The sequence below is a fragment of the Synechococcus sp. CCY9202 genome (assembly GCF_034931685.1).
Lineage (GTDB): Bacteria > Cyanobacteriota > Cyanobacteriia > PCC-6307 > Cyanobiaceae > CBW1002.
Map to the genome: position 1 here is coordinate 52,629 of NZ_JAYGID010000024.1, position 81,667 is coordinate 134,295.

At 67.6% G+C, this 81,667-nt stretch carries 84 protein-coding genes, 4 tRNA genes and 1 other RNA gene; 42 read left to right on the forward strand and 47 right to left on the reverse strand.

The window, feature by feature from the left end; translation table 11 throughout:
* Nucleotides 1-24 precede the first annotated feature (24 nt).
* From VB777_RS02940 to VB777_RS02950, 3 genes are all read left to right on the forward strand, one after another.
* Nucleotides 25-192: a multicopper oxidase domain-containing protein gene (locus VB777_RS02940; RefSeq protein WP_255460007.1), complete on the forward strand. Its 168-nt coding sequence runs from the start codon at nucleotides 25-27 to the stop codon at nucleotides 190-192.
* Nucleotides 193-351: 159 nt separating this feature from the next.
* The gene (locus VB777_RS02945) at nucleotides 352-708 is read left to right on the forward strand and encodes a hypothetical protein (RefSeq protein WP_186696709.1); all 357 of its coding nucleotides are present in this window, start codon (nucleotides 352-354) and stop codon (nucleotides 706-708) included.
* Nucleotides 709-795: 87 nt separating this feature from the next.
* Complete coding sequence (locus VB777_RS02950; protein WP_323247013.1) at nucleotides 796-3,003, forward strand: heavy metal translocating P-type ATPase; 2,208 nt, start codon at nucleotides 796-798, stop codon at nucleotides 3,001-3,003.
* Nucleotides 3,004-3,019: 16 nt separating this feature from the next.
* Here the strand turns inward: VB777_RS02950 and cadR are convergent, their stop codons facing one another.
* Nucleotides 3,020-3,436 (reverse strand): Cd(II)/Pb(II)-responsive transcriptional regulator, encoded by a 417-nt coding sequence (gene cadR / locus VB777_RS02955; RefSeq protein ID WP_323247015.1) that lies wholly within the window; start codon nucleotides 3,434-3,436, stop codon nucleotides 3,020-3,022.
* A gap of 205 nt (nucleotides 3,437-3,641) precedes the next feature.
* Here cadR and VB777_RS02960 point away from each other — a divergent pair, with 205 nt between their 5' ends.
* The 3 genes from VB777_RS02960 (at nucleotide 3,642) to VB777_RS02970 (ending at nucleotide 6,765) form a co-directional block, all read left to right on the forward strand.
* On the forward strand, nucleotides 3,642-4,484 hold the full coding sequence (locus VB777_RS02960; protein ID WP_416238299.1) for a vitamin K epoxide reductase family protein: 843 nt from the start codon (nucleotides 3,642-3,644) through the stop codon (nucleotides 4,482-4,484).
* 41 nt (nucleotides 4,485-4,525) lie between these two features.
* The gene (locus VB777_RS02965; RefSeq protein WP_323247021.1) at nucleotides 4,526-5,896 is read left to right on the forward strand and encodes an Nramp family divalent metal transporter; all 1,371 of its coding nucleotides are present in this window, start codon (nucleotides 4,526-4,528) and stop codon (nucleotides 5,894-5,896) included.
* 311 nt (nucleotides 5,897-6,207) lie between these two features.
* Entirely contained in the window at nucleotides 6,208-6,765 is a 558-nt protein-coding gene (locus VB777_RS02970; RefSeq protein ID WP_323247023.1) for a DUF924 family protein, read from the forward strand.
* On the opposite strand, the gene VB777_RS02975 is transcribed toward VB777_RS02970, so the two are convergent.
* From VB777_RS02975 to VB777_RS03010, 8 genes are all read right to left on the reverse strand, one after another.
* Nucleotides 6,754-7,437, reverse strand: coding sequence for a cupin domain-containing protein (locus VB777_RS02975; protein WP_416238301.1), 684 nt, complete (start codon nucleotides 7,435-7,437; stop codon nucleotides 6,754-6,756). The two genes, VB777_RS02970 and VB777_RS02975, sit on opposite strands and share 12 nt — an antisense overlap.
* Nucleotides 7,438-7,451: 14 nt before the next feature.
* The gene (locus VB777_RS02980; RefSeq protein ID WP_323247027.1) at nucleotides 7,452-7,736 is read right to left on the reverse strand and encodes a DUF1651 domain-containing protein; all 285 of its coding nucleotides are present in this window, start codon (nucleotides 7,734-7,736) and stop codon (nucleotides 7,452-7,454) included.
* 7 nt (nucleotides 7,737-7,743) lie between these two features.
* Nucleotides 7,744-8,022 (reverse strand): galactose oxidase, encoded by a 279-nt coding sequence (locus tag VB777_RS02985; RefSeq protein WP_323247029.1) that lies wholly within the window; start codon nucleotides 8,020-8,022, stop codon nucleotides 7,744-7,746.
* Between the two features lie 58 nt (nucleotides 8,023-8,080).
* A complete protein-coding gene (locus VB777_RS02990) occupies nucleotides 8,081-9,088 on the reverse strand; it encodes an RAD52 family DNA repair protein (RefSeq protein ID WP_323247031.1) in 1,008 nt (335 codons plus the stop codon).
* Nucleotides 9,089-9,173: 85 nt separating this feature from the next.
* Entirely contained in the window at nucleotides 9,174-9,794 is a 621-nt protein-coding gene (locus tag VB777_RS02995) for a siphovirus Gp157 family protein (protein ID WP_323247033.1), read from the reverse strand.
* Nucleotides 9,795-9,845: 51 nt separating this feature from the next.
* Nucleotides 9,846-10,370, reverse strand: coding sequence for an SLOG family protein (locus VB777_RS03000; protein WP_323247035.1), 525 nt, complete (start codon nucleotides 10,368-10,370; stop codon nucleotides 9,846-9,848).
* A gap of 436 nt (nucleotides 10,371-10,806) precedes the next feature.
* On the reverse strand, nucleotides 10,807-11,250 hold the full coding sequence (locus VB777_RS03005) for a hypothetical protein (RefSeq protein WP_323247037.1): 444 nt from the start codon (nucleotides 11,248-11,250) through the stop codon (nucleotides 10,807-10,809).
* Between the two features lie 82 nt (nucleotides 11,251-11,332).
* Nucleotides 11,333-11,406 (reverse strand) — tRNA-Pro (locus VB777_RS03010).
* A 52-nt stretch (nucleotides 11,407-11,458) separates the two neighbouring features.
* Here VB777_RS03010 and VB777_RS03015 point away from each other — a divergent pair.
* The gene (locus VB777_RS03015; protein WP_323247040.1) at nucleotides 11,459-11,860 is read left to right on the forward strand and encodes a YciI family protein; all 402 of its coding nucleotides are present in this window, start codon (nucleotides 11,459-11,461) and stop codon (nucleotides 11,858-11,860) included.
* On the opposite strand, the gene VB777_RS03020 is transcribed toward VB777_RS03015, so the two are convergent.
* Nucleotides 11,821-12,063 carry a hypothetical protein gene (locus VB777_RS03020; RefSeq protein WP_197153763.1) on the reverse strand — a complete coding sequence of 81 codons (243 nt, stop codon included), beginning with the start codon at nucleotides 12,061-12,063 and terminating at the stop codon, nucleotides 11,821-11,823. The two genes, VB777_RS03015 and VB777_RS03020, sit on opposite strands and share 40 nt — an antisense overlap.
* Before the next feature lie 109 nt (nucleotides 12,064-12,172).
* Here VB777_RS03020 and VB777_RS03025 point away from each other — a divergent pair, with 109 nt between their 5' ends.
* Nucleotides 12,173-13,387, forward strand: a complete 1,215-nt coding sequence (locus VB777_RS03025; RefSeq protein WP_323247043.1) for a glycosyltransferase — start codon at nucleotides 12,173-12,175, stop codon at nucleotides 13,385-13,387.
* Between the two features lie 177 nt (nucleotides 13,388-13,564).
* Entirely contained in the window at nucleotides 13,565-14,263 is a 699-nt protein-coding gene (locus VB777_RS03030; RefSeq protein ID WP_370594701.1) for a sugar transferase, read from the forward strand.
* Here VB777_RS03030 and cbiB read toward each other — a convergent pair.
* From cbiB to VB777_RS03065, 7 genes are all read right to left on the reverse strand, one after another.
* Complete coding sequence (gene cbiB / locus VB777_RS03035) at nucleotides 14,257-15,351, reverse strand: adenosylcobinamide-phosphate synthase CbiB (protein WP_323247046.1); 1,095 nt, start codon at nucleotides 15,349-15,351, stop codon at nucleotides 14,257-14,259. The genes VB777_RS03030 and cbiB overlap by 7 nt on opposite strands.
* A gap of 3 nt (nucleotides 15,352-15,354) precedes the next feature.
* On the reverse strand, nucleotides 15,355-16,440 hold the full coding sequence (locus tag VB777_RS03040) for a hypothetical protein (protein ID WP_197153765.1): 1,086 nt from the start codon (nucleotides 16,438-16,440) through the stop codon (nucleotides 15,355-15,357).
* 70 nt (nucleotides 16,441-16,510) lie between these two features.
* Nucleotides 16,511-17,506, reverse strand: coding sequence for a ketol-acid reductoisomerase (ilvC, locus tag VB777_RS03045; protein WP_197153766.1), 996 nt, complete (start codon nucleotides 17,504-17,506; stop codon nucleotides 16,511-16,513).
* A gap of 64 nt (nucleotides 17,507-17,570) precedes the next feature.
* Nucleotides 17,571-18,623, reverse strand: a complete 1,053-nt coding sequence (locus tag VB777_RS03050) for a phytanoyl-CoA dioxygenase family protein (RefSeq protein WP_197153767.1) — start codon at nucleotides 18,621-18,623, stop codon at nucleotides 17,571-17,573.
* Nucleotides 18,624-18,626: 3 nt separating this feature from the next.
* Nucleotides 18,627-19,229 carry an ATP-dependent Clp protease proteolytic subunit gene (locus tag VB777_RS03055; RefSeq protein WP_323247050.1) on the reverse strand — a complete coding sequence of 201 codons (603 nt, stop codon included), beginning with the start codon at nucleotides 19,227-19,229 and terminating at the stop codon, nucleotides 18,627-18,629.
* A gap of 71 nt (nucleotides 19,230-19,300) precedes the next feature.
* Nucleotides 19,301-19,981 carry an ATP-dependent Clp protease proteolytic subunit gene (locus tag VB777_RS03060; protein WP_197153769.1) on the reverse strand — a complete coding sequence of 227 codons (681 nt, stop codon included), beginning with the start codon at nucleotides 19,979-19,981 and terminating at the stop codon, nucleotides 19,301-19,303.
* 30 nt (nucleotides 19,982-20,011) lie between these two features.
* Entirely contained in the window at nucleotides 20,012-21,148 is a 1,137-nt protein-coding gene (locus VB777_RS03065; RefSeq protein WP_197153770.1) for a PIN/TRAM domain-containing protein, read from the reverse strand.
* Nucleotides 21,149-21,226: 78 nt separating this feature from the next.
* On the opposite strand from VB777_RS03065, the gene VB777_RS03070 reads away from it, so the two are divergent.
* Nucleotides 21,227-22,543 (forward strand): coproporphyrinogen-III oxidase family protein, encoded by a 1,317-nt coding sequence (locus VB777_RS03070; RefSeq protein ID WP_322757540.1) that lies wholly within the window; start codon nucleotides 21,227-21,229, stop codon nucleotides 22,541-22,543.
* Here VB777_RS03070 and panB read toward each other — a convergent pair.
* Nucleotides 22,437-23,267 carry a 3-methyl-2-oxobutanoate hydroxymethyltransferase gene (gene panB, locus VB777_RS03075; protein WP_197159099.1) on the reverse strand — a complete coding sequence of 277 codons (831 nt, stop codon included), beginning with the start codon at nucleotides 23,265-23,267 and terminating at the stop codon, nucleotides 22,437-22,439. The two genes, VB777_RS03070 and panB, sit on opposite strands and share 107 nt — an antisense overlap.
* 46 nt (nucleotides 23,268-23,313) lie before the next feature.
* Here panB and ffs point away from each other — a divergent pair.
* Nucleotides 23,314-23,410: signal recognition particle sRNA small type (gene ffs / locus VB777_RS03080), an RNA gene on the forward strand.
* Nucleotides 23,411-23,707: 297 nt separating this feature from the next.
* On the opposite strand, the gene ftsZ is transcribed toward ffs, so the two are convergent.
* The 6 genes from ftsZ to glsA all read right to left on the reverse strand — a co-directional run bounded on the left by ftsZ (nucleotide 23,708) and on the right by glsA (nucleotide 30,740).
* Nucleotides 23,708-24,880 (reverse strand): cell division protein FtsZ, encoded by a 1,173-nt coding sequence (gene ftsZ / locus VB777_RS03085; RefSeq protein WP_323247054.1) that lies wholly within the window; start codon nucleotides 24,878-24,880, stop codon nucleotides 23,708-23,710.
* A gap of 167 nt (nucleotides 24,881-25,047) precedes the next feature.
* A complete protein-coding gene (locus VB777_RS03090) occupies nucleotides 25,048-25,899 on the reverse strand; it encodes a cell division protein FtsQ/DivIB (protein ID WP_197153773.1) in 852 nt (283 codons plus the stop codon).
* Nucleotides 25,896-26,306, reverse strand: coding sequence for a hypothetical protein (locus VB777_RS03095; RefSeq protein WP_197153774.1), 411 nt, complete (start codon nucleotides 26,304-26,306; stop codon nucleotides 25,896-25,898). Before VB777_RS03095 ends, VB777_RS03090 begins: the two co-directional genes overlap by 4 nt.
* On the reverse strand, nucleotides 26,303-27,400 hold the full coding sequence (locus VB777_RS03100; RefSeq protein WP_197169606.1) for a D-alanine--D-alanine ligase family protein: 1,098 nt from the start codon (nucleotides 27,398-27,400) through the stop codon (nucleotides 26,303-26,305). Before VB777_RS03100 ends, VB777_RS03095 begins: the two co-directional genes overlap by 4 nt.
* Before the next feature lie 39 nt (nucleotides 27,401-27,439).
* On the reverse strand, nucleotides 27,440-28,864 hold the full coding sequence (gene miaB / locus VB777_RS03105; RefSeq protein WP_197153776.1) for a tRNA (N6-isopentenyl adenosine(37)-C2)-methylthiotransferase MiaB: 1,425 nt from the start codon (nucleotides 28,862-28,864) through the stop codon (nucleotides 27,440-27,442).
* A gap of 43 nt (nucleotides 28,865-28,907) precedes the next feature.
* On the reverse strand, nucleotides 28,908-30,740 hold the full coding sequence (gene glsA, locus VB777_RS03110) for a glutaminase A (RefSeq protein ID WP_323247058.1): 1,833 nt from the start codon (nucleotides 30,738-30,740) through the stop codon (nucleotides 28,908-28,910).
* Nucleotides 30,741-30,905: 165 nt separating this feature from the next.
* On the opposite strand from glsA, the gene VB777_RS03115 reads away from it, so the two are divergent.
* Both VB777_RS03115 and VB777_RS03120 read left to right on the forward strand, forming a co-directional pair.
* Entirely contained in the window at nucleotides 30,906-32,012 is a 1,107-nt protein-coding gene (locus VB777_RS03115; RefSeq protein ID WP_323247060.1) for a dipeptide epimerase, read from the forward strand.
* Nucleotides 32,006-33,091: a DUF1611 domain-containing protein gene (locus VB777_RS03120; protein ID WP_323247062.1), complete on the forward strand. Its 1,086-nt coding sequence runs from the start codon at nucleotides 32,006-32,008 to the stop codon at nucleotides 33,089-33,091. Before VB777_RS03115 ends, VB777_RS03120 begins: the two co-directional genes overlap by 7 nt.
* A gap of 188 nt (nucleotides 33,092-33,279) precedes the next feature.
* Here VB777_RS03120 and VB777_RS03125 read toward each other — a convergent pair.
* Nucleotides 33,280-33,352: transfer RNA gene (locus VB777_RS03125), tRNA-His, on the reverse strand.
* A 154-nt stretch (nucleotides 33,353-33,506) separates the two neighbouring features.
* Here VB777_RS03125 and VB777_RS03130 point away from each other — a divergent pair.
* Genes VB777_RS03130 through VB777_RS03145 form a run of 4 tightly spaced genes read left to right on the forward strand, consistent with a single transcriptional unit; the run spans nucleotide 33,507 to nucleotide 37,656 of the window.
* Nucleotides 33,507-34,271 carry a hypothetical protein gene (locus VB777_RS03130; RefSeq protein WP_197153779.1) on the forward strand — a complete coding sequence of 255 codons (765 nt, stop codon included), beginning with the start codon at nucleotides 33,507-33,509 and terminating at the stop codon, nucleotides 34,269-34,271.
* A 36-nt stretch (nucleotides 34,272-34,307) separates the two neighbouring features.
* Nucleotides 34,308-34,751: a DUF4359 domain-containing protein gene (locus VB777_RS03135; RefSeq protein ID WP_231597710.1), complete on the forward strand. Its 444-nt coding sequence runs from the start codon at nucleotides 34,308-34,310 to the stop codon at nucleotides 34,749-34,751.
* Nucleotides 34,748-36,094 carry a cytosine deaminase gene (locus tag VB777_RS03140; protein ID WP_323247064.1) on the forward strand — a complete coding sequence of 449 codons (1,347 nt, stop codon included), beginning with the start codon at nucleotides 34,748-34,750 and terminating at the stop codon, nucleotides 36,092-36,094. The genes VB777_RS03135 and VB777_RS03140 overlap by 4 nt, the downstream gene beginning before the upstream one ends.
* 17 nt (nucleotides 36,095-36,111) lie before the next feature.
* Nucleotides 36,112-37,656: an FAD-binding oxidoreductase gene (locus VB777_RS03145; protein ID WP_323247065.1), complete on the forward strand. Its 1,545-nt coding sequence runs from the start codon at nucleotides 36,112-36,114 to the stop codon at nucleotides 37,654-37,656.
* Nucleotides 37,657-37,690: 34 nt separating this feature from the next.
* On the opposite strand, the gene VB777_RS03150 is transcribed toward VB777_RS03145, so the two are convergent.
* From VB777_RS03150 to murA, 5 genes are all read right to left on the reverse strand, one after another.
* Nucleotides 37,691-38,203 carry a pentapeptide repeat-containing protein gene (locus VB777_RS03150; protein WP_231597714.1) on the reverse strand — a complete coding sequence of 171 codons (513 nt, stop codon included), beginning with the start codon at nucleotides 38,201-38,203 and terminating at the stop codon, nucleotides 37,691-37,693.
* 164 nt (nucleotides 38,204-38,367) lie between these two features.
* The gene (locus tag VB777_RS03155) at nucleotides 38,368-39,630 is read right to left on the reverse strand and encodes a bifunctional folylpolyglutamate synthase/dihydrofolate synthase (RefSeq protein WP_323247067.1); all 1,263 of its coding nucleotides are present in this window, start codon (nucleotides 39,628-39,630) and stop codon (nucleotides 38,368-38,370) included.
* A 4-nt stretch (nucleotides 39,631-39,634) separates the two neighbouring features.
* On the reverse strand, nucleotides 39,635-40,909 hold the full coding sequence (locus tag VB777_RS03160; RefSeq protein ID WP_416238300.1) for an aspartate aminotransferase family protein: 1,275 nt from the start codon (nucleotides 40,907-40,909) through the stop codon (nucleotides 39,635-39,637).
* Nucleotides 40,883-40,964 (reverse strand) — tRNA-Leu (locus tag VB777_RS03165). Before VB777_RS03165 ends, VB777_RS03160 begins: the two co-directional genes overlap by 27 nt.
* Nucleotides 40,965-41,007: 43 nt before the next feature.
* A complete protein-coding gene (gene murA, locus VB777_RS03170; RefSeq protein ID WP_322757535.1) occupies nucleotides 41,008-42,309 on the reverse strand; it encodes a UDP-N-acetylglucosamine 1-carboxyvinyltransferase in 1,302 nt (433 codons plus the stop codon).
* Between the two features lie 226 nt (nucleotides 42,310-42,535).
* On the opposite strand from murA, the gene VB777_RS03175 reads away from it, so the two are divergent.
* The 5 genes from VB777_RS03175 to trpC all read left to right on the forward strand — a co-directional run bounded on the left by VB777_RS03175 (nucleotide 42,536) and on the right by trpC (nucleotide 46,193).
* Nucleotides 42,536-42,619: transfer RNA gene (locus VB777_RS03175), tRNA-Leu, on the forward strand.
* Nucleotides 42,620-42,627: 8 nt separating this feature from the next.
* Nucleotides 42,628-42,876, forward strand: coding sequence for a hypothetical protein (locus VB777_RS03180; RefSeq protein ID WP_231597723.1), 249 nt, complete (start codon nucleotides 42,628-42,630; stop codon nucleotides 42,874-42,876).
* Nucleotides 42,877-42,955: 79 nt separating this feature from the next.
* Entirely contained in the window at nucleotides 42,956-43,792 is an 837-nt protein-coding gene (locus VB777_RS03185; protein ID WP_322758866.1) for an RNA methyltransferase, read from the forward strand.
* Between the two features lie 13 nt (nucleotides 43,793-43,805).
* Complete coding sequence (locus tag VB777_RS03190; RefSeq protein WP_197153786.1) at nucleotides 43,806-45,248, forward strand: dihydrolipoyl dehydrogenase; 1,443 nt, start codon at nucleotides 43,806-43,808, stop codon at nucleotides 45,246-45,248.
* Nucleotides 45,249-45,305: 57 nt separating this feature from the next.
* Nucleotides 45,306-46,193, forward strand: coding sequence for an indole-3-glycerol phosphate synthase TrpC (gene trpC, locus VB777_RS03195; RefSeq protein WP_323247071.1), 888 nt, complete (start codon nucleotides 45,306-45,308; stop codon nucleotides 46,191-46,193).
* Between the two features lie 225 nt (nucleotides 46,194-46,418).
* Here the strand turns inward: trpC and rpsD are convergent, their stop codons facing one another.
* Nucleotides 46,419-47,027: a 30S ribosomal protein S4 gene (gene rpsD / locus VB777_RS03200; protein ID WP_197153788.1), complete on the reverse strand. Its 609-nt coding sequence runs from the start codon at nucleotides 47,025-47,027 to the stop codon at nucleotides 46,419-46,421.
* 189 nt (nucleotides 47,028-47,216) lie between these two features.
* Here rpsD and yidD point away from each other — a divergent pair, with 189 nt between their 5' ends.
* From yidD to aqpZ, 4 genes are all read left to right on the forward strand, one after another.
* Nucleotides 47,217-47,468, forward strand: coding sequence for a membrane protein insertion efficiency factor YidD (yidD, locus tag VB777_RS03205; RefSeq protein ID WP_323247101.1), 252 nt, complete (start codon nucleotides 47,217-47,219; stop codon nucleotides 47,466-47,468).
* A gap of 29 nt (nucleotides 47,469-47,497) precedes the next feature.
* Nucleotides 47,498-47,770 carry a glutaredoxin family protein gene (locus VB777_RS03210; RefSeq protein ID WP_323247073.1) on the forward strand — a complete coding sequence of 91 codons (273 nt, stop codon included), beginning with the start codon at nucleotides 47,498-47,500 and terminating at the stop codon, nucleotides 47,768-47,770.
* Between the two features lie 32 nt (nucleotides 47,771-47,802).
* Entirely contained in the window at nucleotides 47,803-49,317 is a 1,515-nt protein-coding gene (locus tag VB777_RS03215) for a UDP-N-acetylmuramoyl-L-alanyl-D-glutamate--2,6-diaminopimelate ligase (RefSeq protein WP_323247075.1), read from the forward strand.
* A gap of 77 nt (nucleotides 49,318-49,394) precedes the next feature.
* Nucleotides 49,395-50,165, forward strand: coding sequence for an aquaporin Z (gene aqpZ, locus VB777_RS03220; protein ID WP_197153791.1), 771 nt, complete (start codon nucleotides 49,395-49,397; stop codon nucleotides 50,163-50,165).
* A 44-nt stretch (nucleotides 50,166-50,209) separates the two neighbouring features.
* Here aqpZ and VB777_RS03225 read toward each other — a convergent pair whose 3' ends face one another.
* Nucleotides 50,210-51,502, reverse strand: coding sequence for an aminotransferase class V-fold PLP-dependent enzyme (locus tag VB777_RS03225; RefSeq protein WP_323247077.1), 1,293 nt, complete (start codon nucleotides 51,500-51,502; stop codon nucleotides 50,210-50,212).
* A gap of 28 nt (nucleotides 51,503-51,530) precedes the next feature.
* On the opposite strand from VB777_RS03225, the gene VB777_RS03230 reads away from it, so the two are divergent.
* Nucleotides 51,531-52,256, forward strand: a complete 726-nt coding sequence (locus VB777_RS03230) for a DUF47 domain-containing protein (RefSeq protein WP_231597724.1) — start codon at nucleotides 51,531-51,533, stop codon at nucleotides 52,254-52,256.
* 38 nt (nucleotides 52,257-52,294) lie between these two features.
* The gene (locus VB777_RS03235; RefSeq protein WP_323247080.1) at nucleotides 52,295-53,866 is read left to right on the forward strand and encodes an anion permease; all 1,572 of its coding nucleotides are present in this window, start codon (nucleotides 52,295-52,297) and stop codon (nucleotides 53,864-53,866) included.
* On the opposite strand, the gene VB777_RS03240 is transcribed toward VB777_RS03235, so the two are convergent.
* The 10 genes from VB777_RS03240 to sppA all read right to left on the reverse strand — a co-directional run bounded on the left by VB777_RS03240 (nucleotide 53,854) and on the right by sppA (nucleotide 60,612).
* Nucleotides 53,854-54,033: a hypothetical protein gene (locus VB777_RS03240; RefSeq protein ID WP_197153794.1), complete on the reverse strand. Its 180-nt coding sequence runs from the start codon at nucleotides 54,031-54,033 to the stop codon at nucleotides 53,854-53,856. The two genes, VB777_RS03235 and VB777_RS03240, sit on opposite strands and share 13 nt — an antisense overlap.
* A gap of 101 nt (nucleotides 54,034-54,134) precedes the next feature.
* A complete protein-coding gene (locus VB777_RS03245; RefSeq protein ID WP_197153795.1) occupies nucleotides 54,135-55,652 on the reverse strand; it encodes an AAA family ATPase in 1,518 nt (505 codons plus the stop codon).
* Between the two features lie 49 nt (nucleotides 55,653-55,701).
* Complete coding sequence (locus VB777_RS03250) at nucleotides 55,702-56,220, reverse strand: DUF177 domain-containing protein (protein WP_323247082.1); 519 nt, start codon at nucleotides 56,218-56,220, stop codon at nucleotides 55,702-55,704.
* A 10-nt stretch (nucleotides 56,221-56,230) separates the two neighbouring features.
* Nucleotides 56,231-57,367, reverse strand: coding sequence for a membrane protein insertase YidC (gene yidC, locus VB777_RS03255; protein WP_197153797.1), 1,137 nt, complete (start codon nucleotides 57,365-57,367; stop codon nucleotides 56,231-56,233).
* An 80-nt stretch (nucleotides 57,368-57,447) separates the two neighbouring features.
* A complete protein-coding gene (locus tag VB777_RS03260; protein WP_323247084.1) occupies nucleotides 57,448-57,966 on the reverse strand; it encodes a PH domain-containing protein in 519 nt (172 codons plus the stop codon).
* On the reverse strand, nucleotides 57,963-58,346 hold the full coding sequence (gene rnpA, locus VB777_RS03265; RefSeq protein ID WP_197153799.1) for a ribonuclease P protein component: 384 nt from the start codon (nucleotides 58,344-58,346) through the stop codon (nucleotides 57,963-57,965). Before rnpA ends, VB777_RS03260 begins: the two co-directional genes overlap by 4 nt.
* A 34-nt stretch (nucleotides 58,347-58,380) precedes the next feature.
* Nucleotides 58,381-58,518, reverse strand: a complete 138-nt coding sequence (gene rpmH, locus VB777_RS03270; protein WP_006170261.1) for a 50S ribosomal protein L34 — start codon at nucleotides 58,516-58,518, stop codon at nucleotides 58,381-58,383.
* Nucleotides 58,519-58,592: 74 nt separating this feature from the next.
* Nucleotides 58,593-59,054 (reverse strand): DUF2808 domain-containing protein, encoded by a 462-nt coding sequence (locus VB777_RS03275; protein WP_197153800.1) that lies wholly within the window; start codon nucleotides 59,052-59,054, stop codon nucleotides 58,593-58,595.
* A gap of 365 nt (nucleotides 59,055-59,419) precedes the next feature.
* Entirely contained in the window at nucleotides 59,420-59,803 is a 384-nt protein-coding gene (gene aroH, locus VB777_RS03280; RefSeq protein ID WP_197153801.1) for a chorismate mutase, read from the reverse strand.
* Entirely contained in the window at nucleotides 59,800-60,612 is an 813-nt protein-coding gene (gene sppA, locus VB777_RS03285; protein ID WP_323247087.1) for a signal peptide peptidase SppA, read from the reverse strand. Before sppA ends, aroH begins: the two co-directional genes overlap by 4 nt.
* A gap of 52 nt (nucleotides 60,613-60,664) precedes the next feature.
* Here sppA and VB777_RS03290 point away from each other — a divergent pair, with 52 nt between their 5' ends.
* From VB777_RS03290 to VB777_RS03300, 3 genes are all read left to right on the forward strand, one after another.
* The gene (locus VB777_RS03290) at nucleotides 60,665-61,654 is read left to right on the forward strand and encodes a DMT family transporter (RefSeq protein WP_197153803.1); all 990 of its coding nucleotides are present in this window, start codon (nucleotides 60,665-60,667) and stop codon (nucleotides 61,652-61,654) included.
* Nucleotides 61,654-62,742, forward strand: coding sequence for a glycosyltransferase (locus tag VB777_RS03295; RefSeq protein WP_197169625.1), 1,089 nt, complete (start codon nucleotides 61,654-61,656; stop codon nucleotides 62,740-62,742). Before VB777_RS03290 ends, VB777_RS03295 begins: the two co-directional genes overlap by 1 nt.
* 110 nt (nucleotides 62,743-62,852) lie before the next feature.
* The gene (locus VB777_RS03300) at nucleotides 62,853-64,700 is read left to right on the forward strand and encodes an ArnT family glycosyltransferase (protein ID WP_197169626.1); all 1,848 of its coding nucleotides are present in this window, start codon (nucleotides 62,853-62,855) and stop codon (nucleotides 64,698-64,700) included.
* Here the strand turns inward: VB777_RS03300 and VB777_RS03305 are convergent.
* Nucleotides 64,694-65,440: a DUF721 domain-containing protein gene (locus tag VB777_RS03305; protein WP_197153806.1), complete on the reverse strand. Its 747-nt coding sequence runs from the start codon at nucleotides 65,438-65,440 to the stop codon at nucleotides 64,694-64,696. The two genes, VB777_RS03300 and VB777_RS03305, sit on opposite strands and share 7 nt — an antisense overlap.
* Nucleotides 65,441-65,522: 82 nt before the next feature.
* On the opposite strand from VB777_RS03305, the gene VB777_RS03310 reads away from it, so the two are divergent.
* The 5 genes from VB777_RS03310 to VB777_RS03330 all read left to right on the forward strand — a co-directional run bounded on the left by VB777_RS03310 (nucleotide 65,523) and on the right by VB777_RS03330 (nucleotide 70,049).
* Entirely contained in the window at nucleotides 65,523-66,299 is a 777-nt protein-coding gene (locus tag VB777_RS03310; RefSeq protein ID WP_197153807.1) for a PspA/IM30 family protein, read from the forward strand.
* Nucleotides 66,300-66,420: 121 nt separating this feature from the next.
* Complete coding sequence (locus tag VB777_RS03315) at nucleotides 66,421-66,741, forward strand: thioredoxin family protein (protein WP_231597728.1); 321 nt, start codon at nucleotides 66,421-66,423, stop codon at nucleotides 66,739-66,741.
* On the forward strand, nucleotides 66,728-67,939 hold the full coding sequence (locus tag VB777_RS03320; RefSeq protein WP_197153809.1) for an aminotransferase class I/II-fold pyridoxal phosphate-dependent enzyme: 1,212 nt from the start codon (nucleotides 66,728-66,730) through the stop codon (nucleotides 67,937-67,939). Before VB777_RS03315 ends, VB777_RS03320 begins: the two co-directional genes overlap by 14 nt.
* Nucleotides 67,936-68,769 (forward strand): biotin--[acetyl-CoA-carboxylase] ligase, encoded by an 834-nt coding sequence (locus VB777_RS03325; protein ID WP_231597730.1) that lies wholly within the window; start codon nucleotides 67,936-67,938, stop codon nucleotides 68,767-68,769. The genes VB777_RS03320 and VB777_RS03325 overlap by 4 nt, the downstream gene beginning before the upstream one ends.
* Nucleotides 68,770-68,834: 65 nt before the next feature.
* Nucleotides 68,835-70,049 carry a M23 family metallopeptidase gene (locus VB777_RS03330; RefSeq protein ID WP_231597737.1) on the forward strand — a complete coding sequence of 405 codons (1,215 nt, stop codon included), beginning with the start codon at nucleotides 68,835-68,837 and terminating at the stop codon, nucleotides 70,047-70,049.
* A 38-nt stretch (nucleotides 70,050-70,087) separates the two neighbouring features.
* On the opposite strand, the gene VB777_RS03335 is transcribed toward VB777_RS03330, so the two are convergent.
* Nucleotides 70,088-70,732 (reverse strand): ABC transporter ATP-binding protein, encoded by a 645-nt coding sequence (locus VB777_RS03335; protein WP_231605124.1) that lies wholly within the window; start codon nucleotides 70,730-70,732, stop codon nucleotides 70,088-70,090.
* A 50-nt stretch (nucleotides 70,733-70,782) separates the two neighbouring features.
* Nucleotides 70,783-72,342 (reverse strand): NAD(P)H-quinone oxidoreductase subunit N, encoded by a 1,560-nt coding sequence (locus tag VB777_RS03340; protein WP_197153810.1) that lies wholly within the window; start codon nucleotides 72,340-72,342, stop codon nucleotides 70,783-70,785.
* A 162-nt stretch (nucleotides 72,343-72,504) separates the two neighbouring features.
* Here VB777_RS03340 and topA point away from each other — a divergent pair, with 162 nt between their 5' ends.
* The 5 genes from topA (at nucleotide 72,505) to VB777_RS03365 (ending at nucleotide 78,816) form a co-directional block, all read left to right on the forward strand.
* The gene (topA, locus tag VB777_RS03345) at nucleotides 72,505-75,288 is read left to right on the forward strand and encodes a type I DNA topoisomerase (protein WP_323247090.1); all 2,784 of its coding nucleotides are present in this window, start codon (nucleotides 72,505-72,507) and stop codon (nucleotides 75,286-75,288) included.
* Nucleotides 75,285-75,869: a hypothetical protein gene (locus VB777_RS03350; RefSeq protein ID WP_197172564.1), complete on the forward strand. Its 585-nt coding sequence runs from the start codon at nucleotides 75,285-75,287 to the stop codon at nucleotides 75,867-75,869. The genes topA and VB777_RS03350 overlap by 4 nt, the downstream gene beginning before the upstream one ends.
* An 82-nt stretch (nucleotides 75,870-75,951) precedes the next feature.
* Nucleotides 75,952-76,557: a DUF2232 domain-containing protein gene (locus tag VB777_RS03355; protein ID WP_197172212.1), complete on the forward strand. Its 606-nt coding sequence runs from the start codon at nucleotides 75,952-75,954 to the stop codon at nucleotides 76,555-76,557.
* Nucleotides 76,554-77,729, forward strand: a complete 1,176-nt coding sequence (cobT, locus tag VB777_RS03360; RefSeq protein WP_323247092.1) for a nicotinate mononucleotide-dependent phosphoribosyltransferase CobT — start codon at nucleotides 76,554-76,556, stop codon at nucleotides 77,727-77,729. Before VB777_RS03355 ends, cobT begins: the two co-directional genes overlap by 4 nt.
* An 82-nt stretch (nucleotides 77,730-77,811) precedes the next feature.
* Nucleotides 77,812-78,816 (forward strand): twin-arginine translocation pathway signal, encoded by a 1,005-nt coding sequence (locus VB777_RS03365; protein ID WP_323247094.1) that lies wholly within the window; start codon nucleotides 77,812-77,814, stop codon nucleotides 78,814-78,816.
* A gap of 103 nt (nucleotides 78,817-78,919) precedes the next feature.
* Here VB777_RS03365 and VB777_RS03370 read toward each other — a convergent pair whose 3' ends face one another.
* Both VB777_RS03370 and VB777_RS03375 read right to left on the reverse strand, forming a co-directional pair.
* A complete protein-coding gene (locus VB777_RS03370; protein ID WP_323247103.1) occupies nucleotides 78,920-80,080 on the reverse strand; it encodes an aldo/keto reductase in 1,161 nt (386 codons plus the stop codon).
* A gap of 88 nt (nucleotides 80,081-80,168) precedes the next feature.
* The gene (locus VB777_RS03375; protein WP_197159112.1) at nucleotides 80,169-80,762 is read right to left on the reverse strand and encodes a bifunctional nuclease family protein; all 594 of its coding nucleotides are present in this window, start codon (nucleotides 80,760-80,762) and stop codon (nucleotides 80,169-80,171) included.
* A gap of 64 nt (nucleotides 80,763-80,826) precedes the next feature.
* Between VB777_RS03375 and VB777_RS03380 the strand changes: the two genes are divergently transcribed.
* Complete coding sequence (locus VB777_RS03380) at nucleotides 80,827-81,495, forward strand: riboflavin synthase (RefSeq protein WP_323247105.1); 669 nt, start codon at nucleotides 80,827-80,829, stop codon at nucleotides 81,493-81,495.
* Nucleotides 81,496-81,667: the final 172 nt, after the last annotated feature.

The window sequence follows — 81,667 nt, forward strand, 5'->3', positions numbered from 1 at the left end:
AGCGCCAACAAGTGCTGGGCGTGGGTGGGCCAGTCCTTCGATCCCGATCGCATTGAAATCCGTGTTGTCCTCGAAAGCACGGAAGACTGGTTGATCATCAATGACGATGTCATGGATTACCCCATCCATCTGCACCTCAATCCCTTCCAGGTGACCACCCGTGTTGGCCGCGCCGAATCCCAGCGCCACTGAAATGACAAGGTGCTGGTGCGCTCGGGAGAGGGGAGGTGCGCCTTCGGCTGAGCGTTCTCGATTTCGCAGGTCGCACTGTTTCCAACTGCCACAACCTCGATCACATTGATGCGCCACGTCCTAACCCTGTTGCTGACCTGTTGGCTTGCAGCTCCTTCGTTGGCGGCTGAATTAGAGGCCTGTCGGAACCTGCTGGAGCAACGCAATGCCCTGGCCGAGCAGGCCATCAAGGCCGAAATCGCCCTGGTTCGAACCATCCGTGAACGGATCTGCCCGGTCCTCAGCCAGCAGGCCGATGGGGCCAATGCCAACGACCGCAACGAGCGGACCATCGACTACCAGGCCCTGCTCGACTGCCGCCACAAGGCGGAAGAACAGCTGCTACGCAGCCAGCGGGTTCTCTACGTCAACCGCAGGCAGTTCAGGTTCTACACGGCGGCTGGAGCCGAGCTGGCCCGGCAAGCCGATGGGCTGGATCAGCTGTTGCAGGATCGGGAGTGCTCCCAGCTGCGTTGATCAACAACCTGCGGAAACACGGACCCACCCAGACCCTTGACCCTGAAGTGACTACAGGCTGTTTGCTGGGGTCTGGATGACAGGACCATGGCGGAACATTGCTGCAACAGCGGAACCAGCGGACAGAAGGCCGGAGCCACCACGGAACCGGAGCCGGCAAGCGGCAGAGAAACGCTGTTTCGGATCAGCGCCATGGATTGCGCCACCGAGGAAACCGAGATCCGCCATGCCCTTTCAGGTGTCGACGGCATCCGCAGCCTGAGGTTCCTGCTGGCCGAGCGCGTGCTGGCGATCGATGCGGATGCAGCCGCGCTCAACTCCGCCCTTGCGGCGATCCGCCGTTTGGGATTCAATCCGGAGCCGATCAGCGCCGATCACCGGCCGTCCGCCGCCCAGACCCGCGCCGAACGGCGCCTTGAACGAATCCGCCTGGGGGGTTCCCTGGCATTGGCGCTCACGGCGGAGCTGCTGCATCTGGTCGTTCCCGCCTACCCGGGCCATGAGCTGGTGGAGATCGGGATCGCCCTCGCCGCGATCGCCCTGGCGGGCTTCTCCGTGTTTCGCAAAGGCCTGGCCGCCCTGCGCCAGGGCCGGCTCAACATCAATGCGCTGATGAGCGTCGCGGTCACGGGCGCCTTCCTGATCGGCCGCTTCCCGGAAGCCGCCATGGTGATGGCGCTCTATGCCGTGGCCGAGGCGATCGAAGCGCGGGCGGTGGAGCGGGCTCGCCAGGCGATCACCAGCCTGATGGCCCTGGCTCCCGACGAGGCGGAGATCCGCCAGAGCGATGGCCGCTGGCAACGCGTGGCCGCCAGTGCTGTGGCCATCGCCGATGTGGTGCGTGTCCGCCCAGGTGAACGGCTGCCGCTTGATGGCACGGTGCTTTCCGGCGAGAGTGCGATCAACCAGGCCCCGATCACCGGCGAAAGCCTGCCGGTTGACAAAGGCCCAGGCGATGCGGTGTTTGCGGGCACGATCAACCAGGGCGGCGCCCTGGAAATCCAGGTGACGGCGCCGGCTTCGCTCAGCACCCTGGCGCGCATCATCCAGGCCGTGGAGGAAGCGCAGGCCTCCCGTGCTCCGATCCAGCGCTTCGTCGATCGCTTTGCGGCCCGCTACACCCCGGCGGTGTTCGTGGTGGCCCTGGCCGTTGCCCTGCTGGCGCCGCCCTTGCTGGGATTCACCCCACTCCAGGCGATCTACAAGGCGCTGGTGCTGCTGGTGATCGCCTGCCCCTGTGCGCTGGTGATCGCTACACCGGTCACGGTGGTGAGCGGCCTGGCCACCGCCGCCCGCCGCGGCATCATCATCAAAGGCGGCCTCTATATCGAGGAGGCCCGCAAGATCAAGGTGCTGGCCCTCGACAAGACCGGAACGATCACCCTGGGCCAGCCCAAGCTGGTGGCCTTCTCCTCACGGCGAGAAGGGGCGGACGCTGGCGCTCTGAAACAGCTGGCCAGCAGCCTGGCGGAGCGCTCCGACCATCCGGTGTCGCGGGCGGTGGCCGCCGGCCTTGATGGCGAGCGGCTGGCTGTGGAGGCCTTCGAGGCCCTGCCGGGGCGCGGGGTGCGGGGCGTGATTGCGGGGCGGCCACTGATGCTGGCCAATCACCGCTGGATCGAGGAGCTGGGGCTTTGCTCCAGCGACCTGGAAGCATCGATGCAGGTTCACGAGCGCCAGGGCCATTCGCTCAGCCTGCTGGCCGATGACAGCGGCGTGCTCGCCCTGATCGCCGTCGCCGACACCGTTCGGCCCAGCTCGGCGACGGCCATGGAGGCCCTGCGGTCCCTAGGCGTCACTCCAGTGATGCTCACGGGTGACAACGCAGCCACCGCCTCTGCGATTGCGGCCGTGGCCGGCATCGAGCAGGTGAAGAGCAACCTGCTGCCCCAGGAGAAGCTCGAGGCGGTGGCCGATCTGCAGGCCCGCTACGGATTCGCGGCCATGGCCGGCGATGGCATCAACGACGCCCCGGCCCTGGCCCAGGCGGACATCGGCTTTGCGATGGGGGCAGCCGGCACCCACATCGCCATCGAAGCCGCCGATGTGGTGATCATGAACGACGATCTGATGCGCGTACCGGAAACGATCGCCCTCTCTCGCCGCACCTTTCGCATCCTGCGCCAGAACATCGCGCTGGCGTTGGGAATCAAGGCCCTGTTTCTGGTGCTCACCGTGGCCGGAAATGCCACCATGTGGATGGCGGTCTTCGCGGACATGGGCACCAGCTTGATCGTGATCGCCAATGGCCTGCGGCTGCTACGCACTCCCACGCTTGGCAAGATCAAGGGCTGAGCCTGGTCGGAAATGGTCAGATCTGAGCCTTGTCGATTCCAGCCGAACGGTTCAATTCCATGAGGATGCCACAGGTCTTCACCTCATCCGGTTGCTGACAAAGCTCTCTGAGCTGCCGTAGCTGATCCTGGAGTTTGTGCAACTGATTCACGCGGGCATCGACCTCGGCGATCTTCTCGTCCAGCAGGGCATTCACCGTCAGACAGCTTCCGGACGGTGTGTCGAGCACCTTGATCAGGATGCGGACCTCCTCCAGGCTCATGTCAAGGCTGCGGCAGTAGCGGATGAAGCGCAACTGCTCCACATGCCGCGGCGAATAGAGGCGATAGTTGCCATCCGTGCGCTGTGGCAGCGGCAGCAAGTGCTCGCGTTCGTAATAGCGGATGGTTTCGATCTTGACCCCGGTGGACCGTGCCAACTCGCCGATCTGCATGGATTCATCCCCTTGGGTAGGTGGCAAGTCGGGCGGACAAGCCTCCCTGGCGCAACGCTAGGCCCTTGACCCTGAAGCCACTTCAGGCTTTTCAATGGCCGTATCTCAGCCGTTCTCTCCCCCTGTGAGCAGCGCTACGCGAACCAAACCTCTCTCCAGCCGTCGATCTAGCCAGGAGCCAGGCCGGCCCTGGGTGCGGCTCACCATGGCCGTGCTCGCCACGATCGGCATAATCGACACCGGCTCGATCACCGCCAAGCGCTGGGGTTGGATCGGCAGCCTCTCCTGTCCGGGCGGCAGCGATGGCTGCGACAAGGTGCTCGGCAGCGCCTGGGGCACGCTGCTGGGCCAGCCGCTTTCTCTGTTTGGATGCCTGGCCTACACCACGGTGCTCCTGCTGGCCCTGATGCCGTTGCTGCGAGGAGGTCTGCGGGCCCCAGCCTCGGAGGGCAATCGCTGGGCTCTGTTCCTCGTCAGCTGCGGCATGGCCGTCTTCAGCCTGTTGCTGATGGGGCTCCTGGTCTTCGAGATCAAGGCCTTCTGCACCTTCTGTGTGGTGTCGGCCGCCCTCAGCCTCGCGCTGTTCCTGTTGAGCCTTGTTGGAGGTGGCTGGATCGACCGCAGCCAACTGATCTTTCGCGGAGTGATGACAGTCCTCCTTGTTGGTCTGCTGGGGCTGGGCTGGGCAGCATCGGCGGACCAGCCTGTCGCTCAAAGCGGACGGGCGGCTCCAGCTGTCATCAGCGCCAGTTCGCCGGCCAAGATTGCCCTGGCGGAGCATCTGAGCAGCGTCGGCGCCCGGGTGTTCACGGCGTACTGGTGCCCCCACTGCCATGACCAGAAGGAGGCCTTCGGCAAGGAGGCCGCCGCCAAGCTCCAGGTGATCGAATGCGCCGAAGACGGCGCCAACAGCCAGGCGCAGCTGTGCAAGCTGCAGGGGGTTCAGGGCTATCCCAGCTGGCAGATCAAGGGCGTCGTGGATTCGGGCGTCAAGCCACTGAACACCCTCGCTGATCTCAGTGGCTACACTGGTCCGCGTGACTTCTGAGCAGGCCGTGATCCCTTCCCCAGGGCGGGGTCAGCCCAGCCATGCCCCAGCAGGATCGCCGCCACCCTCGCCTTACCCTCCAACTCCGCTGGCGTCGCTTCATGCCTGATGCACCGCTCGGCACGGCCGCGCGCACCAATGCCCAGACGGTGGAGGTGCCTGCAGGCCTGGGCATGCTGCGCACCTTCATGCGGGTGCTGGGCCCCGGCTACCTGGTGGCCGTGGGCTACATGGATCCGGGCAACTGGGCCACCGATCTTGCGGCGGGCTCCCAGTTCGGCTACCGCCTGCTCTGGGTGATCGGGCTCTCCAGCCTGATGGCGATGGTGCTCCAGTCGCTCTGCTGCCGGCTGGGCATCGCCACAAGGCTGGACCTGGCCCAGGCCTGCAGCCGTCTGCTGCCGCGGTTCTGGCGAATCCCCCTCTGGTTGCTGGCCGAAGTGGCGATCATTGCCTGCGACCTGGCCGAGCTGGTGGGCAGCGCCATTGCCCTGCAGCTGCTTTTCGGTCTTCCATTGCCCTGGGGGGTGGGCCTCACGGCCGCCGACACCCTGTTGCTGCTGGCGCTGCAGCGCTTCGGGATCCGGCGGCTGGAGGCCCTGGTGATCGCCCTGGTCGCCCTGGTCGGGGGTTGCTTCGCGGTGGAAATGTTCTTGCTGCAGCCCAACTGGAGCCAGGTGGGCCAGGGCTTCCTTCCCCAGGCCGCCAGCCTCAGGGACGGGCAGCAGCTGTTTCTGGCGGCCGGCATTCTCGGTGCCACGGTGATGCCCCACAACCTCTATCTCCATTCCTCGCTGGTGCAGACCCGCCACTGGAGCGCGGCGAAGGGAGCAACGCGCAGGGCACTCGCCTTCAGCACCTGGGACACCCTGATCGCCCTCAGTCTGGCCTTTCTGATCAATGTCTCGATCCTGGTGCTGGCCGCCGGCAGCTTCTACGGACGGCTACCGCAGCCGGTCACGGATCTGAGCGAGGCCTACCGGCTGCTGACGCCGATGCTGGGCACGTCGCTCGCCAGCGTGCTGTTCGGCGTGGCCCTGCTGGCGGCGGGCCAGAGCTCGACGCTCACCGCCACCATGGCCGGCCAGATCGTGATGGAGGGGTTCCTGCAGATCCGTCTGCCGGACTGGAAGCGGCGGCTGCTCACCCGCGGTCTCGCGCTGATCCCGGCGATGGCCACAGTGATCCTGTTCGGTGAACGGGCCACAACAAATCTGCTGGTGCTGAGCCAGGTGGTGCTGTCTCTGCAGTTGCCCTTCGCGGTGATCCCGCTGGTGTGGTTCTGCGGCCGCCGGGGCCTGATGGGCGATCTGAAAGCACCGCTCTGGCTCCAGGCCGCGGGCTGGATCTGCGCCAGCGTGATTGTGCTGATCAACCTCTCGATGCTGAGCGCGGTGTTGCGGGGCGTCTGAACCGTTGACAAAAGCAGCCTCTCCTCAGACCCATGACGAGCAAAAAACACTGGGACACGATCTGAGCATCCAAGGCCACTGAGTCGTTGAGCTGATACCAGAGGCACCACGGTGACCAAGCGGCTGGATGCCTGGAGCCTCATACCACCACAAGCTGCAGCAAACCGCGCTCCAATCCCACGAGTGCGGAGACACCGATCAGGGGCAACACGCCCCAGGGGAAGCGCAGCAGCAGGGTCAGCGACATGAAGATCAGGAAGAGTGCAAGGGCATCGAGCTGGCCAGTGTTTTCCCCATTTGGGCCTGCTCTGATGGCTGGTCAGCGCCACCAGGTCAGCGAGGTGCTGGACTTCTGGTTCGTTCAGAGCCGGCCGCGCCAGTGGTTCGCCAAGGACGCGGCCTTTGATGCCCTGCTGCGGGAACGATTCCTGGGCCTGACGCGGCGGGCGATCGCCGGTGAGCTCGATGACTGGAATGCAGAGCCGTCCCGAGGCCTGGCGCTGGTGCTGTTGCTGGACCAGTTCCCACGCCAGATCTGGCGCGACACTGCCATGGCCTTCGCGGGTGATCCCCAGGCCCTGGCGCTGAGCCTGCAGGCTGTGGAGCGCGGTTGGCTGGAGGCCGAAGCCGAGCAGGCGCGGCGGCAGTTCTGGCTGATGCCGCTGATGCACAGCGAAGACCTGGCGGTGCAGGAGACGGCGCTGCCGCTGTTCGAGCGGTTCAGCGAATCACGCACCGCCGACTTCGCCCGCCGCCATATCGATGTGATCGCCCGCTTTGGCCGCTTCCCCCACCGCAACGCGCTCCTGGGGCGGGTGTCGAGCGCGGAGGAGCTGGCCTTTCTGCAGACTCCGGGCTCACGCTTCTAAGCCGTCGGGGCCTTGGGTGGCGGGCAGATGGCCGGTCTTCACCCAGATGGTGCAGCCCGCCTCGCTCCAGGGCCGGTGCACGCTGCCGGGTGGATTGCGCAGCCAGCTGCCGGCCGGATAGGTGCCGTGCTCATCCTGGAACACGCCATCGAGCACAAAGATCTCCTCGCCGCCTGGATGGCCGTGGGGCTGAAACACCGTGTCCGGCGCCCAGCGCACCAGGGCCACGTGCTCCGAACCAAAGGCGTGCAGGGGCAGCACCTCCAGCCCGCGCACCAGCCCCGGCACCCAGGCAGCGGCGGTGGTGTCGATCACCTGCCGTTGCTGATCGGCCTGGTGCATCTGGTGGAGCTTCACCAGGATCGTGCAGCCCGCCTCACTGAAGGGAGCATGGCTGGAGCCAACCGGATTGCGCAGGTAGGTGCCGGCTGGGTAGTCGCCCTGCTCATCGGAGAAGGTGCCCTCCAGCACCAGGATCTCCTCGCCGCCGCCATGGCTGTGGCGCTCAAAGCGACTGCCGGGGGCGTAGCGCACGAGTGAGGTGGCCCGGGCGACTTCCTCGCCGCGGCGATCCAGCATCCGCCGCTCCACCCCTGCCATTGGCGATGGGGTCCAGGCCAGGGCGTTGCTGTCGAGCACTGCGCGCTGGCTGAGGTCTGCATGGAGCTCCATGGCCTCGATTCTGATCAGCCCGGCGACAGCGGCACTGGCGGCAGCCACTGGGGCGCGCAAGGCTGCCAGCCATGCTGGCGCTTCTGGGCCCAGAGCTTGATCGCCTGCTCGCGCGTCAGCTCCCTGCGCTTCTTGAGCAGCGGCGGCTCACCGCCGGCCATCACCACCCCGAAGGTCACCTCCAGGCTCTGACTCCAACGGTCGTAACGCCTTGGCTTGAAGTGAAGCACCTGGCGGCCGTCGCTCAGCCAGCCTTCCTGGGGCGAGAGCGGCGGTCGCTTCCGGTCACCGACGTTCATGGGGCGCTCAGGCCACCTCCGGCGCCCAGCCCTTCTGGCGGACCTGGTCGTCGGTCCAACCCTGGCAGTGGCTGGTGAGGTGCTCGCCGTGGGCGATCAAGCCCTGGTGCAGCTGGCAGGTAAGGACTGGGATGCAGTTCACCCCAGCGTGGTGCCGGAACCAGTGGCAGGTCATGCAGACCCTGCGGCTGCGGGTCCTGAGCAGCACGGCCTCATCGAGATAGGGCCAGTCCTCGATCTCGTCGGTGCGGGAAGGCTGCAGACGGGAGAGCGGGACCGGCACCATGACAACCACGACAGGCGTACACCTGTACTAGCAAAGGATGCGCTTTGGCGCCAGGGGCTCAGTCGCTGCTCGCCTGGTGCTGCACGAGGAAGGTCTCAATCCAGTCGTGGTGGCACTTCTGGTTGATCCGATCGGCGATGGTGGCAGCGGCCTCGGGCACCTGGAAGCGCTTGCGGAAGGCCCGGGTGAGGCTCTCCAGCAGGGGGCGGGGCAGGGCCCGCAGGGTGCTGTGGAGGTGCTGGATCGTCTCGGCATCGAGGGCCACCTGGCCGGAGTCGGCCGGGGCTGATGGCGGAGGCGTCGGGGCCGTGGCCTGGGTGCGGCCCTGAGCCGGGGAGTCAGCGGCGGCGGAGGGAGAACCAGCCACCGGCCGACTCAGAGAAGACCGCTGCCCACCAGGCCGCTGGGGCCCATCACCCTGGCCCCCGGCGCTGCTGACATGCCGCTGCGCCTTGTCGTAGAGGGCGAGGCCAAAAGGGTTTCCGAAGGTCATCAGCGCCCGCTTCATGGCATCGGTCTCGGCCTCCTTGAGGGCGGATTCATGGGCCTGGCCCAGGTCCACATCGATGCCGTGGCCGGCGCCGCTGCCCTCCCGAACCAGGGGTGTCAGCCTGCCGGCGGTGACGGTGACGCGCACACGGGCGGTGTAGGTGACGCCCCAACCGGGCTTCTGATCTCTGCCGATCAGCCGCTCGGCCTGGGCCACGCAGTGGACGGCGATGGTCTGGCGCTGCCAGCCGTCAAAGCCAAAGATGCGATTCGCCTCAGCCACCGCAAACCACCCCTCGACATAGGCGACCTTCCCGCGGCCCTGCTCCCGCTGGCGGACGTTGGCCCGATCGAGCGGGGCGGAGAGCGCCGCGAGCTGCTCGGGGGAGAAGCCGGCAGGCGGAGCCTGGGGGGCTTCCTGTGGCGGTGAAGGTACCGAGGCTTTTGCTGGAGCCTCCTCGGCGCGGTCAGTTGAGCGGATTAGCTCCCGGGCCGAGGGCGGCCTCTGGCTCGGTCGAGGGGGAGCGGGGCGGCTGGTGGTGCGGGCCCCGTTGGCGGAAGGAGCGGCGACGGTCATGGCGATGGAAGCGAAAGGGTGTGAGGAGGGGAGGGGGTCCCAGCTGCTCAGCCAGGACCCCAGTTGCATGGGGCCTGTGCCCCGCTCAACAGATGCGCCAGGAGCGGCGGGAGATCAGCTGGGCGCCTGTGATCTCCGTGCCTGCTTTGAGGGCTTCCTTGATGGCGGCCTTGTCCGGCTTGCTGGTCGTGGAGAAGCTCAGCCACTGGAGATCGAGGGCGTCCTCGTCGTCGATCTCGACGGCCTGGGACTTGCGGGAGGTGAGCTCGTGATTCGGGAACGAGAAGCGGGTGGCTGTGGGCTGCAGCTGGGTGAGGACAAAGACCAGCGACTCCTCCAGGGCGTCGGCCCGGGAGGCATCGGAGCGGGACAGCTCCGTAAGCCGCTTGGCCTGCTGCTGGCGGTACGCGGCCTGGCCGCGGAGGTGCTCGATCACCCAGCAGGTGGCATCGGCCTTGGCAGCGAGGGCCTGCTTGTTGCCCTCTTCTGCCAGCAGGGCGGCTTCAAGTTCGGCGAGGGCCTGGGCGCGGGCGTCTTCGTCGTCGGCTTCCAGCTGCTGGGCCAGCTGAGCGATGGAGGTGGTGAGCTCCTGGGCCTCGATGCCCAGCTGCCAGAGGGAGCCGGAGCGCTGGAGAGTGCAGGCCGGGCCAGAGGCCTGTGGGAGAGATGGGGAGAGATGCGCGGCGGGGGCAGTGAGAACGGCCATGGGGTGGTGAATGGGGATAAGGGACAAGAAGAACGGGGCAGCCGATGCGCCTCAGGCGGGGAGGGGCTCCGGCGAGAACGGCGGCGGCGGCACTTCCATCACCACCACCGGCACTGGCGAACGGGAGGAGCAGCGGCGGGCTTGCTGTACCAGCGAGGCCGTGCCTGCCCCACCGGGAAAGGCGATCACCAGCACCGAGGCGCTGAACGCTGGGGAGGTGTGGGCCTGGGCCTCAACCAGGGCCTGCTCCAGCAGAAGGCGATTGCGGATGGGGCCGGCAGCGCGGCCATGGCGGCGCCAATCAGCGGCGAGGGATTGGACCCGCCAGCCGAGCTGCTGGGCGGCACGGCCGATGGCGCGATCAGCGCCACGGGCCCCGCCATGCAGCAGCAAGTGAACAGGCCGGCCTCCAGAGCGCTGGAGCAGGGCAGAGGCGATGCGCTCCTGGGGCCAGAAGAGATCACGGCCACCAGCGGCGACGATGACGATCGAGCGATGGGCCAACGCCGGCGGCGGCAGGAGGCCAAGGGAAGACAATGCAGCGGCCTGGGCCACTGCAGCAGAGGACAAGCTCATGGGCTACAGAGCAAACGAACGGGGCAAGTTGTCCGAGGATTTCGTTGCCGCAGGCGATGGGCTCGTGGCCTTTGGCGCAGCTCTTATTCTACCAGTACAAATGCACTGAGAAGCGGGCAGAGCGGCTGCAGGGCAATGGATCTACGCAAAGCAAAGGCATGCGCTGATGGATCGGAAAGCTGAAAAGCAGACCCGCCAGATTCAGCACTGAATGCCCAGCTGGCCGCGCAGCCGCGTGAGGAAACTTTGAGCCTCACCCCATCCCCATGCCGGCTGGCATCGCTTCCGCCACCGCAGCCGCGGGAAAGCGGCCCTGCCCGCCACCCCCACTCCGGCCCCGGAGCGGAGGGCGGCGGCGGCTGGCCGATGCACGCCACGGCGCAGCCGTGGCACGCTGAAGGACAGCCGCTGCCGACCGGAGCCCTGCGGTGCCTGCTCAGCCCCAGGGAACGTCCAGGAACTCCACCAGCAGCACGCCCCGGTGGGTGCCATGGATCCTCACCAAGCCCGCCTTGGCAGCACGCTCCATGCCAGGACGCTCCTTGCGTACCTGCTCGGCCGTGGCCAGCACCCGCACCCAGCCGCCGGTCATGAAGTCCTCGCTGCCTGTTTCAAAGACCTGTAGCCGGCGGTGCTGGTTGCTGTTGCGCTCGTAGTACAGGCCGCCACCGGTGGGGTCTATGCCCTCAGCCCAGGCCTGATCCACCATCAACTTGCCGATGGCCACTGGATCCCGAGCGGCTTCATCGATCGCCTGGCCATCAAGGATCAACGGATCACCGGGATCCTCCCGGTTGTCGGAGACGATCAGACGCTGACCCATGGGCACCAGGCGGCACTGCTCAAGACCAGCCTGATCTCCCCAGCTCAATTTGGGCACGCCCGCCCAGGCACCGTGCCTATGCACCCGGTTTTGGGCACGTTTTGGGCACGCCCCGGAGGGAGGATCGGTGAAAAGTCAGTCGGGGCGACAGGATTCGAACCTGCGACCTAGTGCTCCCAAAGCACCCGCGCTACCAAGCTGCGCCACGCCCCGGTGACGAGACTCTAAACCTCAGCATCTGGCGCCTCAGGTCACGACAGCACCCTTGGATACGACAGCGCTTCCTAATTTTGGGGCCAGCGGCATGGGCGCAGTGGAGCGGGCGACAAGACAGCGCTGGTTCGTGAAGCTCGAGGAGGGCATCGTGGACAAGGCACGCTTCGATGCGGCGGTGCCGGCCCATCGGGGCTGGCTGGCTGAGCTGGAGGCTGCGGGTCATCGCCCCAGCAGCGGCTACTGGAGGGATCGTCAGGGCCTCAGTGGAGCTGGCGGGATGTTGTTGTTCATGGCCAGCGATCGCGACGAGGCCGAACGGCTGGTCTCCTGCGATCCGCTGGTGCGCCAGGGCTGCGTGCGCTGGGTTGTGCACGAGTGGTGCGTGGTGGCAGGCGAGCTCGCTGGTCCCCCTCAGGAGTGGAACAGCAGCACCAGCCCTGAGCTGAGTTGATGGAATTCACGTTCCTCCCGGCTCAGGTCAAGCCCCACCTGGAGACCTTCCTTGAGGGCGTCATCGAACGGAGGAGCCGATGGAGCCTCACCGGCACACCAGAGCGCAGCGATACCGACCGGGGTTGCATGCCAGCTGAAGCAGGGAGTCGTGCCGATGGCAGGTTCCTGCAGGGCGTCTTCGAGCAGTTCGCGGATGGGCATGGTGACCCGTAGCGGGAACTCCCAAGTGGTGGCCCCAGCTTCGACAGCTGACCCAGAGGGGGCAAGGTGCTGAGAGTTTTCGTGATGAAGGCCGCCTAACCTTCCCGCCATGACAGCCCTGCCCACCTCGATCGCGCTGGTGCACGAGTGGTTCACACCCCGGGCGGTGGGGGGGTCGGAGGCCGTGGTCGAGCAGCTCGATGCCCTGCTCCATCCCCAGCTCTTTGCCCTGGTGGATGGGGAGAGTCAGCGACCGGGGAGCTGGCTGCATGGCCGGCGGATTGAGACCTCCTTCATCCAGACGCTGCCGTGGGGCGTCAGCCATGTGCAGCAGTACCTGCCCCTATTGCCCCTGGCGATCGAGCAGCTCGACCTGGGCGGCTACCCGCTGGTGCTGAGCAGCAACCATCTGGTGGCCAAGGGTGTGATCACCGGACCCGATCAGCTGCATGTGAGCTATGTCCATACGCCGGTTCGATACGCCTGGGATCAGATGCATGCCTATCTGGCGCGCTCCGCCCTGGCGCGCAGTCCGCTCGGACCGCTGATCCGCGGCCAGCTGCATCGCCTGCGTCAGTGGGACGTGGTGAGCAGCAGCCGGGTCGACCATCTGATCGCCAATTCCCGCTTCACTGCCCGCCGGATCCAGCGCTGCTGGCGACGCACCGCCACGGTGGTGCATCCGCCGGTCGAGGTGGCTCGATTCCGCTGGGACCAGCCTCGCAGCGACACCTATCTCAGCGTCTGCAGGTTGGTGCCCTACAAGCGGGTCGATCTGGTGGTGGGAGCCTTCAATCGCCTCGGGTTACCGCTGGTGGTGATCGGCGATGGGCCCGAACGACGGCGACTCGAAGCCATGGCAGGCCCCAACGTCCAGTTTCTCGGCCACCGCCCCGCCGATGAGGTGACCACCTGGTTGCAACAGTGCCGTGCCTACGTCTATGCGGGGCTGGAGGATTTCGGGATCGCGCCGGTGGAGGCAATGGCGGCCGGCGCCCCTGTGATCGCGCTGGGGCAGGGCGGCCTGCTGGATAGTGTGCGTTGTCTGGAGAGCGGCGCGGCCCAGCCCACCGGGCTGTTGTTCCCTGATCAATCGGTGGAGAGCCTGGCGGCGGCCCTGGATCACTTCCACACGAAGCGGCTCTGGCGGCGGTTTCCCGCTGACGCCCAGCACGACTGGGCCCAGCGTTTCTCCCCGGCCTGCTTCCGTCGCCGCATGCAGGAGCGGTTGGAGACCCTGTGGCTAGCCCATCGCCACCGCCTCGCCCATGCCAGGGCCCCTGTGCCTCTGGAGGAGCTGCCACCGATGAATGGGGCGGCCTGACTCCGATTTTTAGATTGCCGCCACCGCCGTGCGGCTTCGCTGCCGTCTGCCGCTACGTTTCTTGCCCCTGCCTCCCGACCTGCCAACGCAGGGTCTGCGTCCATCTCCGCCGCACCCTCCCCTGCTTTCTCTGGGGGTGGTTCCCTGGTCGGTGCCTGGACGGCCCCGCCAGGAACCCTGCGGCGGCTGTCCCTGCCCTCCCCGCTCATACTGGTGAAGCGACCCTCCGCCCATCAGCTGATTCGCCTGCAGTCGAGGCGCTCGCGGGTGATCAAGCGCAGCGGCGACATCGTGTTTTCGCTGGCGGTGCTCAGCCTGGGTGCGCCAGTGTTCCTGCTGCTCGCCCTTCTGGTCAGGCTCACCTCCCGCGGGCCGGTGTTCTATGTGCAGCAGCGGGTGGGACGGGGCTATCGCAGCTTTGGCTGCATCAAGTTCCGCACGATGCGGCGCGATGCCGACAGGTTGCTCTCCGCCCTGCTGGCGGAATCGCCCGATCTGGAGGAGGAATACCGCAACGACTTCAAGCTGCGCAAGGATCCACGCATCACCCGCCTCGGCAAATTCCTGCGTCGCTCCAGCCTCGACGAGTTGCCCCAGTTCGTGAATGTGCTGCGCGGTGAGATGAGCGTGGTGGGTCCGCGGCCGATCGTGGAAAAGGAGCTGGATCGCTACGCCGACCGTATGGATGAAGTGTTGGCCGTGCGGCCCGGTCTGACCGGCCTATGGCAGGTCTCCGGCCGCAACAACCTCACCTATGCCAAGCGGGTCAAGTTGGATGTGTCCTACGCGCGGCACCGGAGTTTCTGGATGGACCTGCGCATCATCCTGCGCACCTTCAGTGTCATCCTCGACCCCACGGATCGCGGCGCTTACTGAGTCGACCACGGTGTCACGTCAATGCAACCGCCAAGGGCAAGGGCAATGGCGAGGGCCGACAGCAACCACAGCCCCGTGAGCCGTCTGGTGAGCTGAAGCATGCGGGTCACCGCCAGTGCATCGGCGGGCCTTCCGGCGGCATGGAGCACCGGCTTCAGCTTCGGTAGGCCGCCGTAATGGTTCAGCCCCCCCAGGTGCACATCCGCTGCCAGGGCATAGGCGGCTTGAGAGACGCCTGCATTGGGGGACGGGTCCGGCCTCCCCTGCAACAGAGCCCGGCGACAATTCACCAGGGCTGAACCTGGCCGACCCGCCGCCAACGGCAGGCTCAGGGCCACCAGCCGGCAGGGCAGCCAGGTGAGCAGATCATCGAGGCGGGCGCCGGCGGTGCCGAGCCAACGCAGACGGCCCTGGCGGTAACCGAGCATCGAATCCAGGGTGCTGGCCGCCTTGAAGCTCCAGGCCAGGCAGAGGGGGCCGGGCAGGACGACCAGAGCACGATCAGGCCAGGCGCACCAGAGCAGCGCACCCAGCAGCATCCAGAACAGGGGCGCGAACACACCATCCACCGCGTTCTCGCTGGCGGTTTCCGCGGCAGCCCGCAGGATCTCAGAGCGGCACAGGCCATCCACATCGCGGCCCACGATCCAGGCCAGCCGCTGGCGGGCCAGCTCCAGATCAGCGGGCGAGCGCCCTGACGTGAACGGCGGCAGAGCCGCGACGACGGCCTGGACAGCCTGCTCCAGGCTGCGGCCGGCCAGAGCACTGGCCAGGGCGATCACCAGCAGCGGCAGCGCGACCGGATGCACAAGGGTCAGCCGCTCGACCTGCCAACCAGCCAGGCCGCTCAGACCGACCACCAGCAGGGTGAGGCCGGTGCCAGCCAGGCGCAAGCGTCCGGGCCGATCGCCCGCCCAATCTTCAGCAACCCGACGGAACCATCCGATGCCCCAGCCGATCACCTGCACCGGGTGAAGCCAGCGCTGCGGATCACCCACCAGCCGATCCAGGGCCACGCCCGCCAGAACCGCGAGCATCGGGGCGAGGGGGACCAGCCGCAGCAGCGGCGGCAGGACAGAGGCCTCCATCGCTCAGCTGGAGACCGCAGGCCGTGGCGGCCGGCCCAGCAGCAGCGCCATCGCCACAAAGGCGAGCACCTGCAGCGGAATGGCTTGGCCCAGGCCCAGCGACTGGGTGAGCAGGCCCATCGCCAGGCTGCCGGCCAGGCCGCCCACAGCGCCGGAGCGCTGCAAGGTCTGCCAGCGCAGGGGAGCGTCGCCCCGAACGGCCAGGCGATCCACCAAGGCTCCATCAGCGGCGGCAGCCAGAGCCCCGATGGGCACGAACAGCAGCACCGCCCCCCAGCCCGGCAAGGCTTGAACCTGGGTCAGCAGCAGCAGGCCAGCCATCAGCCCATAGCGGGCCCAGGTCGCCAGAACCGGCAGGCGGCCCTGAAGGCTGCGGCCCACGCCGTAGGCCGCCAGCACCATGGCGAAGTCAAAGCAGTTGCCTGCCCCCACGGCCCGCACCCAGAGGGGCAGCAGCGCGAAGAGGCTGCCGAACAGCAGCCCCTGCAGCACACAGTGGCGATCCAGGGGCAGCGGGGCCATCGAGGGCAGGGCCGCAGCCGCGGCAGTCGCTTCCGCAGCGCCATCAGCCGAGCCAACCGGAGCCTGCTCCCGCGGCATCAGAGCAGTGGCCCCGAGGGGAAGCAGCAACAACAGAGCCGGCACGAACTGCCTCACGGCCGGAAACAACACGGCCGTGAGCAGGTTGCCCGCCAGGGAGCCGAGGTCACTGCCCTGCCGCAGGCCTTCGATCGAGAGTCCTGGCGAGCGCAGCAGGCGCCGCTGCAACGGCAGCTGGCTCAGTTCTCCGCCGATGCCGAATAGCAAAACCGCCAGCAGGGACGCCATCAGCAGCCCGGTGGCCGGCCAGCCGGAGAGCTTGCCCAGACTCACGCCCAGCAGCAGCATCACGCTGACCAGCTGCAGTCCATAGCCGGAGGCTCGGCGCCGCAGCGGCAACAGCACCGGCAGGGTGCCGAGGGCCGGCAACAGGCTGTTGAGCAGCGGCGACGGCGTCAGGCCGCTCACCATCCAGGCGGTGGAGGCCAGGGTGAGGCTGGTGCCGGCCTGGGCGCTGCCCCAGAGCAGGGAGAGGCGGAGCGAGCGCATGGGGCGGTCACGACAACGGTCCGTGCCGGCAGGGCACGGACCCAGAATGGTGACAGGCGCCGGGTCGGGATCAGGCGGCCTTGAGCCAGCTGAACATCGAACGCAGACCCTTGCCCACCTGCTCGATCGGATGGGCGGCGTCGCGATTGCGGGCCTTGGTCATCTCTGGCTTGCCGGCCTCGCATTCGGCCACGAAGTTGCGGGCGAAGGTACCGTCCTGGATGTCGGCCAGGATGCGCTTCATCTCGGCCTTGGTGTCGGCCGTGATCAGGCGCGGACCGCTCACATAGTCGCCGTATTCGGCGGTGTTGGAGATCGAGTCGCGCATGGCGGTGAGGCCGCCCTTCACCATCAGATCGACGATCAGCTTCACTTCGTGCAGGCACTCGAAGTAGGCCAGCTCCGGCTGGTAGCCGGCCTCCACCAGGGTCTCGAAGCCAGCCTTGACCAGCTCACTGAGGCCACCGCAGAGCACGGCCTGCTCACCGAACAGATCGGTCTCGGTCTCTTCCTTGAAATTGGTCTCGAGAATGCCGGCACGGGTCCCACCGATGCCCTTGGCGTAGGCCATCGCCAGGCCGCGGGCATTGCCGGAGGCGTCCTGGTGGATGGCGAACAGGGCAGGCACGCCCATGCCGTTCTGGTACTCCCAGCGCACCGTGTGCCCAGGGCCCTTGGGGGCGATCATCACCACATCCACATCGGCGGGGGGCTTGATCAGCTCGAAGCGGATATTGAACCCATGGGCGAAGCTCAGCACCTTGCCGGCGCTCAGGTGCGGCGCGATCTCCGCCTCATACACCGCTTTCTGGGCCTCATCGGGCAGCAGCACCATGATCCAGTCGGCCTTGGCGGCCGCATCGGCCACACTCAGCACCTCCAGGCCATCGGCCCTGGCCTTGTCGGCCGAGCGACTGCCCTCATACAGGCCCACCACCACGTTGACGCCGCTGTCCTTGAGGTTGAGGGCATGGGCATGGCCCTGGGAGCCATAGCCGATGATCGCCACCGTCTTGCCGTTCAGCAGGCTGAGATCAGCATCGGAGTCGTAGAAGAGCTGGGCCATCCGGCGGCGGGCAGGGCAAACGGCGAGTGTACGGCTGCGCCCAAGGGGATCCTTCAAGCAGACGTCACCAGGACCGTCTTTCTCGCAATCCATGCCGAAGCAGGTGGACCCAGGGATTCACCCCCGCTGCCTTCACATCAGGATTGACCGTCAGATAGTTCTCAGGAGTGAAGTCGGCCAACCGTGCGATCAGAGCATCGTCTTTCCAGTCGGGGATGGTGACTGGTCTGATCGCACCGGTCGCCGCATCCAGGGGCCTGCGCCAGGCGATTGAGCCCCATGGCCAGTCGCTGTGCAGAGGCGTGTAGTGAAGACAGTTTTCGAAGAAGTAATGGGTGACCTGGCTCCATCGCGTTAGGCCCCGATCCCTGACGGCCGCCCCCCCGTGCAACAGATTGGCCGCCCAGATCAACGCCTGACCCCGCCGAGGCGTGAAGGTCAGCTTCTGCAGTCCTTCACTGCGGACCATGGCCTGCCAGACAGCATGGAAAATCTCCTGAGTGGCTGGGAGGTCGTCCGACACCTGCTTGCCGATATCGCGAAGCTGGAGGTAGGGAAGCCGGTGACTGCATGGGAAGTACTCCAAGGGGCCTGAATCGGAGTGGATGTCTTCCAAGGCAATCCAGACTCCACACATGAATCCGGCTGGCTCACTGTGAAAGTGGACCGCATCACTGTGAAAGTGCTGCTGAGTTCCGACTGGAAAATTGAGGGTCTGAAAGGCAAAGGGTTTGCGCCCATAGACAGTCTCCAGAAGATCGAGGATTTCAGGAAGAAGCGCCAGATGCCTCACGCTGGCTTCGTTCTTCCAGGCATCTTGGATGCGAAGGGAATGGTGATCCGTCGAGTGGCGCCAAGCAGCAAGATCGAAGCATGGCTTCAGGGAGCTGCAGATAGGTTCCGCAAAGGTTGCAATCGTGGCTTCATCAAGATCCACAATTGCATATCCTTTGTTGTGAAGGGATTCCGCTGCAGCGAGATATTGGCCAAACGCACCCTTGGATCGGAGAGTGGGGAACAACGGTGAATCGACCAGCGGCAGCCCCGGCAGGAGATTCCTGGTGGAATGAGCTGACGCCCCCTGCTCCTGTTCTGAGGATGCCGCTGCATCCTTCACGGCTCAGGCCTCGCTCGGGTGGGCAATCACACGATCAATCAGTCCATAATCCTTGGCCTCAGCGGCGCTGAGGAAATAATCTCGATCGGTGTCCTTCTCGATCTTCTCAAAGGGTTGGCCCGTCATCTCAGCCATGCTGTTGTTCAGCATGTCCTTCATGCGAAGGATCTCCTTGGCTTCGATCTCAATGTCCGAGGCCTGTCGCTGACTGGTGCCGCCGAGGGGTTGGTGGATCATGATCCGGCTGTGGGGCAGCGCCAGCCGCTTGCCTTTCGTGCCGGCGGCCAGCAGGAAAGCGCCCATGCTGGCCGCCAGGCCAACACAGATGGTCACCACATCGCTCTTGACATACTGCATGGTGTCGAAGATCGCCAAGCCGGCGGTCACCGATCCACCAGGAGAGTTGATGTAGAGATAAATCGGCTTGGAGTTATCATCAGAATCCAGATACAGCATCTGGGCCACCAGGGCATTGGCCACGCCATCGGTCACCTCGGAGCCAAGAAACAGGATGCGCTCCACCCCAAGGCGGGTATAGATGTCGACCCAGCGCTCGTACTGGCTGCCGGGCAAGCGGTAGGGGACGCTGGGGGTGCCGATGGGCATGACGACGTGCGAGTGGCGGAGGGGAACTGGGGGATGGCGGCCGGGGCCGCACTGGAACGAAACCGATCGGCTCAGCTGATGCCGGCCGCCTTGGCGGGGCCGGGCAGATCCTTCTGGCTGGTGAGCACCCGGTCAATCAGGCCATACTCCACAGCTTCCTCGGCCGTGAGGTAAGTCATGCGGTCGGAGTCGCGCGAGAGCTGCTCGACGCTCTTGCCGGTGTTGGCGGCCAGCATCTCGAGCATCGTCTGCTTGTTGTGCAGCACTTCCTTGGCCCGGATCTGGATGTCGGTGGCCTGGCCGCGGGCGCCGCTGCGGGGCTGATGCAGCACGATCGAGGCATGACGCAGGGCGGCTCTGTGGCCTTTCGTGCCGGCCGACAGGATCATGGCGGCCGTGCCCATGGCCTGGCCGATGCAGATGGTGTGGACCGGCGGCTTCACATAGCGGAGCGTGTCGGCGATGGCGAAGGCTTCGGTCTCGAAGCCGATGGCATCACCCGAATACCAGCTGGTGCCGGTGGAGTTGATGTAGAAGAAGATCGGCTTCTCCGGATTGTCGAACTCCAGGTAGAGCAACTGGGCAATGATCAGCTCAGTCACGTCGATGCCCATCTGCCGCTTGGCATCGTCGTCCGAGAACAGAGGCAGACCGAGATAGACGATCCGCTCCTTCAGCAGGAGGCTGGGCAGGTCCGGCGGCGGCGTGCGCAGGACGGCTGAATCGCCGTAGTAGGGGGCCGACACCGACATCCGCTGAGCACCTGAGGCTTGGCCAGGAGCCTAGCGGGGGTTGGTCTGGCTGCCGCGAGGGGCTGTGGGGGTCGGCTTTCCGCCCGTCTTGCCGCCAGAGGGCTGCGGTTCGCAGCGGGCAAAGACCATGCGACCGGAGGGAGTCTGGAGAGCCCCGGTCACCACCACCGGCAGGCGTTCGCCGATGCGACCGCTGGCGTCTTCCACCACCACCATGGTGCCGTCTTCCAGGTAGCCCACCCCCTGGGCCGCCTCCTTGCCCTCGCGCACGATCTTCAGCTGCAGGCCGTCGCCGGGCTGCACCTCGGGACGCAGGGCGATCACCAGCTCGCTGAGGTTGAGCACCCGCAGCTGCTTCACCTGGGCCACCTGGGCCAGGTTGTAGTCGGCGGTCAACAGAGTGCCGCCGGTGTCTGCGGTGAGGGCGAGCAGCTTGTCGTCGGCGCCGGCGCCCTCGTAGCGGGTGCTGTTCACCACCAGCCGCCGGCCGTAGTCGGTGCGCAGTTCGGTGAGCAGCTTGAGGCCGCGGCGCCCCTTGCCGCGCTTCTCGGCATTGCCGGAGTCGGCCAGGGCCTGGAGCTCGTCGATCACGGCCTGGGCCACGATCACCTGGCCTTCCAGCAGCCCCGAATCCAGCAGGCCACGGATGCGGCCGTCAATGATCACACTGGTGTCGAGAATCTTGGCCGTGGCGGGCTGCAACACGCCATCGGCCACCAGCATCGCTTCGGTGCTGGACGGATTGAACAGGCGCAACAGGGTGCGGCCATGCACCTCGGCCAGGTTGTAGCCGGACACACCGAAGAACACGTTGCTGAGCACTGCCGCCAATGGCTTCACCAGCACCACTTCCCACGGCAGGGGCAGCAGCAGAATCGGAGCCAATAACAGGTTGGCCACCAGCAGACCGAGGATGAGCCCCACCGCCCGGCTGACCAGCAGATCGGTGGGCATGCTGCGCACCTGGGCCATCAGGCGGCGGCGCAGCTGGCCGAAGAAGATACCGGCGATCAGCCCGAAGAAGGCGCCGAAGCCCCCCATCACCCAGCGCAGACCTTCCAGGTTGGTGACCTGCAGCAGCAGCGGTTCGGGCAGCAGATCAACGCCCAGCCAGCCGGTGGCGGCGCCGGAGATCAGGAACAGGATCAGGATGAGGGTGTCCAGCATCCGCCCGGTGGGGCTCAATGTGCAGGTGCGGGCAGCATGCCGGATCCCCGCCTGTTTGGCTGCGCCAGGTAACCGCCCATGACGGCCCCATGGCCATGGCCACCGCGCAGTGCCTATCTGCACATTCCCTTCTGCCATCGCCGTTGCTTCTACTGCGACTTCCCGGTGGTACCCCTGGGGGATCGGGCCGATGGCAGCCGCTCACCCTCGATTCCCGCCTATCTGGCCCTGCTGGAGGCGGAGATCGCCGCGTCGCCCCCGGGGCCATCCCTCTCCACCGTGTACCTGGGCGGCGGCACACCGTCGCTGCTGACGCCGGAGCAGGTGGAGGGGCTGCTGGCGTCGCTGCAGAGGCGCTATGGGCTGGCGGCAGGCGCCGAACTCAGCCTGGAGCTCGATCCGGCCAGTTTCGATCAGACGCGGCTGGAGGGCTATTTGTCGGCGGGCATCAACCGGGTCAGCCTGGGGGGCCAGAGCTTCGACGACACCGTGCTGGCGGGCCTGGGGCGGCGGCACCGCCGTTCTGATCTGCTGGAGGCCTGCGGCTGGCTGGCCGCCGCCCAACGACGCGGCAGCCTGCGCAGCTGGAGCCTGGATCTGATCCAGGGTCTGCCCCTGATGCTGGCGGCCCCAGAGGCCTCAGAGACCGCTGCTGGGGCCGCTGAGGCGGTGCAACGCCACTGGCGGGCCCAGTTGGAGGCGGCGGTGGCCCAGGAGCCTCCCCACCTGTCGATTTATGACCTGATCGTGGAGCCGGGCACGGTGTTCGCCCGTCGCCTGGAGCAGGGGAATCTGGATCTGCCGGACGGGGATCTTGGTGCGGATCTGATGGAGCTCACCTGGGAGCGGCTTCAGGCTGCCGGCTACGGCCATTACGAGATCTCCAACTACGCCCGACCTGGCCATGCCTCGCGCCACAACCGCGTCTACTGGAGCGGAGGCGGCTGGTGGGGCTTTGGCATGGGGGCCACCAGCGCTCCCGATGGCGCGCGGCTGGCCCGCCCTCGCACCCGCGAGACTTATGCCACCTGGCTGGCCGCGGCAGCCGATCCGAACAACGCCGATGCCGCAGGGGCAAGCCAGAGCATGGGGATGCCGCTGGATGAGCGCCTGCTGGTGGGGTTACGGCGGCGGGAGGGGGTGAATCTGGCCGCACTGGCCCGCTCCCATGGGCTGGCGGCAGCTGATCTGATCGCGTTGCAAGAGCGACTGCAGTCCTTCCTGGAGGGCGGGCAGCTGCTGATCGAGGGCCCCCGCTGGCGCCTGAGCGATCCCAAGGGGCTTGCCCTCAGCAATGCGGTGCTGCGGGAGCTGCTGGACTGGTATCAGGGGTGGGAGGAGCGGCAGGCGAAGCGTTCAGCCCCGCGACCCAGCCCCGAAGAGCTTCCACACTGAGGCCGCGGCCATCGATCAGCGGCGGGCTGAAGGGTGGCTGGCGGTGGGTCAGACCAAGCAGATCGGCGGTGACCCGCACCTGGCCATCACAGCCATCGCCGGCGCCGATGCCGATCACCGGCAGCAGCAGCTGCCGACTGAGTTCCGTGGCCAGAGCCGATGGCACATGTTCCAGCACCAGGGCAAAGCAGCCGACCTCCTGCAGCTGCCTGGCACGCCGCTTCAGCTGCTCCTGGCTGGCTGGATCGTTTGCCTGCTGGCGATAGCCAAGCTGGTGCACGGCCTGGGGGGTGAGCCCGAGATGCCCCATCACCGGGATGCCATGACGCACCAACCGGTCCATCACGGCCAGGGTCTCCGGTTCGGCCCCCTCCAGCTTCACAGCGGCGGCCGGACTGTCCTTCAGCACCCGGCCGGCCGCCGCCATCGCCTGATCGGGACCGCACTGATAGCTGAGAAATGGCAGATCGCAGATCAGCAGCGGCTGATGGGCCGGCGGCCGCCGCAGACCCCGCCCCACCGCCCGGCAGTGGTGCAGCATCTCCTCCAGCGTCACCGGCAGGGTGGTGGGATGCCCCAGCACCACCATGGCCAGGGAGTCGCCGACCAGCACGGCATCGGCCCCCGCCTCCTCAACCAGGGCCGCGGAGAGGGCATCCCAGGCGGTGAGGATGGCGATCGGCAGGCCGGCTTGCTTGCGGCTCAGCAGATCACCGGGGCGCAGGGGCACGGCGGAACGGCAGCGGAGGGCCCATTGCTAGCATTACCTCGACTCGGACCCACGCGGCCCTGACGCCTAAATCTGGTCAGGACCGGAAGGGAGCAGCCACACGGGATGCTCAGAGCAGGCGTGGACTCCGGGTCACCCATTCGATTGCAACAGTCCTCCGGATAAGTCATCGGAGGGGAAACAGGAGAGTGAAGTCCGGCAACTGTTGGAGCGAGAGACTCCTCCAGCCGGAGTGATGGTCCCTTCACTCAGAACCTGGCCTCTCAGACATTGCTCCGCTCAAGCGGTAGCAACCAGGAAACCAGGGAGGTTCCTGACAGCTGCCTGTTGAACAACTGCTGTCTGGACTGGAAGAGAACTCGTCTCAACCACTGGTTCAAGCGGATGTCTAGGTTGTGAAAATTCCTCCCAGATCGCCTTCTGGCAGCAGGAACTCAGTCGGCGCGAGTCTGGCGCTTGAGCAGGAAAGCGGGGATATTGGCGCCTTGGTCTGAACTGTCGGCATTGAGAGTCTCGGCAGGGGTGAACTGGGTCACCGCCGGGCGCTCCACGCGGTAGGGACCGCCACTGTCGAAGCCTGTGGCGATCACGGTCACGTGAATCTCGCCCTCCATGGCTTCGTCCACCACGGCGCCGACGATGATGTTGGCATCAGGGTCGACCACGTCGTAAATCACCTCAGAGGCGGTGGTCATGTCCTCGAGGGTCATGTCCCGACCCCCACTGATGTTGATCACACAGCCGCGGGCTCCGTCGATGCGGGCCGCCTCCAGCAGGGGGCTGCTCATGGCGGCCTGGGCGGCTTCGATGGCGCGGGAGCGACCCGACCCCACTCCAATGCCCAGCAGAGCAGTGCCGGCCTCGGACATGACCGAGCGCACGTCGGCGAAATCGACGTTGACCAGGCCAGGGCGGGTGATGATGTCGCTGATGCCTTTGACGCCCATCCGGAGCACGTCGTCGGCGGCGCGGAAGGCCTCCTGCAGAGGAGCCCCGGCGATGGCCTCCCGCAGCCGGTCGTTGGGGATCACGATCAGGGTGTCCACATGTTCGGCAAGGCGGGCGATGCCCTCCTCAGCCTGACGCATGCGCTTGCGACCCTCGAAACTGAAGGGTTTGGTGACGATGCCCACCGTGAGGGCACCGCACTCCTTGGCCACCTCGGCCAGGATCGGCGCTGCCCCGGTGCCGGTGCCGCCGCCCATGCCAGCGGCGATGAAGATCAGATCCGAACCCTGAAGCGATTCCAGAAGCTCGTTGCGCGACTCCTCTGCGGCCTTCTGACCGATCACGGGATTACCACCTGCACCGAGGCCACGGGTGAGCTTCTGGCCGAGCTGCACCCGTTGCTGGGCTGCAGATTGGAGCAGCGCCTGGGCATCCGTGTTGAGCACCCTGTAGCCGACCCCCTGGAGGTCGGAGGCAATCATGCGGTTGACGGCATTGCTTCCGCCTCCACCCACACCGATCACTTCGATACGGGCGGACTGACTGGGGACGATGCCGTTGCTGCTCACGAGTGTCTGTCTCAAGTCGGCGTCGACCTGTAGTCCAGCATGGCCGCAATGGGCCGGCAGGGGCAACTGTCGGTCCTGGTCATGCTGCATCGGAGGTGCATCGGAGGGCAGTTGCCGTTGGTCTGCGGCTGCATTATGTCGGCGGAAGGCGCCCAGCACCGAATCGAACTGAACAGATTCCTGTTGAAACCCTGAAATGACAAGGGCCTGTGTGGGTGTGCTGGCCAAAACCAGCTCAGGAAACCGCCGTAGGCCTCTCACTGGGCACCGATCGGTACCGGCGCCGGTGCCCCCGGAGCATTGGCGGCCGACGCACCACGGGCTGGAGCCGGCAGGCCCAGTTCCGGTTGGTTCGGATCGCTCAGATCAATCGATTGCACCCGTCGGCCCTTCACCTGGGCCGGCAGCTCCTCTTTCAGGTGGCGCAGCACCGCCAGGCGGCGCTCCAACTGTCCGTCCATCGGACCCAGGCGGATGCGGCCAAGACTGGCCGTATCCAGCCAGAGGGAGCCATCCGGCTCGAAACGGATCTGGCGCAGATCTGGCCCAATCGCCTGGCGATTCTCCAGCAGCTGCGTCAGGGAGCCACGATGGCGTTCGTTCCATCCCACCACCTTGAGGCCCATCACCTCGGCCGACGGGACGCCGATCTTCTGGCGGGCACTCATCCAGTTCCCAAGACGATCCACGTAACCCTGCTCCAGGCCCTTGGGCGTGCGGCGTTCGGCACGGGCGACGGCCTGGCGATCCACCAGGTTGATGCGGAGTCGTGGCGGCAGCATCAGGCGACTCACCTGCACCTTCTCCACCGGCAGGGCCGCCGCAAGCCTCTCCATCAGGGCGTGGGGATGGACCGTCAGCAACGGCTGTGGGAAGCGCAGGCCGGCGGCCTGGATGGCCTGCTCGCGGCTCACCTGACGGCTGCCCAGTACCTCCACCTGATCAGGCCGGGTGAGGGTCCAGCCCTGGCGCAACAGGACGTAGCCCAGGCCGGCGGTGAGGCCGCTGAGCACCAACAGGCGCCAGGTGTTCCGGAGGCGTTCCTGGCGACGCTGGCGCCGCAGCTCACGCCGCCGTTCCACCCCCGGTTGCAGGGAGCCTGCTTTCACAGGTCGCAACGGGAACGCGCCATCAGTTCATCCATCCAGCGGCGGGCCCGATCGGCATCGGAGAAGGGCAGATCCATCTGCCGGCCATCGCCCACCAGCCGCAGCCGGCAACTGCCATGGCTCTCATCGGTGAGCGGCGCTTCACCGGAATGGAGCGACAGCAGCTCCACCAGTTCGAGCTGCTTGATCGGAAAGGCATCCGCCTGCTTGAGAGTGCCGGCTTCAAAACGGCTCCAGCTCAGCACCCCCTCTTTGAGCCGTGCGGCACCACAGCCATCCAGCTTGGCCAGTTCCGAACCGGCGGCCCAGGTGCGGAAGAGGTGCTGGCGACGCCGCTCCAGCCAGCCCAGGGCCGGCAGGAGAATGAAGATCAGCAGCAGGGGAAGCCAGAGCAGGCCGTGCGTCATGGGGTTGGGTCTCCAGCTGCCGATGCCATAGCCCATTCTCTCGCGCCCTGCACCAGTTGATGCAACAACTCCTCAAGCGGTAAGCCGCTGGCCTGCCACAGCATCGGGTACATGCTCTGGGAGGTGAAGCCCGGCAGGGTGTTGATCTCATTGAGCAGCAGCTCAGCACCAGCCTCGTCGTAGAAAAAATCCACCCGGGCCAGGCCTGTGGCCCCAACGGCGCGGCAGGCGGCGATGGCGAGGTTGCGGATCCGCTCACTCACCTCGGGTGCCAACGCGGCTGGGATCACAGTGTGGCTGAGACCTTCGCTGTATTTGGCGGTGTAGTCGTACCAGTCGGCATCAAAGCGGATCTCGCCCACGACCGATGCCTGCAACGGCCTGGCTCCACCCCCCAGCACGGCACATTCCAGTTCCCTGGCCACCACGCCCTGCTCCACCACGAGCCGGTGATCCAGGGCGGCGGCCTGGCGCAGGCCCTCGATCAGGCTTGGCCTGTCGACCGCCTTGCTGATTCCCACCGAGGAGCCCATGTTGGCGGGCTTGACGAAGCAGGGATAGCCGAGCTGCTGCTCCAGGCGGGTCCAGAGGGCCTCGGAGTTCTCAGCGAGTTCGGCGGCATCGACGCAGGCGTAGGGCACCTGGGGCAGGGCGGCGGCGGCAAAGGCGGCCTTCATCGCCTGTTTGTCCATGCCCACGGCGGAACCCAGCACGCCGGAGCCCACGAAGGGAACGCCCATCAGGGTGAACAGGCCCTGGATGGTGCCGTCCTCCCCATTCGGGCCATGCAACACGGGGATCCACACCTCCACCTCCAGAGCACCCGGTGGAAAGCCCTGGAAGCCTGGGCGGGAGGGCGCCTGGGGCAGGTCGCCGGGTTCGGCAGGTGTTCCCTTGGCCAGCACGGCTTCGGCCACGTCCGGCGGCCACCAGCGGCCCTGGGGATCGATGTAAAAGCAGCTGAGCCGATAGCGCTCGGCGTTGGCACCGCGGCGCAGAGCCGACACCACGGTGTTGGCGGAGCGGATCGACACGGCGTGCTCACCGGAGGCCCCCCCGAACACCAGGCCGAGGTGGGTGGGCGCGACGACCATCGAGGCAGAGAAGAGGGGCCAAAGGTATCAGCGATCGCTTCAGAGCACGGCGCCGCTGAGTGAAAAGGCACGCACCTGATCGATCCGCACCGAGACCAGATCACCAGGAGCTATCACGCTGCCATCAGGCCGGCTGGACGGGAAGAACGTCAGCCGGTTGGTGCGGGTGCGCCCCATCATCTGAGCCGGATCCCTGGGATTGGAGCCCTCCACCAGGATCTCTTCGCAGCGGCCGGCGTAGCGCGCACTCCGCTGTTTCGCCTGGGTCTCGACCAGGGCGTTGAGCTCCTGCAGGCGCTCCACCTTGACTGCTTCGCTCAGCTGGTCCGGCCAGGCGGCGGCGGGGGTGTTGGGTCGGGGGGAATAGGCGGCGGTGTTGACCGCATCGAAGCCCACCTCCTCCACCAGATCGAGGGTGCGCCGGTACTGGGCATCGGTCTCACCGGGGAAACCCACGATCACATCGGCGCTGATCGCGGCATCGGGCATGCGCTCCCGGATCCGGTCGAGGATGCGCCGGTAGCGCTCCACCGTGTAGCCGCGGGCCATGGCCCGCAGGACGTCGTTGTCGCCGCTCTGAAAGGGGATGTGGAAGTGTTCGCACACCTTCTCCAGGTCGGCGCAGGTGTCGATCAGGCGGTCGGTGAAATAGCGGGGATGGCTGGTGGCGAAGCGAATCCGCTCAAGGCCCCGCACGTCGTGCACGAAGCGGAGCAGATCCGTGAGGGTGTGCTGACGGCGCCCCTCGGGGGTGATGCCGGGCAGATCGCGGCCATAGGCGTCGATGTTCTGGCCCAGCAGCGTCACTTCCCGGTAACCCCGCGCCGCCAGCCCTTCCATCTCCAGGCGGATCGCCTCGGGGCGGCGCGACTGCTCAACGCCCCGAACCGAAGGCACCACGCAGTAGGTGCAGCGCTCGTTGCAGCCATAGATCACGTTCACCCAGGCGCAGACCGCACTGTCCCGCCGGGCCGTGGTGATGTCCTCCAGGATGTGGTGATCGCCGGTGGCCACCACCTGCTGGCCGCTCTCCACCTGGCTCAGCAGGGTGTCGAGCCGGTTGGCGTGCTGCGGACCCATCACCAGATCCAGTTCCGGCACCCGGCGCAGCAGCGCTTCCCCCTCCTGCTGGGCGACGCAGCCCGCCACCACCAGGGTGAGATGGGGGTTGGCGCGTTTGCGCTGGGCCTGACGGCCCAGGTAGCTGTAGACCTTCTGCTCGGCGTTGTCGCGAATCGTGCAGGTGTTGTAGAGCACCAGATCGGCCGTGTGTTCATCACGGCCGGGGGCGTAGCCCATCGCTTCGAGGATCCCTGCCATCCGCTCGGAATCCGCCTTGTTCATCTGGCAGCCAAAGGTGGTGATCCAGTAGCTGCCGCGTTGCTGTGGCTTTGCCGGGTCGAGCACAGGAGCAGAGAGCGGCTCTGCGGGGACGGGGTGTTGGGGGCGGGAGGGGGCCTGCATGACGCCAGTTTCGGACATCAACCGCCGTGGGGCTCTGGAAGGCTCAGCGCTGCTCCAGCAGCGAGAGCTGCTGGTTGGCACGCTGGAGCTTCAGGGCTAGATCCCCGTGCAGGGCCAGCAGGATCTCGATCACCAAATCCGGCCGCTCCTCATGCAACCGGTCAAAGGCCTCGCGCTGGAGCACCAGGCAGCTGCCATCTTCCTCGGCCACCATGTCCGCGGTGCGGGGTGTGCCATTGAGAAAGGCAATCTCCCCCACACTCACGCCGGTGCTGAATGTGGCAAAACGGATGCGTTTACCGGGTTGGAGTTCTTCACCGGCACTGAAGCAACCCGCCTCGATCAGGAACAGCTCCTGGCCGGCATCACCACGGCGGAACACCAGCTCACCCTTGGTGAAGGATCGCCGTTCCAGCAATGGTTCCAGGACCGCCCGACTGGCCTCCGGCAAAACCTCGAGCAGGTGGATCGTGTTGGACTCCAGGGCGTTTGGCGCGTCTTCCAGCCGCAGCTTCTCAAGGAGCAGGTTTTCCGCTGTTTCCAGGGCCGTGTCGAGGCTCGTGAACCAGTCGGGGGGAAGGGTGTCTGACTCCCCTGGCCAGAAACCCTCGAGATGCTCGCCCCGGCAGAGCAGGCAGCGGATGCCGCGCTGGGCCAGCAGCTCCAGTTGGTTCAGCACCAGGCCGGCGCTGATCGACGGCAGGCCCACCACCTGGGCCAGATCCATCACCACAAACGACTCGGAGATGACACTGGCCTCCAGGTGAGACAACAGTTCCTCCACCGCGGCGAAATCGAGCACCCCCTGCACCTGCAGCACCCGGATGCGCTCCCCATGACGATCGAGATGGCCGAATTCGGCGGCGCTCCGCCATCGGCGCGAGTAGCGGTTCTTGCCGGTGGCCGAGGAGCGGATCGTGGTGCCGCTGCGGGCGGGTTGGTCGAACAGATGGAGTTCCAGCCGATGGGAGAGCTCCTCACACACGGCGATGCCGCGGCTGGAGTTGCCGAAGGAATCGAGGGGCGGCGAGTAGACGGCCAGGCCCACCCGTCCGGGCACCACCGCCATCACACCGCCGCCCACACCACTTTTGGCCGGCATGCCCACGTTGTACAGCCACTGGCCGGTGTAGTCGTACATGCCGCAGCTGCCCATCACCGCCAGCACATTGGTGGTGATCGCCGGGTCCAGGGTGACCACACCGGTGCGTGGGTTGCGGCCCTGGCAGGCCAGGGTGGCCGCCATCACCGCCAGGTCCTGGCAGGTGACCTTCACCGCGCACTGGCGGAAATAGAGCTGCAGGCCGGGCTCCGGCGAGGCATTGATCACATCGAAGTTGCGCAGCAGATGGCCGATGGCCCGGTTGCGGTGCCCCGTGTCCCGCTCGGAACGGAATACCGCCTCATCCACCTCCAGGCGATGGCCGGCCATGTCCGAAAGGAAATCGAGCAGCATCGATTCGGCCCGCTCCGGATCGTGGGCCCAGATCTGGGCCGTGGTGGCAATGGCGCCGGCATTGATCATCGGGTTGCGGGGAATTCCGCTGACCGGATGGAGGCTGATGGCGTTGAAGGCGTCGCCGGAGGGCTCCACGCCCACCTTCGTCTGCATGTGATCGGCCGAGAGCAATTTCAGGGCCAGGCCGTAGGCGAACGGCTTCGAGATCGACTGGATCGTGAACAGTTTGCGGGTCTGTCCCACCTCGTAGACCCGGCCATCGGTGGTGGCGATCACGATGCCGAAGTCATCGGGATCAGCCTTGGCCAGCTCCGGGATGTAGTCAGCTGGAGCGCCGTCACGCAGGTTCAGGAAGCGGGCGTGTACCTCCTCCAGGATTTGCTGAATAGCCGAGGCGGTCGCATCGCTATGGGGCATGGAGTGAACAGGGCCGCAAAGGTGCGGATCGCAGGGGTCTGGATTGCCGTGATCTGAGGCCACCTCGGCCCGCGAATCTGTGCTTCCTGTTACCGATGTGGTGCCTCGTCGGTGATTGTGTCAGCGTGACTCCAATCTGACTGTCCTGACGGGCTGTTGGCTGGCATGCGCTGCCTGTTACACCGCTTCACCCTCACCAAGGCGGTGCCGCTGGCGATCAGCCGCGGCACTACGGCGGCGGTGCAGCACCTGCTGCTGGAGATCGAACATGAGGGCGTGATCGGTCGTGGGGAGACCGGCGGGTTCGACACCGGCCACCGCTGTTTCGAGACCGAGACACTGGCGGTAGAACTCGCGGCGTTCCTGCCCCGGATCGAGCCTCTGGCCCCCCAGCCGATGCAGGCCTTGCAGCCCCTGCTGGCAGACCTCTCACCGCCGGCGCGCTGCGCCGTCGACCTGGCCCTTTGGGATTGGTGGGGGCAGCGGCTGGGCCAGCCCCTCTGGCGCCTCTGGGGTCTGGACCGCCAGGCCGGCGAGCCCACCAGCGTGACCCTTGGCCTGGGAACGGTGGCGGCGGTTCTGGCACGGCTGGAGCGCTGGTGGGAGGCGATGCCGGCCAGCCGCATCAAGCTCAAGCTCGGCAGCCCCGATGGGCCGGATCACGACCGGCAGCTGGTGGAGGCGGTGGCAGTGGCCCTGGAGCGCCGCCGCCAGGTCACGGGGCAGCCCTGTGAGCTGCAGGTGGATGCCAACGGTGGCTGGGGCCTCGAAACGGCCCGGTCGCTGCTGCCCTGGCTGGAGCACCAGGGCGTGGTGCTGGTGGAGCAGCCCCTGGGGCCGCTCAGCGATCCGGAGGCGGACACGGCTGGCTTCGCCGCCCTGGAGCTCGACTGTCCGATGGCGCTGGTGGCCGATGAGAGCTGCTGGAATGTGGAGGATCTGCTGCGGCTGGCCCCCTACGTGGACGGCATCAACATCAAGCTGCTCAAGAGTGGTGGTCTGAGCGAGGCCCTGCTGATGGCCCGCACAGCCGAGCGGCTTGGACTGGGGGTGATGCTCGGCTGCTATTCCGATGCGGCCCTGCTCAACGGCGCCGCGTCCCAGCTGCTGCCACTGGTGCGCTGGCCCGATCTGGACAGCCACCTCAACCTTGTCGACGATCCCTTCCTGGGGCCAGACCTTGAGGGAGACCAGCTGCGGCCGTCCGATCGCCCGGGGATTGGGGTGGACGGAGGGCTTGCCGAAACCTCGCTAGGGGACCTGCCGTGCTGACGGACGACGCACCGATCGTGCTGCTGCAGCACGGCGGGCTCACGGATCTGGGCGGCAAGACCGGCCTGGCGATGCTGCGCTACCGCCATGGGCCGATCGTGGCGGTGATTGACCCGGAGAACGCCGGTCGCCGCGTTCAGGAGCTGACAGGAATCCCCCGGGATCTGCCGGTTCTGGCCAGCCTCCGTGAGGCGTTGCCGCTCGGACCTCGCGTGGCGGTGGTGGGTCTGGCCCCCGCCGGCGGCAAGTTGCCGCCGGCACTCTGGGGGGATGTGGCCGCGGCCCTGGAGGCGGGCCTGTGCGTGGCCAGTGGCCTGCACAGTCGCCTTGGCGACGATCCGGAGCTGGCGGCGCGGCTGCAGCCCGGCCAGTGGATCTGGGATCTGCGGCAGGAGCCACCCGGCCTGGTGGTGGGATCGGCCCGGGCGGCGACCCTGCCCTGCCGGCGGGTGCTGGCGGTGGGCAGTGACATGGCGGTCGGGAAGATGAGTGCCTGCCTGGAGCTGGTCGCCGCCGCAGGTAGGAGGAGTCTGCCGGCCCGGTTCGTGGGCACCGGTCAGGCCGGCATCCTGATCAGCGGCCGTGGCATTCCCCTTGATGCGGTGCGGGTGGACTACGCCGCCGGGGCGGTGGAGCAGGCCGTGCTGACAGCGGCGGATGGCCTGGACAGCCAGGGACTGCTTGTTGTGGAAGGGCAGGGATCCCTCTGCCACCCCGGCTCCACCGCCACCCTGCCCCTGCTGCGTGGCAGCCAGCCCACGGCCTTGCTGCTGGTGCATCGGGCCGGCCAGACCACGATCCAGCGCCACCCCAGCATTGCCCTGCCCGCGCTGGCCGAGCTGATCGCCACCCTGGAAGCGGTGGCTGCCCTGGGACGTCCGGGGCTCACACCCCCGCCTCGGGTGGCGGCGATTGCTCTGAACACCGCCCATCTCAGCGCCGATCAGGCCGCTGCGGCCATGGTGGCCGTGGAGCAGGAGACCGGGCTGGTCTGCGCTGATCCGGTGCGGGATTGGCCGGGTGCCGATCGGCTCCTGGATGTCCTGGGGGGCCAGCATCAGGAGACAGAGGCTTCCTGATCAGGACTTCGGGGCTGGTCCAACCGGCCCATGCACGATGCGTCTCAGACACGCTCCATGGCACAGGAATCGCCTGGTCCACCGAAGCCGGAGACGGAAAGCGAAACGACAAGGCACCCCTGCAGCGCTTGCGACTCGATCACGCTTCAGAGCAAAAAACCGGTGGACAAGCCACCGGTCTGAAAGAGGGCGAGCGAGGGGACTCGAACCCCCGAATAGCGGCGCCACAAGCCGCTGCCTTAACCACTTGGCGACGCCCGCCGTGGGTAGGCAGAACTTACATCAGCACAGGCTGCACCACAGCGCATGACCACCCTGCCGGGATGGCGTGCCGGCAGGGTGCCCTGGGACGAGTCAACCCATCGCCCGGCTCGGGCTCTAGCGTCCATGCCGATCCAATGCAGGTTTAGACCGCGTGGCTGCCGGTCGCTTCCCCTCCCCTGACCCACCCCCTGCCGGAGACGGTCTGGTCGCGAGACCCTTCCGCCTGGTCACGCCCTTGCTGGCCCTGTCCCTGCTGCTGAGCAGCTGTGCCCTGGCAGGGGTTGGGGTGAGTGAGGCTGGCCGGCAGCGTTGCCGCAACCTGGCCGCTGCTTCGGGACCTCCCCTGCTGGGGCCCTGGCGCGAGCTGCGCTGCCTGCCCGGTGTGGACAAGCGCCTGGCCTCAGAGGCAGCCCAGGAACGGCGGCGACGGGAGCAGGCTCAGCAACGGCTGCAGGCCGATCTGGCCCGCTGCCGTCAGCAGCGCCAGCCCATGCTCGCCTTGGTGACGGAGCTGCGCCGCACCCGGCAGACCCTCGCCGATCAGCGCCTGGAGGCTTACACCCCCGCACCACGACCACAGCCCCCTGATGAGGAGCTTGAGGCTCGCTATCGGCCTGAAGACCAGGAACTCGATCGGGAGCGTTACGAGGCGGCTCTCGCGGCCTGGAGGGAGGCGGAGTCGCAGCGGCGGCGACGCTGGGAGGCTCGCCACCGGGCGCGGCGGATGGTGCTGGAAGCCCAGCAGCAGCAACAGCTGGCCGAGCTGCGCCGCCGCAATCCCGCTCTCCTGAAAGGCGATGCGCTCCAGGAGCAGGCCGTTTCCCGCTACAGCCAGTGCCGAGCTCAGGACTTTCTCAAGGCCGATGCACCACCGGTTCCAGCCGGAGCCGCAGCGCCGGTCCCTCCCCAGAGCTGAACTTTGCGAACCTGTGCACCCGCGTCATCACCTCGCTTGCCCTCCCGATCGCTGACACCCTGGCTCGTGGGCCTGCCCGTGGTGCTCCTGGGGGTCGCTGGCCTGGCGGCCACCAACCCCGGCCCCGACGAGTTCGAACGGTTTGCCGGCGATCGGCTGGCGGCGATGGCTTCCGAAGAGCTCTGCAGCGAGAAGGGATTGCCGCTGATGATCCGACTGGTGATCAGTGATTGCCATGGCCTGGTCAGGGCCCAGCACGGAGTGCTCGGCCAGCTGGCCCGCAGCCAGAGTCGCCGCATCGATTTCGGAGTGGGCAGTCTCTACAGCACCGAGATCGGTGGCCAGCAGCTCCTGCCCAACTGGCGGCTGCCCCACTACACCGTCTCGACCCTGGCCATGGCTGGACACTTCTGGGTGCTTGAGGCCGGTGAAGAACGCCGCCCAGACCCGAAGGGTCAGGAGAAGGAGGCCAGGCGTTGAATCCCGAAGCCGGCCCTGACCAGACAGCCCCACCTAGCGCCCTGGACCTGCAGCTGCCGCGCCAGCTTCTCGATCCGGGCCTGACGGGCCTGCCCGCAGCGGATGCCGATGGACTGGTGGCCGTCCGTCTGCGTTGTGTCGATGGGCGTATCGCGGCCATCGAGGCCTGGCCAGGCTGCCCCCACCACGGGCTCGATCCCGCCGCCCTGCCCCTGGCCCTCACACCCCTGGTGGAACCCCACGCCCACCTCGATAAAGCCTTCAGTTGGGCGCGCCATGCCAACCGGTCCGGGACGATCGCCGGTGCCATGGCAGCCAATCGCAACGAGGCCAACGAACGCACCCAGGAGCAGATTCACGGGCGGGGCGAACGGGCCCTGGAGCGGGCCTGGCGGCAGGGCCTGCGGGCGATGCGCAGCCACATCGACAGCCTCGGTGCCTGGTGGGAGCCCAGCTGGCAGGCCCTGGAGGCGCTTCGCCTCCGCTGGGCCGATCGGCTGGAGCTGGAGCTGGTGGCCCTGGTGCCCCTGGCTCACTGGGGCACTCCGGCTGGCGAGGCCCTGGCGGCAAGGGTCGCAGCGACGGGTGGACTGCTCGGTGGTGTGCTCGGCCCGCCCTATCGCCCCAGCCGCGACGACCAGCGGGCCCTGGAGGCTTTGCTGAGGCTGGCGGAGCGCCACGGCTGCGGCATCGATCTGCACATCGACGAAAGCGACCAGGGTCAGGCCCGTGGCGTGCGGATGCTGCTCCAGGCACTGCGCCACCAGCCCTGTTCCGTGCCGATCACCTGCAGCCACGCCAGCAGCCTGGCGCTGTTACCGGAACGGCAACTGAGGCCCCTGCTCGATCAGCTCGCCGCCGCTGGTGTGGCCGTGGTGGCCTTGCCGGGCACCAACCACTGGTTGCTGGATCGCAGGCCGGGCTGCACACCGCGGCTGCGGCCCCAGGCGCCGGTGCGCCAACTGCAGGCCGCCGGGGTGCTGGTGGCCATCGGCGGCGACAACGTGCAGGATCCCTGGTTCCCCGGCAGCGATTTCGATCCGATCGAGGTGCTGCGCTTCAGCGTGGCCGCCAGCCATCAGGCCCCCTGGCTGCGCCAGGGGCTGGCTCCTTTCAGCACCGAAGCGGCGCGGCTGCTGCGTCTTCCCTGGGACGGGGTGCTGCGCCAGGGGGGGCCGGCGGACCTGGTCGTGCTGGCGGCCTGCTCCTGGAGCGAGGTGCTGGCACGCTCACCGCAGCGACGGGTGCTGCGAGGCGGTCACTGGTTGCCACCACCGCTGTCGCAGCAGCCGGCGGCCGTTCTGGCCAGTATGGGGGGCATGACCGCCCATCCCCGCCCCTGAGCTGATCACCTCCCTGCATGCCCTCGACAGACTCGCCGCAACCCAGCGCCCAGGCTCCCAGCCCAGCCGCCCACAGCACCTACGACGCCGCGGCCCTGCTGGCGGCAGCGGGACACTGTTCCGTCGACGCAGTGCGTGCCATCGCCGACGACCTGGCGCGGCATCACCCCGATCTGCCGCTGGTGGGCCCCCTGCCATCGGCCAGCGGTGATCAGGGGCCGCAGCAGGCGGACCAGACGGCTGCCATGGCCCGTGAGCTCCGGCGGCGCTCCAGCGACTATCACGACTACTCGCCGGTGCTGGTGCCGCTGCTCCAGAACCACAGCGCCCAGCTGGCGGTCAGCGCCAACTCCACCGATCAGGTGATGGCGGTGGCGGCAGCCTGTGCCCGCCATGCCGTGCCACTGACGCTGCGGGGTGCCGGCACCGGGAATTACGGCCAGTGCGTCCCCCTGGCTGGTGGGGTGGTGCTCGATCTCTCCGGCCTGAACCGCTTGCGACGGGTCGATCCCCACAGCGGGGTGATCACGGCGGAGGCCGGTTGCCTGCTGGCCCCCCTGGATCAGCAGCTGGCCGGCCATGGGCGGGCGCTGCGCCTGGTGCCCAGTACCTACCGCACCTCCAGCCTGGGTGGTTTCATCGCCGGTGGCTCCGGTGGTATCGGATCGCTGCGCTGGGGCTTTCTGCGGGATCCAGGCCATCTGCTCGGGCTCGAGATCGTGACCCTGGAGCCGGAACCGCGGCTGCTGCAGCTGGATGCGGAGGCCAGCCGCCCGCTCAACCACGCGTACGGTACCAATGGCATCCTCACCGCCCTGACCCTGGCGACCACCGAAGCGGTGGCGTGGCAGGAGCTGGTGGTGGGGTTCTCCCACTGGCAGGACGCCCTGGCCGTGGCCCAGGAGTTGCCAACCACGGCGCTGCTGCTCAATGCCCTCTGCCTGCTGGAGGCACCGATCGCCGAACGCTCCCCCTGGCCGCAGGGGTGTCCGTCGCCGCAGGCGGGAGAGCATCGGCTGCTGCTGCTGGCCGCCCCCGACAGCCTTGATCTGCTGCCGCACTGGCTGGCCCAGCGAGGTGGCAGTGTCTGCTGGCAGGCGCCCCAGGGTCAGAGCCGTGGACTGCCCCTGCGGGAGCTCACCTGGAACCACACCACCCTGCACTGGCGGTCCCATACCCCTGGCTGGACCTACCTGCAGATGCTCCTGCCCCAGCCGGAGGGGCCAGCGCTGGAGGCCTTGCGAGACAGCTGGGGCGGCGATGTGCTCTGGCACCTGGAGGCCGTGCGGCAGTCCGGCGCGGCGCGGCTGGCAGGGCTGCCGCTGCTGCGCTGGCACGACAACGAACGCCTGCAAGCCCTGATGGACCATTGCCGCAGCCTTGGAGCGCTGATCTTCAATCCGCACGTGATCAGCGTCGAGGATGGCGGCCTTGGCGTGGTCGATACCGATCAGGTGGCGGCCAAGGCCCTCTACGACCCTGCCGGCCTGCTCAATCCCGGCAAGCTGCGCGGCTGGTATCTGGATGCGGCCCGATCAACGGGCGCCTCCAACGCCGCCTGATCATGAAAGCGCTGACCGGTCAGTCGTTAGGGGTTCAGCCGCAGTCCAGGCTGAGGCGGGTGTCAACCCCAGTGATCGGGTTGGTGCCCTCGGCGCTGCGGCAGAGCTGTTTCTGATCAGAGCGGTCCAGCAGGGCGTCGCTGAAGTCGGCATCGGTCACATTGGCACCAGCGAAACTGCTCCCGGAGGCGATCGCGCCGCGCAGCACCGCGCCCCGGAAATCGACACCGCTGAAATCGCCCCGGTCCATCAGGGAATCACTGAGGTCGGCGCCGCTGAAATCAGCGTCGGCAAAGGCGCCCTGGGTGAGAATCGACCCATGCAGGTCGGCGCCGTGGAAATTGGCCTGACGCCCCACCACTCCAGCAAAGGAGGAGCTGGCCAGGTCCTGGCCGCTGAAGTCCTGGCCGCTCTGGTTGGTCAGGGTGTAGTCGACCCTCTCCTGGAACAGGGCCCGCTCCTGCAATCCAACCCCCGCGGCGGTGTCGAGGGCGGCAGCTGGCGGCAAACCGGCCGGCAGCAGCAGGAGCAGCAGGGTGCAGGCCAACAGCCCACCCAACAGTCCCCTGAGTCCGCTGACGAGATCCAGTCGCTTCAGCCCGCTGCGACAGCCCGTTGATGCCCCCCGCGACCTCCGAGGCGTCGTGGCCGCGGGCTGGCGGAGCACCGGAAGCTGAACGACAGGCATCACGGTGCTGGCGGCGTCTGGCTTCACTCTGTCGCAGCGACGGCGAGAAGGCTGCCGATCAGATACAGGGAACCCGCCACGATCAGCGGGGTCGTTCCAGCAGGCGGCAGGGTGTTCAGGGCCGAGGCCCAATCCGCCGCCGCCTGCAGCTGGCTGGCCAGCTCCGGGCAGGCCTCTGCCAGCTGGTCCTGGCTCCAGCAGGAATGGCCGCTGACCGGCACGATCCAGGCCCGATCGCCCGGGGCCAGCAGAGCCCGCAGCATCGCCGGCCCCTGCTTGTTGGCCAGGATGCCGAGCAACCAGATCCGTTCCCCTGCCGCCGCGATCGTTCCCTGGGCAGCCCGCTGGTCGAGCTCAGCGCGCAGGGCCTCGGCGGCCGGCAGATTGTGGGCCCCATCCAGCAGCAGGGAGCGGCCCTGCCAGTGCACGGGTTGCAGCCGGCCGGGCCAGCGGGCCGCCGCGAATCCCGCCGCGATCGCCTCCTCGCTGATCGGCCAGCCGCCTTCGATCAGCGCCCGCAGCATCCCCAGGGCCACGGCGCTGTTGTGCCGCTGCACCGCTCCACTCAGGCCGCAGCGGTAGGTGAGTCCATCGCTGTGGAGCCAATCGTCACCCCGATCTGCCGCCACGGCTGGCTCGATCCAGCGCAACTCCGCCCCGACCGTCTCGGCCCGCTCCTGCAACACCGCCGCCACGGCTGGGCTCTGGGGGCCGCTGATCGCCACAGAACCCGGCCGCAACACGCCGGCCTTCTCCGCGGCAATCTGGCCGGGATCCGATCCGAGAAATTCGGCGTGATCCATGCCGATCGCGGCAAAGCCGATCACCTCGCGCCGGGGATGGACCGTGGTGGCATCAAGTCGCCCCCCCAGCCCCACCTCCAGCACCACCAGCTCCAGGTCTGCCTCGGCAAAGGCGCAGAAGGCGGCGGCGGTGACCAGTTCGAACGGGGTGAGCCGGTGCCGCTGCCCCACCCTCTGCAGCGCCTCAAGCTGGCGGCGCAGCTCCGGGGCGGGAATCGGCGCTGCGCCGAGCCGGATCCGCTCGCACCAGCTCACCAGGTGGGGAGAGGTGTAGAGCCCGCAGCGAATCCCGGCCTGCAACAGGGCCGCGTGGACCAGGGTGGCGATCGATCCCTTGCCGTTGGTTCCAGCCACCTGCACGGTGCGGAAGCGGCGTTCCGGATGGCCGAGGTCCGCCAGGGCGCACGTCAATCGCTCCAGACCGAGGTCGACACCGCGCCGCTGGAAGGGCTCGATCAGGTCGGCGAAGGCATCGAGGGCCACCCCGTCAGGCCAGGCTGAGCAGGGCCTTCTCCAGGCGCTTCACCGCCTTGTGCAGGTGACGCGCCTGGATCACCAGCGGCGGCACGAAGCGCACCACCTGGGGGCCGGCGGGCACCAGCAGCAGCCCCTGGGCCATGGCCGCCTTGACGATCTCGGGAGCGGTGGGGGCCTCCGGACGCAGCACCAGTCCCTGGAGCAGGCCCCAGCCTCGGCATCCCTCCAGCAGGTGGGGATGGCGGCGAACCAGCTCCTCGAGCAGCTGCCGCAGCACCTGCCCCATCTGCTCCACATGGGGCAGGAGCGAACGCCGATCGATCTCGCGCAGCACCGTGAGGCCGGCCCGGCAGGCCAGTGGGTTGCCGCCAAAAGTGCTGGCGTGCTCGCCGGGACGGAAGTGGTCAACGGCCGCCTTCACCGCCAGGGCGCCGATCGGCACGCCGCCGCCCAGCCCCTTGGCCAGGGTGATGGCGTCGGGTTCGACACCGAGGATTTCATAGCCCCACATCCGACCGCTGCGGCCCACGCCGATCTGCACTTCGTCGAAGATCAGCAGGATCTGCTTCTCGTCGCAGAGCTGGCGCAACCGAGCAAAAAAAACTGGATCACCGGGGATGACACCGCCCTCACCCTGGATCGGCTCAATCAGCACGGCCGCCACCGCCGGCCCCTGGGCCTCGCAGTCGGCCAGCAGGGCCTCGAACGCGGCGATGTCGTTGTAGGGGAAGTAGCGGAAGCCCTGCACCATGGGCTCGAACCCCTGGTGATACTTGGGCTGACCGGTGGCGGTGACGGCTGCCAGGGTGCGGCCGTGAAAGCTGGCCTGGGCCGTGAGGATCAGGGGCTGGGTGATGCCCCGCGTCCCATGACCATGCTTGCGGGCCAGCTTGATGGCGGCCTCGTTGGCCTCGGCGCCGGAATTGCAGAAGAAGACCCGATCGGTGCAGCTGCGGGCGGTGATGGCGGCCGCCAGCTGTTCCTGCTCCGGGATCCGGTAGAGGTTGGAGACATGCTGCAGCTTGCCCAGCTGGCGGCAGAGGGCCCGCTTCAACACCCGGTCGCTATGGCCAAGGGTGCAGACGGCGATGCCGGCGACACAGTCGAGATAGCGGTCGCCCTGGCTGTCCCAGACATGCACCCCCTTGCCCTTGACCAGCTCCAGGGGGAAGCGGGCATAGGTGTCCATCACCGGGGAAAGGGGCGCCGGAGGGATGGACACGATGGCTGAAGCGGATGGTGGAACGCTGGGGCGAGATGGGAGCGGTGGGACTTGAACCCACATGCCCGAAGGCGCTCGATTTTGAGTCGAGTCCGTCTACCAATTCCGGCACGCTCCCATGCCTCAGATCCTACGTGGGGCCCCTTCCTGGGCTGGCGTCATCAGCCGGCGCTGGTGCGCCGAATCGCCGCGCCGGCACCATTGAGCTTGCCCTCAAGGTCGGCGTAGCCGCGATCGAGGTACTCGAGGCCCTGCACGGTGGTGATGCCCTCGGCGGCCAGACCGGCCAGCACCATCGCCGCCGAGGCCCGCAGATCCGTGCCCTGCACCGGTGCACCGCTCAGCCGGGAGACGCCCTCCACGAAGGCGGTATTGCCCTTCATGCGGATCGAAGCACCCATGCGCTGCAGCTCAGCCACGTGCTGCAGCCGATTCTCGAAGATGTTTTCGGTGATCACGCTGGTGCCCTCCGCCGTGGCGAGCAGGCTCATGAACGGAGCCTGCAGGTCGGTGGGGAAGCCGGGGAAAGGCTGGGTGCGCAGATCAACCGCCCGAACGTTGTCCGCCCGCAGGGTGAGGCCGATGCCGTCGTTCTCAATGCGACAGCCGGCTTCCTCGAGCTTGGTGATCACGGCGCCGAGGTGCTCGGGGATCACGGGGGCGACCCGCAGATGGGAGCGGGTGATCGCCGCCGCCAGCAGGTAGGTGCCGGCTTCGATCCGATCGGGGATCACGGCGTAGTCGGTGCCGTGCAGGCGGTCGACACCCACGATCGTGATCGTCTGGGTGCCGGCGCCACGCACCCGGGCTCCCATGGCGATCAGCAGGCCCGCCAGATCCACCACTTCGGGTTCCTGGGCGGCGTTGTCGATCGTGGTCTCGCCCTCGGCCAGGGCGGCCGCCATCATCAGGGTCTCGGTGGCCCCGACGCTCGGGCAATCGAGATGGATGCGACCGCCCCGCAGACGGTGTCCCTGACCGGGCACGACCGCCGTGACGACGCCATGGTCAATCGTGACCTGGGCACCCAGGGCCTTGAGCCCCTTGACGTGCTCCACCACCGGCCGCGATCCGATCTGGCAGCCACCGGGCAGGGGCATCTTCGCCATGCCGGTGCGGGCCAGCAGGGGGCCAATGCAGAAGAAGCTGGCCCGCAGGCTGTTGACCAGCTCATAGGGAGCGGTGGACTGGTTGATGTGATCACCGTTCAGCTCAATCGCCTCTCCCTGACGGATCACCTGCACTCCAAGAGCCGCCAGGATCTCTCCCATGGCCGTGATGTCGGTGAGGGGAGGGATATTGCGCAGCCTGATCGGATCACGGGTCAGCAGGCAGGCCGCCATCAGCACGAGGGCGGAATTCTTGGCACCGCTGACGCGGATTTCGCCGGAAAGGGCATGACCGCCGGCAATTTCCAGCTGGGGATTGAGAATTTTCTGGGGCGGGACAATGGTGTAGGTCATGGCTGCGGCTGTCCCGTCTTCGGTTGCGGCATCTTGACAATGATCGGTGTGACCGTCTAGACGGCCGCCCCTTGAACTGTCTCGTCCCGAGTCCCTTGCCTAGCCACGATCCGCTGCCGGCGTCAGCCCAGTCAGCCCACGCCGATGGCGAGCATTCCCGGAGGCGGTATTGGAGGGAGGGCGGACCATGCCGTATGGTCTTCCAGTCGCAACGAGCGGCGCGCCAGCGGATGTGGCGGAATTGGTAGACGCGCTAGTTTCAGGTACTAGTGGCAGCAATGTCGTGGGAGTTCAAGTCTCCCCATCCGCACTTTTCTCATGATCGTCCTCAAGATCACCAACGCCTCCGAAGTCGTTGCTTCCAAAGTCGGTAAGTTTCTTGAGAGACTTACACCTGATTCCTTTGATCAGTCCACGGTTGAAGACATCGTCATCAAGAAGTTGATCGAGAACCTCGAGGCCGAAGGCCTCCAAGGTGAAGTCGCTGTGGTCAATGGTCTTGACATCGGTGATGGGTCCGTCCTCGTTCGCGATCACATGCATGTCCGGCGCCACCAGAGCTTCTGATTCGGGCGTGGATCGCCCTGGACAGCAGCCCGACGAGGAATGGCTGAGCAGCGAGGAAAGCCTGAGCAGCGACGAGGGTCTGATCCGCAGCCGCCGCAACCCCTTGGTGCGGAACCTGCGCCAGTTGCACCATTCTCGAGGCCGCCGTGATGCAGGCCTGATGCTGCTTGAGGGCACGCACCTGCTGCAGGAAGTCCTGCGGCTGAGGCTGCAGCCCTGTGATCTGCTGCTCACGACCCGTTGGGAAGGGAGCCACCCCGAGCTGGTTGCGGCCCTGCCTGCCAGCACGCGCCTGCACCGGGTGAGCGACGAAGTGCTGGCCGCTGCCGCCACCACCGAGCACCCCGATGGGGTGGTGCTCACCCTGCCGCTGCCCCTCTGCGTCAATGGCACGCTGCCCGCATTCCTGCTGGTCCTTGACCGGCTGCAGGACCCCGGCAATCTGGGAACCCTGATGCGCACGGCTCTGGCGGCGGGGGTGGAGCGGCTCTGGCTTGCCGGCGGTGCCGATCCATTCCAGCCCAAGGTGCTGCGAGCCTCCGCCGGATCCGCCCTGGAGCTGCCGCTGGAGCGCCTCGAGGAGGAGGAGCTGCGGCTGCGGTTGCGCCAGGCCCGGGAGGCTGGTTATCAGGTGGTGGCCTCCATGGCGCCATCGGCGCTGGAGGCGGAGGAGGCCCCGATCGCTTACTGGCAGCTGGACTGGCGCCGGCCCACGATCCTGCTGCTGGGCAACGAAGGCGGAGGCATCAGCAGCGACCTCCTGACTCTCGCCAGCCATCGGGTCACCATTCCCCACAGCCCAGCGGTGGAATCCCTGAACGTGGCGGTGGCGGCAGCGCCGCTGCTGCTCGAACGCTGGCGGCAGGGGATCCTGCAACGCGGGAGCCAGCCACAGGAGAGAATGCCGCATCAGTGATGCAGCGGCCCCGGTGAGCGACGCGACCTTCGACTACGACGTGATCGTGATCGGCGCCGGCTACGGCGGTTTCGATGCGGCCAAACATGCCGCAGAGCATGGTCTGAGCGTCGCCATCGTCGAATCCCGCGACATGGGTGGCACCTGCGTGAATCGCGGCTGTGTGCCCTCCAAAGCTCTGCTGGCCGCCAGCGGCAGGGTGCGCGAGCTGGCCGATGCCGAGCATCTGGCCGGCTTCGGCATCCATGCGGCGCCGGTGCGCTTCGAGCGCCAGAAAATCGCCGACCACGCCAACCAGCTGGTGGCCACGATCCGCGGCAATCTCACCAAGTCCCTGGAGCGGGCCGGCGCCACCATCCTGCGGGGCAAGGGCCGCCTGGATGGGGTGCAGCGCGTGGTGGTGCGGGAGAGCGGCAGTGGCCTCGAGCGCCCCTACACCGCCCGCGAGGTGATCCTCGCCACCGGTTCGGAACCCTTCGTGCCACCTGGCATCGAGACCGACGGCCGCACCGTGTTCACCAGCGACGAAGCGGTGAGCCTGGAGTGGCTGCCCCGCTGGCTGGCGATCATCGGCAGTGGCTACATCGGACTGGAGTTTGCCGATGTCTACACAGCCCTGGGCTGTGAAGTCACGATGATTGAAGCCCTGGATCGGGTGATGCCCACCTTCGATCCCGACATCGCCAAGATCGCGGCCCGCAAGCTGATCGACGGCCGCGACATCGATGCTCGATCGGGCCTGCTGGCGCGCAAGGTGACACCGGGCTGCCCGGTCATGATTGAACTGGCCGACATGAAGAGCCGCGAGTTGGTCGAAACCCTGGAGGTCGATGCGGTCCTGGTGGCCACCGGCCGGGTTCCCAGCAGCAAGGACCTCAACCTGGCCTCCGTGGGAGTGGAGACCAACCGCGGCTTCATCCCGGTGGATGACCGGATGCGCGTGCTCGTGCATGGAGAACCGGTTCCCCACCTCTGGGCCGTGGGCGATGTGACCGGCAAGATGATGCTCGCCCACACCGCCGCCGCCCAGGGCACCGTGGCCATCGACAACATCCTGGGCCATGGCCGGGAGATTGATTACCGCTCCATTCCGGCGGCCACCTTCACCCACCCCGAGATCAGTTCGGTGGGTCTGAGCGAAGCCGACGCCAGGGCGCTGGCGGCACGTGACGGCTTCGAGCTGGGCATGGTGCGCAGCTATTTCAAGGCCAACTCCAAGGCCCTGGCTGAGCTGGAGAGCGATGGTCTGATGAAGCTGCTGTTCAACAAGAGCAGTGGCGAAGTGCTCGGCGCCCACATCTACGGCCTGCACGCCGCTGATCTGATCCAGGAGATCGCCAACGCCGTGGCCCGCCGCCAGAACGTCCAGCAGCTGGCCAGCGAAGTGCACACCCATCCCACCCTCAGCGAGGTGGTCGAGGTGGCCTACAAGCAGGCCGCCATGGCCGTGGGCTGAGGGGTCACCCCACTGGACCACCCCCGTCTCCTTTTCCTTTCCCCGTTCTGAACCCGCATGGAGATCCGCCGCCGCCCGCCCAATCCCCCCGTGAAGGTGGCCCACCTCACCTACGGCATTCCCCATCCGGAGGCTGAACCCCGCCACATCCTCGAGAAGATCGTCTGGGAAAAAGACCGGGAGGTGGCGGTCGCGCGGGAGCGGGTGAGCCTGGAGCAGCTCAAGGCTCAGGTGGTCGACCTGCCGGCCCCGCGGGACTTCGTGGCGGCCCTGCGGGCCAGTTGCCGTAAGCCCGCCGTGATCGCCGAGGTGAAGAAGGCCAGCCCCAGCAAGGGTGTGATCCGCGAAGACTTCGACCCCGAAGCCATTGCCGCCGGCTACGCGGCCGGTGGCGCCAGCTGCCTGTCGGTGCTCACCGACAAGACCTTTTTCCAGGGCGGCTTCGAGGTGCTGGTGCAGGTGCGCCAGGTGGTGGCCCTGCCGCTGCTCTGCAAAGACTTCATCCTCAGCCCCTATCAGCTGTACCAGGCCCGTGCGGCCGGCGCCGACGCGGCCCTGCTGATCGCCGCCATCCTCACCGATCAAGACCTGGGCTACCTGCTCAAGGTGGCCCGCAGTCTGGGGTTGGCGGTGCTGGTGGAAGTGCACGATGCCACCGAGATGGAGCGGGTGCTGGCCCTCGACGGGGTGACGCTGATCGGCATCAACAACCGTGATCTGAGCACCTTCCACACCGATCTGGCCACCACCGAGCAGCTGATGCAGCGCTACGGAGCCCAGGTGCGCGCCAGGGGGGCCCTGCTGGTGAGCGAATCGGGCCTGTTCAACCGCGACGACCTCGACCGGGTGCAGAGCGCCGGCGCCGATGCGGTGCTGGTGGGCGAAGCGCTGATGCGGCAGCCCGATGTGACCGCTGCTCTGGAGACGCTGATCGAAGGGGCGTAGACGACCGCTAACTGGACGAAAGCCTGAGGCGGGGCACGGCTCAGCAGTGAGCACCCTGCTCGAACAAGGGGTGACGGGTCGAATAGGGGGGGTACGGGCGAAGAGCTGCCACGAAAAAACTTCTCAAAAAGACTGACCTCAACAAAGCCCCCCACAGAAAAGCCCTCGCCGTAAGGCGAGGGCCTGACGCCATATCGAGCTGCTGAAGGCAGCCGGATGGCGACCTCAGACTTTGCGGGAGTAGAACTCAACCACCAGGAGTTCGTTGATCTCCAGAGCCACCCATTCGCGCTCGATCTTGCCACCCACCTTGACGGTGAGTTTGGCTTTGTCGAACTCAAGATGGGGGGGAATGTTGGACAGACCCGGGAAGGCAAGGTTGGCTTCAGCCAGGAGCTTGCTCTGCTTGCGTTCACGGATGGCGATCACATCACCGGCCCGGCACTGGTAGCTGGGGATATCCACGACGCGGCCGTTCACGGTCACGTGGCCATGGTTCACCAGCTGGCGGGCACCAGGCACCGTGGGACCAAAGCCCACGCGGAAACAAAGATTGTCAAGGCGGTTCTCGAGCAGCTTCAGCAGGTTGGTTCCTGTGGAACCCTCCTGGGCGCGCGCCTTCTTGACGTAGCGCACGAGCTGGCGCTCGGAGATGCCGTAGTTGAAGCGAAGCTTCTGCTTCTCTTCCAGGCGGATGGCGTATTCGGAGCGCTTGCGACGGGCTTGGCCGTGCTGACCGGGGGGATAGGACCGCTTGGCGGCCTTACGGGTGAGACCGGGGAGGTCTCCCAAGCGCCGCGTGATCCTCAGACGAGGGCCGCGGTAGCGAGACATGAAGGTTGGATCGTGGGACGGAAATCCCCCAGGACAGGGGGAGCGGCGACCGCGTCATGGAGCAAGCTGGACGCTGTCCTGCAGGCCCTTGTCTTGGAGCGCCAACGATCGATCCTATCGGTTGGCCCTGAAGCCCTTGGTCTGGCCCCGAGCCCGGGGCTGGAGACCCTGCTCCCAACCGGTGATCCGCTGGCTGCCCCCCGCCAGGGTGGTTGGGCAACGCGCTGGCTGACCCTGCTGCTGCTCGGACTGATCAGCCTCTACCGCCGTTGGCTCTCGCCGCTGCTCGGACCCCGTTGCCGCTTCATCCCCAGCTGCAGCGCCTATGGCCTTGAGGCGATCCGCCGTCATGGACCCTGGCGTGGCAGCTGGCTCACCGCCGGCCGGCTGCTGCGTTGCCATCCCTTCACCCCCTGCGGCTGCGATCCCGTTCCCGACTGAAGCGCTCCCGACTGCCCCCCGCATGAGCCATGGCTGAGCTGATCCTCTACACCCGCCACGACTGCTGCCTGTGCCAAGGCCTGGAAGAGCGGTTGCGGGCTCTGCAGCCAGCCCTGCCACTGCAGTGCCTGGATGTGGATGGCGATCCCGCCCTCAAGGCCCGCTACGACCTGACGGTGCCGGTGCTGGCGATCGAGCAGGACGGTACGCGGCGCGAGTTGCCGCGGGTCTCGCCGCGCCTGGCCGGCCCCCGTCTCCGGACTTGGTTGCAGGAGAACGGATTTCCCGGTCCAGGCGTCTAGAAAGGCTTCCGTCTCCAGCTCCGGCGCTGCCGATGCATCCGCTGCCTGATCCGCTGCTCCACCCGCTGCTGCTTCGTGCCGGCCTGGCGGTGCCGCCGGCCTGTGCCAACGCCGAGGTGCTGGGCATCCATTGCGATTCCCGCCGGGTCGAGCCGGGCACTCTTTTCGTGGGACTGCCCGGTGCCCAGGTGGATGGCGGAACCTTCTGGCCCGAGGCCCTGGCCGCCGGTGCAGTGGCCGCCGTGATCGGCCCGGAAGCCGCAGTCGCCAGGCCACCAGGCGAAGACGACCCGGTGGTGGTGGTGAGTGATCCCGTCGCCCACTGGGCCGGTCGGCTGGCTGCCGATTTCTGGCAGCAACCCAGCCAGCGCCTGGCCCTGATCGGGGTCACCGGCACCAATGGCAAAACCACCACCACCCATCTGATCGAGCATCTGGCCAGCGAGGCCGGTCAGCCGGCGGCCCTGTTCGGCACCCTCGCGAACCGCTGGCCCGGTCACAGCGTGACGGCGCAGCACACCACGGCGTTCGCCGATGTGCTCCAGGCCCAGCTGTCCCAGGCCGTGGAGGCCGGTGCCCGGATCGGCGCCATGGAAGTGAGTTCCCATGCCCTCGACCAGGAGCGGGTCAGCGGCTGCCGCTTCGCCGGGGCGGTGTTCACCAACCTCACCCAGGACCACCTCGACTACCACGCCTCGATGGAGGCCTACTTCGCGGCCAAGTGTCGGCTGTTCGAAGAGCCGCTGCTGGCCGGCGGCGCCGTGGTGAACGTGGATGATCCCTGGGGACACCGCCTCGCCCAGCACCTGCGTCAGCAGCGGGGGGATCTCTGCTGGCGCAGCTCCCTCGAGGATCCCACCATGGAACTCACGATCACCGATCTGGTGATGGACGCCACCGGTGTGCGCGGCACCCTGGTGACGCCCAGGGGATCAGGAGCCTTCCGCTCGCCATTGGTGGGCCGCTTCAATCTGATGAATCTGCTGCAGGCGGTCGGGGTGTTGGTGCAGCAGAACATTCCAGTGCCGCAGCTGCTGGAGGGGCTGGCAAGCTTCCGCGGAGTGCCCGGCCGGATGGAGCGGGTGAGCCTGGCCGGTGGGCCACCGGCTCCGGCGGTGCTGGTGGACTACGCCCACACCCCCGATGGTCTGGAGAGCGCCCTGCTGGCCTGCCGGCCCTTCTGTCGCGGCCGTCTGATCTGCGTGTTCGGCTGCGGCGGCGACCGCGACCGCACCAAGCGGCCCCTGATGGGCGCGATCGCGGCTCGCCTGGCCGATCAGGTGGTGGTGACCTCCGACAACCCCCGCACCGAGAATCCCCAGGCGATCCTTGAGGACGTGCTGGCCGGCATCCCGGTCAGCACGTCCATGGACGTGGAGGTGGATCGGGCCCGGGCCATCGCTGGCGCCATTGCCCTGGCCGGCCCGCAGGACCTGGTGCTGATCGCGGGCAAGGGCCACGAGGATTACCAGATTCTCGGCACCACCAAGATCCACTTCGATGACCGTGAAGAAGCCGAGAAGGCGCTGCGGGCCATGGCGTCCTGAGATCACCTGATCTTTGTGACAGTCCGCAGGTCAATGCTGCTGTCGCTCCCTATCTTGCGAACGCGATACCTTCACTGATGGCCCAAGACATTCCCGTGTCGAAGAAGTTTCTGGCGGAACTGATCGGCACCTTCTGGCTCGTGCTCGGCGGTTGTGGCAGTGCGGTGCTCGCGGCCAATTTCCCCTACGACAACGCTGCCGCCAATCCCCTGGGGCTGGGATTCCTCGGCGTTTCCCTGGCCTTCGGACTGACGCTGCTGACGATGGCCTATGCCATCGGACACATCTCCGGCTGCCACATCAACCCAGCCGTGAGCTTCGGCCTCTGGGCCGGCGGTCGCTTCCGCGGCTCTCTGCTGCTGCCCTACATCGCCGCCCAGGTGATCGGTGCGGTGATCGCCGGCGGCCTGATTCTGCTGGTGGCTTCGGGCCGTGCCGGCTTTGAGCTGGCCGGCAGCAATCCCCTCGCTACCAATGGCTTCGGGGCGCACTCTCCTGGTGGCTATGGCTTTGTTGCCGCCCTGGTGATCGAGGTGGTGCTCACCTTCATCTTCCTGCTGGTGATCCTCGGCACCACCGACAAGCTCGCCCCCGTGGGCTTCGCGGGTCTGCCGATCGGTCTGTCGCTCACCCTGATCCACCTGATCAGCATACCCGTCACCAACACCTCGGTCAATCCGGCGCGCAGCACCGGTGTGGCTCTCTGGGTGGGCGGCGAGGCCCTGGGTCAGCTGTGGCTGTTCTGGGTGGCCCCGATCGCCGGTGCCCTGCTGGCCGGCTGGGTCTACAGCAACCTGCTCACCCACGAGACCGCCGTCGACGGAACGATTCCGTCGGAGCCCATCTGAGGGTCGCGCCGCGCCATCGCGACCTCACCTTCAGGGTTTGGAGGTCAGCTCACGCTGGCCTCCCCGGCCAAAATCTCCGCGAGGCAATGGAGCAACAGCTCCACCTCCGCCTCGGTGGTGGTGATGTGGGTGCAGGCCCGCAGGCAGATCGGATCATCAAGGCTGCGGATCCACACGCCCCTCTGGCCAAGGGCCTTGACCAACGCAGTGGCACGGGCGGCATCACCGCCGCTGGCCCCGGTCTGGGCCGCATCCAGCTGAAAGCTCACCAGCCCGGCCGGCGGCGGAGCCGTGAGCAGGGGCTGAATTCCTGGCAACGTTCCCAACCCATGCCAGAGCTGCCGGCTCAGGTGCTGGATTCGGGCCAGTCGCTGCTCCGCACTGCCCTGGGCCTCCAGCAGCCGCAGGGAGCACGTCAGCCCGGCCATGAGTGGTGTACAGGAGGTTGCCACTTCGAAGCGGCGGCCGTCGCGGTGAAAGTCGCTGCCGGCCTGGCCTTCGTTGCGGAGGCTGCGCCAGCCGATCAAGGTGGGGCGAGCCTCTGCCAGCAGTCGCTCGGAGAGCACCACCGCTCCCAGGCCTTCCGGGCCGCAGCACCACTTATGGCCGGTACAGCCGTAGATATCGGCGGCGGCGGCCCCATTGGCGGCACCAGCATCCGCCAGGGGCAGACTTCCCAGCGACTGGGCCCCATCCACCAGCAGCCAGGGCCGGCGGGGGTGCGCGGCGAGGCGCTCCGCCACTGCCGCGATCGGCATCACCTGGCCCGTATTCCAGAGCAGGTGCGAGAGCACCACCAGGCGGGTCCGGGGTCGCAGGCAGCGCTGCAGCTGCTCCAGCACCGCCTGCTCCAGAGCGGCGGCATCACCGGAACAGGCGGTTCTGCGCAGCCATTGCACAGGCAGGGTGGCCAGGCTCAACCCCTGGCGCCGGGCCAGCTCCCGGCAGGCGGCCACCACACCGGGATGTTCACAATCGCCGATCAGCAGCTCATCACCCGGCTCCCAGGGCAACCCCCACAACGGCAGCACGCAGCCGCTGGTCACGTTTTCGGTGAGGGCCACCCGCTGGGACGACACCCCGAACCAGGAGGCCAGCCGCTGCCGGAGTGAGGTCGTGACCTGCTCCAGGTAGGGCCACACAGCCCCGCTGAACGGCCCCAGCTCCTGAATGGTGGTCCATGCGGCCGTGATCGCCTCCAGGGAAGCGGAGGGCAGGGGGCCCTGGCCGCCGTAATTGAAGTAGGTCTTGTTGGCGAGGGCAGGCATCTGCGCTCGCAACGGCATGGGATCGATCACGGCAACGGGGGTGTCGGTATGTGGAGCCTGCTTGGCCATGAGAGGCCTCTGCCTAACTTGGTGGCAGATGGGGCTGCTGGCCAGACCTCTCGCTTGTTTCAGTACGCCAGACCCTCGGGCCGTCATGTCGAAGGAAACACCGCAGCTGTTCGGCAAGACCAGATTCCTCGAGGGAAAGATTGATGAATTTCTCGATAAATTATCCGAAGGTGTGATTTACTTCGAGTCGGGTTTGCTATTGCTGGTGGAGCGGGGCGTCAACGACGCCTGCGATGAAAAGCTTCAGCAGATGAATGACCTGAAGGCCCGCTGCAACGAGATCCGCCGATCCGTTGTGGGCACGCTCTACAGCGAAATGTTGATCCCCGATTTCAGAGGGGATGTCTTGAGCCTGTTGAGCGATCTCTACGGCCTGCTGGACGTGATCGTGGATTGCTACCAGGAGTTCATGATTGAGTATCCAACGGTCGACAAGGGGGCAGTGGAATTCCTTCAAGAGCTCAAGAATCTTCTGGCTGTAGTCACCAAGAGTGTTCAGGCCGCCATCATGGCGGCACGCGCATTCTTCCGAAATCCATCGGCAGTTCGCGACCACATCTACGAGATTCGTGTTTACGAATCTGAAGCCGACCGTTCGGCAATCAGGCTGAAGCGAATGATTTTCTCCTCCAGCCTTTCCCTGGTCCAGAAGCTGCATGTACGCGATGCGGTCGATGCCATTGATGGCATTGCCGACCTGGCAGAGGATGTCAGTGATGAACTATCGATTTATGCGATTAAGCGGGCCCTCTAAGGAATGTCTTGCTGGCAGAGTCTCATCATCGGTGCGTCATGGATCTGATTTCCAGCCTGGTTTTTCTCTCCAGCGGCCTGTTTCTCGGCTGGTCCCTGGGTGCCAACGATGCCTCCAATGTCTTCGGTTCGGCGGTGGGCAGTCGCATGGTGCGTTTTTCCACGGCCGCTTTTCTCTGCAGCGTCTTCGTGATCATTGGCGCCGTCACCGCCGGCGCTGCCGCCAGTCAGGGACTTGGCGAGCTGGGAGCGGTGAATGCTCTGCCGGGCTCCTTCACCACGGCTCTGGCGGCAGCGATCACGGTTTTCTGGATGACGCAACTGGGGCTGCCGGTCTCCACGACCCAGGCGGTGGTGGGGGCGATCATCGGTTGGAACGTCTTCAGCGGATCGATCACCGACACTGATCAACTGGCTCGAATCTTTGGAACCTGGGTGTTCTGCCCAGTTCTTGCCGGCATCTTCTCTGCCGCCCTCTATTCCTTCACGGTGCGATTCATCCGGTTTCGGCGGCCACACCTGCTGCGGCTGGATGCGGATGTGCGCACCGGATTGATTCTGGCCGGAATGTTTGGCTCCTACAGCCTCGGGGCCAACAACATCGGCAATGTGATGGGGGTCTTTCTCGATGCCTCTCCCTTCAGCAGTCTCAGCCTGGCTGGGGGCTACCAGGTCTCAGGAACGCAGCAATTGTTTTTCCTGGGTGCGATCGCCATTGCTGTTGGGGTTTATACCTATTCCCGCCGGGTGATGACCACCGTTGGCGGCAGCCTCATGACCCTGTCACCGCTGGGGGCCCTGGTGGTGGTGGTCGCTAACTCCCTGGTTCTGTTCGTGTTCTCGTCAGCCCCGCTGTCGCACTTCGTGGTGAGCCTCGGCCTGCCTCCAATCCCTCTGATCCCGGTGTCCAGCTCCCAGGCGGTGGTGGGGGCCGTGATCGGCATCGGTCTGCTGCAGGGGTTGAGGGGCGTGCGTCAGATTCGATGGATGGTGTTGCTGCGCATCGCCTCGGGTTGGATCACCACGCCCCTGATCGCTGCCCTGGTTGGCTTCATCCTGCTGTTTGTGGTGCAGAACGTCTTCAGCCAGCAGGTCTACCAGGAGGTTCGCTATCAGTTGAGCGCCCCCGTGATCGAGCATCTGGCGGCCCGTGGGGTTCCCACCGCGAATTTGCGGCTTCAGAGCAAGCCTGTCGTCGGAGCCGTGACCTTCCGCCGTGCTCTGCGGCAGCAAACCGTCTTGCCGCCTACTGATGAGGCAGCCGTTCTGGCCAGCGCCGAACTCACGCCCATCCACATCGACAGTGCCGCGATTCGACACCTGGATCACCAGCGGCTCAGTGACGAGCAGGTCAAGGCTGTGCGGCGGCTGGCAGGCCGCAGCTTCCGCCACCGTTGGCAACTTCGGGCTGCTTTGGCCAACGAAGGCTCGGCCTGGAAGCCTGCCATCGGTGATGCGCATGGGACCCCTCAGGCTCAGACCGTGACGCTGGAGAGGCAGCTGGGCTACGTGGAACGTGCCTTTCTGCAGCGTGCGTCGACGACCCGTGACAGCCCTGGGGTCCAAACCAACGACACCGGTCCGACCGGCGGGACTGGTCAGAGCACCTGACCCAGCATCACGGCGGCCACGGCCGAGAACAGGGTGATCCCCAGCGCCGTGAGCGGATTCTGGCCCTGGGCCACCGCCACACTGGTCACCACACCGGCGCCGAGGCAGGCCACGGCCAGCTGAGTGACGACTTCGCTGCGGGGGCGGGGGGTGGGGCTGGGAATCACGGCGAACCTGTGGTTGGGCAGACCGTAGGGGCCCCAACCAGGGCAACCCGGGCTCCAGGCTGCGATTGTTACCGGGTGTCGGGGTTTGTTACCCCCCGCAATCATTCCTGTTGCGGTTTTGTTGCGAAGGGGCTGCCAGCCTCTGCCCCCAGCGAGGCAGGCCTGGCCCGCCCAGCGCTGGCCCACTGCTTCAGCTGCTCCAGTTGCTCCCGGGCGGTTCGTGACAGCGGCACCACCTGGGAGGCGGCGGCGATCAGGTCGGATTCACCGAAATCCCGCTGTTCACCGAAGGCCAGATGCATCGCCTCGATCACCGTCTGCTCGAGCTCGGCACCGGAAAAGCCAGCCGTGCGATCCACCACCACCTCCATGGCAATGGCGTGATCCGGCCGACGGCGGCGCAGCTGCAGATCGAGGATCGCCCGCCGTTCACTGCGGCTGGGCAGATCCAGCAGGAAGATCTCATCGAAGCGGCCCTTGCGCAGCAGTTCGCCCGGCAACCGTTCCACCGCGTTGGCGGTGGCCACGACGAACACCGCACTGGTCTTTTCGGCCATCCAGGTCAGCAGGCTGGCCAGAACCCTCTGGCTGGTACCACCGTCGCTGCGGCCGTCGCCGCCGAAGCCCTTGTCGATCTCATCGATCCAGAGCACGCAGGGAGCCATCGCCTCGGCCCGCTGAATCATCTCGCGGGTGCGGGCCTCGCTGGCACCCACCAGTCCGGCGAACAGCCGTCCCACATCGAGGCGCAGCAGCGGCATGCTCCAGCCGTGGGCGATCGCCTTGGCGGTGAGGGATTTGCCCGTGCCCTGCGGACCCACCAGCAACACCCCACGCGGCAGGGGCAGCCCATAGCGCTGCGCCTCCTCGCTGAAGGCGCTGCGGCGTTGCTCCAGCCAGCGTTTGAGGGCATCCAGTCCGCCGATATCGGCCGGGGTGGCCTCGGTGGGGCAGTACTCCAGCAGGGCGCTGCGGGCGATCGCCTGCCGCTTCTCCTCCAGCACCTCGTTCAGGTCGTCCAGGCCGAGCTGGCCGCGGCGGGCCAGGGCACGGGCGGCCAGCTGCCGCACCCGCTGTTCACTGAGGCCATGGCAGGCGGCGGTGAGTTGCTCGAGCACCTCAGATGCCAGGGGCGCGCCGCTGGCTCGGGCGATCGAGCCGAGCAATCGCGAAATCTCGGCGGCATCGGGCAGGGGCAGATCCAGCACCGTGATGCTGTCCTCCAGCTCCCGAGGCAAGGTCCAGTCCGGGGCGCTGATCACCAGGGTCTGGGGAACCTGGCGCAGCTGGCTGGCCAGGTTGCGTAGCCGCCGGCAGATGCCCGCGTCCTCGGCGTAGCGGTGAAAGTCCTTGAGCAACAGGATGGCCCCCTGTTCCGGTGCAAGGCCGGAGAGGGCATCGAGCGCCGCCATCGGATTGCGAGCTGCTTCACCGAGGCGGTTGGGAGCCCCGCTGAGGCCGCCGATGAAATCCCACTCCAGCAGGGTGCGCCCGCCCAGGAGATCGGCCACCTGCCCCAGCAAGGCCACGACCCGCTCCTCCTCAAGGCTGCGGATCCAGAGGATGGGAGTGCGGGCCCGGATCAGTAGATCCAGCTGGTCGACCAGGGTGGGGGGCATGGGGCCGGAGATGGTGTCGAATCCAGGCAGAAGGGTGCGAGGCGGGTCCTCATTCAGGAGGCTGAATCCCCTGCAGGGCTGCCCAGCGGGGATCGACGGTGCGATCACCATCTCCCAAATGCGGGGGGCCCGGACAGGCGGTGCCGCAGTGATTGACCAAGGGCAGGCGCAGGTGCAACTGCTCGAAGACCCATCGCTCCGGATCAAAGCTGCCGCAAGGATCGAGCTGTTCACCCAGATCGTCGGGATCGAGTTCCAGAACCTCGCTGTCCTCGGGAGAGGTCTCGCCCAGCCAGAGCAATTCCTGGGTGGATGCCTGCAGCGGATGGTTGAAGTGCTGCAGGCAGCGGTCGCAGCAGAGGGTCACGATCGTCTCCACCTCCCCCTCGACCTGCAGCACGTTGCCGCGATGGACAGCCGAGACGACGCCGCGAACGGGGGTGAGGCTGTCCAGATCGGCGATGTGTTGATCAACCCGCCAGCTGCGGCCGGACTCGAGCAACTTCAGGTCGGCAACTGCTACGGGCTGCAGCGGGTCACCGGAACTGATCTGGGCAGCGGCTCGCATCAGCCTGGCCTCACTTCTTGCCCTTGGGCTCGAAGGGAAGCCGGCCAGCACCTCCGGCCGTGGCCGTGGCAGTCACGGTCTGCTGGCTGAGCTGCTGATCAAGGATCGCCTGCAGGTTGTCAGGAAGGGCCTCACGGGTGAGCAGGTAGGTCTGCAGGGCCTGGAACACGTTCGCCACCACCATGTAGAGCAGCACCCCAGCCGGCAGCGGGAAGAACAGGAACATCGCCGTGATCATCACCGGAGTGATCTTGTTGGCCGTGGCCTGCTGTGGGTTGGGGGGCATCCCCATGCCCGAGAGGATCTGGGAGATGAACAGGGAAGCGCCGAAGGCCCCCACCAGAATGGCGATATCCCAGTTGACGCTGCCATCGGTGTAGAAGCCCACCTGGCCAAGCGCCTTGATGAACAGGAAGCCGCTGCGGGCCGCCAGGCCCGGGATCTTGGCCTCGACCACCGCATCGCCTTCGCTGAGGGCCTTGATGGTGCCGTCCGGACCCACCTGCACAACCCCCTCACCCTTGGTCACGCTCCAGCTGGGGGAGAAGGCCTCACCGTTCTCCACGCCTGAAAGCACCGAGGCGAAGCTCTCACCGGTCTTGGTATGGAGCTGAACCATTGCGGTGTCGCCCACCCCGAGGCGATTGCCACCCTCGAGGCTGGCGATCACCGGCACATGGCTGGTGGAGGTGACGAAGATCGAATGGCTGGCACTGTTGAACGGCTTGGGTTCCACCGCCGCGATCTGGTCGGCCGGAAGAACTTTGAGGTTGATCGTGTAGGGAACGTCTGCAAACGGTGAGCCCCGCAGGGTGGCGAACAGAGCGAACAGGATCGGCATCTGCACCAGCAGGGGCAGACAACCCGCCAGGGGGCTGCCGAACTCCTTCATCAGCTTGCCCAGCTCCTCCTGCTGCTTCTGGGGGTTGCTGGCGTGGCGGCTCTTGATCTCGGCCTGCCGCTTCTGCATCACCGGCTGGGCGATGCGCATGCGCCGGGCATTGCGGATCGAGCCTGCACTGAGGGGGAAGAGGGCCAGGCGGATGACCACCGTGAGGGCAATGATGGCCAGGCCATAGCTGGGCACCAATCCGTAGAAGAAATCGAGGATCGGGAGGAGCAGGTTGTCGGAGATGTAGCCGATCACGGCGGGGGTGGCTGGGGGGTGACGGGACAGAGGGCTCAGTGTGCCCGAAAGCTGGACCGGATGGCCGGGGTGGGACGTGACTAGGCGCTCAGGGCATCACCGCCGCCGAAGCCCTGGCTGGTGGCCGGTTTCCTGCTGCCGCCTCCCTTGGCCTGGCGCCGCTCCTCGATGTAGGCCTCCACCTCGCGGTAGCGCGGCACCGAGCGCATTTCGAGCTTGGAGCCATCGGTGAGCACCAGCACCATGTCGCCCCAGAAGCCGAGGCCACGGGCAACGCAGCGAACCTCACGGATCTGGCTGTAGACCACCTGGGTGCGATCGCGCCCCAGCCAGCCTCCGCTCACGGAGATCCTGCGGCTGGTGATGCGGTAACGCAGCCAGAGGGCGCGCACAACGGCTCCAACGGCGAACGGCAGGCCGATCAGGGTGAGGCCGAACAGGAGGTTCACGACCAGGTCGCCCCGGGCGGGCCCGCCTTCATAAAAAACGGATTCCTCGATCGTGGTGCCAGGCGTGGCGGGCTTGGCCGCTGCAGCGGCTGGTGCAGAGGCCACCTGAGCGGAGGCCGGGGAGGCGGAAATCTTGTCGTCTGCCGTCATGCGGTGAGGCCTGCCTTCAGCAACAGCTCACGGCATTCTCCCAGCAGGAGCTCCCCCGGCCGCTCAGCACTGCCCGGCTTGACGCTGAGCAGTAACCAGAGGCTGCGCTGCGACGCTGGGGCGAGAGCTTCCAGCAGTTGGCGATGCAGCAGACGCCGGATCCGATTGCGCCGCACGGCCCGTTTGCTCACCTTGCTGCTCACGACAACACCACAGCGCCAGGCAGATGGAGGTGCCAGGCGCTGGGGAGGAGGCAGCAGTTCCGGCCTGGCTTCGATCAGGCGGAGCAGCAAAAAAGGGCCATGAAATTTTCGGCCCTTCTGGTACAGGAGATCGAAGGCGCGGTGCCCTTTGAGACGATGCTGGTAGGGCAGGGCCATCAGAGCGGTTGATCCAGCCGGCGAAGGCCGGGGTTCAGACCGCCAGGCGGGCGCGGCCGCGACGGCGGCGGGTGCGGATCACACGGCGGCCGGTGTGGCTGCGCATCCGTACCCGGAAGCCTGAGACCCGCTTGCGCTTACGGCTGGTGCCTTCGAGAGTGCGCTTGGTCATGGCAGCCGATCAGCTCCTCTGGATCACGTCGATCCGCCAACTTATCAAACGGCCCCAAGGCTCCGACTCCAGCCTCAGTTGGTGGGGTCGATCTGGATCAGCCAGCTGCCGAGGTAGCCAGAGATCGGCACGTCCCCAGGCGCCTGGGCGAGAGCGTTGAACTGGTACATGCCGATATTGTAGGGATTGAAGATGTTCATGTATACCCCGATCGTGCCCTGATCAGAGACTGGGGTATCCGGGAAGATCTCAATCGCCTTGCCGTTCTCAGAGATTTCAATCGTGGCAGGAATCTCCTTCTCGCAGCGGGTTCGCGACAGCATGCCACCCTCTTTCATCTCGCAGAGTTTGACGCGCTTGGGATCGATCTTGACGTCGAAGTGATCGGGAACTGAGATGCTCAGCTTCAGGATTGCTGTTTTGCGGTCTTTGGGCCGCAACAGCAGGTAATACTCCGAGCGTTTGAGACGGCTTGTTTCGGTGATGAAGTAATAGAGCTTGCGATAATCGCGGTTGTTCTCCCAGCGGAACTCCATCAGGCTTGGGGTTCCCTGGGCCAGGGCAGGAGGCTGCGGGGTGAGAACGGTGGTCAGAAGTCCACCCAGGGCCAGGCCTCCCAGTGCCAGGTGGGCCAAGGCAGGTCGATCCCTGAGGGGTCGGCCAATGGCGGAGGCTGTCTGTGAAGTTGACAGGGGTAGGGGTAGGGAGCTGCGGTGTGAACGACGCAACGAAAGGGGGTTGAGGGCGCGGCCGGCGGAAGCCGCCAGGGCCAGGAGGCTCCGAGGACGTGACATGACAGAGATTGGGGTGTGGGGGAGTCGCCTGATTCTCGGCAGAGCCGATCGGCACGCGGCGCCTGCGGTGGTCGGCGATGGAGGTGGAAGGTGTGACCAGATGCAACTCACATGGCCCCGACCGCCCGGTCGGGCCGCAATCTGACCGCCTCGCGCAGATAGGGATGAACCGGTGCCAGGGTGCCGTCCATCCAGGCGTGGGCCAGCAGGCGGATGCAGCGCGGCAGATCGCCACGTACGGCCATCTGCTGACAATCCAGCAGGGCCACATGCTCCCAGCCCTCACGCCGGCGTGCGTAGGCGGCGGGGAAGCAGGCGTCGAGGTCCGCCGTCACCGAAAAGGTGATCGAGAGCACCCTTGGCCCCTCAAGGCGGTTGTGCTCCACAAGGGCATCGATCAGTTCGATCACGGCCGCACCAATGGCCTCGGCGGTGTTGGCTGTGGCGGTGGTGGCGCCGCGCAGGGCCCGCAGTTGCACGGCTGCCGTCATGGGCGATACAGCCACAGGGGTTGGCTGCTCCAGGCCAACTCGAGGCTCACGAGCTCACCGAGCCGCTGCAGCAGGGCACGGCCCGGGATCAGGCTGGCCAGGCCCTTGGGCGCTTTGCCGAAGGTGATCGGCCGGGTCTTCTGCGGATCCAGATCCGCCAGCTCGGCAGCCTTGATCCGGGCCACCTCTTCATCTCCCAGAGCATCCACCAGGCCGAGGGCCAGGGCCTGGGCGCCGGTGAAGACCCGGCCGTCGGCGAAGCTGCGCACCGCCTCCTCGCTGAGGCCACGCCCTTCGGCCACGGCGGCCACGAACTGGCCGTAGCTGGAGTCGATCAACTCCTGCAGCAGCTGGCGTTCGGGCTCCGTGAGGGCCCGATCCGGCGACAGGATGTCCTTGAACAAGCCGCTTTTGACGGTCTCGAACTGGATCCCGATCCGCTCCAGCAGGCGGGAGAGGTTGTTGCCTCGCAGGATCACACCGATCGAACCGGTGATCGTGCCGGGGTTGGCCACGATCGCCTCGGCAGCGACGCCCACGTAGACCCCGCCGGAGGCGGAGATGTTGCCGAAGCTGGCCACCACCCGACACCCCTTGTCGCGCAGGCGCCGGATCGCGGCATGGATCTCCTGGCTGTCGCCCACGGTGCCACCGGGGCTGTCGATGCGAAGCAGCAGGGCCGGGCATTCGCGCTCCTCCACCTGTCGCAGGGCCTTCAGCACCCGCTGGCGGGTGGGTCCGGCGATCGGCCCCTCGATGGCGATGCGTGCCATGGTGCGACGTGCTTTGCGGCGCCAGGGCCAGACCATCTGAGCGGTGTGTAGTGCGGGGATCTTAAAAAGGAGACCTCTGGCGTGCCCGATGCCCAACCCAGGTTCCGCGCTCGACAGCCCCGGCTGGGCTCCACGGCGTGGAGTGCTGATGGTGCTGCCCTTCGCGCTGTGGGGCACGGCCATGGCGGCGATGAAGCCCCTGCTCGCGGGCGCCTCCCCCCTCACCCTTGCCTGTCTGCGCCTGCTGCCGGCGGGGCTGGTGCTGCTGTTTGCCGCCCTGCTCCTGGGCCGCTCCCTGCGGGTCGATCCGGTCGATCGCCCCTGGCTGCTGTTGTTTGCCCTGGTGGATGGTGCCCTGTTTCAGGGGCTGCTGGCCCAGGGATTGGGGGGTACGGGCGCTGGCCTGGGGTCGGTGCTGATCGATTCGCAGCCCTTGCTGGTGGCATTGCTGGCCCGCACGCTGTTCGCCGAGGCGATCAATCCGGTGGGGTGGCTCGGGTTGTTGCTTGGGCTGGTGGGCATCCTCTGTCTCGGCCTGCCGGCGGCCGTGCTGCGCCACTGGTGGCTGGAGGGCCCAGCCGCTCTCGGCGTGAGGCCCTGGAGCCACGGCGAGCTCTGGATGCTGGGGGCCGCAGCGGCGATGGCCGTGGGCACGGTGCTCTGCCGCTATGCCACCCGCCGCAGTGATCCGGTGGCGGTGACGGGCTGGCACATGCTGCTGGGAGGTCTGCCGCTGCTGGTGGCCGTGCTGCTCGATCCGGCCAGCGGCCCGGACTGGGACACGCTGCAGTGGGGACTGATGGCGTACGCCAGCCTGTTCGGCAGTGCCCTGGCCTATGGATTGTTTTTCTGGTTCGCCAGCAGCGGTGATCTGACCGGCTTCACGGCGCTCACCTTTCTGACCCCGGTATTCGCCTTGCTCTGCGGCGTGCTCTTCCTCCAGGAATCGTTGCAGCCCCTGCAATGGCTCGGGACAGCATTGGCCCTGATCTCTGTGGTTCTGATCCATCGGCGCCAGGTCCTCTGGCACGGCGACGCGCTCCCGGCAGCCGTCGCGGCTCCTTCGGAGGCGAGCTGATGCGGGTCCTGGTGGTGAGCACACCGGTGGGCTGGCTGGGGAGCGGCCTGGGCGGGGGTGTGGAGCTCACGGCCGCCTCCCTGGTGGCAGGGTTACTGCAGCGCGGCCATGCCGTCACCGTGCTGGCGGGAGCCCAATCGGAGCTGCCCGCCGGCTGCGAGGCGGCTCAGCTCTGGTGCGAGGGCGGTGTCAGCCAGCCGAGCTGGCAGCACTGCCGCCGCGAGGCCGCCGTGCAGATCCCGGCCCAGGCGCTGCTGGGCCACCTCTGGCGTCGTGCCCTGACCGAGCAGGGCGACTTCGATGTGCTGATCAACCTCGCCTACGACTGGCTTCCTCTCTGGCTGACCCCTCACACCAGCACTCCCCTCGCCCACCTGGTGAGCATGGGGTCCGTGAGCACGGCCATGGATGCCGTGATCGCTGAGATCGCCCGCAGTCATCCGCAGCATCTGGCCTTTCATACCGCCAGCCAGGCGGCGGATTTTGACCTTCCAGGAGCGCCGCGGCTGGTGGGCAACGGCTTCGATCTGGACCGCTATCACTTCCGGCCCAACGCCGATGCGGTGCTGGGCTGGGCCGGCCGGATCGCACCGGAGAAGGGGCTGGAGGATGCGGCCGCCGTCGCGGCCACGCTGCAGCGGCCGCTCTGGATCTGGGGCGTGCGCGAAGACGAGGCCTATGCGCGCCGGGTCGAGGCCTCCGTACCCGGCGGAACCCTGCACTGGCGTGGATTCCTGCCCACCGAGCGCCTGCAGGAGGAGATGGGGCGCTGCGCCGTGCTCCTGAACACACCCAAGTGGAACGAGGCCTACGGCAACGTGGTGGTGGAGGCGATGGCCTGCGGTGTGCCGGTGGCCACCTACGCCCGCGGCGGACCGGGGGAACTGGTGCAGGAGGGGGTGAATGGCTGCCTGGCTCGACCAGATGATGGCGAGGCTCTGACAAAGGCGGTGGAACGGGCCTGGCAGATCCCCCGGCACCAGCCACGGGCCTGGGCGGAGAGCCATTGCTCCCGCTCGGCGTTCGCCGGCCGGATCGAGGCCTGGCTCGACGCCGTACTGGCCAAGCCCCCCTGCGAAGGGACCTAGGTTCGGCCGATCCGCCCCTGGCCCGTTTGGCAGACAGCTTCGGCGAGGACCCATCGGCGCAATTGCTTTCGGCGCGGCCCATCTCAGCGCGAACCAGCGCAGCGCGGCGGATGCCCCTGCAGCTCTGGCTGCCGCTGCTGGCCTGTGGCCTGGTGCTGTTCCTCTGGAGACTGGGGAGCAGCGGACTGGTGGATGAAACCCCGCCCCTGTTCGCCGCCTCCGCACGGGCCATGGCCGAAACCGGCGACTGGCTGATCCCGCGGGTGAACGGACTACCCCGCTACGACAAGCCTCCTCTGGTGTACTGGCTGATGGGGCTGGGCTACCTGCTGCCGGGGCAGGAGCTGTGGAATCCACTCGGCACCTGGGCGGCGCGCCTGCCCTCGGCTCTCAGCTCCATCGCCGTGATGCTGCTGCTGGCCGACACGCTCTGGCGCTGGCCTCAGGCCCCTTGGCCGTCCAGTGTCGACAAGCCGGAGCCCGCGAGCTCCGCGCCCCCTGTGCCCTCCGCCCTCACCGCAGCGTTCACGGCGGCGCTGGCCTTCGCGCTCTCCCCACTGGTGCTGCTCTGGGGCCGCATCGCCGTGAGCGACGCCCTGCTCTGCGGTCTGATGAGCGCCACCCTGCTGCTGAGTTGGCGCACCTACGTGGCACCGCGGGGGGCCTGGTGGCTGACCTGGCTGATGCTCGGCCTGGCGGTCCTCAGCAAGGGCCCGGTGGCGGTGGTGCTGCTGGGCCTGGCCCTGCTGGGTTTCGGCTGGCTGCAAGGCGATCTGGCCGGGCTCTGGCGGCGGCTGCGTCCCCTGCGGGGTCTGACCCTCACGGCCCTGGTGGCGTTGCCCTGGTACGGAGCCGCCTTGCTGGTGGAAGGCGAGGCGTTCTGGAACAGCTTTTTCGGTTACCACAACCTCCAGCGCTTCAGCGTGGTGGTCAACAATCACCTGCAGCCCTGGTGGTTCTTTCTGCCGGTGCTGGTGGTGGCCAGCCTGCCGGTCACCCCGCTGCTGTTGCTCGGTCTGGTGCGGGGAGTTGGCCCCCTGCCCTGGAGACGCCGGGCCCAGCCCCTGCCGCCCGAGCAGTCGCTGACCCGCTTTGCCGCCTGCTGGCTGCTGGCGGTGCTGGTGTTCTTCACGGCGGCCGCCACCAAGCTGCCGAGTTACTGGCTGCCGGCCACCCCCGCCGCCGCCCTGCTGATAGCCCAGGCGGCCCAGGCGGGCTGGGGGGGGCGGGCCCAGCGCCTGGCCTGGTCTGCCACTCTGGCCCTGACGCTGCTGCTGGCAGCCGTGTTCCTGGCCGGCCCCCTCTGGGTACCGGCGATCAACGATCCGGAGCTGCCCACCCTGCCTGCGGAGATCCTGGCCAGCCGCCGGCTGTTGATCGCCGCCGCCTGCTTCGCCCTCGCCGCTGGCCTGGCCTGGTTCCTGCGCCGCCGCCGGCCTCCCATGGCGCTGCTGGCCTTGCAACTGGCGATCCTGCCCTTCGTCCCTCTGGCGATCACGCCGCTTTGGGAGCTGGGCGACCGCCTGCGGGGGCAACCGGTACGGCGCATGGCGGAGCTGGTGCGCGCCCTGCCGCCGCCATCGGGTCAGGGCCTGCCCGAACCCCTGGCGATGGTGGGGATTCTCAAACCGTCGCTGCACTACTACGCCCGCCAGGTGGTGCTGTACGAGGGGCAATCCCAGGCGGCGCTGCTCAACCTCAACGAGCGGCTGCGCCTCGAGCACCGCGCCGGCCAGGAGCCCTCCAGGCCGCGGCAGGCACCCACGGTGCTGGTCGTGATCGATCAGGGCACGGCTCGCTTGCCCCACTGGCAGGGGCTGGAACCGCAGGAGCTGGGCAGTGACGGGCTGTACCGACTCTGGCGCCTGCAGCGGAGCCAGCTGCAGCGGCGCTCCGCTGAGCTGTATGCCGCGGGAGAGCGCCCCAACTGGCAGGATCCTCGGCCGGAACGCTACTGACCGAGTCCAGACGCGGCAGCTGCAGCCCGTGTTCGCGCCAGATCAGCGGCGGCGGCGGCCTCTGCCAGGGCCTGACGGCGGCAGAAGCTGCAGTGTCCCCAACGCCCCATCTCCCCCAGGGGGGCTGGGCTGCTGCAACGGGGACAGACGCCGAGGCCATGAACATCGACGCGGCTGGGGTGCTGCGCCCAGGTCTCGGCTTCGATCGTGGTGCCCGCCGGTGGCAACGGCTGGGCATGGTGTTGCTGCACCCGCAGATCGCGCACCGTGAAGCCGGCGCCGCGCAGGGCACCGAGCAGTTGATGGCGGTTGTATTGCAGGGCCTGCAGCCACGGCCCCGGTGCCGCCCCGATCGTGAGCAGTCCCCCGTGGAAGCTGAGCGGCTGGCAGTGGGGGGCCAGCTGGGCACCCGCCAGGCGCGGCCACACCTGCCAGAGGGCAGCGAGCTGGCCCTCCTGGCGCCAGTGCTGCTGCAGAGCCTCCAGGCAGGTGGCGAGGGCTTCTGCCGGTGGGCGCGGCGGCGGCAGAAGCACCGAAACCGAGCCGATGCGGCGGCTGGCGGCGGCAGGGTTGCGCGCACGCCGCCGGCTGCTCGCCGGCCGCTGTTGGCGCCCTGCCGCACTGAGCTTGCGGGACAGACTCTCGCCGATCGTGGGGCCGTCCGGGCTTGGCCGGGAGTCGGGCTGGTTGGGCTCTGGCGGCTCGCCTGCGGCGGCGGGCTTCCCGGTCTGAGGGGCCATGGATCGAGCCTAGGTGTGGGCAACCGATCCAGAGTTCCCCGGCGATGCCCGCTACCCTCGGGCCTTGCCCCGTACGTGATCCATGGGCTTCTTTGATCGGATTAGCCGCCTGCTGCGGGCCAACCTCAATGACCTGGTCAGCAAGGCGGAGGATCCCGCCAAGATCCTGGATCAGTCGGTCGCCGACATGCAGGACGACCTGGTGAAGCTGCGCCAGGCCGTGGCCACCGCCATCGCCTCTCAGAAGCGCATCCAGAACCAGGCCGAGCAGTCCGAAGCCCAGTCCAAGATCTGGTACGAGCGCGCCGAGCTGGCCCTCAAGAAGGGGGAGGAGGATCTGGCCCGGGAGGCCCTGTCCCGTCGCAAGACCTACCAGGACACGGCCACGGCACTGAACACCCAGCTGCAGTCGCAGGCGGGGCAGGTGGAGACCCTCAAGAAGAGCCTGGTGGCGCTCGAGGGCAAGATCGCCGAAGCCAAGACCAAGAAAGACATGCTCAAGGCCCGCTCCCAGGCCGCCAAGGCCCAGGAGCAGCTGCAGAGCGCCGTGGGCAACCTCGGCACCAACTCCGCCATGGCCGCCTTCGAGCGGATGGAGGAGAAGGTGCTGGAGCAGGAGTCGCGCAGCCAGGCGGCGGCCGAGCTGGCCGGTGCCGATCTCGAGAGCCAGTTCGCGGCCCTGCAGGGTGGCAATGACGTGGACGACGAGCTGGCGGCGCTGCGCAACCGACTCGAAGGCGGCGCCTCAGCGGCTGGCCTGCCGCCGGCCGAGGGCCCCATGCCGCAGCTTGAGCCGGTCAAGGTGGCGGAAGTCGATGCCGACCTGGAAGAACTCAAGCGCTCGATCGACAAGCTCTGATCCAGGCACAGACTCTGATTCGGCAGGATCCATGGGCCCTGATCCGCAGGATCCATGGGCTCTGATCCGCCGGATCCACAGGCCCCGTCCATACAATTCACCCAGCGTTCCTTCTGCCGCCGTGCCCGTTGCCGAGGTCACCGATGCCACTTTTGCAGCGGAGGTACTCGGTGCTGAGGGGGCCGTTCTGGTCGATGTATGGGCCCCCTGGTGCGGGCCCTGTCGCCTGATGGCGCCGCTGATGGACTGGGCCGCCTCCGAATACGACGGCCGTCTGCTGGTGGGCAAGCTGGAGGCCGATCCCAATCCCGCCACCCGCGATGCCCAGAAGATTCAGGGACTGCCCACCTTGATCCTGTTCCGCGACGGCGTCGAAGTGGCGCGCCACGAAGGCGCCATGGCCAGGCCGCAGCTCAAGGCTTTCCTGGATGCCCATCTCTGAGCGTCTGTCGCAGCTGGGCAGCGGTGTCTTCGCCCGCAACGACAGCCGCAAGGCTGACTATGTCGCCCGTCTGAATCGGGAGGCCTCCACAGCAGGCGCATCGCTGCCTCCCCTGCTCGACCTCTCGCTCGGCTCCACTGACCTGCCACCCCCGCCGGCGGCGATCAGCGCGATCGCTGCAGCCCTGCAGCGGTCCGACAGTGCCGCCTATTGCCTGCATGCCGCCACCCTGCCGTTCCGGGAGGCCGCCGCCGCCTGGGCGGAGCGCCGCTTCGGCGTGGCCGTGGATCCGGAGCGTGAAGTGCTCCTGTTGGTCGGTTCCCAGGAAGGCACCGCCCACCTGCCTCTGGCGGTGCTGAATCCAGGGGACCAGGCCCTGCTGCTGGATCCCTATTACCCCTCCCACCGGGGCGGCCTGCACCTGGCCTCGGCCAGACCGGTGTTCCTGCCCCTCGACCCGGCGCGGAACTGGCGGCCGGATCCCGAGCAGCTCTCCTCCAGCCAGTGGCAGGCCCTGAAGTTGATGGTGCTGGGCTTTCCCCACAACCCCACCGCCACCACCGGCGCCCAGGACTGGCTGGATCCCTTCGTGGACCGCGCCCTGCGCCACGACATCGTGCTGGCCCACGACAACCCCTACGTGGATCTGGCGCTTGAGGGGGAGGCGCCGGCCTTGCTCCGCCATCCCGGCTGGCGCCGTTGCGGCATCGAGTTCTTCTCCCTCTCCAAGAGCTGGTGCCTGGGGGGATATCGCCTGGCCTTTGCGATCGGAGCCGAGTGGCTGATCACGGCCCTGCGTCAGCTCAAGGGAGTGGTGGACTTCAACCAGTCCCTGGCGTTGCAGGCCGGGGCAATCGCCGCCCTGGAACAGGAGCCCCACTGGCCCGAGCGCCTGCGAACCGTGTACCGGGAGCGGCGTGATCGCATGGCGACAGCTCTGGAGGCAGCGGGCTGGCCGGTGCGGCGCCCCTCGATGGCCCTTTACCTCTGGCTGGCCCTGCCACCGGCGGCAAGGCCCCGTGGTTGGGATTCCGAGACCTTCGGCGCCGCCCTGCTGGAGGCCACCGGCGTGGCCCTCACCCCCGGCAACGGCTTCGGGGCGGCCGGTGAGGGGTGGCTGCGCCTGGCCCTGGTGCATCCCAGCGAGGAACTGGAGGCCGGTGCTGCTCGCATCGGGGCCTGGTTGCGGCAGTTGTGAGCCTTCGGGCCCGACGCTCGCCCCTCAGTGCCGCCGCCGTGCTGCGGGCCCGCCGGCGGCTGCAGCGCAGCCAGCCTGACCCCTCCGCCTTCCCCGACTGGTGGCTGCGCCATCGAACGATCTGCGCCAGCACCGAGCGGGAACTGGAGGCCTGGCTGACGGCGGTGCCACCCGATTGCGCCAGGTCGGCGGCATTCGCGCCGCGGGCGGTGCTGGCCTCCCGTCAGCGGTTCGGCCAGGGGCAACGGGGACGCCCATGGCAATCTCCAGCCGGGGGAGTGTGGCTCAGTGCCGCCCTGCCCTGGGCACTGCCGCCACCCCGCGGCGCGGCGGTTGGCCTGGCGGTCGCGGTGGGTCTGGCCCTGGAACTCGAGGCCCTGGGCCTGACGGTGCAGCTGAAATGGCCCAACGATCTTCTGGTGGAGGGGCAAAAGATCGCTGGCCTCCTGCCTCGCCTGCGGCTGCGGGGCGAGCAGGTGCGCTGGGCCCAGGTCGGGGTGGGCCTGAATGGCATCAACCCGGTGCCGCCGGGGGCTATTTCTGTGGCGACGGCCCTGGCGGCGACCCAGCCGAGCTGGCGCGGCAGCGCCGCCGCCCGGGCTACCGCTCCTACCGGCCTGGCGGCCCATCTGCTGCGGGGCCTTGAGTGGGCGGCGACCCACGCCCTTGCGCCAGGACGGGTGCTGCGGGAAGCCCGCCAGCGACTGCTGCTTCCAGTGGCGCCGGTGCTACACGGTGGTGTGGCCTGGAAGGCGGTGGATCTGTCGACGAATGGCAGCCTGGTGCTGCAGCGTGGCGCGGAGCGCATCCTCCTGCAACGCCGGTTCTGAGTTCTGGGTGACTGACCGAGCTGCCTAAACTCAAGATCAGATTTTCCTTTGCCTTCCTTCTGACGGTGCTCTCCGCCAAGACCCTCATCGCCATGGTGGCGCTGCTGCCCCTGACGGCGGCCGGCCTGGCCTGGGGTGAAGCCATCTCCCCCGCTGAGGGCGGCAGTGCAGCCGATCTCTCAGCACCGGTGGCTCCGCCACCTCAGTTGATCGCTCCGCCATCCGCCGCGGCTCCTGAGCCGGCCACCCCTCCGGCCCGTGTCCTGCCGGCCCGGCCGATCACCCCGCAATCGCCCAATCCCCAGATACGGAATCCGAGGCCGATCACGGCCCTCGATCCCCAGCCGCTGCGCCCCGATCCCCAGGCCACCCCAGCCCGGGCACCCAGCCGCTTCGATGCTTCCCTCGACGCCTTGGTGCGCCAGGGAGTGGTGACCTCTGCCGAGCGGGACAGGGTCCGTTCAGCGGGCTCGATCTATCCCCAGGGGCTGCCGGCCCATCGGCAGGCCTGCAGCAGCGGCGCTCTCTCCGCCCAGGAATGCCGCACCGGCCTGGTGGTGCGGTGGCGCGGTCGTGGTCCCGAAACGCAGGTTGCCGGCCTGGAGCAGGGAGGCTTCGCGCGGATCGGCGGAGATGGCCAGCCGCTGCCGCCGCTCACAGTGCCGGTATCGGCGCTGCTGGCGGGCCCTGACGGCAGCTTCAGTCTGGCCCAGGTCTTCCGTGTCACCCCCCGGCCAGCCCCGATCGCCGGAAACGGCAACCGCCGTCTGCTGTTCCCTCTGATCGGGTCGGCGGTGACCAGCAGTGGCTTCGGCTGGCGACTGCACCCGCTTCTGGGCAACTGGCTGATGCATGCAGGGCGCGATCTTGCTGCACCGGAGGGAACACCAGTGGTGGCGGCTCTTTCCGGCCGGGTGGTGAGCAGTGGTCCTGCCGGCGGCTACGGCCTGGCGATCGAGGTGGAACACGACCGCCCCCGCCGCCGCTCGCTGTACGGGCACCTGTCCGAGCTCTACGTCAAAGCAGGCGATCAGGTACGGCAGGGTGAGGTGATCGGCCGGGTGGGCAGTACCGGCATGAGCACAGGCCCTCATCTGCATTTCGAGCTGCGCCTTCCCCAGGATGGCGGCTGGGTGGCCGTCGACCCTGGCGACCTTGATCCAGGCGGAGCTGCCGTGGGCAGCGATGCCATTGCCCTGCTGATGGGCCAGCTGCTGCAGACCCTGGAGAGGCCGTCGGCCCAAGCCGGACCGGGTAGTTCCGCCAGCAAGGCGAGCTGAACAAATCCGGCTCTGTGGGATTAGCCGCTGAGGGATGGTCAGTCGGCGATATGCCCGTCGCGAAAATGCACCACCCGTTCAGCACGGGCTGCCACATCGTCCTCGTGGGTCACCATCACGACGGTCATGCCGTTGCGATGCAGGTCATCGAAGATGTCGAGCACTTCAGCAGTGGTGTGGGAATCGAGCGCCCCGGTGGGTTCATCGGCCAGGAGCAGGGCCGGTTGGTTGATGATCGCCCGCGCAATCGCGACCCGCTGCTGCTGACCACCCGAGAGCTGGTTGGGCCTGTTGTTCATCCGTGTGGCCAGTCCCACCTGCTCCAGGGCATGGCGGGCACGCTCACTCCGCTCCGCCGTTGGAATTCCCGCGTACACCATTGGCAGTACGACGTTGTCGAGGGCGCTGAGGTTGGGCAGCAGGTGGAACTGCTGAAACACAAAGCCGAGCTCGCGGTTGCGTAGATCGGCCAGCTGGTCGTCGTCGAGCCGCTCCACCGGCGTGCCATTGAGGCGGTAACTGCCGCCGCTGGGGCGGTCGAGGCAGCCAATAATGTTCATGGCCGTGCTTTTCCCGGATCCGGAGGCTCCCATCACCGCCAGGTAATCGCCCCGGTTGACGGTGAGGCTGAGGTCGTCGAGGGCACGGACCTCCTGGTCACCGACCCCGTAGATCTTGCTCACATGATCGAGGCAGGCAACGGGGTCGCCGACGCCAGATTCCGATGCCACCGTCAACCGATCGCGCGCATGAGAATAGGGGTGCCCGCCACGGTGCTGTTGGCCCAGGTGAACAGCGGATTGGAGAGCACACCGCCCACGGCGGTAGCCAGAAGGCAGGTGATCAGGGCGGCACGGAGCGGTTGGAGACCGGCGAGATTCCAGCTGATCTCTGGATAAGCCTTCACCACATCGGAAGCTTCCTGGGGCTCCTTGACCACCATCATCTTGATCACGGAGATGTAGTAGTAAATCGACACCACGGAGGTGACCAGACCCACCACCACCAGGAGGTACTGGTGGTCGGCCCAGCCGGCGAAGAAGAGGTAGATCTTGCCGAAGAAGCCGAGCATCGGCGGGATGCCGCCCAGCGACAGCAGACAGAGGCTGAGGCCGAGAGTGATCAGAGGATCCTTCTGATACAGACCCGCGTAATCGGCAATTCGATCACTGCCCGTACGCAACGAGAAGAGGATGATGCAGGCGAAGGCGCCCAGGTTCATGAACAAATAGGCCGCCATATAGAGCACCATCGCCGCGAAGCCGTCTTCGGTGCCGCAGACCAGACCGATCATCACAAAACCGGCCTGTCCGATCGAGCTGTAGGCCAGCATCCGCTTCATGGAGGTCTGGGCCAGAGCCACCACATTGCCGAGCACCATGCTCAGCACGGCAAGCACAGTGAAGAGAAGCTTCCACTGGGCATCGAAGCTCTCGAAACAACCCACCAGTAACCGCAGAGCCAGGGCAAAACCCGCAGCCTTGGAGCCCACCGAGAGAAAGGCCACGACCGGAGTCGGGGATCCTTCGTACACGTCCGGTGTCCACTGGTGGAACGGCACGGCGGCGATCTTGAAGGCCACCGTGGCCAGAACGAACACGAGGGCCAGGGCTGTGACCGGAGAGGCACTCGTCTGCAGTGCGGCCGCCACATCGGTGAGGGTGGTGCCACCACCGGTCAGGCCGTAAAGAAGCGAGGCGCCGTAGAGAAACACGGCCGCCGCCGCTGAACCGACCAGGAGATATTTCAGCGCTGCTTCGGAACTGCGGGCGTCACGCTTCATGTAGCCCGACAGCAGATAACTGGAGACCGACAGGGTTTCCAGCGAGATGAAGATGCTGACCAGATCCGTGGCGCCACACAGGAACATCGCCCCGAGGGTTGCGGCCAGCAGGATGGCGGCGTACTCGCCCACCGGCGTGCCGCTCTGTTCCACGTAGCGCCAGCTCAGCAGCAGGGACAAGAGGGTGGAGGCTGCCACCACAGCGCGGAACGCGATCGCTAGGTTGTCGGCAAGGAAAGATCCGAGGAACGCAGGCTCCTGCGGACCATTCCATTGCAGGGCCAGCAGCACCAGCGACGTGCCGAGACCTGCGTAACAGAGAGGGGGGACCCAACGGCTCGCAGCTTTTTCGCCTGCCAGGTCCACCAGAAGACAGGCCAGCAGGGCAATCAACACAGCCGCTTCCGGCGCGATCGCCCCGGCATGGAGCTGCAGGCTCAGCCCAGGGGAGAACGCAGCCGTCGAGGCACTGTCCGCCACGGCGGGAGGAAGAACACCGGGCAGAAACATCGCGGCAGCTGACGAGGGAGGGATCCGGTGCTGCGGACTGTAGCCGCGCCGCCTGGTAGCCACGGCACCCTGTCCGAGGCTTCCTGACAGGGGGGCGAGAAAGCGACACACGGCAACCGGCTGGTCGATGCGATAAAGAGGGAACCGGTCCGTCGCGTCTCTGTGGCCCACACCCTGGTCATCGTCGAGAGCCCCACCAAGGCCCGCACGATCCGTGGCTTCCTGCCCAAGGACTTCCGGGTGGAGGCCTCGATGGGTCACGTGCGTGACCTGCCCAACAACGCCAGCGAGATCCCGGCGGCCCACAAGGGCGAGAAGTGGGCCAATCTGGGGGTCAACACGGCCAATGCCTTCGAACCGCTCTACGTGGTGCCGAAGGACAAGAAAAAGGTGGTGAAGGAGCTCAAGGAGGCCCTCAAGGGCGCCGATCAGTTGCTGCTGGCCACCGACGAAGACCGGGAAGGCGAGAGCATCAGCTGGCATCTGCTGCAGCTGCTCGGCCCCAAGGTGCCGGTCAAGAGGATGGTGTTCCACGAGATCACCAAGGAGGCGATCGGCCGGGCCCTCGACCAGACCCGCGAGCTCGACATGGAGCTGGTGCACGCCCAGGAAACGCGGCGCATCCTGGATCGGCTGGTCGGTTACACCCTCTCCCCCCTCCTGTGGAAGAAGGTGGCCTGGGGCCTGTCGGCCGGACGCGTTCAGTCGGTTGCGGTGCGCCTCCTGGTGCAACGCGAGCGAGCGCGGCGGGCCTTCCGCAGTGGCAGCTACTGGGACCTCAAGGCCGCTCTGGAACAGGCCGGCAGTGGCTTCGAGGCCAAACTCACCCATCTGCGCGGCGAAAGGATCGCCGGCGGCAGTGACTTCGACGAAACCACCGGTGCGATCAAGGCTGGCAGCACCGTGAAGCTGCTGGCCGAGGACGAAGCCCGCCAGCTCCAGGACGCCGTGCAGGCCGCCACCTGGAAGGTGAAGACGGTGGAGGAGAAACCCACGGTGCGCAGACCCGTGCCCCCCTTCACCACCAGCACCCTGCAGCAGGAAGCGAACCGCAAGCTGCGGTTGTCGGCCCGCGAGACCATGCGCGCCGCCCAGGGCCTCTACGAACGGGGCTTCATCACCTACATGCGCACCGACTCGGTGCACCTCAGTGATCAGGCCATCACCGCCGCCCGCAGCTGCGTCAGCGAGAAATATGGCAAGGACTACCTCAGCCCGGCACCGCGGCAGTTCAGCACCAAGGCCCGCAACGCCCAGGAGGCCCACGAGGCGATCCGGCCTGCCGGCGAACGATTCCGCACCCCCAGCGACACCGGCCTGGACGGCCGCGATCTGGCTCTCTACGAGCTGATCTGGAAACGCACGGTGGCCAGCCAGATGGCCGATGCCCGCCTGACGATGCTGAGCGTGGAACTGGAGGTGGCGGCCGGCGGCAGCCTCGGCACCGCCAACTTCCGCGCCGGTGGCAAGCGGATCGACTTCGCCGGATTCTTCCGGGCCTACGTGGAGGGATCCGACGATCCCGATGCCGCCCTGGAGGGCCAGGAAGTGCTGCTACCCGCCCTGGCGGTGGGGGACAGCCCGTCCTGCAAGGCCGTGGAGGCCCTCGGCCACCAGACCCAGCCCCCCGCCCGCTACAGCGAAGCGGCCCTGGTGAAGATGCTTGAGAAGGAGGGCATCGGTCGACCCTCCACCTACGCCTCGATCATCGGCACGATCGTGGACCGGGGCTATGCCACTCAGCAGGGCAACGCCCTGATTCCCAGTTTCACCGCCTTCGCCGTGACCGGACTCCTGGAGGAGCACTTTCCGGATCTGGTGGACACGAGTTTCACCGCCCGCATGGAGAACACCCTCGATGAGATCTCCCACGGCAAGGTGTCCTGGCTGCCGTATCTCGAGGCTTTCTACAAGGGCGAAACCGGCCTCGAAACCCAGGTGCAGCAGAGGGAGGGGGACATCGACCCCGGCGTCTCGCGCACGGTGGAGCTGGAGGGCCTGCCCTGCGTGGTGAGGATCGGCCGCTTCGGCGCCTACCTCGAAACCAAGCGCGTCAGCGAAGACGGCAGCGAAGAGCTGCTCAAGGCAACCCTGCCCCAGGAGATCACCCCCGGTGATCTCGATGCGGAAAAGGCCGAGCTGATCCTCAAGCAGAAGGCTGAGGGGCCCGAATCCCTCGGGGAGGATCCTGAAACCGGAGAAGCGGTCTATCTGCTGTTCGGCCAGTACGGCCCCTATGTGCAGAAGGGCCAGGTCAGCGACGAGAACCCCAAGCCCAAACGGGCCTCCCTGCCCAAGGGTGTCAAGCCTGAGGAGCTCAGCCTCGCCGATGCCCTGGGCCTGCTGCGGTTACCGCGGCTGCTGGGAGAGCATCCCGATGGCGGCAAGGTGCAGGCGGGTCTGGGACGCTTCGGTCCGTACGTGGTGCACGACAAGGGCAAGGGGGAAAAGGACTACCGCTCCCTCAAGGCCGAAGACGATGTGCTCACCGTGGGTCTGGAGCGGGCCCTGGAGCTGCTGGCCATGCCCAAGCGCGGCCGCGGTGGCCGCACGGCGCTCAAGGATCTGGGCACGCCCGAGGGCGCCGAGGAGGCCATCCAGGTGTTCGATGGGCCCTATGGCCTCTATGTGAAGCAGGGCAAGGTGAATGCCTCCCTGCCGGAAGGCATCACCGCCGAGACGATCACCCTGGAGCAGGCCGTGGAGCTGCTGGGGGCCAAGGCGGCCAGCGGCAAGGGCAAGGGCCGCAAGACCGCTTCCTCGAAAGCAACTGCGGCCAAGACCGGTGTCGGCAAGACAGGCACCGCTTCCAAAACCGGAACCCCCAAGAATGCAGCCAGCGGCACCTCCGCAGCCAAACCAGCGGCGAAAAAGCCCCCCGCCACCACCAAGACCGGTCGCCTGCGGGCCAGTGCCGTGCGAGTGATCAAGGCGGCCGGCAGTTGAGCACTCCCGCTCACGGCCCCCTCCGGCCTCTGCTGGCGGCAGGCCTGCTGGCGTTGCTGGCCGGCGGCTGCAGCGGCTCCCCCCTCGGGGCTCGCCTGGCAGGCAGCTTCCCCGGTGTCGGCAACACCGATCCAGCCGGGACAGGGACTCCCGCCGCCGCCTCCAGCACTGCCGGCACCACGCCGGAAACACCGGTGCTGACCACTCCTGTGCCGGCTGACCAGACAAAGGCAGGCCAGGGCAAAACGGCACCACCGACCCCAGGCCCAGCCAGGACTGACCCGTCCAAGACGACCTCTGCCCCAGCCGATCCATCGGCTGGAACCGCCGCTGCCGGCGGAGCCGGCAGCAAGCCAGCCGGCAAGGGACCCAGTGAAGTGCGACCTTCCACCCCAGCTCCCTACCGGGTCACGATCCAGCTGCCCCAGGCCGATCCCGCCGCGCCGGCCGAGGCCCTGACGCAGGCCCTGCGCGCCGCCGGTCTCTCGTTTGAGGTGGAGAGCATCGAGCGGGTGCCGGCAGCCGCCCCAGCCAGTGCCCCCGCCGCTCCGATCAGCACCCCGGCGCCCGCCCCCCGATGAGCCCCTCGTCCGCAGCAGCCCGTTGAGCCGTCTCCCCGTGCGCAGCAACCCGCCCCTCAGCCAGCGCCAGGCCCGCCAGCTGATGGAGACCGCCTACCTGGCCGCCGCCACGGCGCTGCTGTGGATGGCGCTGTATTACCTGCCGGTAGGCAGTCCCCTCTTCCGCCTCGCCCTGCCCCTGCCGCTGGCCCTGCTGCAGCTTCGCCATGGTTGGCGTTGCGCCAGCGAGGGCGTGGTGGTCACGGCGTTGCTGCTGGTGGCCCTGATGGGCCCGATCCGGGGCCCCCTGGTGCTGTTTCCCTATGGCCTGCTGGCCCTCTGGCTGGGCTGGGGCTGGCGGCGCCAGGCCAGCTGGTGGCTCACCTGGTCGGTGGGTGCGTTGATCGGCGCGGCCGGCTTCCTGGTGCGCGTGGTGGTGCTCTCGGTGCTGGTGGGGGAAAACCTCTGGGTCGTGATCACCACCGCCGCCGCCGGCCTGTTGGAGCGAATCGGCGGCCTCCTGGGCATGGGGGCGGGCTTCGAGCTGCTGCAGGTCCAGCTGGCCGCCCTCCTGCTGGTGCTGATCCAGAACGTGATCGTGGTTCTGGCCCTGCATGCGGTGGCCTACTGGATCTTTCCACGGCTGCAGTCGCCGATCGGCGAACCCCCTGAGGCCCTGCGGGCCCTGGTGGCCCTCGATCCGCTGTGATCCGTCGCCTGGCGGGCGAGCCCGGCGTTGCCCAGGGCTGGCTGGAGCGGTTCTCGGTGAACTGCCGGGCCACCGAGGTGCTGCTGCTGCTGGCCGCCACCGAGACGGCAGCAGTGCCGGGTATCTCCGCCGCCGGTGCCACTCCCGCCTCCCGGCGAAGCACAGCCGCGGCGGATGCAGAGCTGCTGCGGCTCGGCCCCGCCGCACACCGTCCCCATGCCCTGCCGCCGCTGCCGGCCGGCGTCAGTCCGGCCCTGATCGGCCATGTGGTGCTGCAGACGCTGGGCATGGACCCGCTGGTGGTCGACCTGGGCTGTCCGGTGAGGCCGGCGGTTCCGCATGTGCGTCTGCCAGGGGCCTGCGGCCCGGCGGCCTGCCTGAGCAGCGGCCGCGCCATGGACCGGGGGCGCGTGGAGCAGCTGCTGGAGCTGGGCCGGAGCTGGGGCCGACGGCTGGGGAGCCGGCCACTGGTGATCGCCGAATGCGTGCCTGGCGGCACCACCACGGCCCAGGCGGTGCTGACGGGGCTTGGGGTGGCCGCTGAAGGCCTGGTGAGCGGCAGCCTGCACCAGCCTGCCCATGCGCTCAAGACACATCTGGTCGCCCAGGGACTGTCCCGAGCCGGACTGGGGCAAGGGCCGAGCGATCCGGTGAGCGTTCTGGCTGCGGTGGGGGATCCAATGCAGCCGCTGGCGGCGGGCCTGCTGCTGGGGCAGCTGGAGGACGTGGGGCAGGTGGGGCAGGGCCTGGGCGAGGTATCCCCATCCCATCCAGCCCATCCTCCGGTGCTGCTGGCCGGAGGCAGCCAGATGGCGGCAGTGCTGGCCATCGCCCTGGCGCTCACACCGGCCGATCAGCGCAGCCGCCTGGTGGGCCGGGTGGCTCTGGGCACCACCGCCTGGGTGGCAGCGGAGGCAGACAGCGATCTGCAGGAGCTTCTGAACCGCATCGGGGCGCGGTGGCAGGTGCAACCCCTGGCCTTCGCCTCAGAGCTGCGGTTCCACAATTGCCACCAGCGCGCCCTGCAGGACTACGAGCACGGCTACGTCAAGGAAGGGGTGGGGGCCGGCGGCCTGGCCATGCTCTGGTCGCTGAGCGGCGGCCATCTGGAGGATCTGGCGGCCGCCTGCGACCAGGCCTGTGGCCTTCTTCTGGAGGAGGGGCGCCTCTAGGGTCGCCGGAATGGGCAACGCAGCAGAACCAACCCCGGCTGCACGGGCTTCCTCGTCGGCCTCCGGCTGGAGCCGGCGCCAGGTGCTTCAGGGAGCCGGCCGGGGGGCCCGCACCCTGGCAGCGGTCTCGCTTCTGGCACCGCTGCTGGCCTCCTGCCAGCGGGGTGATGGACCGCTGCTCCTGTCCGGCCGCGGCGAGCTGCCCGCCGCCTGGTTGAAACACCTGCAGGACCCCTGGCGCTCGCATCTTCTGGAGGATCCCGCCGCCGTGCTCGCCGCCCTTTCCAAGGCGGCCCTGGTGCAGCTGACCGATGGCTGGGCCACCAGCCTGCCCCCCTCCCGCTGGCAGCCCCTGGCGGCTCCAGCCCTGCTGGCCCGGCTCACACCGGAAGCGGCCCTCGTGAGTCGCCTGTTCCAGGCGGAAGGGGCACCGGCCCTGGCCTATCCCTGGGCCTTCACCCCCTGGGTGCTGGTGCTGCGCAGCCGGCCCGATCTGGCGGCCCGCAGCCGCGAGGGCTGGTCGCTGCTGTTCGATCCCACCCTGCGGGGCAAGCTGGTGCTCCCCTCCAGCCCGCGGCTGGTGATGCAACTGGCGGCAGGCGGGCCGGAGGCCATCGCCGTGGATCTGGATCGCCTGCGGGAGCTGCGTCGTCAGGCTCTCGCCCACGACGACCGCGACGGCCTCAACCTGCTGCTGGCGGGGGATGCCGAGGCGGCGGTGCTGCCCGCCCAGCGGCTGATTCCCCTGCTGCGCCGCGATCCACGGCTGCGGATCCTGCTGCCGGCCAGCGGCGCGCCCCTGGCCTGGAACCTGCTGCTGCGCCCTGCCGGCCATCCGGTGGCGCCGCCACTGGAATGGCTGGCGGCGATTCTCGAGCCGCCCCTGCTGCAGAGCCTGCTCATCGCCGGCTGGGTGCCTCCACTGCCCCGAGCGGCCCTGGAGCCCCTGCTGGCCAAGCTGCCGCGCCCGACCGCTGAGCTGCTGTTGCCTCGGCCGGAGCTGCTGCGCCGCTGCTGGTCCTTGCCGCCCCTGGATGTCCGCCAGAGGCTGATGCTCCAGAACCTCTGGGACGCGTCAGCCCCCTAAGTCGGGAGGCCTCGGACAGAGGAAGCCCCTGAAGCCCTTGAAAGCAACCCCGCGAAACCCTGCGAGGCAGCAGCCTGATGCAGCACCCGGACTCAGGGGATCTTCAACCCCAGAGGCGTCGCCGCGGTGCCGCCGCCAGGCGGCGATGCGTATCCGCCAGCAGATCGGGAATCGGCAGGCCGTGGGGGCAGCGCGGCAGGCAGGCGCCGCACTGGCGGCAGGCCTCGGCGTTGAGGGTTTCCCACCAGTGGCCGGCCCGGCCGATCAGGTTGTAGCGCTCGCTGGCATGGGCGACCATGCCGTGCCCCACCGCCAGGTTGCGCAGCCGCAGCAGTTCCGGGATCGGCACGGCGCTGGGGCAGGGCAGACAAGCCCGGCACTGGCCGCACCGCTCCTCGCCCAGCCGCTGGGCCGCTGAAGCCCGCAGCCGCTCCACAGCCAGATCCACCGCAGTGGGGCCTGAACCTGGACCTGAACCTGAACCTGGGCCTGGATCTGGCGCTGGTTCGGGCCCTGGCTCGACCTCATCTGGGCTGAGCTGGCCTCGCGGGCCTGCGGCGGCCGTCAGGCGGCGGGCCCAGGCCAGATCCCCGGGCTGGGAAGCCCCCAGGCTCAGGGTGGAGATCCCCTGCTCAAGCAGGACGCGATAGGCCAGTTCGAGCGGCTGGAACGGCGCGCAATCGGCCAGCAGTTCGGGCGGCGGGTCGTAGAGGCGGCCGCCCTTGTCGGCTGGGGAGATCGCCAGCACACCCAGCCCGGCCTCCAGGGCGGCGCGGGCCAGCGGCAACCGCTGCGGATCGAACAGGTGCAGATGCAGGCAGCAGAAGCCGAAACGGCCCGACTCCAGGGCCGCGGCGATCAGATCGTTGCTGCCGTGGCTGGAGAAGCCCACCTGGACCGCCAGCCCTTCCCCCTCGGCCCAGGCGAGCAGCTCGGCCCCAGGCCCTCGCAAGGCCCAGTCCAGGTGGTCGGCGGTGTTGAGGCCATGCACGGCCAGGTTGTCGAGCCGGGCGACCCCGAGCCGCTTCAGGCAGGCGCGCAGCTGGGCCTGGGCCGTCGACAGGTCGGGGCCGGGCAGCAGCTTGCTGGTGAGCACCAGGTGGGCGCGAGCCTGGCGGTCACGTCGTTCCAGGGCGGCCAGGGCCTGGCCCAGGAAGGTTTCCGCCGGCCCGTAGGCCGGGGCGGTTTCGATGTGATTGATGCCGGCCGCCACGGCCGCCAGCAGCACCGCCTCCATCTGGGCGGGGCTGTCCAGGGCCCGCATCGTGCCCAGGGTGAAGGGCGACACCGGCCGCGCCCGCCCGAAGGGCCGCAGGCTGCTTCCACCGGACTCCAGGGACCGGTCAGCGGTGTCAGCCGGCAGAGGGGGCACCGGATCCGCCGGGATCTGTGGTGTCGTCATCGTTCGACCCTCCACCCTCCCCAAGCTGTTGGCCATTGGGGAGGTCGGGCTGGGCGCGGCGGCGCTGCCGCACCAGTTCGGCCGGGCTGGTGGTTTCCAGGAAGCGGCGGAAGTCCTCCTGGTCTTCGGCGTCGGCTTCGGCATCGACCGGAATCGAGGCGTCGGCCACCACTTCCTCCAGCATCCAGATGCCGCTGCCGGTGCGCAGGGCCAGGGCGATGGCGTCGCTCGGACGGGCATCGAGCTCGCTGGCCTCGCCCTCGCTGTCCTGCAGCTTGAGCACGGCCCGGAAGGTGTTGTCTTCGATGGTGTGGATGATCACCCGCTCCAGGCTGAGGCCAGCCACCGCCATCAGGTTGGCCATCAGGTCGTGGCTGAGCGGACGGGGAGGACGCTGCTGGTTGAGGCCCGCCATGATGTTCTGGGCCTGGGCCTGATCGATCCAGATCGGCACCTGGCGGCGGCCGGAGGGATCGCGCAACAGCACGATCGGGCTCCGACTGGCCGCATCCAGGGCGATCCCGGCGATGCGCATCTCCACCATGCGGATGCTTCTCCTGGGAGGATCCTCTGCCTGGGTGATTATGGCCAGCAGAACCGGAGCGGCGATGTTCACCGGACTGGTCCAGGCCGTGGGTCGGCTGCAGCGCTGCCCCCAGGGAGTGCGGGTGAGCTGGCTGATGCAGGCCGGCGCGCCGCTGGGGTCGGTGGCCCTCGGCGACAGCATCGCCGTGGATGGGGTGTGCCTGACCGCGGCCGAACTGTTCGCCGATGGATTCCGCGCCGATGTCAGTGCGGAGACCCTGGCACGAACCGGCCTGGCCGCCAAGGCCGACCAACAGGCCCACGTCAACCTCGAACCGGCCCTGCGCCTGGCCGATCGCCTCGGCGGCCACCTGGTCAGCGGTCATGTCGATGGCGGTGGGCGGGTGCGGGGCATCAGCCGCGAACCCGCCTCCTGGCGCCTGGAACTGGCCTGGGACGACCCGGCCTACGGCCGCTATATCTGTGAGAAGGCCAGCGTGGCCGTTGATGGCATCAGCCTCACGGTGGCGGGCTGCGATCCCGGCGGTGACCGCTTCTGGATCGCCGTGATCCCTCACACCTGGGCATCCACCACCCTGGCGGAGCGGCGGCTCGGCGACCGGGTCAACCTGGAGGCGGATCTGCTGGCCAAGTACACCGAGCGGCTCCTGCTGGCGGGGGGCAGACCAGCCGCTGCAGCGTCGGCGCAGGATCTCAGCGCCAGCTGGTTGGCGGAGCATGGCTGGGGCTAGGAGCCGGGGACAGAGGCCCTGTCTAAGAGTTTGCTGAAAAACGAGCCCACGAGCCAGTTTTCCACAGGCATCAGTGGATTTCCGGCTCAAAAAGTCGGATCGGCGGCTATCAGAGCCGCAAACTGCCCGATTTCGGCATCGTTGGCCTCTCTGCAAGACATTGGTTGAGGCC

What these genes read in the sequence shown, in the direction of transcription:
- VB777_RS02950 (WP_323247013.1), top strand. Translation starts at nt 796, where the DNA reads ATGGCGGAACATTGCTGCAACAGCGGAACCAGCGGACAGAAGGCCGGA.
- cadR (WP_323247015.1), bottom strand. Translation starts at nt 3,436, where the DNA reads ATGCAGATCGGCGAGTTGGCACGGTCCACCGGGGTCAAGATCGAAACC.
- VB777_RS02960 (WP_416238299.1), top strand. Translation starts at nt 3,642, where the DNA reads ATGGCCGTGCTCGCCACGATCGGCATAATCGACACCGGCTCGATCACC.
- VB777_RS02965 (WP_323247021.1), top strand. Translation starts at nt 4,526, where the DNA reads ATGCCCCAGCAGGATCGCCGCCACCCTCGCCTTACCCTCCAACTCCGC.
- VB777_RS02970 (WP_323247023.1), top strand. Translation starts at nt 6,208, where the DNA reads ATGGCTGGTCAGCGCCACCAGGTCAGCGAGGTGCTGGACTTCTGGTTC.
- VB777_RS02975 (WP_416238301.1), bottom strand. Translation starts at nt 7,437, where the DNA reads ATGGAGCTCCATGCAGACCTCAGCCAGCGCGCAGTGCTCGACAGCAAC.
- VB777_RS02980 (WP_323247027.1), bottom strand. Translation starts at nt 7,736, where the DNA reads ATGAACGTCGGTGACCGGAAGCGACCGCCGCTCTCGCCCCAGGAAGGC.
- VB777_RS02985 (WP_323247029.1), bottom strand. Translation starts at nt 8,022, where the DNA reads ATGGTGCCGGTCCCGCTCTCCCGTCTGCAGCCTTCCCGCACCGACGAG.
- VB777_RS02990 (WP_323247031.1), bottom strand. Translation starts at nt 9,088, where the DNA reads ATGACCGTCGCCGCTCCTTCCGCCAACGGGGCCCGCACCACCAGCCGC.
- VB777_RS02995 (WP_323247033.1), bottom strand. Translation starts at nt 9,794, where the DNA reads ATGGCCGTTCTCACTGCCCCCGCCGCGCATCTCTCCCCATCTCTCCCA.
- VB777_RS03000 (WP_323247035.1), bottom strand. Translation starts at nt 10,370, where the DNA reads ATGAGCTTGTCCTCTGCTGCAGTGGCCCAGGCCGCTGCATTGTCTTCC.
- VB777_RS03020 (WP_197153763.1), bottom strand. Translation starts at nt 12,063, where the DNA reads ATGCCCATCCGCGAACTGCTCGAAGACGCCCTGCAGGAACCTGCCATC.
- VB777_RS03025 (WP_323247043.1), top strand. Translation starts at nt 12,173, where the DNA reads ATGACAGCCCTGCCCACCTCGATCGCGCTGGTGCACGAGTGGTTCACA.
- cbiB (WP_323247046.1), bottom strand. Translation starts at nt 15,351, where the DNA reads ATGGAGGCCTCTGTCCTGCCGCCGCTGCTGCGGCTGGTCCCCCTCGCC.
- VB777_RS03040 (WP_197153765.1), bottom strand. Translation starts at nt 16,440, where the DNA reads ATGCGCTCGCTCCGCCTCTCCCTGCTCTGGGGCAGCGCCCAGGCCGGC.
- ilvC (WP_197153766.1), bottom strand. Translation starts at nt 17,506, where the DNA reads ATGGCCCAGCTCTTCTACGACTCCGATGCTGATCTCAGCCTGCTGAAC.
- VB777_RS03055 (WP_323247050.1), bottom strand. Translation starts at nt 19,229, where the DNA reads ATGCCCATCGGCACCCCCAGCGTCCCCTACCGCTTGCCCGGCAGCCAG.
- VB777_RS03060 (WP_197153769.1), bottom strand. Translation starts at nt 19,981, where the DNA reads ATGTCGGTGTCGGCCCCCTACTACGGCGATTCAGCCGTCCTGCGCACG.
- VB777_RS03065 (WP_197153770.1), bottom strand. Translation starts at nt 21,148, where the DNA reads ATGCTGGACACCCTCATCCTGATCCTGTTCCTGATCTCCGGCGCCGCC.
- VB777_RS03070 (WP_322757540.1), top strand. Translation starts at nt 21,227, where the DNA reads ATGACGGCCCCATGGCCATGGCCACCGCGCAGTGCCTATCTGCACATT.
- ftsZ (WP_323247054.1), bottom strand. Translation starts at nt 24,880, where the DNA reads ATGCAGCATGACCAGGACCGACAGTTGCCCCTGCCGGCCCATTGCGGC.
- VB777_RS03095 (WP_197153774.1), bottom strand. Translation starts at nt 26,306, where the DNA reads ATGACGCACGGCCTGCTCTGGCTTCCCCTGCTGCTGATCTTCATTCTC.
- VB777_RS03100 (WP_197169606.1), bottom strand. Translation starts at nt 27,400, where the DNA reads ATGGTCGTCGCGCCCACCCACCTCGGCCTGGTGTTCGGGGGGGCCTCC.
- miaB (WP_197153776.1), bottom strand. Translation starts at nt 28,864, where the DNA reads ATGCAGGCCCCCTCCCGCCCCCAACACCCCGTCCCCGCAGAGCCGCTC.
- glsA (WP_323247058.1), bottom strand. Translation starts at nt 30,740, where the DNA reads ATGCCCCATAGCGATGCGACCGCCTCGGCTATTCAGCAAATCCTGGAG.
- VB777_RS03115 (WP_323247060.1), top strand. Translation starts at nt 30,906, where the DNA reads ATGCGCTGCCTGTTACACCGCTTCACCCTCACCAAGGCGGTGCCGCTG.
- VB777_RS03145 (WP_323247065.1), top strand. Translation starts at nt 36,112, where the DNA reads ATGCCCTCGACAGACTCGCCGCAACCCAGCGCCCAGGCTCCCAGCCCA.
- VB777_RS03160 (WP_416238300.1), bottom strand. Translation starts at nt 40,909, where the DNA reads ATGTGGGTTCAAGTCCCACCGCTCCCATCTCGCCCCAGCGTTCCACCA.
- murA (WP_322757535.1), bottom strand. Translation starts at nt 42,309, where the DNA reads ATGACCTACACCATTGTCCCGCCCCAGAAAATTCTCAATCCCCAGCTG.
- VB777_RS03180 (WP_231597723.1), top strand. Translation starts at nt 42,628, where the DNA reads ATGATCGTCCTCAAGATCACCAACGCCTCCGAAGTCGTTGCTTCCAAA.
- trpC (WP_323247071.1), top strand. Translation starts at nt 45,306, where the DNA reads ATGGAGATCCGCCGCCGCCCGCCCAATCCCCCCGTGAAGGTGGCCCAC.
- rpsD (WP_197153788.1), bottom strand. Translation starts at nt 47,027, where the DNA reads ATGTCTCGCTACCGCGGCCCTCGTCTGAGGATCACGCGGCGCTTGGGA.
- VB777_RS03210 (WP_323247073.1), top strand. Translation starts at nt 47,498, where the DNA reads ATGGCTGAGCTGATCCTCTACACCCGCCACGACTGCTGCCTGTGCCAA.
- VB777_RS03215 (WP_323247075.1), top strand. Translation starts at nt 47,803, where the DNA reads ATGCATCCGCTGCCTGATCCGCTGCTCCACCCGCTGCTGCTTCGTGCC.
- aqpZ (WP_197153791.1), top strand. Translation starts at nt 49,395, where the DNA reads ATGGCCCAAGACATTCCCGTGTCGAAGAAGTTTCTGGCGGAACTGATC.
- VB777_RS03225 (WP_323247077.1), bottom strand. Translation starts at nt 51,502, where the DNA reads ATGGCCAAGCAGGCTCCACATACCGACACCCCCGTTGCCGTGATCGAT.
- VB777_RS03230 (WP_231597724.1), top strand. Translation starts at nt 51,531, where the DNA reads ATGGGGCTGCTGGCCAGACCTCTCGCTTGTTTCAGTACGCCAGACCCT.
- VB777_RS03235 (WP_323247080.1), top strand. Translation starts at nt 52,295, where the DNA reads ATGGATCTGATTTCCAGCCTGGTTTTTCTCTCCAGCGGCCTGTTTCTC.
- VB777_RS03245 (WP_197153795.1), bottom strand. Translation starts at nt 55,652, where the DNA reads ATGCCCCCCACCCTGGTCGACCAGCTGGATCTACTGATCCGGGCCCGC.
- VB777_RS03250 (WP_323247082.1), bottom strand. Translation starts at nt 56,220, where the DNA reads ATGCGAGCCGCTGCCCAGATCAGTTCCGGTGACCCGCTGCAGCCCGTA.
- VB777_RS03260 (WP_323247084.1), bottom strand. Translation starts at nt 57,966, where the DNA reads ATGACGGCAGACGACAAGATTTCCGCCTCCCCGGCCTCCGCTCAGGTG.
- rnpA (WP_197153799.1), bottom strand. Translation starts at nt 58,346, where the DNA reads ATGGCCCTGCCCTACCAGCATCGTCTCAAAGGGCACCGCGCCTTCGAT.
- rpmH (WP_006170261.1), bottom strand. Translation starts at nt 58,518, where the DNA reads ATGACCAAGCGCACTCTCGAAGGCACCAGCCGTAAGCGCAAGCGGGTC.
- VB777_RS03275 (WP_197153800.1), bottom strand. Translation starts at nt 59,054, where the DNA reads ATGGAGTTCCGCTGGGAGAACAACCGCGATTATCGCAAGCTCTATTAC.
- aroH (WP_197153801.1), bottom strand. Translation starts at nt 59,803, where the DNA reads ATGACGGCAGCCGTGCAACTGCGGGCCCTGCGCGGCGCCACCACCGCC.
- sppA (WP_323247087.1), bottom strand. Translation starts at nt 60,612, where the DNA reads ATGGTCTGGCCCTGGCGCCGCAAAGCACGTCGCACCATGGCACGCATC.
- VB777_RS03290 (WP_197153803.1), top strand. Translation starts at nt 60,665, where the DNA reads ATGCCCAACCCAGGTTCCGCGCTCGACAGCCCCGGCTGGGCTCCACGG.
- VB777_RS03295 (WP_197169625.1), top strand. Translation starts at nt 61,654, where the DNA reads ATGCGGGTCCTGGTGGTGAGCACACCGGTGGGCTGGCTGGGGAGCGGC.
- VB777_RS03300 (WP_197169626.1), top strand. Translation starts at nt 62,853, where the DNA reads ATGCCCCTGCAGCTCTGGCTGCCGCTGCTGGCCTGTGGCCTGGTGCTG.
- VB777_RS03305 (WP_197153806.1), bottom strand. Translation starts at nt 65,440, where the DNA reads ATGGCCCCTCAGACCGGGAAGCCCGCCGCCGCAGGCGAGCCGCCAGAG.
- VB777_RS03310 (WP_197153807.1), top strand. Translation starts at nt 65,523, where the DNA reads ATGGGCTTCTTTGATCGGATTAGCCGCCTGCTGCGGGCCAACCTCAAT.
- VB777_RS03320 (WP_197153809.1), top strand. Translation starts at nt 66,728, where the DNA reads ATGCCCATCTCTGAGCGTCTGTCGCAGCTGGGCAGCGGTGTCTTCGCC.
- VB777_RS03340 (WP_197153810.1), bottom strand. Translation starts at nt 72,342, where the DNA reads ATGTTTCTGCCCGGTGTTCTTCCTCCCGCCGTGGCGGACAGTGCCTCG.
- VB777_RS03355 (WP_197172212.1), top strand. Translation starts at nt 75,952, where the DNA reads ATGGAGACCGCCTACCTGGCCGCCGCCACGGCGCTGCTGTGGATGGCG.
- VB777_RS03370 (WP_323247103.1), bottom strand. Translation starts at nt 80,080, where the DNA reads ATGCGGGCCCTGGACAGCCCCGCCCAGATGGAGGCGGTGCTGCTGGCG.
- VB777_RS03375 (WP_197159112.1), bottom strand. Translation starts at nt 80,762, where the DNA reads ATGGTGGAGATGCGCATCGCCGGGATCGCCCTGGATGCGGCCAGTCGG.
- VB777_RS03380 (WP_323247105.1), top strand. Translation starts at nt 80,827, where the DNA reads ATGTTCACCGGACTGGTCCAGGCCGTGGGTCGGCTGCAGCGCTGCCCC.